The 95,844-nt window shown below is 41.5% G+C and carries 94 protein-coding genes, 1 tRNA gene and 2 pseudogenes (1 of these 97 cut by a window edge); 31 read left to right on the top strand and 66 right to left on the bottom strand.

The window, feature by feature from the left end; translation table 11 throughout:
* Positions 1-79: 79 nt before the first annotated feature.
* Positions 80-577, top strand: a pseudogene (locus QUB80_RS30340) (glycosyltransferase); the annotation flags it as partial.
* 87 nt (positions 578-664) lie between these two features.
* On the top strand, positions 665-1,981 hold the full coding sequence (locus tag QUB80_RS30335; protein ID WP_289793171.1) for a condensation domain-containing protein: 1,317 nt from the start codon (positions 665-667) through the stop codon (positions 1,979-1,981).
* A gap of 61 nt (positions 1,982-2,042) precedes the next feature.
* On the opposite strand, the gene QUB80_RS30330 is transcribed toward QUB80_RS30335, so the two are convergent.
* Complete coding sequence (locus QUB80_RS30330; RefSeq protein ID WP_289793170.1) at positions 2,043-3,440, bottom strand: cytochrome P450; 1,398 nt, start codon at positions 3,438-3,440, stop codon at positions 2,043-2,045.
* A gap of 499 nt (positions 3,441-3,939) precedes the next feature.
* On the opposite strand from QUB80_RS30330, the gene QUB80_RS30325 reads away from it, so the two are divergent.
* Entirely contained in the window at positions 3,940-4,158 is a 219-nt protein-coding gene (locus QUB80_RS30325) for a hypothetical protein (protein WP_289793169.1), read from the top strand.
* A 453-nt stretch (positions 4,159-4,611) separates the two neighbouring features.
* Here QUB80_RS30325 and QUB80_RS30320 read toward each other — a convergent pair whose 3' ends face one another.
* The gene (locus tag QUB80_RS30320; protein ID WP_502875338.1) at positions 4,612-5,394 is read right to left on the bottom strand and encodes a TIGR01548 family HAD-type hydrolase; all 783 of its coding nucleotides are present in this window, start codon (positions 5,392-5,394) and stop codon (positions 4,612-4,614) included.
* Positions 5,395-5,589: 195 nt separating this feature from the next.
* On the opposite strand from QUB80_RS30320, the gene QUB80_RS30315 reads away from it, so the two are divergent.
* Positions 5,590-5,895 carry a 30S ribosomal protein PSRP-3 gene (locus QUB80_RS30315; RefSeq protein WP_016874109.1) on the top strand — a complete coding sequence of 102 codons (306 nt, stop codon included), beginning with the start codon at positions 5,590-5,592 and terminating at the stop codon, positions 5,893-5,895.
* Position 5,896: 1 nt separating this feature from the next.
* On the opposite strand, the gene QUB80_RS30310 is transcribed toward QUB80_RS30315, so the two are convergent.
* Positions 5,897-7,819 carry a serine/threonine-protein kinase gene (locus tag QUB80_RS30310; protein WP_289793179.1) on the bottom strand — a complete coding sequence of 641 codons (1,923 nt, stop codon included), beginning with the start codon at positions 7,817-7,819 and terminating at the stop codon, positions 5,897-5,899.
* A gap of 383 nt (positions 7,820-8,202) precedes the next feature.
* Between QUB80_RS30310 and QUB80_RS30305 the strand changes: the two genes are divergently transcribed.
* Complete coding sequence (locus QUB80_RS30305) at positions 8,203-9,282, top strand: serine hydrolase (RefSeq protein ID WP_289793168.1); 1,080 nt, start codon at positions 8,203-8,205, stop codon at positions 9,280-9,282.
* A gap of 299 nt (positions 9,283-9,581) precedes the next feature.
* Here the strand turns inward: QUB80_RS30305 and QUB80_RS30300 are convergent, their stop codons facing one another.
* The 4 genes from QUB80_RS30300 to QUB80_RS30285 all read right to left on the bottom strand — a co-directional run bounded on the left by QUB80_RS30300 (position 9,582) and on the right by QUB80_RS30285 (position 15,063).
* Entirely contained in the window at positions 9,582-11,801 is a 2,220-nt protein-coding gene (locus QUB80_RS30300; RefSeq protein ID WP_289793167.1) for an SPFH domain-containing protein, read from the bottom strand.
* A 215-nt stretch (positions 11,802-12,016) separates the two neighbouring features.
* Positions 12,017-12,430, bottom strand: a complete 414-nt coding sequence (gene atpC, locus QUB80_RS30295) for an ATP synthase F1 subunit epsilon (protein ID WP_289793166.1) — start codon at positions 12,428-12,430, stop codon at positions 12,017-12,019.
* A gap of 76 nt (positions 12,431-12,506) precedes the next feature.
* Positions 12,507-13,955 carry a F0F1 ATP synthase subunit beta gene (atpD, locus tag QUB80_RS30290; RefSeq protein WP_289793165.1) on the bottom strand — a complete coding sequence of 483 codons (1,449 nt, stop codon included), beginning with the start codon at positions 13,953-13,955 and terminating at the stop codon, positions 12,507-12,509.
* Positions 13,956-14,373: 418 nt separating this feature from the next.
* On the bottom strand, positions 14,374-15,063 hold the full coding sequence (locus tag QUB80_RS30285) for a PEP-CTERM sorting domain-containing protein (protein WP_289793164.1): 690 nt from the start codon (positions 15,061-15,063) through the stop codon (positions 14,374-14,376).
* 557 nt (positions 15,064-15,620) lie between these two features.
* Here QUB80_RS30285 and QUB80_RS30280 point away from each other — a divergent pair.
* Positions 15,621-17,312 carry a potassium channel family protein gene (locus tag QUB80_RS30280; RefSeq protein WP_289793163.1) on the top strand — a complete coding sequence of 564 codons (1,692 nt, stop codon included), beginning with the start codon at positions 15,621-15,623 and terminating at the stop codon, positions 17,310-17,312.
* Positions 17,313-17,581: 269 nt separating this feature from the next.
* On the opposite strand, the gene QUB80_RS30275 is transcribed toward QUB80_RS30280, so the two are convergent.
* The 9 genes from QUB80_RS30275 to QUB80_RS30235 form a co-directional block, all read right to left on the bottom strand.
* Positions 17,582-19,204 carry a mucoidy inhibitor MuiA family protein gene (locus tag QUB80_RS30275; protein WP_289793162.1) on the bottom strand — a complete coding sequence of 541 codons (1,623 nt, stop codon included), beginning with the start codon at positions 19,202-19,204 and terminating at the stop codon, positions 17,582-17,584.
* 146 nt (positions 19,205-19,350) lie between these two features.
* On the bottom strand, positions 19,351-20,976 hold the full coding sequence (locus QUB80_RS30270; RefSeq protein WP_289793161.1) for an ATP-binding protein: 1,626 nt from the start codon (positions 20,974-20,976) through the stop codon (positions 19,351-19,353).
* A gap of 640 nt (positions 20,977-21,616) precedes the next feature.
* Positions 21,617-22,555 (bottom strand): LysR family transcriptional regulator, encoded by a 939-nt coding sequence (locus QUB80_RS30265; RefSeq protein WP_289793160.1) that lies wholly within the window; start codon positions 22,553-22,555, stop codon positions 21,617-21,619.
* Between the two features lie 749 nt (positions 22,556-23,304).
* Positions 23,305-24,081 (bottom strand): beta-carboxysome assembly protein CcmO, encoded by a 777-nt coding sequence (ccmO, locus tag QUB80_RS30260; RefSeq protein WP_289793159.1) that lies wholly within the window; start codon positions 24,079-24,081, stop codon positions 23,305-23,307.
* A 118-nt stretch (positions 24,082-24,199) separates the two neighbouring features.
* Complete coding sequence (gene ccmN / locus QUB80_RS30255; protein ID WP_289793178.1) at positions 24,200-24,889, bottom strand: beta-carboxysome scaffolding protein CcmN; 690 nt, start codon at positions 24,887-24,889, stop codon at positions 24,200-24,202.
* Positions 24,890-25,128: 239 nt separating this feature from the next.
* Positions 25,129-26,790, bottom strand: coding sequence for a beta-carboxysome scaffolding protein CcmM (ccmM, locus tag QUB80_RS30250; protein ID WP_289793158.1), 1,662 nt, complete (start codon positions 26,788-26,790; stop codon positions 25,129-25,131).
* A gap of 92 nt (positions 26,791-26,882) precedes the next feature.
* Positions 26,883-27,185: a beta-carboxysome shell vertex protein CcmL gene (gene ccmL, locus QUB80_RS30245; protein ID WP_289793157.1), complete on the bottom strand. Its 303-nt coding sequence runs from the start codon at positions 27,183-27,185 to the stop codon at positions 26,883-26,885.
* A gap of 6 nt (positions 27,186-27,191) precedes the next feature.
* The gene (locus QUB80_RS30240; RefSeq protein WP_010995041.1) at positions 27,192-27,536 is read right to left on the bottom strand and encodes a carbon dioxide-concentrating mechanism protein CcmK; all 345 of its coding nucleotides are present in this window, start codon (positions 27,534-27,536) and stop codon (positions 27,192-27,194) included.
* Between the two features lie 108 nt (positions 27,537-27,644).
* On the bottom strand, positions 27,645-27,953 hold the full coding sequence (locus tag QUB80_RS30235) for a carbon dioxide-concentrating mechanism protein CcmK (protein WP_010995042.1): 309 nt from the start codon (positions 27,951-27,953) through the stop codon (positions 27,645-27,647).
* Between the two features lie 637 nt (positions 27,954-28,590).
* Here QUB80_RS30235 and QUB80_RS30230 point away from each other — a divergent pair.
* The 3 genes from QUB80_RS30230 (at position 28,591) to QUB80_RS30220 (ending at position 33,347) form a co-directional block, all read left to right on the top strand.
* Positions 28,591-30,447 (top strand): NAD(P)H-quinone oxidoreductase subunit F, encoded by a 1,857-nt coding sequence (locus QUB80_RS30230; protein ID WP_289793155.1) that lies wholly within the window; start codon positions 28,591-28,593, stop codon positions 30,445-30,447.
* A 152-nt stretch (positions 30,448-30,599) separates the two neighbouring features.
* Entirely contained in the window at positions 30,600-32,114 is a 1,515-nt protein-coding gene (locus tag QUB80_RS30225) for an NADH-quinone oxidoreductase subunit M (RefSeq protein ID WP_289793154.1), read from the top strand.
* 102 nt (positions 32,115-32,216) lie between these two features.
* On the top strand, positions 32,217-33,347 hold the full coding sequence (locus QUB80_RS30220; RefSeq protein WP_289793153.1) for a CO2 hydration protein: 1,131 nt from the start codon (positions 32,217-32,219) through the stop codon (positions 33,345-33,347).
* 139 nt (positions 33,348-33,486) lie between these two features.
* Here the strand turns inward: QUB80_RS30220 and QUB80_RS30215 are convergent, their stop codons facing one another.
* On the bottom strand, positions 33,487-33,903 hold the full coding sequence (locus QUB80_RS30215) for a hypothetical protein (RefSeq protein WP_289793152.1): 417 nt from the start codon (positions 33,901-33,903) through the stop codon (positions 33,487-33,489).
* Between the two features lie 97 nt (positions 33,904-34,000).
* On the opposite strand from QUB80_RS30215, the gene QUB80_RS30210 reads away from it, so the two are divergent.
* Together QUB80_RS30210 and QUB80_RS30205 are read left to right on the top strand one after the other, a co-directional pair.
* Positions 34,001-34,936 (top strand): phosphodiester glycosidase family protein, encoded by a 936-nt coding sequence (locus QUB80_RS30210; RefSeq protein WP_289793151.1) that lies wholly within the window; start codon positions 34,001-34,003, stop codon positions 34,934-34,936.
* 109 nt (positions 34,937-35,045) lie between these two features.
* Complete coding sequence (locus QUB80_RS30205) at positions 35,046-35,615, top strand: hypothetical protein (RefSeq protein WP_289793150.1); 570 nt, start codon at positions 35,046-35,048, stop codon at positions 35,613-35,615.
* A gap of 412 nt (positions 35,616-36,027) precedes the next feature.
* Here the strand turns inward: QUB80_RS30205 and QUB80_RS30200 are convergent, their stop codons facing one another.
* Positions 36,028-36,477 carry an Hsp20/alpha crystallin family protein gene (locus QUB80_RS30200; RefSeq protein ID WP_289793149.1) on the bottom strand — a complete coding sequence of 150 codons (450 nt, stop codon included), beginning with the start codon at positions 36,475-36,477 and terminating at the stop codon, positions 36,028-36,030.
* A 452-nt stretch (positions 36,478-36,929) separates the two neighbouring features.
* Here QUB80_RS30200 and QUB80_RS30195 point away from each other — a divergent pair, with 452 nt between their 5' ends.
* Both QUB80_RS30195 and QUB80_RS30190 read left to right on the top strand, forming a co-directional pair.
* The gene (locus tag QUB80_RS30195; RefSeq protein ID WP_289793148.1) at positions 36,930-38,174 is read left to right on the top strand and encodes a molybdopterin molybdotransferase MoeA; all 1,245 of its coding nucleotides are present in this window, start codon (positions 36,930-36,932) and stop codon (positions 38,172-38,174) included.
* A 547-nt stretch (positions 38,175-38,721) separates the two neighbouring features.
* Entirely contained in the window at positions 38,722-39,120 is a 399-nt protein-coding gene (locus tag QUB80_RS30190) for a DUF4278 domain-containing protein (RefSeq protein WP_289793147.1), read from the top strand.
* 48 nt (positions 39,121-39,168) lie between these two features.
* Here the strand turns inward: QUB80_RS30190 and QUB80_RS30185 are convergent, their stop codons facing one another.
* The 9 genes from QUB80_RS30185 to QUB80_RS30145 form a co-directional block, all read right to left on the bottom strand.
* Positions 39,169-39,816: an HAD-IA family hydrolase gene (locus QUB80_RS30185; RefSeq protein ID WP_289793146.1), complete on the bottom strand. Its 648-nt coding sequence runs from the start codon at positions 39,814-39,816 to the stop codon at positions 39,169-39,171.
* 213 nt (positions 39,817-40,029) lie between these two features.
* Complete coding sequence (locus tag QUB80_RS30180) at positions 40,030-41,223, bottom strand: NAD(P)/FAD-dependent oxidoreductase (protein ID WP_289793145.1); 1,194 nt, start codon at positions 41,221-41,223, stop codon at positions 40,030-40,032.
* Positions 41,224-41,262: 39 nt separating this feature from the next.
* A complete protein-coding gene (locus QUB80_RS30175) occupies positions 41,263-41,835 on the bottom strand; it encodes a GNAT family N-acetyltransferase (RefSeq protein WP_289793144.1) in 573 nt (190 codons plus the stop codon).
* Positions 41,825-42,682, bottom strand: a complete 858-nt coding sequence (locus QUB80_RS30170) for a HEAT repeat domain-containing protein (protein WP_289793143.1) — start codon at positions 42,680-42,682, stop codon at positions 41,825-41,827. The genes QUB80_RS30175 and QUB80_RS30170 overlap by 11 nt, the downstream gene beginning before the upstream one ends.
* A gap of 154 nt (positions 42,683-42,836) precedes the next feature.
* The gene (locus QUB80_RS30165) at positions 42,837-43,193 is read right to left on the bottom strand and encodes a ChaB family protein (RefSeq protein ID WP_289793142.1); all 357 of its coding nucleotides are present in this window, start codon (positions 43,191-43,193) and stop codon (positions 42,837-42,839) included.
* A 330-nt stretch (positions 43,194-43,523) separates the two neighbouring features.
* A complete protein-coding gene (locus QUB80_RS30160; RefSeq protein WP_289793141.1) occupies positions 43,524-44,225 on the bottom strand; it encodes a DUF2834 domain-containing protein in 702 nt (233 codons plus the stop codon).
* A gap of 4 nt (positions 44,226-44,229) precedes the next feature.
* Entirely contained in the window at positions 44,230-45,144 is a 915-nt protein-coding gene (locus QUB80_RS30155) for a cation diffusion facilitator family transporter (RefSeq protein WP_289793140.1), read from the bottom strand.
* A gap of 3 nt (positions 45,145-45,147) precedes the next feature.
* A complete protein-coding gene (locus tag QUB80_RS30150) occupies positions 45,148-46,650 on the bottom strand; it encodes a carotenoid oxygenase family protein (protein ID WP_289793139.1) in 1,503 nt (500 codons plus the stop codon).
* 840 nt (positions 46,651-47,490) lie between these two features.
* Positions 47,491-47,616, bottom strand: a complete 126-nt coding sequence (locus QUB80_RS30145; RefSeq protein WP_289793138.1) for a hypothetical protein — start codon at positions 47,614-47,616, stop codon at positions 47,491-47,493.
* Between the two features lie 529 nt (positions 47,617-48,145).
* On the opposite strand from QUB80_RS30145, the gene QUB80_RS30140 reads away from it, so the two are divergent.
* Positions 48,146-49,537, top strand: a complete 1,392-nt coding sequence (locus tag QUB80_RS30140; RefSeq protein ID WP_289793137.1) for a malic enzyme-like NAD(P)-binding protein — start codon at positions 48,146-48,148, stop codon at positions 49,535-49,537.
* On the opposite strand, the gene QUB80_RS30135 is transcribed toward QUB80_RS30140, so the two are convergent.
* The 16 genes from QUB80_RS30135 to QUB80_RS30065 all read right to left on the bottom strand — a co-directional run bounded on the left by QUB80_RS30135 (position 49,479) and on the right by QUB80_RS30065 (position 61,870).
* The gene (locus tag QUB80_RS30135; protein WP_289793136.1) at positions 49,479-49,727 is read right to left on the bottom strand and encodes a hypothetical protein; all 249 of its coding nucleotides are present in this window, start codon (positions 49,725-49,727) and stop codon (positions 49,479-49,481) included. The genes QUB80_RS30140 and QUB80_RS30135 overlap by 59 nt on opposite strands.
* Before the next feature lie 108 nt (positions 49,728-49,835).
* Entirely contained in the window at positions 49,836-49,976 is a 141-nt protein-coding gene (locus QUB80_RS35095; protein WP_353962237.1) for a ribonuclease H1 domain-containing protein, read from the bottom strand.
* A gap of 118 nt (positions 49,977-50,094) precedes the next feature.
* Positions 50,095-50,841 (bottom strand): creatininase family protein, encoded by a 747-nt coding sequence (locus QUB80_RS30130; protein WP_289793135.1) that lies wholly within the window; start codon positions 50,839-50,841, stop codon positions 50,095-50,097.
* Positions 50,842-50,967: 126 nt separating this feature from the next.
* The gene (locus QUB80_RS30125; protein WP_289793134.1) at positions 50,968-51,240 is read right to left on the bottom strand and encodes a cupin domain-containing protein; all 273 of its coding nucleotides are present in this window, start codon (positions 51,238-51,240) and stop codon (positions 50,968-50,970) included.
* Positions 51,241-51,261: 21 nt separating this feature from the next.
* Positions 51,262-51,621 (bottom strand): Mo-dependent nitrogenase C-terminal domain-containing protein, encoded by a 360-nt coding sequence (locus QUB80_RS30120; protein WP_289793133.1) that lies wholly within the window; start codon positions 51,619-51,621, stop codon positions 51,262-51,264.
* Between the two features lie 539 nt (positions 51,622-52,160).
* Positions 52,161-54,665, bottom strand: coding sequence for a CPBP family glutamic-type intramembrane protease (locus QUB80_RS30115; protein WP_289793132.1), 2,505 nt, complete (start codon positions 54,663-54,665; stop codon positions 52,161-52,163).
* Positions 54,666-54,704: 39 nt separating this feature from the next.
* Positions 54,705-55,445 (bottom strand): Uma2 family endonuclease, encoded by a 741-nt coding sequence (locus QUB80_RS30110; protein WP_289793131.1) that lies wholly within the window; start codon positions 55,443-55,445, stop codon positions 54,705-54,707.
* A gap of 39 nt (positions 55,446-55,484) precedes the next feature.
* On the bottom strand, positions 55,485-56,267 hold the full coding sequence (locus QUB80_RS30105) for an alpha/beta fold hydrolase (RefSeq protein WP_289793130.1): 783 nt from the start codon (positions 56,265-56,267) through the stop codon (positions 55,485-55,487).
* A 288-nt stretch (positions 56,268-56,555) separates the two neighbouring features.
* Positions 56,556-57,476: an SDR family oxidoreductase gene (locus tag QUB80_RS30100; protein ID WP_289793129.1), complete on the bottom strand. Its 921-nt coding sequence runs from the start codon at positions 57,474-57,476 to the stop codon at positions 56,556-56,558.
* Between the two features lie 184 nt (positions 57,477-57,660).
* A complete protein-coding gene (locus tag QUB80_RS30095; protein ID WP_289793128.1) occupies positions 57,661-58,020 on the bottom strand; it encodes a hypothetical protein in 360 nt (119 codons plus the stop codon).
* A gap of 163 nt (positions 58,021-58,183) precedes the next feature.
* Positions 58,184-58,600 (bottom strand): GNAT family N-acetyltransferase, encoded by a 417-nt coding sequence (locus QUB80_RS30090; RefSeq protein ID WP_289793127.1) that lies wholly within the window; start codon positions 58,598-58,600, stop codon positions 58,184-58,186.
* 6 nt (positions 58,601-58,606) lie between these two features.
* Positions 58,607-59,815, bottom strand: coding sequence for an aminotransferase class V-fold PLP-dependent enzyme (locus tag QUB80_RS30085; RefSeq protein WP_289793126.1), 1,209 nt, complete (start codon positions 59,813-59,815; stop codon positions 58,607-58,609).
* Between the two features lie 26 nt (positions 59,816-59,841).
* Positions 59,842-59,913: transfer RNA gene (locus tag QUB80_RS30080), tRNA-Asn, on the bottom strand.
* A 166-nt stretch (positions 59,914-60,079) separates the two neighbouring features.
* Positions 60,080-60,628 (bottom strand): NYN domain-containing protein, encoded by a 549-nt coding sequence (locus tag QUB80_RS30075; RefSeq protein WP_289793125.1) that lies wholly within the window; start codon positions 60,626-60,628, stop codon positions 60,080-60,082.
* Between the two features lie 273 nt (positions 60,629-60,901).
* Positions 60,902-61,579: an ABC transporter ATP-binding protein gene (locus QUB80_RS30070; protein ID WP_289793124.1), complete on the bottom strand. Its 678-nt coding sequence runs from the start codon at positions 61,577-61,579 to the stop codon at positions 60,902-60,904.
* Between the two features lie 18 nt (positions 61,580-61,597).
* The gene (locus tag QUB80_RS30065; RefSeq protein WP_289793123.1) at positions 61,598-61,870 is read right to left on the bottom strand and encodes a UPF0367 protein family; all 273 of its coding nucleotides are present in this window, start codon (positions 61,868-61,870) and stop codon (positions 61,598-61,600) included.
* 428 nt (positions 61,871-62,298) lie between these two features.
* On the opposite strand from QUB80_RS30065, the gene psbD reads away from it, so the two are divergent.
* Together psbD and QUB80_RS30055 are read left to right on the top strand one after the other, a co-directional pair.
* Positions 62,299-63,354: a photosystem II D2 protein (photosystem q(a) protein) gene (gene psbD, locus QUB80_RS30060; RefSeq protein ID WP_127011367.1), complete on the top strand. Its 1,056-nt coding sequence runs from the start codon at positions 62,299-62,301 to the stop codon at positions 63,352-63,354.
* A 35-nt stretch (positions 63,355-63,389) separates the two neighbouring features.
* Positions 63,390-63,569, top strand: a complete 180-nt coding sequence (locus tag QUB80_RS30055; protein WP_289793122.1) for a hypothetical protein — start codon at positions 63,390-63,392, stop codon at positions 63,567-63,569.
* A 141-nt stretch (positions 63,570-63,710) separates the two neighbouring features.
* Here QUB80_RS30055 and QUB80_RS30050 read toward each other — a convergent pair whose 3' ends face one another.
* Positions 63,711-63,848 carry a HEAT repeat domain-containing protein gene (locus QUB80_RS30050; RefSeq protein ID WP_502875339.1) on the bottom strand — a complete coding sequence of 46 codons (138 nt, stop codon included), beginning with the start codon at positions 63,846-63,848 and terminating at the stop codon, positions 63,711-63,713.
* A gap of 83 nt (positions 63,849-63,931) precedes the next feature.
* Between QUB80_RS30050 and QUB80_RS30045 the strand changes: the two genes are divergently transcribed.
* Positions 63,932-64,081, top strand: coding sequence for a hypothetical protein (locus QUB80_RS30045; protein ID WP_289793120.1), 150 nt, complete (start codon positions 63,932-63,934; stop codon positions 64,079-64,081).
* Between the two features lie 17 nt (positions 64,082-64,098).
* On the opposite strand, the gene QUB80_RS30040 is transcribed toward QUB80_RS30045, so the two are convergent.
* The 3 genes from QUB80_RS30040 to QUB80_RS30030 all read right to left on the bottom strand — a co-directional run bounded on the left by QUB80_RS30040 (position 64,099) and on the right by QUB80_RS30030 (position 66,224).
* Entirely contained in the window at positions 64,099-64,227 is a 129-nt protein-coding gene (locus QUB80_RS30040; RefSeq protein WP_289793119.1) for a hypothetical protein, read from the bottom strand.
* Positions 64,221-65,171: an ATP-binding cassette domain-containing protein gene (locus QUB80_RS30035; RefSeq protein WP_289793118.1), complete on the bottom strand. Its 951-nt coding sequence runs from the start codon at positions 65,169-65,171 to the stop codon at positions 64,221-64,223. The genes QUB80_RS30040 and QUB80_RS30035 overlap by 7 nt, the downstream gene beginning before the upstream one ends.
* A 279-nt stretch (positions 65,172-65,450) precedes the next feature.
* A complete protein-coding gene (locus tag QUB80_RS30030; RefSeq protein ID WP_289793117.1) occupies positions 65,451-66,224 on the bottom strand; it encodes an ABC transporter permease in 774 nt (257 codons plus the stop codon).
* A 793-nt stretch (positions 66,225-67,017) separates the two neighbouring features.
* Between QUB80_RS30030 and QUB80_RS30025 the strand changes: the two genes are divergently transcribed.
* Positions 67,018-67,197 (top strand): hypothetical protein, encoded by a 180-nt coding sequence (locus QUB80_RS30025; RefSeq protein ID WP_289793116.1) that lies wholly within the window; start codon positions 67,018-67,020, stop codon positions 67,195-67,197.
* A gap of 528 nt (positions 67,198-67,725) precedes the next feature.
* Positions 67,726-70,470 (top strand): zinc-dependent metalloprotease, encoded by a 2,745-nt coding sequence (locus QUB80_RS30020; RefSeq protein ID WP_289793115.1) that lies wholly within the window; start codon positions 67,726-67,728, stop codon positions 70,468-70,470.
* A 50-nt stretch (positions 70,471-70,520) separates the two neighbouring features.
* On the opposite strand, the gene rpsU is transcribed toward QUB80_RS30020, so the two are convergent.
* The 4 genes from rpsU to QUB80_RS30000 form a co-directional block, all read right to left on the bottom strand.
* Positions 70,521-70,715 (bottom strand): 30S ribosomal protein S21, encoded by a 195-nt coding sequence (gene rpsU / locus QUB80_RS30015; RefSeq protein ID WP_016877213.1) that lies wholly within the window; start codon positions 70,713-70,715, stop codon positions 70,521-70,523.
* Between the two features lie 107 nt (positions 70,716-70,822).
* Entirely contained in the window at positions 70,823-71,128 is a 306-nt protein-coding gene (gene rbp / locus QUB80_RS30010; RefSeq protein WP_289793114.1) for an RNA-binding regulator, read from the bottom strand.
* A 382-nt stretch (positions 71,129-71,510) separates the two neighbouring features.
* Positions 71,511-71,738, bottom strand: coding sequence for a hypothetical protein (locus QUB80_RS30005; RefSeq protein ID WP_289793113.1), 228 nt, complete (start codon positions 71,736-71,738; stop codon positions 71,511-71,513).
* 892 nt (positions 71,739-72,630) lie between these two features.
* Positions 72,631-73,575 carry a DNA polymerase III subunit delta' gene (locus tag QUB80_RS30000; protein WP_289793112.1) on the bottom strand — a complete coding sequence of 315 codons (945 nt, stop codon included), beginning with the start codon at positions 73,573-73,575 and terminating at the stop codon, positions 72,631-72,633.
* 88 nt (positions 73,576-73,663) lie between these two features.
* On the opposite strand from QUB80_RS30000, the gene QUB80_RS29995 reads away from it, so the two are divergent.
* A complete protein-coding gene (locus QUB80_RS29995; protein WP_289793177.1) occupies positions 73,664-74,032 on the top strand; it encodes a cyclic nucleotide-binding domain-containing protein in 369 nt (122 codons plus the stop codon).
* An 8-nt stretch (positions 74,033-74,040) separates the two neighbouring features.
* On the opposite strand, the gene tmk is transcribed toward QUB80_RS29995, so the two are convergent.
* Together tmk and QUB80_RS29985 are read right to left on the bottom strand one after the other, a co-directional pair.
* Positions 74,041-74,784: a dTMP kinase gene (tmk, locus tag QUB80_RS29990; RefSeq protein WP_289793111.1), complete on the bottom strand. Its 744-nt coding sequence runs from the start codon at positions 74,782-74,784 to the stop codon at positions 74,041-74,043.
* Between the two features lie 54 nt (positions 74,785-74,838).
* Positions 74,839-76,122 carry a RuBisCO small subunit-like domain-containing protein gene (locus QUB80_RS29985; RefSeq protein WP_289793110.1) on the bottom strand — a complete coding sequence of 428 codons (1,284 nt, stop codon included), beginning with the start codon at positions 76,120-76,122 and terminating at the stop codon, positions 74,839-74,841.
* A 127-nt stretch (positions 76,123-76,249) separates the two neighbouring features.
* On the opposite strand from QUB80_RS29985, the gene QUB80_RS29980 reads away from it, so the two are divergent.
* Complete coding sequence (locus QUB80_RS29980) at positions 76,250-76,885, top strand: FMN-binding negative transcriptional regulator (protein ID WP_289793109.1); 636 nt, start codon at positions 76,250-76,252, stop codon at positions 76,883-76,885.
* Positions 76,886-76,924: 39 nt separating this feature from the next.
* Entirely contained in the window at positions 76,925-78,577 is a 1,653-nt protein-coding gene (locus QUB80_RS29975; RefSeq protein WP_289793108.1) for an RluA family pseudouridine synthase, read from the top strand.
* 9 nt (positions 78,578-78,586) lie between these two features.
* Here QUB80_RS29975 and QUB80_RS29970 read toward each other — a convergent pair whose 3' ends face one another.
* On the bottom strand, positions 78,587-79,018 hold the full coding sequence (locus QUB80_RS29970) for a hypothetical protein (protein ID WP_289793107.1): 432 nt from the start codon (positions 79,016-79,018) through the stop codon (positions 78,587-78,589).
* A gap of 169 nt (positions 79,019-79,187) precedes the next feature.
* On the bottom strand, positions 79,188-79,757 hold the full coding sequence (gene cobU / locus QUB80_RS29965) for a bifunctional adenosylcobinamide kinase/adenosylcobinamide-phosphate guanylyltransferase (RefSeq protein WP_289793106.1): 570 nt from the start codon (positions 79,755-79,757) through the stop codon (positions 79,188-79,190).
* A 215-nt stretch (positions 79,758-79,972) separates the two neighbouring features.
* Here cobU and QUB80_RS29960 point away from each other — a divergent pair, with 215 nt between their 5' ends.
* The 4 genes from QUB80_RS29960 (at position 79,973) to hpsU (ending at position 83,734) form a co-directional block, all read left to right on the top strand.
* A complete protein-coding gene (locus tag QUB80_RS29960; protein ID WP_289793105.1) occupies positions 79,973-80,740 on the top strand; it encodes a hypothetical protein in 768 nt (255 codons plus the stop codon).
* A gap of 350 nt (positions 80,741-81,090) precedes the next feature.
* On the top strand, positions 81,091-82,014 hold the full coding sequence (locus QUB80_RS29955; protein ID WP_289793104.1) for a glycosyltransferase family 2 protein: 924 nt from the start codon (positions 81,091-81,093) through the stop codon (positions 82,012-82,014).
* A 17-nt stretch (positions 82,015-82,031) separates the two neighbouring features.
* On the top strand, positions 82,032-82,973 hold the full coding sequence (locus QUB80_RS29950) for a glycosyltransferase family 2 protein (RefSeq protein ID WP_289793103.1): 942 nt from the start codon (positions 82,032-82,034) through the stop codon (positions 82,971-82,973).
* Positions 82,974-83,128: 155 nt separating this feature from the next.
* Positions 83,129-83,734: a hormogonium polysaccharide biosynthesis acetyltransferase HpsU gene (hpsU, locus tag QUB80_RS29945; protein ID WP_289793102.1), complete on the top strand. Its 606-nt coding sequence runs from the start codon at positions 83,129-83,131 to the stop codon at positions 83,732-83,734.
* A 340-nt stretch (positions 83,735-84,074) separates the two neighbouring features.
* On the opposite strand, the gene QUB80_RS29940 is transcribed toward hpsU, so the two are convergent.
* Complete coding sequence (locus QUB80_RS29940) at positions 84,075-84,728, bottom strand: DUF3386 domain-containing protein (protein WP_289793101.1); 654 nt, start codon at positions 84,726-84,728, stop codon at positions 84,075-84,077.
* A 119-nt stretch (positions 84,729-84,847) separates the two neighbouring features.
* Between QUB80_RS29940 and QUB80_RS29935 the strand changes: the two genes are divergently transcribed.
* A complete protein-coding gene (locus QUB80_RS29935; protein WP_289793100.1) occupies positions 84,848-85,516 on the top strand; it encodes a helix-turn-helix transcriptional regulator in 669 nt (222 codons plus the stop codon).
* 26 nt (positions 85,517-85,542) lie between these two features.
* Here QUB80_RS29935 and QUB80_RS29930 read toward each other — a convergent pair whose 3' ends face one another.
* Both QUB80_RS29930 and QUB80_RS29925 read right to left on the bottom strand, forming a co-directional pair.
* Positions 85,543-86,256, bottom strand: a complete 714-nt coding sequence (locus tag QUB80_RS29930) for a Crp/Fnr family transcriptional regulator (protein ID WP_289793176.1) — start codon at positions 86,254-86,256, stop codon at positions 85,543-85,545.
* Between the two features lie 138 nt (positions 86,257-86,394).
* Positions 86,395-87,834: an amidase gene (locus QUB80_RS29925; RefSeq protein WP_289793099.1), complete on the bottom strand. Its 1,440-nt coding sequence runs from the start codon at positions 87,832-87,834 to the stop codon at positions 86,395-86,397.
* Between the two features lie 977 nt (positions 87,835-88,811).
* On the opposite strand from QUB80_RS29925, the gene QUB80_RS29920 reads away from it, so the two are divergent.
* Positions 88,812-89,075: a hypothetical protein gene (locus QUB80_RS29920; protein WP_289793098.1), complete on the top strand. Its 264-nt coding sequence runs from the start codon at positions 88,812-88,814 to the stop codon at positions 89,073-89,075.
* A gap of 156 nt (positions 89,076-89,231) precedes the next feature.
* On the opposite strand, the gene QUB80_RS29915 is transcribed toward QUB80_RS29920, so the two are convergent.
* On the bottom strand, positions 89,232-90,026 hold the full coding sequence (locus tag QUB80_RS29915; RefSeq protein ID WP_289793097.1) for a Tab2/Atab2 family RNA-binding protein: 795 nt from the start codon (positions 90,024-90,026) through the stop codon (positions 89,232-89,234).
* A 150-nt stretch (positions 90,027-90,176) separates the two neighbouring features.
* Between QUB80_RS29915 and QUB80_RS34990 the strand changes: the two genes are divergently transcribed.
* Together QUB80_RS34990 and QUB80_RS29905 are read left to right on the top strand one after the other, a co-directional pair.
* Entirely contained in the window at positions 90,177-90,545 is a 369-nt protein-coding gene (locus QUB80_RS34990; RefSeq protein WP_336622362.1) for a UPF0175 family protein, read from the top strand.
* Positions 90,542-90,994, top strand: coding sequence for a type II toxin-antitoxin system VapC family toxin (locus tag QUB80_RS29905; protein WP_289793096.1), 453 nt, complete (start codon positions 90,542-90,544; stop codon positions 90,992-90,994). Before QUB80_RS34990 ends, QUB80_RS29905 begins: the two co-directional genes overlap by 4 nt.
* A 63-nt stretch (positions 90,995-91,057) precedes the next feature.
* Here QUB80_RS29905 and QUB80_RS29900 read toward each other — a convergent pair whose 3' ends face one another.
* The 3 genes from QUB80_RS29900 to QUB80_RS29890 form a co-directional block, all read right to left on the bottom strand.
* On the bottom strand, positions 91,058-91,297 hold the full coding sequence (locus QUB80_RS29900; RefSeq protein ID WP_289793095.1) for a hypothetical protein: 240 nt from the start codon (positions 91,295-91,297) through the stop codon (positions 91,058-91,060).
* Positions 91,298-91,356: 59 nt separating this feature from the next.
* The gene (locus tag QUB80_RS29895) at positions 91,357-91,503 is read right to left on the bottom strand and encodes a hypothetical protein (RefSeq protein ID WP_289793094.1); all 147 of its coding nucleotides are present in this window, start codon (positions 91,501-91,503) and stop codon (positions 91,357-91,359) included.
* A 515-nt stretch (positions 91,504-92,018) separates the two neighbouring features.
* Entirely contained in the window at positions 92,019-92,459 is a 441-nt protein-coding gene (locus tag QUB80_RS29890) for a cupin domain-containing protein (RefSeq protein ID WP_289793093.1), read from the bottom strand.
* Positions 92,460-92,462: 3 nt separating this feature from the next.
* On the opposite strand from QUB80_RS29890, the gene QUB80_RS29885 reads away from it, so the two are divergent.
* A complete protein-coding gene (locus tag QUB80_RS29885; protein ID WP_289793092.1) occupies positions 92,463-92,669 on the top strand; it encodes a hypothetical protein in 207 nt (68 codons plus the stop codon).
* 439 nt (positions 92,670-93,108) lie between these two features.
* On the opposite strand, the pseudogene QUB80_RS29880 reads toward QUB80_RS29885, so the two are convergent.
* The 4 genes and pseudogenes from QUB80_RS29880 to glgP form a co-directional block, all read right to left on the bottom strand.
* Positions 93,109-93,411 (bottom strand): annotated as a pseudogene (locus tag QUB80_RS29880) (alpha-glucan family phosphorylase); the annotation flags it as partial.
* 29 nt (positions 93,412-93,440) lie between these two features.
* Positions 93,441-93,833 (bottom strand): ACP S-malonyltransferase, encoded by a 393-nt coding sequence (locus QUB80_RS29875; protein ID WP_289793091.1) that lies wholly within the window; start codon positions 93,831-93,833, stop codon positions 93,441-93,443.
* Positions 93,830-94,204: a DUF433 domain-containing protein gene (locus QUB80_RS29870; protein WP_289793090.1), complete on the bottom strand. Its 375-nt coding sequence runs from the start codon at positions 94,202-94,204 to the stop codon at positions 93,830-93,832. Before QUB80_RS29870 ends, QUB80_RS29875 begins: the two co-directional genes overlap by 4 nt.
* A gap of 203 nt (positions 94,205-94,407) precedes the next feature.
* Positions 94,408-95,844, bottom strand: partial view of an alpha-glucan family phosphorylase gene (gene glgP, locus QUB80_RS29865; protein WP_289793089.1) — the 3' portion only. 771 nt of this gene lie beyond the right edge of the window; the window shows 1,437 of its 2,208 coding nt (coding positions 772-2,208); its start codon lies off the right edge, out of view — the gene reads right to left on this strand; its stop codon occupies positions 94,408-94,410.

The following is a 95,844-nucleotide window of genomic DNA, read 5'->3' as shown; positions in this document are numbered from 1 at the left end:
TAACTAACTTTCATAATTTTAGAAGAAGGGTTTTACTAAATTGGTATTTCTGTTGTTAATTTAACATATCTAGTCTGGGAGAGCCATAAAAGTTTTTCATAATATTGCTGAGGCTTGTGTAGGATTAGATGCCCAGCTGGTAATTTCTTTAGGTGGTTCAGCCAGCCCAGAATCCCTACCAGCATTGCCCGGCTCACCTTTAGTTGTAGAATATGCGCCCCAGCTGGAATTACTTCAAAAAGCCGCTCTTACCATTACCCACGCAGGCATGAATACAACTTTAGAATGTTTGAGTAATGGCGTGCCAATGGTTGCAATCCCAATTGCCAACGATCAGCCAGGGATAGGAGCGCGTATAGCGTGGGCGGGTGTCGGTGAGGTTATACCTGTAGCTCGCTTAAATGTCCCTAAGTTGCGAGAAGCCGTCAAACGGGTACTGACGCAAGCATCCTACAAACAAAATGCGCTGAGATTGCAAGCAGCTATTAGCCGTGCCGGGGGGGTTAGTCGAGCTGCTGATATTATCGAGCAGGCTGTGTCTACAGGAAACTCTGTACTTGCTAACACCAATTCCTAAATGCTTGCTTAAGCGCGTATAGATTGAATTGGTACAAAAGAAGTTGTGCTGCGATCGCGTAGGTAAAAAGTTACCAATTTAATAATTATGAACTCTCTAAATAGAAAACTTGGTCTAGTCGAGAATCTGTTTAAAATTCTCAATGATTTAGGCTCCATGATTGATGTAAATGTTGCCCGGATCGAAGGACAACTTACACCCGATATTCTCCAGCAGGCTTTGAATTTAGTACAAAAGCGTCATCCAATGCTTCAAGTTCACATTGTTGAATCTTCAGATGGTGCTTATTTTAATTCTGAAGGAACGTCTAAAATTCCTTTGCATATTATAAACAAACAAGATGAGAATCAATGGCTTGAGATTGCTGAAGACGAATTGCACAAAAAATTCTCTGCGAGTATGGAGCCTCTTTGTCGGGTAACTTTTCTTCCTTCTTCTACCAGTAATGGCACTAGCGAAATTATTGCAACGTTTCATCATGCTGTTACTGATGGAATGTCATGTATGCGTTTTTTCGATGACTTATTGTCTTATTGTCAACAAATTACTGATGGAGAAGATATAGATACAGTAGTAACTATGGAACTTCTTCTTCCACTTGAAAAGATGCTTGCTAACAATCTTCCCAGTCACAACCAAGCAGAAGAAGCTCAAGAAAAATCTCATCGAGAAAATCATTCACCAAAGTTAATCATTGAAGAAGAAGCATCTCCAAGCCAGCGTCGTACCTGTCTTGTCACCAAAATTTTAAGGAAAGATATAACTGTTTTATTGAAAGAACGCTGCAAACAAGAGAAAACAACAGTACATGGTGCACTTTGCGCTGCTATGTTATTGGAAACGGCAAAAATTGTCTTTCGTTATGGCAATATCAAAAATATAAAATTATCTTGTGGCTCAAATGTAAATTTACGAAAATTTTGTCAACCTGAAGTGATGGATAAACACATTGGTTGCTTTATTTCTGGAATAGAAGAAATTCACTGTTTAGAAAAAGATACCCATTTTTGGGATTTAGCACGAGAATGCAAGCTAAAAATTAACCAATCTACTAATAGTAAATTACCGCTTTTTCAAGTTTCAAATGCAGATAATTTTCGGAAATTTAATAAAGATTTTCTCAACAAAGCTTCAGTTCATAATATGGGAAGAAGCACAACTACACATATTTCAAATAGAGGACAATTTAACTTACCAGAAAAATATGGTTCTTTTAAATTAAAAGAACTATATTTTGCTACGGGACAGCATATAGTTGGCACTTGTTTTTGGTTAGGAGTAGTAACTTTTCACGAACACCTATTTTGTACTTTTGCTTATGTCATTCCTTTAGTAAGTGTCAAGACAGCAAAGCAGTTTGCAGATTCTGTGATGGATACTATACAAAAAGCCTGCATATCCTAATCTTAAAAATTGGTTTTACTTACAATCTTCGTTACCGATTGTTTTTATAACCCACCCTGAATCACTTAATTGAACTACTCACAGATTCGGAGGGTTGCTCTTGGTATACACGCCTCCCCTTCACCACCATCCTGACACCACCACTAGGTCTAAATAGAGCGCCATTACGTACTGCCTGTACTGGTTTACTATCAGCTAATTCCATCTGCCAGCGAGACAACAGCGTAGCCAGAACCATTTTCATTTCAAACAAAGCAAATGCCATACCTATACAGCGACGGTTACCACCACCAAATGGTAAATACTCATAGGGAGCAAATTGACGTTCTAGAAAACGCCCTGGCTTAAACAGCTTGGATTCGGGATACAAATCTTCTCGATGATGAGTTAAATAAATACAGGGAATCACTAAAGTACCAGGCTCCAACTCGTAGCCCATAATTTCTAGCGGTGATTTTACCAATCTATTTAATGCCAGCATCACCACTGGATATAGGCGCAGTGTTTCACAGCAGACAGCATTTAAATAGGGCGATCGCAAAATCATGTTTGGATCGGGATTAGTACCTAGTCCATCTAGTTCTTGCAACAGTTTCTCGCGCACATCAGGAAGATGGTGAATCCAGTAGAGCGCCCATGCTAAAGAACTTGCTGTTGTTTCATGACCTGCTACTAATAAAGTAATTAACTCATCGCGTAACTCTACATCTGTCATTGGCTGCCCTTGTTCGTCCCTCGCCGCCATCATTAAAGACAGAATATCAGTTCGAGATGGATCGGGTTGCTCTTTGCGTTCTTGAATCTCGGCATAGATGAGTTCGTCAAGTTGCTGGATTTTGTGCATAAAGATTCCCCAAGGACTCCACCGTCCAAAATCCTTACGCAGTATCGGGAAAAGAAACATGAGTGCTGTCAACAGAGGCGCTTTGGGATTGAGTATGGCAATCAACCTTTGTCTCAGTTTTTCGTAACGCGGCCCTTCCTCTAGACCAAATACTGCTTTTAAAATTACCTGGAAGGATATTGTTTGCATAGATGGCAGAACTGAAAATTGTTCTCCAACTGGAGAGCAATCGCTTACTTGCAATGTGATCTCACGAATCAGTTCACCATAAGCTAACATCCGTTCTCCATGTAAAGGAGGAGTTAAAAGCTTTCTTTGCCGTTGGTGAGGTTTTCCTTCTAATGTCAATAGAGATTGTTGTCCCAATAGAGGCGATTTAATACCTGCTGATTCACCGGAGTCCAACTGTTTTGGATCAGTGGTAAAAATCTGTTGAATCGCTTGAGGATTGCTAATAAACACTTGAGGAGTAAAAACTGGGCCGATCCTAAGAGTGAAGATATCGCCGTAGCGTTTTGCACAGTCTTCCATATATTCCAACGGGCTACTCATCCACTGATATGTCTGTACCCAAGGATGACTTTGAGGGCCGTTAGGCAGTTTATGTGCAAGCATTTTTTTATCTCCTAAGAATTGCAGTCATACTGGCTAATGCTAGTAATTCGCACATCTAATAGTTAGATTGATTTTAGAACAAGTATGGAAATGAGGAGCTTAAAAATTCCTGAACTACTAGTCCATCATATTAATTTAGACAAGCAGTATTTTAGGTAAGAGTATGGTCTAAAAACACTTTTCACACTTTGCCAATATTTCAGTTAAATACGCTATTAACCTGACTTAACAAGAACATCAAAGGCTAGTGTATTTAACCAACTAAGGTATAAATTATACTTTTATTTTCAAACAAGCACAAATTTTACTGTAAGCAAATCAGGATGAGCAAGATGTAGCGATCGCGTCAGCGAAATTTGAGATTATGAACCGAAAATACTGTTTTATCTAAGTTATCAGGAACTCAAACTAAAGAATCTTATAAAATTCAATTGCTCTGAGTAATCCAGCTTGAAATCGCTGTATATCTGTATTAATTGAAAAATTTCAAATTTTTAAGATGACGTATCTACCAACAGCTTTGCAAGCACAAGTTCATCCAAGCAAACAAAATGATATTGCCACAGATACTCTTACAGGATGTACGGTAATTTCAGTGCCTATAATTTTAGTGTTAATAATTATTAGCTATCGCAAGTGTAAAGCTCAAATTCTCCGCCAACAAATTGCACATATGGAAAAGATATGGCGTTTAAATGATCAAGACAAAAATCCTTAATAACTTATCATATCATGTCCGGTTAATCAAACTGAATAAAAATGTTTGCTCGTAGTGAGGACTAAAGTCCTCAAGCCACGACTGAAGTCCTGAGTATAAACTATTTCTTATTGGTGATTGGTCGGACATCATATCATAATTAGTTTAAGTTATGATTGAGTCACAAACGCCTATGGTAAAAGGAATGAGAATAGAAAATTCACAACTGTTGAATGACTGGACTCACAACAGACATATGTTCAGCAAAGAATTCAGTATAAAGTTGTTTCATTTATAAAGGACAAGGTATTAAAACCTCATCCAAAATTCAAATTATTTACAAACAATGAAAAACCTATTCTGAGTTCTTCCTGATAAAAATTTGAGAAGAACAGTATGTTGAAAGCTTTTTGATTGACATACTTTGTTATCAATTGGCATTTGATTAATGGTCAAACCTTCATTCTGCGACTGTTAACTTAATAGTTCCTGAATTTTTATCGCATTTAACTGCTCGACGTTATTTAAAACTATTGTTGCTCCAGCTTGTCGCAAAGTTTGAGCATATGCATCACGTCTTGCAGCTGTTTCTTGGACATGGGGTGGTAAAACTCCTACACCAATCCAGGTGCGATCGCGCTGGAGCGATTGCGCTTTCTCGACTGTGTACATATCAGCTACCGTATCTCCCACATATATAACTACGGATGTTTGGTCAAGCCTATCATCTAGTAAGCGGACAGTGGCAAAAAGTCCAGTCGGATCTGGTTTGCCAGGAGCATCTTCCATTGCAATTAACACTGGGGACTGCAAACCAAGGCGGCGTTGCAAAACATAGGTAGCAGAAGCACGAGTAGCGCCACTAAAAAATCCCCATCTAATTCCAGCCAAAGTCAGTTGTTCGAGATAACTTGGTTGTAATAGTAAGGGTTCATCGCAAATATAGCCCGTAAAATTGTCTGGATTTGTGCCTCGGTAACGTGATTGAAAAAAGGCAACAATATTTTCGTAGTCCAGCTCTAAGTGTTGGCGCGATCGCCCTTGAGTTTCAAAGTAGCGATAGATTAACTCTTGGGATGCTTCCCAATCATTATTCCAGATACCTTCAGACTTTAACTGATCAATATCTACTGATGTCGGACGATAAGCTTTGGCTGTGAAATACTCCACAGTATCTGCAAGCGCCCGGCGATAGGAACCGCCCACATCACGCACAACACCGTCAATATCAAAAACAACAATTGCATTCATAGTCATTGGTCATTTGTTAGTGGTTAGTAGTTTGTTTTCTCTTTGTCCCCGTGTCCCCGCGTCTGGTTGTCCCCTTGTCCCCGCGTCTGGTTGTCCCCTTGTCCCCGCGTCTGTCCATCATTAATTTAGTCAGCTGGTAAGGTATTGCGTTAAAATAAGCGATCGCTGTCATTAGTTAAGTTTTGCCCGGAAATCCCGGAGGTGCAATTGTCAAAGTTTATTTTGAAAATTTTGTGGTTAGACGATAACGTCGCCTTGGCGGTCGATCAGGTAGTAGGCAAAGGTACTAGTCCTTTGACTAAGTACTTCTTCTGGCCCAGAAATGATGCCTGGGAAGAATTAAAAAAAGAACTGGAGTCAAAACACTGGATTAGTGAATTAGATCGGGTAGAGATACTCAATAAAGCTACCGAAGTTATCAACTACTGGCAAGAGGAAGGTAGAAATCGTCCGATGGCCGAAGCCCAGTTGAAGTTTCCTGAAGTTGCCTTTACAGGTAGCGCTTGATCTAGATATTACCAAATGAATTTAGCTGCTGTTGTCCTAGCTCCCAGAGCTTGATTGTCTTATCCCTGCTGCCACTAACAATCAGTTGTGCAACAGGGCTGACAGCAACGGCAGATACCGAGTCTTCATGTCCTGTGAGAGTAGCAATTTCTTCTCCAGTGCTAACTCTCCAAATTTTAATTGTGTTGTCTCTACTTCCACTGATCAGCGTTTCACCATTGGCACTAAAAGTTATCGCCAGCACTGACCAAGAATGATCTTGTAGTGTGCGAATTACCTGACCAGTGTTGATATCCCAAAATTTGATAGTGTTATCATCGCTACCAGTTGCCAAAATTTTTCCATCGGGACTAAAAGAGAGTGTCAAAACTGCCCATGTATGGCTAGAAAGGCTGTATAATGGGCAGTTTTTAAATTTCTCTTTGTCAAGACGGGGAGAATTGAATGAAGAAATATCCCACAATCGAATAGTTCTGTCATAACTAGCACTGGCAAGAAGTTGACTTTGGGGACTAAACGCTACTGCACTCACCTGTAATTGGTGTCCAACCAGTGTACAAATTTCTTCACCTGTTTTGACATTCCAGAGTTTAACTGTTTTATCCCAACTGCCACTAGCTAGTATTGTCCCGTCAAAACTGAAAGCAACTGATTTGACGCTGTTTGTGTGTCCAGTGAGGGTAAAGATTTGCTCACGCGTATTCAGGTTCCATAATTTAATTTTTTTATCATCACCAGCCGTTGCTAAAATTTTTCCATCAGGGCTGAAAGCAACTGACTTTACAGCTTGATCATGTCCAGTTAAAGTACAAATCAGTTTTTTAGTATTTAAATCCCATAATTTAGTTGTTTTGTCATCATGAGCGCTGGCTAATATTTCCCCATATTCCCCTTCATGAATAAGACTAGAACTAAGGCTAATGGCAATAGAATTTACGCCACTTAAGAAATTAGGATGTGCAGCTAAGGTATGTAAGCAGTGCCAATTTTGGATTTGAGATTTGAGATGGGGAATTGGAGATTGGATGCCCATTGCTTGCATGACTTCATCTGCCGATTGAAAGCGATCGCTTTTGGAATTTGCTATTAGTTTGTCAATAATTTTGCCCAGGCGATCGCTAATTTTAGTATTAAGATACTGTCGCCAAACCCAGGAATTGCTAGTAGTATCAAATAAATCAAACGGAGAAATTTGGGTAAGTAAGTAAATACAAGTTACACCCAAGCTATAAAGGTCACTTGCAAATACAGGTTTGCCTTGTGTTTGCTCTGGTGCAGCGTATTCTGGACTACCTATACTGCGTTCATTTCTTACTTGTTTCCTTTCTGACAAAAATTTAGCTGTTCCAAAATCCACTAAGATTAGATCCCCCCTGACTTGAAAGAGCAGGGGGAGATGGGGAGGCAGGGGAAGCTGGGGGAGAAAAACACTTTCATCAAGGCTTGTGAAACTTGTTTCATCGGGACTGCCTATGGCACCCCCCCTTGATAAGGGGGAGCTAGGAGGGGGTCTCAAAATCAGATTTTCGGGTTTAATATCGCAATGGATAATGTGGCGATCGCGAGTAAATTTGAGAACAGGCAACACATTCTCTAAAAGTTGCCAAATTTGAGTTTCGCTAAAGCTTCCCTGCTCTTCTACCAAGGTAGCTAAATTCTTGCCTTCAATATATTCCTGTACCAAATAAAAGTGCTGCTTTTCTACAAAGTATGCTATCAAGGCGGGAATTTGTGGATGTTTCCCCAATTCCCCTAGTTGTTGTGCTTTTTTAATAAATTCTTCTGCTGTTTGCTCTTGCTGCTGTAATTGTTGCACAACACAAAGAACTGGTAAAGATTGGGCTTCATCTGTTGCAAGAAAGGTTTTACAACATCCACCTTTACCAATCTGTTTAATTAAGCGGTAACGTTCGTGCAGCAAAATTTTGTAATTTTAGTGAGATACAAGGTTGAATTGTAGCTTGGCTTCCTATTATGCAATGCCTAGCAACGTTGGTGTAAAGAAATAACAAGTCGTAAATTGCGTCAGCATCCCATCAGGTATACTTTAGATGCTACAAAATACAACTTGTTTAACTACGAGTTAACGGGAAAAATTCTTGCAATGTGAGTGCGATCGCTTTCTGAGTTGGGCTAGAACTGAAAGCGGTAAAGGCTGTAACTAAAAATTTCAACATAACTAAATAAATAACCAGAATCAATATCACTTGAGTATTCGACAAGAAGTGATCAGGGAAAATTACGGAGTTTCTACTCCTAGAGAAAATCACTGAAATTAATTGAATAGAGTTCCAAGAGGACTGTAGAATGAGTCAATCACGTCGTGTTTTTCTGCTCTCAGGACTATCTGGAGCAGCTGCTACGACAGCAATTTTTCAAAACAAAGGCTATGCTAACAAAGCAAAGCCATCGGTGATACATACCGCTCAAGCGAAACAGAATCAATTGACAGACAATATCATCGCTGCATTCAATCAGTTACCAGGCAAGAAGGGGCTTAAGTTTTTGGCACCAGCAGATGCTGGGTTTGGGGAATGGTCTGCTATGCTCAATCCTAATATAGTCCTATTTTGTGCCAGCGCGTTCAAAGGATTCGTACTAGCCGAGTTTCTACGCTTTGTGGAGGAAACGCTTAAACCAGGGGACAAGAACTCAATCGCGAATCAACTTAACCAACAACTTAGTAGAGAACTCATACTCGATGAATCTGTGTTCTCGCCTGGTGCTCCTGTGTTTAATCCGCCTAATCTTTCGGGAAAAGTCACGGTGCAGACAGTGCTTGAGGCAATGATCTCACGTAGTGATAACACAGCTACAGATATGGCACTAAAGCAGGTAGGGGCTGATCGGGTACGCCAATTCATTGCAGAGATAGGGCTGCAAAGTACCCGTATTCCAACTAGCACCCGCCAGTTTTTTGGCTACATTGTTGGGTATCCAGAGTGGCAAACTATTACATGGACGAAACTTGTAGAACTCCTAGAAAAGGATTTATATGAGCCGAAACCCATTCTCAACGACACGATCACGATGGCTGCCTCACCACACGATTTTGTGTCATTCTACTCGCGAGCCTTACAGGGCAAATTTTTCAAGTATCCAGAAACGTTCAATAAGTTCCGGGCAATTCTGTCATTGGCTGACGCAGTTGCCCTGTCGATGCCATTAGGTGTCAACGGCTTCGGGAAGGGCGGCAGCATTGACTTTGGATCGGAGCACGTCTTGACTTTTGCAGGCGGTATGTGGATTCCTAAGCGGTGGGTGTACTTTAGTATGATGATCAATTGGACGGATAAGGAAGCAGGGACAGTTGCGCAAGTGCAACAGCCCTTTATTGAGACGGTGAACAAGATTTTTACATCTGTAAGAGACAGCTTTGGATGCTAGTCATACCAATGTGTGAATTTTGGATTCAAACCATTGATGAATAGGCTAGTCCAGAATTTTGAAACAAGACTCTCTACACCAATTTGGGATAATATGATGTCCGTCAAATCACCCATAATAAACAGTTTGTAGTCAGGACTACAGTCTCGGCTTGAGGACTAAAGTCCTCACTACGAGCAAACATTTTTATTCAGTTTGATTAATCAGACATGATATAAAACATCTGCTTTAGTAGGTAAAAGCAATACCCTATCTGTTTGTCTTAAGGCATAACAGATTCTTTTGATTAGAAGCTCACCTTAACTAACATTCCCATCCAAAGGAAATTCAACAACTACAGGAGACTGATTTCCATTTGATGCAGTTGTTTCTGGCTCGTTAATTGTTGGTTGTGATTGCGAAGGCAATATCACCTCACCTGGCTTGGTTGTTTGATTCCACAAAATCATCGAAAGCAGCCCATCTACCAAGCCATTGGTACTGCTATTGTTGCCACCAACCAACACATCTGGAATCAGACGCACGTGGCGATCGCCAATTATTTGCATCATCTGCATTGCCGTATATCCTTGTGTTCCCAAGGCTTCCACACCAGAACGGTAGGCTTCAGCTTTCGCATTACCTGTGGCGCGGATAGCTTCGGCTTCGGCAATACTCTTGAGGCGCAAAGACTCAGCTTCTGCATTTGCTCTTAAGCGAATTGCTTCGGCTTCACCAGTCATTTCTTTGACTTTGGCACTCGCCTTGAGTTCGGCAATTTTTACGCCTTGCTCTGATCGCACTGCTTCTTGCTGAATGTCTGCTTTGGCTTTAAGTTCAGCAATCATCACACCCTGCTCTGATTTCACCATGTCTTGCTGAATATCAGCTAAGGCTGTTTCCCTGACTAGCTGTTGTCTTTGAGTTTGTGCCTGCTGTTGCACCTCAAAAGTCTTGCGTTGTTCTTCGGCAATTTTCCGATCTGTCTGTGTTTGCATCAGTGTGGCTGGCGGTTGAATGTCACCAATCAAGGTGTCAATTGCCTGGACATCATAAGCTCGCAGTGCCATTTTAATATACTCAGCCGCTTCCGCTTGTCGTTCGCTGCGGGCGCTCAAAAAGTCGAGTACGGTATAGTCTTGGGCTGAGTTGCGGAAATAGTTGCCGATGGTTGGTTCTAACACATGATCTACTAAATTCTGCATGGCACCAACACGGGAAATCACCTTAGGAGCATCCAACGCGCCAACGTGAATAATTTGGGCAACCTCTAAATCGAAAGCAAACCCGTCTCTTGAACGCACCGTGAGAGAGCCAAGTTTTGCATCATAGTTGTGACGTTCGGTGCGACCAGACCAGTTTAAAACAATATTGGTAGTTGGCACCAGTTCAATCTTCATCACACGAGTATTAATCGGGTGCTTTCCTGGGTACAAAGGTTCAACCCATACACCCTTATGTCCAGAATTGACTAAGTTACCGTGGGTGAAAGCTGCACCACTGACATCTTCATGGGCTTTACCAACAAAAGAAATTACCACACCTACATAGCCAATAGGTATTTCTGTCATTGGCACTTGCTCAACCTGAACAAACCAAGGGTTTAAGTTCCAACAACCAGAAAGCAAAATTTGCTCTTGCAAACCTCGACGCCCACCGCCATCAATAAATCTTTGCCCGTTTTGGAAATTGTCGTGTCCGGGAATGATGGGGCCGGCTATTTCACCGCCAGGAATAGGAAGTCCATCTAAGGTTGTGACGATACCAACTTTATCAGAAGCAACATGATATAATCGCAGATATTCTGGACTCATGCCTTGCTTCGTGGCATTTGCTACTGTAATGACTTTAAATAAGGCAGTGTTAATACGGTAAGTACCAGCTGTGAGAAAACCCATTTGCCGTCCTTTTTCCCCACCATTAGTAAGGAATTTACGGGCATCTTGGAAATTGTCACACTCTATAATTTTTCCTAGAATCCGTTCTGGCGGAATTGGTTTGCCATCTTCTGCTACTAGTAGGGCGATTTCACCTTGAGGAACAACAACTACTGACTCTTTTTTGATCGAGTACTGCCAAGGCCAATAACCCCAGTGCCAGCCAGGAGCTAAAGTGTCGGCTTGCAAACCAGCTTCACCATCAAGGGCAATCAAGCGTCCAGCTGGAAGCCCACGCCCAGAAATCGCAAATTTTTTAACTACAATTCCAACTTCTCGTTCACCAATGACAACTAATCCACCAAAAAACAAGGGGAAAAAGATTACTAAACCGCCAACTAAGACAACAGGGATAAGTCCCCAAGGTGAGATTTGTGCAAGTTGGAGGTTATTGTTAACGTTTGGAGACTGAGCAATTGTTGGTTTTGTTTGCTGTAGTTGAATTGATGTTGAGGCGATGTGTTGTGTAGTAGTTTTTCTAATCGGGCTTGCACTGACAGCATTTATACTACCAGCTAGTGCCGCAGTTGTAAGTACAGATGCTGCTAAACGAAATATTTTAGTTTGCTTATTTCTACTTGAGAAATCTTGTGAAGCTTTCATATTTTTGCCCCTTTGGGCAACTAATTATCTAAGTTATTACTTCACCAAGATTTTCCCTATATTCTTAAACTTGTTCTAATTTTTAGAAAAGTTCATACACATTCAGAAAGCCCGCAGGCTAGAAGCCTGGGGCTACAAGTACTAAGCCTACCTCCGTGGGATGAAATCCCTACCCGGATTTTGGCAAAGGCATCGTAAAAATTAAGAGTCTCTATTTATACCATACCGCCAGCAGCTTGAAAGCGAGCGCGAGCGCGTTTGTAGGCTTGGGTGGCTTGAATTTGAGCTTGGCGATCGCCTTGAGCAACCTGATTTAAGCGGGTTTGTGCTTCGTTATAAGCAGTACGAGCTTCCTCAAGGTTAATAGAGTCGCCACGTTCAGCGCCATTGACGAGGATAGTGACTTCATCTTGTTCAACTTCGGCAAAACCGCCCAACAGTGCAATGGGTATCCACTGTTGATTTTTGCCGGGGCGTACTCGCATCACGCCTGTATCTAAGGCACTTAACAATGGTGCGTGTCCGCTAAGGATACCTAGTTGACCGGTGGTACTAGGTAAAATAACTTCTTCGGCTGAGTCATCCCAGATTGTTTTATCTGGGGAAATTACACGAACAGTTAATGTCATTTGTCTTTCGTTCTGTGTCCTTTGTTATTTGCTAATGGCTAACAGCTATTAGCCATTAACCATTAACAATTAGCCATTAACCTTTGAGCTTTTCGGCTTTAGCGATCGCTTCATCGATGCTGCCAACCATGTAAAAGGCTTGCTCTGGTAGATCGTCCAACTCACCAGACAAAATCATCTTGAAGCCTTTGATGGTGTCTTCCAACTTCACGTATTTACCAGGAGAGCCGGTGAATACTTCTGCCACAAAGAAAGGCTGGGACAAGAAACGCTCAATTTTACGCGCACGAGCCACTGTTAAACGGTCTTCTTCAGACAACTCGTCCAAACCAAGAATGGCGATGATGTCTTGCAGTTCTTTGTAACGCTGCAAAGTTGCTTGTACGGCACGAGCGGTGCTGTAGTGGTCATCACCAACAATGTTGGGTTGCAACATGGTGGAGGTAGAACCCAATGGATCTACAGCCGGATAAATACCTTTAGCAGCCAAACCACGAGAAAGTACAGTGGTTCCGTCCAAGTGGGCGAAGGTGGTTGCAGGCGCAGGATCGGTTAAGTCGTCTGCTGGTACGTATACAGCTTGAATCGAGGTAATAGAACCCTCGTTGGTAGAGGTGATGCGCTCTTGCAGTTCACCAACGTCTGTACCCAGAGTTGGCTGATATCCTACCGCAGAAGGCATCCGTCCCAACAACGCGGACACTTCTGAACCAGCTTGTACGAACCGGAAGATGTTGTCGATAAACAACAGCACGTCTTGCTTGTTGACATCACGGAAGTATTCCGCCATCGTCAAGCCTGACAAACCAACGCGCATTCTCGCACCAGGTGGTTCGTTCATCTGACCGTAAACTAGAGCAATCTTCGACTCGTTGAGGTTGTCGTTGTTGATTACTCCAGATTCAATCATTTCGTTGTAAAGGTCATTACCTTCGCGGGTGCGCTCACCCACTCCAGCAAAAACAGATACACCACCGTGTTCAGTAGCGATGTTGTTGATCAACTCCATCATGATCACGGTTTTGCCTACACCGGCACCACCGAATAGACCAATTTTACCGCCACGACGATAGGGAGTCAGCAAGTCAACAACTTTAATCCCAGTCTCGAAAACTGAAGGCTTAGTTTCTAGTTCAGTGAGTTTAGGAGCAGGACGGTGGATGGGGAATTTTTCCTCAGAATTAACAGGCCCCCTGTTGTCTACAGGTTCGCCAAGGACGTTGAAAATCCGACCCAGCGTGACTTTACCAACAGGTACGCTAATCGGAGCGCCGGTATCAACGGCTTCCATGCCACGTACTAAGCCATCAGTGGAACTCATGGCAACAGCCCGTACTTGGTTGTCACCTAGCAGTTGCTGTACTTCGCAAGTAACCGAGACTTCCTGTCCGGCTTCGTTGGTGCCTTTAATGCTCAAAGCGTTGTAGATAGGTGGCATTTTCCCACTGGGGAATTTGACGTCTACAACCGGACCAATGATTTGGGTAATGTAACCAATTTTTGTGTTTTCTGCGGTGGTGACCATGCTGAGTCTAGTGATTGAAGCTATATTTCAGATCGGGTCGTATAAGGCTTAAGAATTAAGCAATGTCATCTTCAAGAGTAGCACTGAACGACGCCACTATTCGGCATAAATTTAGATAGTTAAGTAATAGTTAAGCCTAAGCCTTCAAAATTGCGCTCAAGCTAAGATTAAAATGATTGAGGCTACCATGCTATAGATATAAATAAAAAATAGCCGTGTCTTGCTAAGAAGACACGACATAGTTTTTACAAGAGAAATCTAAGTAAGTTTAAGGCTTGCTCTGAAGCAGATTTTTGCAGTTGGCCTTTGAGTAATGAAGCAATCAATACTGTACCTATAGCCAAAATACTCAATATAGAATCAGGCTTGGTAACAGTTTGAGGAGGCTTGATGTGTTAGTTATAGGCTGAGGAAAAAATTAATTGACTGCCTGGCCTTTTCGACGACGAGATACAAACATTACTGCCCCTGTTAGTCCTAATCCCAATAACGCAGTTGGTTCAGGAACTGTAGTAAATGCCACACCAGTAAAACTTGCTGTGAGTTTTCCCTGCTCTAAGAGGGTTTTAGCATTGTTAAAGTTAATATTACTAGCGACAGAAAAGTTTAAGTGTCCTTTCCCCGTAGTTTTATTCAACGATCCAATTACATCTGTAAAATAGCCTGTAAAATTCACTACTCCAGTCACACCGTTATTGTTTGACAAGATAGGATTTTCTAAAGATTCTAGAACAAAGATATTTTTTTGGTCAGAGGTTGTATTGCTGTTGTCATTATATTTACCAAGATCCAAAAAAAGCGTATTTGGGAATAAAGGTGAACTAACGTCATATATTGTCGCTATATCAAATGCAGGATTGTCAGGATAGGCAGGGCCAAAAGTTCCTGTTTGTTCAGAAAGTACAAGATTCGCTGGTGAAGTAGGAGAAAATTTTAAAGAATTATTAGAAACTACAACTGAAGGTAAGGGAACACCAGTAGGAGTATAGTTAAAACCACCAGAGAAAGTAGCCGCTTCAGCAGAATTAGCAAAGGTAAAAGCTCCAGCCGTAGCTAAAGGGAGTGCAGCAGCCAAACCAAGAGATGCTTGTAATATTTTTGATTTCATAGCAAACATTTTCATTTCAAATCCCTATTACAAATTAAGAAAAGTATTTCAAGTACTTTAATTATGTTTACTGATTAATTCAGTACCTGCTGAACTTGTTCTTTCCATAGAATTACATAGAAAAAGTGTAAGTACAAGGTTTAATACGTGTCTTTATTAAATCTTGATTATCCGTATACCATCTCTACGTATATTTTTCTCATTTCCTGATGGTTAACTTTTCAAAGAAGAGCCGATCAATTCGAGATATTGGGCTAAGTCAAGTAGAGTTATTTAGATTTTTCTAGAAATTATCTACATTATTTTTTAGGTAAAGCGAATTTCATACAGAAATGAAATACAGTTTTTTATTAAATTTATACCTAAGATTTGATAAAGTTAGCAAAACTAGGGGTAAATAAATTAAACAAGATAACTTAGTATCTGTACTGTCCAAATTATAATTTTAGAATTATCGTGTTTTCAGCTACAGTTCCGTTCAACATAGATAAGCAAAAATTTAATTTAATATTTCATTTAACAATGCAGCTTTTTGAAGCACATCATGCTGCCGATTCATGAAACCTCGCATAATTGTTTGTGGTTTAGGACGCACAGGATATAAAGTCTTTCGTTTGCTAAGACAGCAGGGAGCGTTAGTTGTCGGCATTCATCACCAAGCGCTTCCAGGCGAGCGAGCCGGAGATGTAATTGTTGGCGATTTACACGCAGCTAGTACCCTCAAAGCTGCTGGAATTCAACAGGCGCACACTATAGTGATAGCTGGAGGCGATGATGCCCTAAATTTACGAATTATGATGCAAGCGCGGGTGCTTAATCCCCGGATTCGGATTATCAATCGCTTCTTTAACACGAGTTTGGGAGAGCGTTTGGATCATGCTGTGCCAGAACACTTGAGCATGAGTGTTGCTGGATTAGCGGCACCTGTCTTTACCTTTGCAGCACTAGGAAGCCAAGCGATCGGGCAAATTAAGCTGTTTCAGCAAACTTGGCCTATTCATGAAGAGTATGTTGATGAAAATCACCCGTGGCTGAATCGCAAAATTAGTGAGTTATGGGACGATCGCACGCGGATGCTGATTTACTATATGCCAGCAGAAGGTGAGATGGATCTCGTTTCGGCACTGGTGTCTGGGCAAAAGTTACAGCTAGGCGATCGCTTAATTGTTGGTGCTCAACCCCGCGTTCGTTGTATCCGCAGATCGATGATTGCTAGATTGCTGAAAATCTTGACTAGTCTGCGGCACTTTCAAAAACACGCTGAAGCAGTTGTGGCAATGTCGATCGTGTTGCTGGTAATTATTGCGATCGCTACACTTATCTACACTTCTTCTGATGCAGCTGTTTCTGTTGTTGATGCTTTATACTTTGCTGTCGGTATGATTACGGGAGCGGGTGGCAATGATAAAGTGGTAGAACACGCTCCCAGTAGCATTAAATTATTCACTGTATTAATGATGCTGGTTGGCGCTGCGGTGATTGGTCTTTTCTACGCACTGCTTAATGATTTTGTCTTAGGCAGCCGTTTCAAACAATTTTTAGATGCAGCCCGGATTCCTCAACGCCATCATTATATTGTCTGTGGCTTGGGAGGAATTGGGATCAAAATTGTTCAGCAACTCCACGCCAGTGGGCATGATGTCATAGTCATTGAGCGTGACACCAACAATAGATTTGTCAATACGGCTCGCGGATTAGGCATTCCTGTCATGCATGGAGATGGTAGTTTTGCAGAAGTTCTCAAAGCAAGTAATTTAGAAAATGCTGCGGCACTAATTGCTGTTACCAACGATGATGCTACAAACTTGGAAATTGCCCTCAAAGCCAAAGCATTGATACCAAAAGTACCAGTAATTGTCCATTATGCAGATCCAGATTTTGCCCGTATGGCACAACAGGTGTTTGACTTTGAAACAGTACTAAGCCCGGCTGAACTTGCTGCCCCAGCTTTTGCGGCTGCTGCTCTAGGGGGGCGTATCCTTGGTAATGGTATTACAGCCGATAGTTTATGGGTTGCTTTTGCAACATTAATTACACCTGCTCATCCCTTTTGCGGTCAAAGAGTTAGAGATGCAGCTATGTCTGCTGACTTTGTACCTTTATACTTGGAAACAAATAACCAAACTATTCATGGCTGGGATTTACTAGAAACTAGCCTCAGTGCTGGAGACATTTTGTATTTGAATATGCCAGCAAATCGTTTGCATCAGTTGTGGCGTTATACTCCTCCACAAGTAATGGTAAGTTGAAGAGGACTCGCACGAGTCTATGGAATAATAAACAGCAGAGAACGCAGGGAAGACGGAGTCAAGAGGATTGTAGAGGGATTCTGCGTCAGTCCCATACTTATTAAGTGCAAGTTCATAGAGAATCAGTATAATATCAAGTTCAGTTAATTACTTATAAATCTTTAAGCACCCCACCCACCTAACGGTACCCTCCCCTTACCAAGGGGAGGGTTAGGGAGGGGTAACACCAAGATGGTAATCATAACTAATCATGCGAACTTGATATAAGTCTAGATATCTAAACCCACAACTGTTAACTGCGGTGGATGTTCAACGGCAAACTGATAATATATCTCTTGTTTGGCTTGCGCAGGAATAGTAATCTCCCATTCCAATCTTCCCATTTCTCCTAGTTGAATTTGCGGATTGCAACGAAGGAGGCGAACTTTAATTTGTTCGCTGCGGCTGACTGGTAATTGTTCTGTTAATTTCAGATCCACTTGTTGAGTCAGCAAGTTTGTAATTAACAACCGATATGCATAAATAATTCTAGAGTTATTGCCAATCAATTTTTTATCTACTTGGCGCTCAATTAAATCGCGCTCTATTTTTAATCCTTCGTCAATACCCAAGTTAACTTTAAACTCTTGCCCTGGTGCAATATTTTCTAACTTCGTTGTACCAACAAAGATATTGTCGCGGAATATATTTGCTTTTCCTGGTAATAAGGTTGCCCCATTAGAGTTATTTTTGACATGAGCTTGTAAATAAGCAAAACTTACCAAGCGTGGCATTGCTATATAACTAAAGTGGCAAGGAAAATCATCCTGAAAAATTGTGGTTTTGTGTGGTGCGCCATCACTGGGAATGTTACCATTGCCATTCAGTTTAAAGTTGACGACGCTACCTTGTTTTGTGACTTCTGCGACAACTGTTTCGGCTGCAATGAAATTTTCCTCTGGTAGTTCGTAGTCTTCTCCTTCAGGAGCGTCGCTGGCAGGAGCAGCCGCAGTCATAGGTAACATAGGTGTTCTTCTTCTCACTCTCCTTAATTCTGGGTTTGAGCGTGGTACGTCAATATACCAAGGTTCTAGTTTTGGAGGTAGTGTTCCCAATCCTGGTTTAGCAGTAGAAAGGGTAAGAGCAACACCAAGCCAATCTTCACCGCTATTTTGCGTTACTTCTGCCAGATAGCTTAGATTGACAATATTATTTGTACTACATAAGCGCAAATCGTATAGGGGAGTCCAACTGGCACGATGAACGATGTAGGATACCTCTAGCTCAAATTCGCCTTCACCCGCAGGCTCGATCGCCACGCTCAAACTATAAGTTTCTTTGGGATGGGGTGTTTGTAAAGTTTGCAACTGCTGGCGAAGACTTTGTAATTGCTGCTCTAATTCTTTTTGCCTATTTTTACACTCAGTTGTAGAAATACCATACTCTGTGTATTGACTTCCTAAAAAGTTGAGAAAATCCAAAGTTTCGCTAAGGCTCAAATTTTTTCGCGCCAGGCTGATTGAAAATTGTTCCTCTGTTTTCTCACACAAGCCCTGGATAAAGCTAGACTGCAATGCTAAAGCTTCGACTTGCGCTTGCAGGTGCTGCCACTCTGCTTCTAATTGCTGGATTTGCTGAGTCAGGTGGGCAACTTTTGCTGCCACTGGTTCTGTAGAGAAAATGCGATCGCATTTAGCTTCGAGCAAGCGCACTAGGGTTTCACCTTTGCCACTTACCCTGACTGATTCTGTTTCTGTTGTGTCTGGCAGTGAAGTAATTACTAATTCTGTTTCTTGTCCTGTTAAGAATACTACACCCCGTCGTGTAACTAAAGCTTTGTCAGAATATACGGTTACAGCTACAATCTGGCTTGCTACTATTTTTCGCACAGATGGCATCTCTGGGTTAACCACTGCCAGTTTCCCCCTTATTTTTTACTGTTATGCAGGTTAATTTTTAATGTTTACAGGTCTATACGTCAAGCAATTACTAGGGATTAGCAAGAAGAGTGGGAGAGGAAGAGATGAGGGAGATAGGGAAGATGGGGAAGAATTTACTCTTATGACTTCCTTACCTCCCTCCACTCCTTGTCCTCGTCCCCGCGTCTGTGCTCAGACAGTGTAAAATAAAATGTCGCCCCTTCATCTACTGCGGCTTCTGCCCAAATTCTTCCCCCATGTTTTTGAATGATCCTCTGTACCGAAGTAAGCCCTATACCTGTACCTGAAAATTCTTTTTGAGAATGCATTCGTTGAAAGGGACGAAATAGTTTTTGAGCGTATTTCATGTTAAAACCTGCACCATTATCCCGAACATAAAATTTGGGCAAACTGTCAGATTCTAAAGCAGCACCAAATTCAATTTTGGCCTCTTTACGTTTGGCAGTATACTTCCAAGCATTAGATAACAAGTTTTCCAAAACCACACGCAGCAAAATGGAATCGCCATATACTACCAAACCTTCCTGAATTGTAGTTTCGACTTGGCGGTGAGGCTCGTTAGCTTTGAGATTTGCTAAAATTTCTTGAGCAATTTGACTCAGATTTACTGTCTGTGGTTGAATTTCAGTTTGTGAGAGTTTGTGTAGTGACAACATATGCTCAATTTGGGCGTTCATGCGATCACAGGCAACACACAAGCGGTTGAGGAAAAACTTGGCTCGCTCATCAAGTTGGTTACCGTATTCACTTAACAATAGAGAACTATAGCCATCGATCGCACTCAATGGCGATCGCAAATCGTGAGAAAGAGTATAAGCAAATGCCTCTAATTCTTGATTGGCTGCTTCCAATTGAGCGGTGCGATCGCGTACTCTTGTTTCTAACTCTTGATAAACTTGGATGTTTTCTATTGCTACTGAAGTAGTATCGGCTAAAGCTTGAATCAAACCTATTTCTTCGGTAGTGGCAAGGTGCGGTGTTGCCCAGTAATTACCAATTGCGCCGATTGGTGCTTCTTTACGAATTGGCACCATTACCAAGCTCTTGATAAAAGTGGGTTTATAGGCTTCATAGGGAATGCGTTCATCCTCATACACATTCTCTATAATCACTTGCTGCTTGTGCTGCATACACCAGCCACCAATGCAGATATTCACTGGAAAACGCCGTCCTTTCCACAACGGTTGTATGGCGTTTTCGTCGGCATAGAAACACATATCGCCCTCACGCAGTACAAAGGTAGCTCCGTCAGCACCAGTAAGCTCTCTAGCAGCTATGCGCACTATTGCCGTAATTTCATCTAAGCTACGTGCTAAAGAAAGTTCTTGAACTACCTTTACGAGTCTCTCCATCGCCTGATTATATTGCTCAAGGCGACTCTCGGCAATTGCCCGGCGAGCGATCGGTACAAGTTGCCACAACTGATTTTTACTAATGCAGTCTACAACACCTTCATTTAGGTAATTAGTAATTTCTTCTGGATTCGTATTTGCAGAAACTAAAATAAAGGGTATGTTGGGACATTTTTTTTTGGCTATTTCAAAGGCGGCATATCCAGTAAAATCAGAAACCCTACTATCAGACAAAATTAAATCAAAACTATTTACATCAAGGGCGGCAATATACTCAGAGCCTGAATTTACCATAAATATTTCACATTCAAAACCACCCTTAGTCAGTATTCGCTGAATCAGTTCAACATCCATTGGAGCATCTTCAAGATGAAGTATACGTAGTCTATTCATGACTATTCTCAAAATTAGTTTTTATAATAAATTTCCTCAAATATATAAATAATTAACTTTCTATATAATTTTTAATTATTGGATTAGGAGTAACAACTCTTTTATTAATGACAAATATCAGACTTACTTTATTTGAGAATAAAATAATTTAATTTTTGAAATATTTATTTATATCTTTAACTATATGTAGTAGGTTGCACAGGTATGAGGTATTAATCTCCTACCAAATTATGAATATTTATACCTGTTTTACTTCTGAAGTATGCACAACGCTGTCATATTGTAATTTCATAGCTTAACTATGAGACAGAGAGTTATCAAATAATAGGTAATAACTTTCATTCTTATCAATATTTTTTATTATGGCTTATGCATTACTTATCTATGAGAGATTGTTTGTAAAGAAAAGTTTAAATTTAATACTTTGTAGTACTCAACAAGTAATGGAGTGCTTCCATACCGTAAGTTTTTAACAAGAATACCTGTGCAAATTAAACAAAAGTGCGTTTACAAAAGCCAGAATATTGATACATTACTTAATTGTGTATTCTGACTTCTGTATTCTGCATCATTTCAACAAACAAGCCTCCAGCCTCTTTCTATCTAAACTTGCTAACCTCAAATCCAAAAAGTCAATAATTTAACTGCTTTCGTGATTTCGTTCACAACTAATTGCTGCGGTTTGCTCTGCAATCTGTTTGGCTGCATCCATCAGATACTCAAAATAGGTGCGAGCAACAATAGATAATTGTTTACCAGAGGGATAAACCATATACCAATTTCGTTTGATTGGAAAATGTTCTACATCCAAAATAATTAAGTCTCCCGTATCTGGTAATAAAGTATGACGAGATAAAATAGAAATTCCCAATCCACCTGCTATAGCTTGCTTAATTGCCTCGTTGCTCCCTAACTCTAACTTGACATTTACTGTTACCCCATGTTCATCAAATAATTTTTGCACGGCGCGACGTGTTCCCGAACCAGGTTCTCGCATAATAAAAGGTTCGTTAGCAAGACGTTGGATGGGAATATTTTTTTCATTTGCTAAGACGTGATTAATTGGTGCTAAAACTACTAAAGGGTTTTCGAGAAATTGCTGGTAACTCACATCTAAATGCTCTGGAACTTGACTCATAATATACAAGTCGTCCATATTGTTGGTCATACGTTCCAGAATACCCTCGTGGTTTGTAACTTGTAGGGAGATTTCAATGCCTGGATAAAGTTGGCAAAATGGCCCCAATAAACGTGGTATGAAGTATTTTGCGGTTGTAATCACTGCCAAGCGCAATTGACCTTGTTTTAGTCCTTTTAAATCTGCCACTTTCATTTCAAACTTGGCTATAGTCTCGAAAATCTGGCGACAGGTAGCGTATAATTCTCGCCCTGCTTCTGTTAGATACAGACGCTTACCCACTTGTTCAAATAATGGCAACCCTACCGATTTTGTCAGCTGTTTGATCTGCATAGAAACGGTCGGTTGGGTGAGAAAAAGTTCTTCGGCAGCACGAGTAAAACTACCGTGCCGCGCTGCTGCCTCAAACACCTTCAACTGATGTAGTGTTGCTTGATTCAATGCTAATTCTCCTCTTTGATGGCAATTAACCGAGATATAGCAGTTCTTATTTGCCTCGAAGACTTGTTTAACTTTAATCCACCTTCTCTCCTGACGGTGTAGGTTTTAGCTCGTACCTACTCACAACTGTCTGAATCGATCAAAACTGATACAGCACTTTACTTCTTGCCTTGAATAAAGCAAAGAAGTGAAAAATTTGATTTTGTTAGCAGGAGGAATAATTGCCCTCCCTTACAACAAGCTGCCGTCTACACACAAATGATTGAATCAACTTTGTCGCTTTGTAGGGTGGTTGTCGCATCGCGCAACGCACCAGCCTAGATTTTCGGTGCGTTATGGATGGTAGTCCTAACGCACCCTACGAAGGCTTTTATCTGAGTCAAGCAAGAATTTTAAGTCTTTTGTGTACACCGTAGCCTACAACAAGGGAGGATGAAGGAGAAAGTGGCACATATTGCTAGAAAACTATAACCGCTATAAATCTAGTATCACAGAATACTTGTCACTCCTATAGGGTGACTTACGCAAAAGTTATGAATTGTATACATAGATATATACCTATGCAATTCATCACAAAATGAGTATTTTACTTATAGAACTGACAAGTTATTATCAAGACAACAAGCAAAGCGTAAGATGCCTTCCAGCCAACGTTGCACACCTTGAAGGTGTTTTTTGGGGATAGTAACCGACGTTGTACTAACCTCGTCCTAACAGGTGTGTACAACGTTTTTCTCGATGTTAGATTTCTAGGATTCTTCTGTAATTTTTGCAGGTAATATAGATAAATCTGGCAATTCTACTAACTCAGTTTCGACAACTGGTTGTTTAATATTTAATGGGAACCTCAGTGGCTGACGTTCCTCTATCCAGCAACTGGCTACTGGCAAGGTTTGTTCTAATTCATCCAATGGTCGAGGAATGACCATTACGGCGTTTAATTCTCCAATGCGTTCTGCTTCGTACATCCCAGCTTCTACTGCTACTGCAACATTTGCCACGGAACCACGAATAATGGCTGTACACAATCCTGCACCGATTTTTTCATACGCTGCTAATTGGACATCGGCAGCTTTGAGCATCGCGTCAGCAGCTCCTACCATTGCTGGAAAACCCCGCGTTTCTACTAAGCCTACTGCTTGGTTGCTCAAACGGCTATAATTGCCATCCTCAGCAAAATTGCTGAGGCGGGTAGTAATAGGAAGTACTACATCTAAGTTGGGAAAAGGTCGGGGAATTACCAGGCTAGAAACATACTGATCGAATTGTTTAGCAGTCTGCTCACCAGATTCTACTGCCAAGCGGACATCAGCAATGTTACCCCGGATAATAGCAGTACAATGACCGCCACCTATTTTTTCATAGCCAATTAGGTGAACTCCCGCCGATTTGAGCATCATGTCTGCCGTACCAACGATCGCAGGAAAACTGCGGGTTGATACTAATCCCAAAGCACTATCTGCGAAGTTATCCCGACGACGGGATGTCTGGGCAGTGCTAATAGATCGTTGATTGTATGCGTCCATGTGAAATCTCCGGGGTTCTCAAAGGAAGGATGAAAGCAGCGATGAAGTCTTAAAGTAAAAGTACTTCATACTTATTACTTTCTGCTTCCTACTACAGGTGACAACTTACAATTAACACTTACTCAGATAGATCGTCAGAGTTTGATTTGTTTAAGGATTGTCTGTGGGGAAATAATGTAATCAACAGCTGTTGAATGCTCCCTTGTCCGTAGATGTGAGTACCGATAACAGTAGATTCAGTGCCAGGCTCTTCTGTATTCTGGTTTTTGGGTTCTGGTTGTTGTGGGATTGGATCGGGATTAGATGTGGTGACGGCAGGATTAAGAATACTTTCTTTGCCATTTGCCAAATTACCTGTATCTGTTTCGTCCGATACCGCAGTTGTAGAAGTGGAGTTGCTCTGGGAAGATGGTGATGGTTGTGTGCGATCGCTGACGGTATTCAAATCAGAGATTTGGCGACTAGTGTCTCCCAAAACTGAGCCAGGAGCGACTACTTGTCCCGATTCTACGGAACAATTGAAAATTGTTGTTGCTGAACCAATACAAGCGTTTGCGCCAATTTTGCCTTTACCAACCATCAAAAAACCGGCTCCCAAGTTTGCTCCTGTTTCTACTTCTAAGGTTCCTTCATGGACTTTGAGGATTGCCCCCATACCAATACAAACCCCTGAACCAATAATAATTTTGCTGTTTGGAGCCGCTTGGAGTATCACCCCAGGTGCGAGAACTGCACTTGGATGAATAATAACCTCGCCACTGATGTAAGCATCAAAGTTATGACTCAGGCGCAGTGGCGGCACAGACATGGAAATTTTAACCTCGGAAGCCGGAACAAATGTGAGTGATGAAAAGGTTACAGGTGAGTCCAGCACCGTGCGGGGGTTCCCCCCTTTGTAGACGCCCTCCGGGCGGCTTCCCGTAAGGGTGGTGACTGGCGTAGACGCCGAAGGCGGCTTCAAGGTAGAGTACCCGAAGGGTTATAAGGTTATAGGTTACAGATTGGTTAAATTTCCCTGTCCCCTGTACCCTTTACCCTGTCCCCTTCCTACGGACGTTGAATAATCGTTTCTAATACTCGGCGTTTACCTTTGGGATCAATACCGATTAAGCGCACGTATTCTCCTTGATATTCGGCAAGGTATGCCTCTAATGCAGCGATCGCATCTCTGATGTTAGTAGCTTGAATTTGTCCGCAGCTACTCCACGAACCCATCCGGAAGCGTCTTTGATCTACATGTTCAGCGCTAATTTTATATCCACTCGCCAAAAGTTGCTGTAGTTGTTCTACAACCTCAGAACTTAATTTGGTGTTAGTAGCAGGTGCAGTAGCTGTTGCATAGGTGGAAGTACTTGTACCACCAAATGATGACTTTTGAGTGCCAGATGCAGAAACTGGGCCGTTGGGGCGTTGGATAATTGCTTCCAGTACGCGGCGTTTACCTTTGGGATCTATGCCAATCAAACGCACATACTCGCCTTGGTGATTGTCCATACAATCTTCTAATGCCGCCACCACATCATTAGCAGAGTGGGATTCAATTGGCTTGCAGCTTTGCCACGAACCAGTGCGGAAGCGCCGCTCGTCTACGTGTTCCGTACCAATTTTATAACCACCTGCCAATAATTGGCGAACTTGGTCTACGGTTTCAGAACTGAGTTTGCTGCTACCATTACCATTACCGTTGTAGCTACTGCCATTGCTGCTATAGCTAGAACTCGTGGGAGCTTTAAAAGAAGTAGGTGCTTTGACAGCGCCATCTGGACGTTGGATAATATTCTCCAGCACACGTTGCTTGTTTTTGTCAATACCAAACAGGCGGACATATTCACCAGCATGATCTGCCAAACAAGTCTCTAAAGCTGAGATTGCTTCACCTAAGGATCTAGCTTCAATTGGCTTGCAACTAGTCCAAGAACCGGTACGGAAGCGCCGTGCGTCTACGTGTTCTGTACCGATTTTATATCCTTGCTCCAACAGATAGCGCAATTGCTCTACTGTTTCCGCACCCAAGCTACTGCTAGACACCTCACTGCTCCTTTCTATTCCATTAACGGCTGTACTTGTATAAGTTTGCTCCAATTCGTTGCGAATTGTTCTGATACACTTACTGTCAGCAGCACATAAATAACCTGCTCGTAGTGCCTGGTTAATTCCAACTACATGGTGGGCAAATTGCTTATCTTCTGCTTGCACATCTGGCAAGCGATCAGCTTGCTGCTGATTAGTAATGATGGCTCCCGAAGGCACGTATTTGCCCGGTGGTATTTCTACATCTTGAATTAAAGCGTGCATCATCACGATGCATCCCGCTCCAACCCTGGCATTGAAGATTGTAGAGCGAAAACCGATAAAACAGTCATCACCTACATAACAAGGGCCGTGAATCAGAGCCATATGTGTAATACAGCTATTTCTCCCAATCCAGACCGAGTATTCTTGTTGATCGTCACCGATTACACGGCCTTTCTCCAAGCCATGAACTACTACACCATCTTGAAGATTGGTATTTTCACCAATAAAAAATGGTGTTCCTTCGTCTGCCCGAATTGAAGTACCTGGTGCAACGATAACGTTCGCTTCTATTTTTACATCCCCAATTACGTGCGAAAAAGAATGCACAAAAGCTGATGGATGAATACTTGGTTCAGCTAAATTCTTTGACCACGGTGTTGGGGGAGCTGCCTCCGCCATACTGCGGACTGCCATTGCGAGATTCCTCCTCAGTTGAGTTCTTTGTCATTTGTCCTTAGTCATTTGTCTTTCAAAAACCAATGACTTAATGACTGATGACCAATGAGTTATCGATATTGATTTTTTTTGCTATAAACTAGGCGATCCTCAACGTGAACTGTATCAATAATCGCCACTACTGCCGCATCTATAGGACGCTGTTCATTACCAAGAATTTGGCGAGCGGAACTGCCACGACTGACAAGTACCCATTCATCCACTCCCGCACCAACACTATCGGCAGCCACTTCGTATTCTGGCAGAATACGCCCCTCTTCATCTACTAATTGCAGCAACAGTAGTTTGACACCTCTAAGACTTGGATCTTTTTGAGTGCTAACTACTGTGCCGCGTACTTTAGCAATTTGCATTACACTTTACGGTCTTCTACCGAAAGGACGAATCGCATTAACGTTTTCACGGAACTGTTCTACATCTTCGGTATAACGAATAGGTAGAACGTATTCCAGGTTTTCGTGGGGACGAGCAATGATATGAGTAGACAGTACTTGTCCGCCATTCACTCGCTTGACGGATTCAACTCCTGCTGCGACCGAAGCTTGTACTTCCGAAACATCTCCCCGTACAATCACTGTGACACGACCGCTACCGATTTTTTCATAACCGACTAAGGTAACACGAGCAGCTTTTACCATCGCGTCAGCAGCTTCCACTACTGCGGGGAAGCCAAGCGTTTCTACCATTCCTACTGCAATTGACATAATTTTTTAATTCCTAAGAAGCTTCCAAAAAACGAATCAACGAACACAAGCAAAGCTAGCTACAAGAAGGCAACCCCGTTAATGAATTGTTTTGATGTTAAAGTCTGCCTAAGTTCGGAACTGCTCTACAGCTTCGGTGTAACGAATAGGCAAGACATATTCTAGGTTTTCGTGGGGGCGAGCAATAATGTGAGTAGAGACAACTTCACCACCATTGACTCTTCTGGCTGCTTCTATTCCTGCCGCTACTGAAGCTTGTACTTCAGATACGTCTCCACGAACAATTACTGTTACCCTAGCACTACCGATTTTTTCGTAACCTACCAAGGTGACACGAGCGGCTTTCACCATAGCATCAGCAGCTTCCACTACTGCCGGAAAACCTTTTGTTTCAATCATTCCAACTGCAATAGGCATCGCAGATCTCCTAAACTAATTAACGCGATAAGTACTCTTTCTGTTGAAAATTTTGACGGGGGTGCTCATCTTGAGCTAATTAACTGTTCTCAAATTAAGCATAGGAAAGCTTGGTGCCCCTGACAATATAAATTAGTATAATAGTTTATAATAAAATAGTTTAAAAAAACTTAATAATATTTTATTAGGCGCGTTTTGCTCAACTAATCTTCATGGATTCCTAGAGCAGCTACTTCTGCTTTATAATTTTTTTATTACATTACACTTAAACGAGTTCATACAGATACAAATTCCATCTTCAAGGAGAATGGCAAATTACCTAAAGGTAGTACAGTTGCCCTTCCTCGGTTTTTGTGATCTGTACAAGGCATCCATTGAAAATAAATATAAGTTTTGCTTATAGATTATATTAATGGCTGTTTTCATGCTAAGAACTTCAAGCCGATCAAGGGAAGCTAGCATAGAAAGAGTAAACCCCTGCGTGAGGAAAAAGATAATGATTTTTTCTATATTCTCAGTAGAAAAGTGAAATAATGCTACTTAAACAAAACCGAAAACTAAAAATATCAAAGACAAATTTATTAAGTTCATTTAGTAAAGAAAATAAATACAAGCTGAGACGTCAAGGGCAAATTAAATGAACCAATTTCTGTTCTCAACAACTTGGTGGATACCGTTTTATAGCTTATTAGGAGCATTGCTAACTTTACCTTGGGCTATGGGAATAGTTCGGCGTACAGGCCCAAGACCCGCAGCTTATTTTAATGTATTGACAACAATTTTAAGTTTTGTTCATAGCTTGTTTGTCTTCAAACATATTTGGGATAGAGGACAAGAAAATTTTGTTGTCACCTGGTTTAGTGCTGCGGATTTGAAAATCTCCTTTGCTTTGGAAATTTCACCAGTAAGTGTTGGAGCAACAGTTTTAATCGCAGGACTAAGTTTACTCGCACAGATTTATGCTTTGGGTTACATGGAAAAGGATTGGGCTTTAGCCCGGTTCTTTGCCTTAATGGGATTTTTTGAAGCAGCGCTCAGTGGTTTAGCGATCAGTGACTCCTTATTTCTCAGCTACGCGTTGCTAGAGATGCTGACGCTTTCTACTTACCTGCTGGTAGGATTTTGGTATGCGCAACCGTTGGTGGTGACAGCAGCACGAGATGCTTTTTTAACTAAGCGCGTAGGAGATTTGCTGCTGCTGATGGGAGTGGTAACCCTTTCGACAAAAGCAGGCAGTTTAAATTTTTCAGATTTATATGAATGGGCGCAAACAGCACAGTTAAGTCCTTTAACATCTAGTTTGTTGGGGTTGGCACTAATTGCGGGGCCTGCGGGTAAATGCGCTCAATTTCCTTTACATTTATGGTTAGATGAGGCGATGGAAGGCCCCAATCCAGCTTCTGTGATGCGAAACTCAATGGTAGTAGCTGGAGGTGCATATGTACTCTACAAGTTGCAGCCAATTTTAGCGCTGTCACCGATCGCTTTAAATGCTTTGGTTATGATCGGAACAGTAACGGCAATTGGCGCTTCTTTGGTATCGATCGCCCAAACTGATATTAAGCGTGCTTTATCTCATTCCACCAGTGCATACATGGGGTTGGTGTTTTTGGCAGTAGGGTTGCAGCAAGGGGGAGTAGCCCTGATTTTGCTATTTACCCATGGAATAGCCAAAGCGTTGTTATTTATGAGCGCAGGTTCGGTGATATACACCACGACTTCTCAAGATTTAACAGAAATGGGTGGTTTGTGGTCACGAATGCCAGCGACTACCTCCGCTTTTATTGTCGGTGCAGCTGGAATGGTATCGCTGTTGCCTTTAGGAAGCTTTTGGGCAATGCTATCTTGGGCTGATGGCTTAGTTGTAGTTAATCCTTGGGTATTGTGGGTATTGGTACTTGTCAATGGATTGACAGCATTGAATTTGACGCGGGTATTTCGATTGGTATTTTGGGGTGAACCGCAACAGAAAACTCGTCGTGCTCCAGAAGTTCACTGGCCGATGGCATTGCCAATGGTATCTTTGACAGTAGTAACTTTGTTATTACCCGTGATGTTACAGCAGTGGTATTTGCTGCCAACCTGGGAAAGTGTCAATGTGTTTGTAGTATCGACATTAGTTTTGTCTACTTTATCAGGAGTAGCGATCGGCTCTACAATCTATTTACACAAAGCTTGGTCACGTTCGAGAGTCTTGATTTGGAGATTTTTCCAAGATTTGTTGGGGTATGACTTTTACATTGACCAAATTTATCGGGTGACAGTAGTTGGTGCTGTTGGGCTGCTTTCTAAAATTTCAGCTTGGAGCGATCGCTATTTGGTAGATGGCTTGGTTAACTTAGTTGGTTTTGCAACTATGTTCGGTGGGCAAAGTTTGAAATACAGTATTTCTGGTCAATCTCAAGGTTACCTACTAACTATACTCTTGGGTATTAGTATCTTAGGTTTCTTTATTAGCTGGTCATTAGGTTTATTGGAAAATTTGCCTTTTTAGTCAATAGTCATTGGTTATTGGTTAGTAGTTAGTAGGGGCGGGTTTTGCCGATTATATGAACGGTTGAAACAGACAATTTATATTCTAAACCTGCCCGTACAGTAGTTATGCCACCTCTTTCTATCCTCCCCAATCCCTAGTCCCTAGTTCCTATGCTCAGTGCTTTGATTTTACTGCCGTTATTAGGTGCGGCTTTAATGAGTGTCTTACCTTCTGGTATTGCCAAACTACCTCGTCGTATAGCTTTGGGATTTGCCAGTCTTGCATTTTTATGGAATATTGTTTTAACCACCAAGTTTGATCCAACATTAACAAGTCAACAATTCGGCGAATTCCTACCTTGGATAGATGCTTTGGGTTTAAACTACCATTTGGGAATAGACGGTTTGTCTTTGCCGTTGCTGTTGTTAAATGGAGTGTTGACTTGTGTAGCCATATACAGCAGTGATGAAGACTTACAAAGACCTCGATTTTATTACTGCTTGCTTCTTTTGTTAAGTGCTGGTGTCACCGGCGCATTTCTAGCACAGGATTTACTGCTATTTTTCCTGTTTTATGAACTGGAGTTGATTCCCCTTTATTTACTAATTGCCATTTGGGGTGGTGAACGGCGGGGATATGCAGCAACAAAATTTTTGATTTACACCGCCGTTTCTGGAATTTTGATTTTAGCAAGCTTCCTGGGCATGGTGTGGCTGAGTGGCTCTCCTAGCTTTGCAATGGAGACGTTAAATACTTCTGCTCTACCTGTAGCTACACAAATTATCCTGCTGGTAGGAATTTTAATTGGTTTTGGCATCAAGATGCCTTTGGTTCCCTTTCATACTTGGTTACCAGATGCCCACGTCGAAGCTTCGACACCAATTTCAGTCTTATTGGCTGGGGTATTGTTAAAGCTGGGAACTTACGGCTTAATTCGCTTTGGTTTGTACTTGTTGCCAGAAGCTTGGAGTGTTCTCGCTCCTAGTTTGGCAACTTGGGCAGTGGTGAGCGTGCTGTATGGTGCATCCTGTGCGATCGCCCAAAAAGACATGAAAAAAATGGTGGCGTACAGTTCCATTGGGCATATGGGTTTTGTACTGATTGCTGCGGCTGCTGCTACGCCTTTGAGCATTTTGGCAACAGTTATGCAAATGATCAGCCACGGTTTAATTTCTGCGCTGCTGTTTTTGCTAGTAGGAATTGTGTATAAAAAAGCCGGAAGTCGCAATTTAGACGTACTTCGAGGGCTGTTTAACCCAGAACGAGGGATGCCTGTCATTGGTAGCTTGATGGTGTTGGGTGTGATGGCTAGCGCAGGTATACCAGGAATGTTTGGATTTATTGCTGAATTTGTAGTGTTTCGCAGCAGTTTTGCAGTTTATCCTGTACAGACTTTGTTGTGCATGATTGGTACTGGTTTAACAGCCGTTTACTTCTTGATTTTGATGAATCGCGCCTTTTTTGGACGCTTGTCTGCCCAAGTAATCAGCTTGCCAAGAGTTTACTGGAGCGATCGCGCTCCTGCTATTGTCTTAGCTGTGCTGATTGTAGTTTTCGGTATTCAACCAAATTGGTTAATACGTTGGACGGAAGCAACAACCACAGCAATGGTAAATACTCAAAGTGTTGTTGCCAATGTTTCTTTGGTAAAGGCAAAAAGTACAAATTTAGTTATTGGTCATTAAGTTAGTAGTTAGTAGTTATTAGTTGGTTGTAGACCACTAACTACTATCCACTATCCACTATCTACTAACAACTACCGCTCCCATTTTTAGGAGAATTGTGCAATGGTAACTGCTGCAAATAAACCTACTAAACATCCATTAGCTGAGTATATCGAGCGTCTGGAATCAGGAGGAACATTACTTCCTAATACCGCCGAAAACGTATTAGAAGTAGTAGGGATTCTTAAAAGCTATGGTGTAGTTTTAGATGCCTACTCTAAAAATCTTATTTATATTGCCGAAAATCAATTTTTAGTATTCTTTCCATTTTTTAAATACTTTAACGGAGAAGTTTCTTTTCAAAAGTTACTTCGTCATTGGTCACATGACAGAATTAATTTTGAATATGCCGAATATTGTCTAAAAGCAATGTTATGGCATGGTGGCGGCGGTTTGGATAAATATTTAGATACAAAAGAATTTCAGCAAAGAGCACAAGCTGTTATTCAAGCTAAATTTAAAAACAATCCCATTGTGATGGGAGTTAATCAACTTTTTCCTGATTTTTTAACTGAGCAGTTACGCGTTTCTGCCTACTATAGTGGTTTGGGACAATTTTGGAGAGTAATGGCTGATATTTTTCTTGATTTATCAGACCGTTATGATCGAGGTGAAATCAAATCAATTCCCCAAGTGGTAGACCACATTAAAGCAGGTTTGGTGGCGAATGCCAATAAGCCAATTACCTACTCCGTTAAAATTAAAGATAAAGTTTATGACATTATTCCTGCAAGTGTGGGTTTGACATTCCTTGCAGATACAGCAGTGCCTTATGTAGAGGCAGTTTTCTTCCGAGGAACACCTTTTCCTGGTACAGTTTCATTCAATGCTCAAGCCTATCAAGTTCCGCCAGATCAAGCTCGATTTCAGTATGGCGCTTTGTATGCCGATCCGTTACCTATTGGCGGCGCAGGTATTCCTCCTACCTTGTTAATGCAGGATATGCGCCATTTTCTCCCAGAGTATTTGCATGAAGTTTATCGTCGCAGCCTTAGGGGAGAAGATGATTTGCGGGTACAAATTTGTATGACGTTCCAAAAGTCAATGTTCTGCGTTACTACCGCCGCAATTGTAGGATTAATGCCTTATCCTGCGGATACTGAAAATCCAGAAGAACAAAGGCTAAATCGAGTCTATTTAGCAAAGTGGATGGATAGACTACAAACTTCACAATTGAGAGAGGTGAATAGTTAGGAAATATTCTTTTTGGCTTTATATTTTGATGATTTATTTATGAATTGTTTAATGTAGAGACGTGAATTTCGTGTCTCTATATCTCTATTTTTTGTTTTTTGTCTTTTAAGGAAAAAGATTAGAAAAAGAAATCCTGTAATTATTCAAATACATACCTTTCAGCGACTTTCCAGTATCGAGAGAAACGCTTAAGGTCAATATATCCGTCATAATCAAAAAACGGCTCTACTTCAAAAATTTCTAATTCTACAGAAAGTTCAATTTCATCGTAAATAGCACTAAAGCGAGGACTTGGGCTATCTGATGTTACTACTTTATTGGCATTATGCTCTTTCGCAAAAGCTAAAACTTCTTGCGCTACATTACCGCGTCGGATAATTATGGGTAACTCTAATAAGCATTCGTAGATAAAAGCGATGCGTTTGAGACTAAGTTGCCATTCCTCTATTAACACATCGTCCCATACCCAAATAGCAGGTGCATCAGTATATTCTTGTAATGCGGGGTTGTACGGACTTAAGCAGTCTCCATGTACCCAGACAACAGCTTTATTCATAAAACTTATTAGTAAGGTGCCAAAAAGCCTTTACAAGGCTTTACTTTAACTCCTTATGTCCGTAAAGTTCAACTAAAAAGTCAAAGTTATAAACAATATGTACATCAAACATCTATTTTGGTTGTCTATCTTAATAGTTACTATAGGTTTATTATCTGGTTGTCAAGAAATTGAGTTCAATTCAGCAACAGAAGCATCTCAAAAATGTCCTGGAGAAGATGAAAAATTCAGTATTAGTTTTTTCAAGACTGATAATCAAGGGAAAAAATCTGTAAGAGGAATTAATCATGTAATCATTTTTAATCCCAAATCTGAAGCACTAGATTTTAAAGTGAATGTTGGTTTGGCTCATCGTCTTTATGCAAAAGATAATCAGGGAAAACTGCGCAAAGCATATGTGCCAAAAATGTTTAATGAATTAATTACTGGTGAAAATGCTAAGTTAAACGGGCAAGCACCGATTGCGGCGATTAATGCCGATTATATAGATACTGAAAATAAACCCCAAGGATTAAATATTTCTCGTGGATACGAATATTCAGGTGCATTTAAAAATAAGCGATCTTCCTTCGGAATTTCAGCAGGCAAACCACAGCAACGCCAAGCCACGATTCAGACAGGAAGAAGAAATAATGATATTCTCAACTACAATATTGTGGGTGGTAATGGTAGATTTTATAGTAGTGGTCAGTTCAAAGATATTTGTGTAAATTTAGGTGAATTTGCTTGTAAAGTTGCAACCAATCGCTCAATGGTAGCAATTACTAACAAAGGTTATGTAGTTTTCTTAGTTAATGATATTAAAGCTAATTCAGATATTGAAGTTTCTCAACTCAATCAAGAACTTTTACCAGATATGTTTGATGATGTATTAGAAGGAATTACCCGTCAGAATTGTTTAGGTAAAATTCAAGAAGGTATGTTATTTGATGGAGGTCAATCTCCAGGATTATTTTATGATAATAAAATTTATGTAGAAAATACAGGGCCAATTGGTTCAGTATTTTTAATTTATAAGAAAATAAATGATTAAAAGACACAGATCTCCTACTTCTTTAAGAAGTCGAGGAGCTTATTTTTAATTAACGATCGCAAGAATACCTAAGCTGCGGTAGGCTAGATAATGACGCAAAAAAATGATTATGACACCTACAGAAATTGCAGGTACACTGGCAGAATTATTTAGTGCAGAGGCAACTGTTGCGATCGCACCTGGTTCTTGGCAAGTAGAAACTCCTGCTTTTCGTTTATTAGTACTACTTTCGGATGATGAAAGTTGGTTGCGAGTTTTGCTACCTATTGTACCAGCACAACAGGCTAGACCATTTTTAGAACAGTTTTTAGAAGCCAACTTTGATGAAACTCTCCAAGTACGCTATGCCTCACACCAAGGTGTAATCTGGGGGGTATTTCAGCATAACTGTAGTAGTTTAAGTGTAGAAGATTTGCGTGATGCGATCGCTCAACTTATTTCTTTACAAGAAGTTGGTTTAGATGATGTCTTTAATCGGTTAGTTGAAAGTCGCGTTCGACAAATTATCTTAGCAGCAAAAATGCAAGGTCAAACTCTAGAGTTTACCATGCAAAACCTGGAACGTTTTTACGCAGAAGGTTTAATGGGAGACGAAAATCAAACTTCACAAGGAAGAGAAGAAACTTTAGCTGCTTGGCGACGTCAATTAGAGCGACTTTGGCCAGAAATAGAACCTTAAAATTGGTGTAAAACTCATAATTATCGTAGCAATTTTACTATAGTTTTTTAACCAATAAAAAACTTACACTTTAGAACTCACGATTGATGGAGCATCACAATTTTGACGCCATATCCTAGAAGGGTGTAGGGATTTTTGCAAAAACAGAATACTCCCCAATTCATAGTGATATAGGAATCAGTATTTGTAGGGTGCGTTACGCTTTGCAATAACACACCCTACGTGTTGTTCAAAAATCAAATAGTCATCCTATGTAAATTCAACCTTTTTGCATATGCCACTGAGTAATAACAAAAAAAGCTTGGCTAGTTTGCTCTAACCAAGCTTAATTTCACATCACACTATTACACGAGGTACTAAGTTTTTAAGTTATTTGTTCAGTCTCAGCTAACTGATAGATATTTAAAGTCAATTAAGCAGCGTCTTGCTCCAAATTTACTTTGACGACTTTATTCTTTTCTGCTTGAGTTTTGGGCAGTGATAAATTCAAAATACCATCTTTGTATTCTGCTTTTACATCAGTATTTTGAATTTTAGCAGGTAGAGGAATTACACGTTGAAATTTGCCGTAATGGAATTCAGTGCGAGTATAGCCTTTATCTTCAGTTTTATTTTCAGACTTGCGCTCACCGCTAACATATACGGCATTTTCTGTAACCTTCACATCCAAGTCTTTAGCTTCAATTCCTGGCAGTTCTAACTTCAAGTGGATAGCATCTTTTGTTTCTTGCAATTCTGCCGCAGGAACTTTGATAGAATCTTTTGCAAACAATGTTGTTGGTACTCTTGTATCTTCAAATAAACTGTTGATTTGTTTTTGGAGAGTGTTAATTTCTTGCCAGGGATTGTAACGAATAATCATATTGTCTATTTCCTAGAGTTAGTTTTGTTGTTCCCACCAATCAATGCAAGAGTTAAATCCTTGCTTTGATTACTATATTATTAGTAATTAATTAGGGCGTAAATTCGGTTTTTATCACTTAGTTAATGATGATTGCCGACCATGATTTATAGTTAAGAAAAGGTGTGGAAACCTCATATATTTTTGGTTCGGTAAATACACAATTCTAACGGAACAATATGAGGAACGAACCACAAAGGACGCATTAGACGCGGAGCGGCTACTTACCCTACGGGAAGCCGGGCAAAGCCCGTCTACAGAAGCCACTACTCTACCTTGAAGCCGGACTACGTCCGTCTACGTGTCTACCCGTAAGGGTAGGACACAAAGAAAGAAATTTGGCGCAGTTTCACAAAGATAATGATATAAATATACATCTGTCCATCATCTCCTTTTGTTGCTAGTTATTTACCATGCTGTCAGTTCAAGATGCAGAAACAACTATTTTTAATTTGGTACAGCCGTTAGATCCTGAACGCGATACAGAAGTTGTAGATTTACTAGCAGCCAATAGCCGCGTTCTAGCTTCTCCTGTAACGAGTCAGCTTGACTTTCCCCATTGGGATAATTCAGCAATGGATGGTTATGCAGTGCGTTACACAGATGTGCAGTACACCAGTCAAGAACACCCAATTACCTTAGAAATTGTTGAGGAAATCCCTGCCGGATATCAGCCCCAATCAACTATTCAACCAGGGCAAGCAGCGCGAATTTTCACTGGTGCGGTAATGCCAGCAGGCGCGGATACTATAGTGATGCAAGAACGAACGCAGCGACAGAACAATCGGGTATCAATCCTAGCTGCACCAAAACCACAAGAATTTGTCAGATATCGTGCCTCTTACTACAAAGCGGGTACACAATTACTACCTGCGGGAATAATGCTGAGTGCTCCAGAAATAGCCGTTTTAGCTGCTGCTCAATGTAGTCAAGTAAAAGTTTATCGCCGCCCATACGTAGCAATTTTGTCTACAGGAAATGAACTGGTTACTCCTGAACAACCCCTACAACCCGGACAAATTGTCGATTCCAACCAGTATGCTCTCGCAGCTTTGGTAAGGCAGAGTGGGGCAGAACCACTGATGTTAGGAATTATCCCTGATGAAGCGATCGCTATCTCTGAGGCGATCACTCATGCCATATCAAAAGCTGATATCATCATTTCTTCTGGTGGCGTCTCCGTGGGAGATTATGACTATGTTGAACAAATTATTGAGTCTTTGGGAGGGAAAATTCACATTCGTGCCGTAGCAATGAAACCAGGTAAACCACTTACGGTTGCATCTTTTCAAGAAAATCAGATGTCTACTCCACGATTATATTTTGGTTTGCCAGGAAATCCTGTTTCGGCATTGGTAACTTTTTGGCGATTTGTACAACCGACAATCAAAAAACTTTCTGGAATCAGCGAAGGTTGGCAACCAAAATTTGTTAAGGCATTTACTCGCCATGAGTTGCGATCAGATGGCAAGCGCGAAACTTATGTTTGGGGTAAGTTGCGTTTACAAGATGGAGTATACGAATTTCAACTTGCAGGCGGAAACCAAAGTTCTGGCAATTTAATTAATCTTGCCCAAACAAATGCTCTAGGAATTTTAATAGAAGGTCAAACTTTAATTTCTCCAGGAGAACAAGTGCAAGTTTTACAAGTTGGCTGAAGCGCAGGCATTAAGTAGAAGGCAGGAGGCAGTCGCCGCTCCGCGTCTACTTGCAGAAGTCGCTGCAAGAGCGCAGGTAGGCAGAGAGAGGGCAGAAGGGAATTAGGATAAGGGGACAAGGAGTTGAGAGAGTTGAGAAAGTGTAAGAGTAAATTCTTCCCCATCCTCCCTATCTTCCTCATCTCTTCCTCCCCCAATCTCCTCCTCTTCTTCTCAGTGAGCCTCAAAGGGCGATCGCTTCTGCCAGAAGAAGTAAGACTTAGAACAGAGGTGCTAGTTCTCAAATTTTAGTTATAATTTATTGACATTACAAAAAAATGGTTACAATAGATACAGAAAAATCGTTCATCTCCTGAAATGAGAGAGTCTACATAATACTTCCAGGCGAAGAGTATCAGGCTGTAAACATAGCTTTGCTTTGAACACCTGTGAATATTATTTGGTATGAAACTCAGTTCAGAAGACGGAAGTAAGGAGAAATCCTGAAGGAACGCGCCTCATTTAATTCCAATAGAAGCAGCAACAAATTTAAAGCGAGGCGAAGCAGATGAAACTTACTTATCGCGGTGTTGATTATGAACACAATCCTTTAACCGTGGAACTAACCCCAGAAGAAGTTGGTGGTAAGTACCGTGGTGCAACTTGGGAGCGTCGTTATCCCAGACATATTCCCGTACCTCAACCAGTAGCTGAGTTGAAGTATCGTAGTGTTCCTTATCATATTGGCGATCCGCTAGACGTAGAAGCGATGACGCACCGGAAACAGCGTACTGCTACTAAAACTGAAGCAACCGTCACCAAACGCAAAAAATTGACTGAGGATTTAGCAAGAACTCATCTGGTACATATCCAACGTAATTTGGAACATCGCTTGCAAGTAGCCAAAGAACAAGGAAATCAACACCTGATTCAGCTACTAGAAGAAGAAGCAAAGCAGTTGGTTTAAAGGTTAATTGTTAATAGCTAATAGCTAATGGCTAATAGCTACTGATTACTAACTTTCACGGTTAATCCAAATGCCTCTTAATCCTGCTGCCTTTGCTCCGTGATAATCTTCTGTAAAACTGTCCCCAATGTGCCATGCTGCGGCAGGGGGGCAGTTATGTTTTTCTAAGGCGATTGTAAAAATTTTGGGATCGGGTTTAGCGGCACCTGCTTGGGTAGAAATAGTTATAGAACTGAAAAAATCTCTCAGTTCTAAAGCCTGCAATACTGAATAAAGGCGAGAATCAAAATTCGATACTATTCCTAATTCGATTCCCATCTGCCGCCAGTTTGTCAATGCTGGTAAAACATCGGTATACAAAAACCACGGTTCGGCAGTGCCAAAGTGGATGTAAATTTCGCTAAAAAAAGCCGAAAAGTCGGAAAATTTGTCTAAAACACCTGCTTGCTCAAAGGTTTTAGAGGCTATATTCAACCACCAATCAAACTCGTACTGGAGAATATCTTGCTCTTGTGTATTTGGAAATACAGGTGGCGGTGCAGCTTTAAAGCTAGAGATGAATGTTTTATTCAAAATTTCGGCTGAAACTTCGACGCCAAATTCCTGTGCTAATTGACTATAAACCTCACCCACACTGCCCTTAACGTTGAAGAGTGTGCCAACAGCATCTAAAAAAATAACTTTCGGTCGTTTCATCAACCTTTGACAACTTTGGATTTTGGATTTTAGCTACTTACATTCGGCGGCAGAAATCAACACATTTCTCGTGGTGACTGTTAGTGGATAGTAGAGAGTGGATAGTGGGTGATAATTAACAACCAACTAAATATACGGCCTTTCGGTCGTTTGCCTCTACTAACTACTAACGAGCCTCGTAGATTATGTTTATCTACACTCAGTTACTTAAATTTATTTTGAGAGTGTCTCTATAATAGGACGAGCTAACCAGTTAAAACCAACTTTAAGTTTATGATCTAAAGTCGGTAAGCGATAGAGATAGGCTAGACGACGAGCTATATAAGCTAAAGTCCCTTCCAAAGTGATGCCCAAACCACTGAAGGTAGCACTATCTATCCCTAGTGTCATCATCTCACCTAAGTGCTGATAGCGCAAAGGAAGTAAGGGGCGATCGCTTAGGCTTGCCCAAACATTCCAACCAGCATAATCGGCTTGTTGAAAAGCTGCTTGAGCAGTAGCAGGTACTTGCTGTCCTTCTGCATCTCGACAGTCTGCTAAATCTCCTAAAGCAAAAATTTCTGGATGATCAAGGACTTGTAAAGTGGGTGTAGTGGTAATTTGCCCACGTTGATTCTGTTTAAGACCAAGATTTCGTACTACAGGTGCAACTTGTGTTCCTACTGTCCAAATGACTAAATCTACGGGAATAATATCTACTTGACCCTTATATTCTAAGGAAATAGTATCTTGCCCCATTGATACTACCTTGGTTTCCAAGTCAATAAATACACCTTGTTCATCCAAGGCTTTTTTTGCTGCTTGGCGATTAAACTCTGGAGAAGTACGCAAAATTTGATCTGTCAATTCAATTAATCGAAAACGTCCTTTTTGCCCCAGTCTGTCTGCTAATTTACAAGCTAGTTCAACACCACTATAACCACCGCCAACAATTGCTACTCGAATTTTATCTGCATCTGATTCTTCCAATACTCGCAGGCGTTCTTCTAAACGATACGCATCTGTAATAGTTCGGAATGTGTATGCATAAGCTGTAGCTCCTGGCACGATATCTAGGGGTGTTTCGCCACCCAGCGCCAGCACCAGACGATCATAATTGATTGCTGGCCCATCGTGTAAGTGTACTTGGCGTTGATATATATCAATTCCCGACACAGTAGCCTGATAAAAACGCACACCTGTGTCTTGTAAAAGTTCTTCAAAGGGAGGGGCAATTTCCCAAGATTGTAGTTCCCCAGTCAGTAGTTCGTAGAGGAGGGGAGAAAAAACAAAGCGATCGCTTTGATCTACCAAAACTATTTCAGGTTTTGACAACGGTTGCCAAGGTAACTGGCTTAACCGTAAGGCGGTGTAGAGACCACCAAAGCCTCCACCCAGGATACAAATTCTAGCTCTTTGTTCGGTCATGTGTCTAATGGGCAGTCAATCCCAGTAGGGCAACTTCTATCAGTGTAATGATTTCTTTCGCTCTATTACCATCAACCAGTTATCCTGGTATTTCCCTTCGTGCAGTTCATGTTTTGGCAAAAGCTTTACTTTTATGAAACCGCATTTCTCATAGCAACGAATAGCGCGAATATTCTTCACATCTGGATCTATAACTACTTTAACAGCTTGTAATTGCTCAAAAAGATAGTCTACAATTCCTGACACAACTTTCGTGCCAATTCCTTTATTCCAACAGGTGCTTTCGCCTATAAATAAATCAATACCGTAGATAAAATCAGTATTTTCCAGACAATACTTTTGCCTGTCGGTTTCAGGTAAGTCATTAACTGAATAATACTGTATGTAACCAATGGGGATATTTTGATAGTAGAACAGACAAGGTACAACTGGATCGTATCCTCTAACTAAAGGTTGGTATGTTTCTATAATTCTTTCTAATGGAAAAGGATTATCTCTACCTTCATAAAATTCCAATACTTTTTCATCAGTTAGCCATTTCGCCATTAATTGATAATCATGGATATCTTCTTGCATAAGGTGAATGCTAATTCCGTCCTTTTCAAAGAGCATCTCTATGATCTAATTTTTCTGGTTTGCAATTGTCAATAGCCTCTGCCAATAGGTTATTATCCATATTCCACCACTCTTTCAAGCGTATTAAAACTGTATATAATCTTGAGTCTCCAACTTCTTTTGCTGCTTCTACAGCTAATTTACCAACCCAGTTAGAAGTAAGCTCTTCTATTAATAAATTTACGACTCTTTCATCTCGTCTGATCGCTAAACCTAGTAATGCTTCTCCACGAATTTCACTTTCAGTTTCAGTTTTATTCTTCTCATCTATGAGACGTTTAAACAAAGCATTCCTAATAGCTGGTGTATTTATTTCTATCATTGAGCCTAATCCAAAAGTGGCCCAATTTCTCACATCCGCATCTTCGTCTGTCGATAAATCAATTAGCGTATTAATTGCTAGCTCATCTGTTTGGGATAGTAAGCCAAAAACGACACCAAAACGGACATTGGCACTAGAATGATTTTTTAATTTAACTAATGGTTTTATCCCTCTAGAATCCTTAAGATGACCTAAAGCAACTCCAATCGCACCGAGAACTTCAGTATCTTCTTCTTTCTCAAGCAGTTGGAGAAGTATATTCACTGATTCATAAGGAAAAGACCTTTTTGGTATTCCTAGCTGTCCTAATATATCAACCCCTAACTCTCTTTCCTTAGGGTTTTGACTTTTACATAACCTCGATGCTGCTTCAAATACTTCTAAGCTACCACGGAAATGTAAAACACTGACAATATCTCTAAAAGTATATTCATTCTCTTGTGCCAGTGCAATTTTGATTAACTCTTCAGTACTTCTTGGATCATTGTGTTGTTCTTCAATATAATTATCTGCCGAATCCATAAGCTTAAAATCCTGAATTAACCCGCAAAATAGACAAAATTAGTATTTATCTAGTCAATTTTTGTACTCACTTAAGACTTACTATGAAAATAATTAAAAAGCGGCTTGTATAAATCACAAACCGCTTCAAATCTAACATATATTTATAATAAATTTAGTTACCGCCAGAGGTTACAGCTTTGTGATGTTGAGCGGTAACTTCACCTTTGGCATACCATTGACCATCTAAACCTTTTTCAAACATCTCGTGGACGCTATTCAAAGCTATTTGACGAGCGCCCTCTTCACTGATACCGTCACTTTTTGCAGCTTTGAGAGCAGCAACATAAATTTGTTGAGCTTCTTGAGGCAAGTTTTCTCCTCTGATTTCTTCTGGCAATTCCTGTTGATTGTTGCTTCTACTTTCCTGTTGTAATTCTTCTGTGTTGTTACTTTGGCTTTCTTGCTGCAATTGCTCTACATTGTTACTTCTATTTTCTTCAGATGATTGTTCTATATTGTTATAAGTCATCAGTCCACTCCGATTATTTAATCTTAAATTAAACTTGAATCTATCGTAAAAAATAAAAGACGTGTTATCCTCTTTCTGGAAGCATAGATAGGACTTACCCGTTGGTAGGAATTTAATTAATCTCAATTCCTCCTCATTTTTCGGCAGGAACTTGTATAAATAATTTCTCAATCGAAACAAGTAATAAGGATTAGGATTAGGAAGAGGTGCTAAGGAGAGATGTAGGGAAATCTCTCTGTGTGTGTCCCCCTGTCCTCTTTTGTACCCAATTCTTGATACCCTATCACCAGTACCTAATACCCTTCTTTTGTCTATACTTTGCTTTAATTACTAAACACCTGAGGGAGCAAATTTATTTTTTATTTCGGTATTTTTTGATTCTTCTAGAGTTTCCATTAAAGGTGGACGCAAGCAAAGGTAAAATAATGGGCCAAACAAAGGTAAGAGTGCCACCACCCAAAAAATGCGAGTATCTTTAATTCCTCTACGTGCCATGTCATCCTCAAATAAAGAGGTGATGGGGAATATCAGACACATCAAACAAAAGTCGATACTAATCAAATGTACAAAATGCCTAGTCTGAAATTGACGAATGTAGTCCTGCCAATCTCCAGTTGTGACTGCATAAACTAAGAGAGCAATAGTACCAACTAAAAGAAAAAATCCTGTTGAACGTCGGTCAAAAAATCGCAGCCATTTATCTATTTTTCCATAAAATTCTTGATTAGATTTGCGGAAAATTAAATATGGTAAAAGGCAAATTACTCCAGTAAAGTTTGAGCCGAGGAAATATGGCCAAACGCGAAAGTTTTGAATTCTGCCATCAGCAAACATCATCGCGCCGTAAATCATCGGCCAAACCCCCATCAAAGTAAAAATCACCGAGATAAAAGTATTGAGTTTACCCCATTGGAGTGTTAACAATTTCCATCCTAAAGGCCAGGTGTCAGCTTGATCTAGGGGAGCTAACCAAAGAGTGTAGGCGACAAATCCCAACCAAATTACCCAAAGAATAATCTTTCTAATAACCATAAACTTAAACAAGGTTATGTGGAGCTAAAACACAAGGATTATTTGGATCGCCAATTTCTAATTGAATAGTTGTGTGTTCAATGCCAAAATTATCGTGGAGTTCTTGGACAATCTTAGCCAAAAATGCATCTCCTGGATGTCCATTTGGTATCACTAAATGGGCAGTTAAAGCTACTTCTGAAGAACTCATTCCCCAAATATGTAAATCATGAACTTCTGTTACACCTGGTAGTTCGCTCAAATAAGTACGAACAGCAAGAAATTCAATGCCGATGGGAACGGCATCGAGTGCTAAGTTAAGAGATTCCCAAAGAAGTTGCCAGCTATTAATAACAACAACTACAACCACAATTAAACTAATTGCAGGGTCGAACCACAACCAACCTGTTGTCAAAATAGCAACACCTGCTAAGACAACACCAAGAGACACCATAGCATCAGCAGCCATATGTAAAAATGCACCACGGATATTGATGTCTCGTTTACGACCAGAAAGAAACATTAAGGCAGTGATCGTGTTGATGATCACTCCTGCGATCGCCACTCCTATAACTACGCTACCGGGGATAGGGCTAGGATTGCTGAAGCGGCGAATTGCTTCCCAACCAATTCCCCCCATTACCAACAGCAGGATAATAGCATTTAACAGGGCAGCTAAAATCGAAGAACGACGGAGTCCATAGGTGTAGCGTTGGGTAGGTGGGCGATGAGACAGGAAACTTGCTCCCCAAGCCAGCACTAACCCCAAAACATCACTTAAATTGTGTCCGGCATCAGCCACAAGCGCCAAAGAGTTAGACAAAAAACCGTAGGTTGCCTCTACAATGACAAATCCAGCATTAAGGATTAGTCCGATCGCAAAGGCACGATTGTAATTCAACTGTTTGTGACTATGACTATGGTTGTGACTGCCAGACATAAACTAATCACTGTCTTCCACTTGAGAAGTAAAGCTACCATGCAATCCGTAGGGGATGTGGTGTTTAAGATGTAAATTGGCGATCGGCCCCTTTTCTAAATTCTTGCCATCTAGAATTACCACGTCGGTACGGTTATGAGCAGCGTTATAAACTAGTGTAAACACCCAACCATCATCTTCGCTCCCTTGTGTCTCAATATAGGAGGCACGAGGTACAAAGACAGGTTCACCCACAAATCCCTTGGGTGCCGTACTCCAAAATTGCTGTTCGCCAGATTCCGGATTTACTTTAATAATTGCTTGCTGGGGAGCATCTCCTTCTGGTTGATGGGCAGCTGCTAAAAATATCCAACGATGATGTTTACCAATGAGTGCGGGATGAATAAACGGAAATTCACAAGCACGTTTATCAACTTGATGCCGTAGTGATGTCTGCGTTTTCACATCAATTTGAAAACGCCAAAGTTGTGCTGGAGGACGGCTATCAAAATCAGTTTCCTGATAATTAAGGTTATGATCGACACCAGGAAAGGTTTCGTAACAAATCGAATCTACAATGATTTCTTCACCTTGCTCAAAGGCGTTGGCATGATGGAAAACAAAACAGGGATCGGCAAGAATACATTGTGCTGATTGTGACGGCTCGCGAGGAATTACCCAAATTTTCGTCGGGTTTTGCTCTTGAAATTTGATACATTCTGCCGCACCTCGAAACCCCAATATATAGGGCAGAGGATTAAAAGAAACAGGGTTTTGAAAGAACAGACAATAGTTAGGCGTGATGGCAAAGTCGTGGATAAAGGCAAAGCCTGGGATTTTGTGGTCGTGTTTTTGTACAACCTTACCCGTCAAATCTAGCTCATAAACAATAATAGTTGTCAATGGGCCTGGTTTGATAGCAAAGGTGACTAAGCGTGGTTCTCGACTTGCATCGCCTGGATCTATCATCGGATGGGCTGCAAAGGGCGAATCTTTATTCAGCAAACCATCTAGAGTTTCGATGCCTAAAGTCTCTAATGTCTGCGGCTCCAGACGATGAGGATGAGAAGCTTCCCAAAGGGCTAGTAATTTTCCACCCCAGTAAATGATGTTAGTGTTGGCAACGTTTTTCTTTCTCAAGTCAAAAGCATTTGCCAGCCAGCCTCCCGGTTTTTCAGTACCAAAAACTCCCCTATACAGCATTCGTCTTGCTGCTTGTTCTGCACAATAACCTTCTGTACGCACAAAGCGATTGCGAAAATGAGCACGTCCGTTTGAGAAGGAAATCGCACACACCATGCCATCTCCATCAAAAGGGTGATGAACAGGCCGACCAAAGATATCTAGTAGCCCAGGGCCATTACGATATAGAGTACCGTTAATATCTGTAGGAATTTCTCCTTCTACATCTTCAATCCAATAGTCAAATTCTTGTGTCAAGGAACGGTTAGCTCCCCGCCAGTCCTCCATTGTGTAAGGTTTGGATATAGAGGAGGTAAAATCTTGTTGGGATCTAGTTGTTTGCATGAGCAGCATCAATGAAAATCAATACTAGGCTGGAGAAGTAGCGCCATCGCTCCTACAATCACAAACGATAGTGTTATCCAAAACAACATCATATTCAGCTTCATTATTTCCTCCTTCTTGGTGGAAGTTCTCAAAAGAGAATGTTAAAAGTTAAACTAATTAGATGCTATGAAGAGAAAAGAAAGATAATCGTCTTTCTTAGGAAAGGTTTGATGAGTTAGATGCAATTAACAAAATCTAAAAAATTACCATACTTTTGGTAGACGCTTAAATAATTAGTAGGACAAGTTATACAACTATCTAATCCCATTTCACTTTTTGAGTGATTCATATTCAACCCCTCCCAACCTCCCCTTAGTAAGGGGAGGTGCCGTAGACGATGGGGTACATCCATATCAGCCTTTTCGTGAAATAGTATAAGTCGGGCTGTGATAATATTGATACTTATATAGAAATACGATTGGATTTTTGTAAAAATTTCAGACGTTTTGATGCGTTATACTTTGTTAAAACAATCTATATAGATTTATAAAAAAAATTATGAGCTTTGATGCGTTACGCTTCGCTCACACATCCTACATAGACTTACAAAATAAAGTTATGAGTCTGATTGTCAGAATTACTCTCTAGAAAAAGCAAGAAAATACTTAATTTATGAGCGCCAATCTTCTACTCAGACTTGGTACTAATTGAATATCAAAAACAAATAAAAACATAAAAAATCTCAAAATAGACTATACATAGAGTCCACAATAAAAGTTAAAAATTAGTCTTCCTTGGGAGCATCCCAATTTTTACAAAACACAAAACGAAATTAGCTCAGATTAACGCTCTGTGTTCCTACCCTGCAAAAAGGCGTTCGCGTAGCGTGTCGCTTTGCGACTCAGCGCCTAAAGCATCAGCCTCTGCGTTCCCACCGAAGCTTTGATCGCCGGAAGCCTCCCTCCGGGTACGCAGTCGCCACAAGTCGGGGAACCCTTACTTTCGCTTATCCACTACTCTGCGAGAAGCCGGACTACGTCCGTCTACGTGTCTACGCCAGTCGCCTGTGGAGGAGGACAGTCCGTTGCGGGGGTCTCCCCGTTGTAGGAACTGTCCGTTGGACACCCTACCAAGAGCGCTGGCTCACCAAGGCGCTGCTCACCGCACCCTTACGGGAAGTCTCTTTGCGCCTACAAACTTCTCTCTGCGTTGAAAAATAAACTCAAACATTTGGGATGCTCCCAAGGAAGACTCACTATATATACGGTGCTTGGAATTTGGCAGAAGTAGAAGAGTTAGGATTTTTCCTCATGATGCTAAGTGTTAAGCCATCAGAGAGTTCTTGAACGAGCAACTGTTTTCGTCAGTGAATACAAACAAATCTCCGAAATTATATGGTGTATCAGAGTACAATTACTGAGTTATGGCTCGTTTATAGTACAGAATCCTCAGATTTTAGATTTAAAGGGCTAATTTACAATCTAAAATCTGAAATCTCCAATCTACGACTACAATGACAGATCTGACTCCTAACTCTAGTTTTAGTTTGACACTCCGCCTAGAAATTCCCAACCGCGTGGGAATGTTGGCTAACATAACTCAAGCAATATCCAATAATGGTGGTAATTTTGGTCAAATAGATCTCATTGAGCAAACCAGACATATTTCCATTCGCGAAATTACTGTTGATGCTGCAAGTACCGAACACGCTGAAGCGATCGTACAAGCAGTTAAGGCATTGCCAGATATTAAGGTACTAAATGTTTATGATCGTACCTTTAATCTGCATCGCGGCGGCAAAATTAGCATAGCTAGTAGAATTCCCCTTAAAACCGTATCTGACTTGGCAATGGCATATACGCCTGGAGTCGGACGTATCTGTAATGCGATCGCTCAAGATCCAGAAGAAGTTTACAAATTAACCATTAAACAAAATACTGTTGCTATTGTTACTGATGGTAGCGCTGTTTTGGGTTTAGGAAATCTCGGCCCAGAAGCAGCATTACCAGTAATGGAAGGGAAAGCAATGCTGTTCAAAGAATTCGCAGGTATCGATGCTTTTCCGATCTGTCTTGCAACTCAAGATACAGATGAAATTGTTAGTACAGTTAAAAATATTGCCCCTGTTTTCGGAGGCGTAAATTTAGAAGATATTGCTGCTCCTCGCTGCTTTGAAATAGAAGAAAGACTGCGGCGGGAGTTAGATATTCCCGTTTTTCATGACGATCAGCATGGCACGGCAATAGTTACTTTAGCAGCCCTTTTCAATGCTTTAAAACTAGTACACAAATCAATGGATCAAATCCGGATTGTGATTAATGGTGCGGGTGCAGCAGGAATTGCGATCGCTCGTTTACTCCGCAAAGCTGGGGCAGAAAAAATTTGGCTATGCGATTCTAAGGGTATCCTCTCTAATAGTCGCACCGACTTAACAGAAGAAAAGCAGGAATTTGCCGTCAAAGCCCAGGGTACTCTGGCGGGTGCGATGCAAGGGGCGGATGTGTTTATTGGCGTCAGTATACCGGGAGTGTTGACACCAGAAATGGTGCGTTCAATGACGAAAGATGCAATTGTGTTTGCAATGGCAAATCCAATTCCAGAAATTCAGCCAGAATTAGTGAGCAGCGAAGTTGCTGTCATTGCCACCGGTAGAAGTGACTACCCTAATCAAATCAATAACGTTCTCGCTTTTCCGGGAGTATTTCGCGGCGCTTTAGATTGTCGGGCAGCGACTATTACTACCTCAATGTATCTAGAAGCAGCAAGTGCGATCGCTTCTTTAATCAAACCAACAGATTTAGATAGAGAACACATTATTCCTTCTGTATTTGATGAGCGAGTTGCCACTACTGTTGCTGCTGCGGTGCAACGTGCGGCACGCCAGGATGGTGTAGCTCGCTCTTAGTTATTGGTTGTTTTACTACTGTATGGGCGGGTTTGGCAATGATATTTCTATTGAGAACGACTATTAGTTTGCCAAACCCGCCCCTAATAACTACTTCTCCAGTGTGATATTGAATGCGGGGAATCGAGCGATCGCCGCGTTGCCGACACAAAACTTGGTACTCCTGCCAAGTAGCAGGCAATCGCACCACTGCTCCCGGAGGAAACTGAATTTTTTCAGGCGAGACGAGAGCAAACGTGGCTCAATCCCCAAAATTTAAAAGATAATAATTTTATAACTTTAGATAGCCTCCTCCTCGTTACTTTTTGCTGTCTCTGGTTTTAAAGGATTTATACAACACCCCACTGAAACCCTTGATTTGCTCTTCACATTCTGCCCAGCTTGTAAATATGCCTGTTTTTCTACCTTTGAAGACTGCATAGTACTTCTTGGATGCCATATTATTCACACCGCACTTCTAAGAATAGGATTCCCAAAATTCTTAGCTGCTTGGTGATAAAACTTAAAATGATCCCTTCACCATTAATTTTTAGGAGCCTTGCACTCAATTCCATCAATTATTCTGCACTCAAAAACTCCAAATACCCATTACTGAGTTCTTTCACTGCCAATTCATAAAACTGCTTGCCGTGTTCAGGCGTTGCCAGGGCAGGATTTGAACCCATTCTCCCATCTGGGTAATGCTGGCGAAAGTCTTTGGCACCATAAATTCTATGCCCACTGCCAACTTCAGAGGAAAGGGATGCTTGCTTAATTGCCTCTGGATAAACATATTGAGTGAGGGCTACTTCACTTGGTGTGGCATGGGAACCTTCTTGATCACTGTATAATTCTTTTGCTAGCTTGTACACTAAACTGCACATAAACCAGTTAGCAACTTGGCATTGCACCTTGTGGGCGTTAGAAATCTGCAAATCATCTAAATGTGCATAAGTTTCAGAGAAAGCAGCCTTCAGCGTGGCGATGTTGCCACCGTGTCCGTTGATGAAGTAGAACTTGGTAAAGCCAGCTTTAGCTAAACAGGTGATATAATCCCGCACTACCTGGATCATTGTGCTGGGACGCAGACTTATTGTACCGGGAAAAGCAGTGTGATGCAGCGCCATGCCTACATTCATTGTGGGAGCAACCATTGCCTGAGTTGTTTCACCCACACCACGAGCGATCGCTTCTGCACAAATTGCATCAGTACCAATTAATCCTGTTGGGCCGTGTTGTTCTGTAGAACCAATTGGAATAATAATACCACCAGATTGTTGCAGATATGCTTCGACTTCTTGCCAGGTACTCAAATGCAGTAACATTGATGCCAACCTATTTATAAAACGCTCTCATATTGTAGTCACCATAACGCTACTACGATACTCAGAGGAGCAGAGGAGATGGGAAAAACTACTAACCACTAATCACTATCCACTAACTACTATCTACTAACCAAAACAATAATGCTTTTTCACATCACTTTTAATTTCCCATGTGCAGGACATACCAGCAGGAAAAGTTACCAAATCGCCTTTACCCATCTGCACTGGTTGTCCGCCATCAGGAGTAACAATTACATCACCTTCTAAAAAGTAGCAAGTTTCTTGAGTGTCATAAGTCCAAGGAAATTTCGAGACTTGTTTTTGCCAGATTCCCCATTTGGACACAGCCAATTCTTGAAGACGTTCTTGACTGGGTTGACGCTCAATTTTAATTTCCATGCTTTGCGTTCTCAATTGTATTCAACAGTAAGACTGAATATCTTCGCCACACTGATCTACTAAATAACACAAAGCGCGAAAACGTAAGCCTACAAATTGATCATAAAACGGATTCAGTTTACACAAGGGCGGAATGTGGGCTATTTTACGACCAAATAGAATAATATCCCGCTCAAACGGACACTGGGCAGGAATCAGTTGAGCGATAAATTTTGCCAATTGACGATTTTCAATATCAAATGAGTCTAGCCATTGACGCAGTGGTTTCAGCAAGTCATATTTAGGCTTAATCAATCGGTTTTTATTTGCTAATTTATGACCTTCTACAGTGGGATTAATAAAAGCTGAAAAAATAATCTTTTGATTGTTGACTTTAAGCATAATAATTCTCCCCTCCAATTAATTGATAATTGGCATTTCTGCTCTATCGCTATTAAATCCTGCTGAACTATGAAGAATTGTTCAGTTAAGTACAAAATAACAAATAAAATCTTAAATTGTCACTTTTTGAATTATTAATTTCTAATATTTGACATATCCATCACCTATCTTGAATGTAAATTGTTTACCTGAAAATCAACAGTACCCAGGGATGTAGTTTTACTGGTAAAAGCAGGATTTTTCTCCTTCTGTGGCAACATTTCACTAGGAAGAGTCTGTGACGAGTGTTGATTTTAGAGTATCCACTCTTCTATAAAATGTTACCTGCGTTACAAAAAGTTACGATTTAGTTTACCTAATAGTAGAAATTACCATAATTTGATAAAAATAAGTAATTATGAAGTTTAAACTAAGCTATTAAAAAATATAGGTAAAACGCTTATCAAAATGAGAATTAATCAAGACTTGTAATCAGTTTCAACAACTGAGTAGATAGGCAGAAATTTAGTAATAGTGACTAGAAGACTGCCTGGAAAATTTTAATGATTTAATTTATGCAGATGCAACCTGTGCATTCCTCCTAGAAATAGCAGCCAAACAACTACTACAATCCAATGAATGGTTGCGATCGCCCACAAAGAACCTGTCAAGGCATAAGCGACTGTACAGCCCAACCCTAATAGTCCTGCTAACATGAGAAAAACTGAGTGAAAAAAGGTTGGAAAGCCATCTGGGAAAAAGGTTTTGGCATTGAATGGATGATAGAGGATAAATAGCAGCAGACTTAATCCTGCCCACAAAGCCCATTTACTCCAATTCACTACTTCTGTTGGATGGGGAAGCAGCAAAATACGGAAGGTGAATTCTTCAGTTATGGCTGGAAATAGCAAACACCTCAATGTTACTAACAAGAAGTTAATCCAGTTGTCAAACCAGAGACTTAGCCGCAAAAATCCAGAGGAAAAACCCAAGGGTAGAGCGATCGCGCCATACACCAGCAGCGTCGTGCCTACAACCAGCCAATCTCGAACTTCGGGAATTGCCAAAGATGCTAATACACGATTGAGAACAACGGGGATCGGTGATACCTGGGTAAAGGGTATCTTAATTTGTCCGAAGAATTGTGTAGGTGCAACAGGGATAATATCTGGATTCCATCCTCCTACTTGATTGCTTTGCAAAAACCACAATTTCGCCCCATGTTTTAAAAATGAGGCAGCCAGTTCGTCGTGTGCCTGTCGTGGCGTAGTGCTCCGCCAACTTGTCAACCCTGCCCAAATACTAGGATCTCTAAAAGGTTGTTTGCCACCATCAATTCCTGCTACAGCAGTCGCATTGCTTTCCCAGTCGGCACGAACTATACCAAGAGGCAGAAGTTCTTTTTCAAGGGATGCTCCTAAAGAGACTAATTGCTGAAAGCGTAAAGTTTGACTGTCTTCGGGATGAGTTTTTAGCCACCGTTGGATTGCTGGGTTTGAAGTAACTTGCTGTCTAATCGCTTTAATGGCAGCGTAAAGTGCTTGATTAGAGTCTTGAATGCAAGAAACAGCAGGTGTAACCAGAGCGCTGCCCGTACCATCACCAACTCGATAGCGAGCCATCATTACCTGTAATTGGTAAATAAATTCTTGTAGAGGCGAAAGTTTAATACTGTCAAAATTATAATCTTGCGTTACCGGATCAAATTTAATCAAGATATCTGTAACAGGACGTGTTGCTAGCCATCCCCACTGCAAGTTGCCCATATAATTAGCCCAAGAGTGTGTTCCGGAAATAATTCCATCGGGATTATGGGCGTAAATTTGGTGATACTGGATAGCAAACTGTAACTCGTTGGTGAAGCGATCGCGAACTACTTCAGCTACTCCAAAGGCAAAATGCCCAGTGACAGTACTGGCTATACTCAATGCCTCACCTTTTTTACCACCAATGCCACCAAAGATATGTAAAACAATAGCTTTGTCTCCCTCGTGCCATTTTGATAATGGTTCTGTAGTTTGTGGAACGACTAAAGCTTTGCGAATTTTACCTTTGTTTGCTTCTGTATTTTGCCAATTCTCGTATTTGATATAATTTATTCCTGCTTCAATGCCCGAAATTATTTTATCTGGTTGCAGTTGAAAGAGCGATCGCGGTGCTAATGCTTGAACTACAAAGACATCACTAGCATCTTTAGCACCGTAAATGTACCAGCCTGCCTTACCTGCGCTTGAGGCTTCAATTTGATGTGGCGTAGATGGAGGTATATTTCGCGTATCAATTACCTGTTGGGGAATGCGAATAATTTCTTCTGCACCATCAAAGTCACCAGAGGTAGAATTGTAATGGCGCACGCGGAAAAATTCACTGCTTCTGGGTAATGTCTGCACCTCCACAGCTTTTGTATGGATTTCTGCTTTGAGGATTTTTACCAAACCATAAAACCGCCCAGTTGCCAGCACGGGTTCCTGCTCAATTTGCAGAGATATTTTACTATCACCCTGCTCTATAATTTCAACATTGTCTAACGTAACAATTACATCATCATTAGGTCGAAATCCCGCAAGAGATTGTAAAGCCCCCACCCCCAAATCTCCATCGAGACGAGAAGGATGAATATTTCCGGTACGTTCGCTGTCTCTGGTAGCAGGTGTAAAATTAACATCTTGCGTTACTCTTCTTACGTAAGACTGTAGCTGTTGCGTGTGCTTCCATTCCAGACGAACGACTTTGCCAATCAGATTTTTGGCTTCTGGTGGTGCGTGTTGTACTTCCAGCCATACCCAGTCTGCACCTGAGCGCATCTGTTCTGCATTAGGCAAAATTAATCTTCCTACCCAGTTTGCGATCGGTTGATAAAGTTGCGAAGGAAGTGTTTGCTCTATAGGGTAGTATTGCGGTTGATTAAAGCTTTGGCGGGTATGGATAGCGTAATTGCTTTCTTTTGTGTAAATTTCCCGCTGATTTTGAAGGTGAAGAATAAAGATAGCGATCGCACTGACAACCACCAATAACAGGAAAACTCCAAATCGGAATTTTCTCTTTTTGTTCAATCTCCACGCCATTAATAATTTAACTCTCAGTACCGCTGTTAAATTTTAGCCTTACTCAATTGCATCAGGATCAACACCGAGAGAACGTAATCTTTCCTTCAACTGTCGTACCTGGGCTTCTGCTTGTTCGGCACGTTGTCTTTCTTGTTCGGCACGTTGTCTTTCTTGTTCGGCACGTTCTTCTGCTTGTTGCCTTGCCAAAACTTCTTGCTGCAACGCCTGTGTGAGTTCCTCTGGGAGCAGCAGCTTTTCTCCCGTATCCTCTCGATAAAACCCAATCAATTGCCCTTCAAGTTGTAACCGCAACTGCAATGGTTCGCTGCGGTTATCTTCGATGGGTTCGTAGGTTCCCCGGTGCAGACGATAGCCGCGTAACTGTTCTTGCAACCACTCGCTTTTGGGATCAAATAACCAGTATTCTTTTACACCTAATTGTTCGTAAAGAGTCTTTTTAAACACCTCATCTTGCTCTTTCGTTCCTGGAGAAGTCATTTCAAAAATGACACTAGGAACTTGACCTTCTTCCCAGATTTTATAATTATCCCGACCGCCTGGGGAAACATCAAAAATTACCATGACATCGGGGGCAACTCGCAACTTGGGAAAGCCTTGAGAATAATAGAGAAATTGATTTGCCAATACAGTTACTTGACGCCCTGCTAAATATTGTTTCAAAACTTCTAGAGTAGTCAGCAAAGCATAAAGGTGATCGTAAGTTTCCGCCACTGGTTCACCATCAGCACTGGGGTAAAAGGGTTCTGTTTGGGAAGCAACAGGTAAAGTGGCTGTCATAGTTGTAAAGTCAGCACTACTGATATATCTTACCCCTCTTTAATTTTGAGATTCAATTTCATTAATAAAATCAAACACTAAATTGGTAAATCTTTCCACAAACCAGATGCTCCACTCGTGGTAAACTCCATCCACAATTATCAGTTGAGAGCCTTTGATTAGTTGTGAAAATTCTTGTGCAGCTTTTAATGGAGTTGTGAGGTCATTTGCTCCCCATAAAAGTAAACAGGGAGATTGAATTTGCGGCAAAAGTGCTTTTAAATCATTCTCTAATGAGAGCATTAAAGCTTTGATAGTATTTTGACTTCTAAACAATAAATTGTAGGAAAAAGCTTGAAAAATTTGCAGAACTTGTGGAAATCTCATTTGCGGGGTTTGAGCAGTCATTTCTATAGCCCTTTGAGCTAGTACCAGGGGTACAGGCTCAACAGGGATACCTGTACTATCTATTAATATTAGGCTTTTGACTAGATTTGGCTTTAAGGCTGCTAATGTTGCAGCTATGCCACCTCCTAGTGAATGCCCAATCACATGAACTTTTCTAATATTTAATGCTTGCAAAAATTCAATTAAGACTTGAGCATAATTTTGGTAATCCCAATCCTCAACAGAACCACTTGACTTACCAAATCCTGGTAAATAAGGCGCTATTAAATGATAGCGATCGCATAAACTATTTAAAATTTCTTGATAAGGATCTATACCTACACCCCACCCATGTATGAAAAGTATTGGAGTGGAACTTTTAGCTATTCCTCCCTCTAAATAAAAGAGACTTTGTTCCTGTACGTGAATTTGTTTTTCTGTAAATTGATAACTCACTTAATGACCTTTTCACCAGTTAAAAATTTGAGTAATTTTTAATAGATATAGCTTTGATGCTTTTGTCCTTCTTTAGTTCGGTGCTAATCTTTCAAACTATGTTAAGAAATCTTAATGTAGGGTGTGTTGTCGCCAAGCGCAACGCACCGCCAAGAATTTCAGGTGCGCGATTCCTACGGCATAACACACCCTACGGCTAAGAAAGTAGTAATTTATTCAATAACATTAAAGAACGCGCACCTTGCTGTAGTACTTCGATGCGCGATCGCCTCAACAAATACTACTAATCTAAAAACTCCAAGAGCGTGCCTGCTCGCTAAAATCACCTTCTATCTTGTCGTAACCTTGAATTGGTTCGTAAAGATTATCCGGCGCGGTTTCTGATTTCGGTTCATTTGTGCGCTGCCCACTAAAAGCAGTACGCACCATATAAGCATCAACCGCACTTGGCGAAATTCGTTGCGCCGCAAGAATTGCCTTGCCAGCATCACCAACAACCACATCGCGTTTTGGACGTTCAGCACATTTAACAATAGCTTTAGCAACCAAGCTAGGTTGGTAAACTGGCGGTACTCCCATCGGCTTCACTCCCAATTTGGTACGCGCCTTATTAAACAAGGGTGTATTGATAGAAGCTGGCATGATATTCGTAACGCTAATAGGCAGCTTCTCATGCATCAACTCAACACGCAGAGATTCTAAAAAGCCGTCTACACCGTGTTTTGATGCAGCGTAGGCACTTTGTAATGGTAAACTTCGCCTTGCCTCCACCGACGTCACATGAATCAACGCCCCACGCCCTTCCCGCTTCAGATGGGGTAACGCTGCCATCGCACCATATACCTGCCCCATCAAATTAACATCAATGATACGCTTAAATTCCTCTGGTGTTGTCACCTCAAAAGCAGCATATAGTTCCACAGCCGCATTATGTACCCAAGTATCGAGACGCCCGTATTCCTCGACGGCTCGATCTGCGATCGCTTTGACTTGCTCAAACACTGTGACATCAGCGACTACAGCAGTGGCTTCACCACCCATTTTCTGGATTTCTTCCACTAAAGACTCTAATCCTGGCTGGCTGCGAGCGGCTACTACCACCTTTGCGCCTCGATTGGCAAACTGCAAAGCTGCATTTCGCCCAATCCCACTAGAAGCCCCAACTACCGCAACAACTTGTTGATTGATTGGCTTAAGCTGTATTTGCATTACTCCTGCTCCTGCAAAATTACTCTACACTCCTACCCATCAAATAAGTCAGAGCAAAGGCGGTGGTTCATCAGTCGCAGGGTTAATCAATACAATTGTTCTTCTACTACCTGTTCTATAAATTTTTGCACTAATACCATTTCACTTTTTGAGTGATTCATATTCAACCCCTCCCAACCTCCCCTTAGTAAGGGGAGGTGCCGTAGGCGGTGGGGTAGATCCATATCAGCCTTTTCGTGAAATAGTATAAAGGTACTTGTAAAGCATTGTCTTGTTGAGTCAAAATTTCTTTTCGTATCAGTTTTCGTACAATGCCTCTATCTTGCTTTGTAGGAGTTTGCCCTTGAAAAAGACGGCGGAGGAAATTGCGATCGCTCTGATGTAAAGTTGTCCATAGTTCCCTGAAATACTGATCGCCCCGCTCTAGTACTGTGGGAATAACAGCTTGAACATCTGCTGTAGAGACACGAAATCTCCTGTCTTTAGAAATCGCTTCTAAATCTCGCTTGTTTACCCTAATATCCTGGTTTAGTAGTTTTACCACTTCGTAACACACTAGCTGTATCAAATAAGGTTGGCAGCAAGTCAATTTGATAATCTCATTTACAGCTTCTGGGGTATAGATTGATGGTTTTCTTTCCCTAACAACTATTCACATCTGGATTAACAAAATTTTATTAGTGGGATAGGTTCACGTGTCATTTTCATCAATGTTCTTCTCCTGCATAGATCCACAATGCTTCGGTTTTCCCCGATCGCTCAAATCCACATTTTTTATAAAAGGCGATCGCCTCTTTGTCTGCAACTAGAATTTGTTGGTGAAAATCTTGATAGCGAGACATTAATATTGTCATAATTTGTCTGCCTATACCTCGCTTGTGATACTCTGGCAACACCAATAAATGAGGATAGTAAACGACTAAAAAACCATCAGAAATAGCGTTTCCAAGTCCGACTAATTTATTCTTATCCCATGCCGAAACTAAGGAGTGGGAATTTGTTAGGGCGTTGTAGAGTTGCTCCGGCTTGTCGGCTGAAGACCAGTGATTTGCCTTGTACAATGTCAGGATGCTGTGCAAATCAATATCGCGGCTTTCTTTATAGGTGATTTTTGTTTGATCCATATCTTCTTACTGCTGTAGAAGTTGCGCGATCGCTCTGCCTAAATACTCATACTCCTCAATCGTGTTATAAATCTGCGCTGAAATCCTTACTAGTAATTTTGGTGTTTCCTGCCAAGGAACTATTTGCACCTGAATATTAAACATATCAAACAACTCATCGCGTACAGATATAAAATTGCGATTTTCCAAAGCAGCAGGCATAGGTACAACCGCCATTGAGCCAATCATCTCATCAGGGCAGGGTGGCAATACTTCCAACGCTTCACAAAGTAGCTTTCTTGCTTGCAACACAAGTTGATGGTTTCGCTGCCTTAATTCATCCCAACCACCGGGCAGTAGCGATCCCAGAAATGCGATCGCTTCTGGTACGCACATATATGCTGTGGGATCGTCTGTTCCCATCCAATCAAATTCCAATTGAAAGCGACTTTTATCGGTACGCGGTGAGTTAGCACCGTGGCTGATTGTCAATGGGCGAATATCTGGCTGTTTATTTCGATGCACGTACAAAAATGCTGCTCCCTTTGGCGCACACAGCCATTTGTGGCAATTCCCTGTGTAGTAAGTTGCGCCAATTTCTCGCAAGTTTAGAGCTAACATTCCGGGTGCGTGAGCGCCATCTACAAGCGTATCTATACCCTGCTCGTGCAATTGTTGCACAAGTTGCTGTAGGGGAAAAATTAACCCAGTTTGACTCGTCACATGATCTAAAAGTGCCAGCCGTGTTTTTGATGAAGCTTGCTCTAGAATTGCCTCTAAAACCTGTTGTGGCGACTCAATTGGGAAAGGAACTTTGGCAACAACAACCTGCACCCCCGTGCGGCTGGCAATAAAATCTAGAGCATTGCGACAAGCGTTGTATTCGTGGTTAGTAGTGAGTATTTCGTCTTCGGGATGAAAGACAAGAGAACGCAAAACCGAATTGACACCAGTAGTTGCATTCGGGACAAAAACCAAATCTTCAGTATCAACATCCACAAATGCCGCTAATTTGTTTCTGGCTTCATCTATTAGCGGTTCCCACTCTCTAGTGAAAAATCTTAGTGGTTCTTGTTCTAATTGCGATCGCAAGCGCTCTTGAACTGCTAACACCGCTTTCGGACAAGCCCCAAAAGAGCCATGGTTGAGAAACGTCACTTTTTGATCAAGCAACCACAAATCTTTAAAGTATGAAGGTTGAGGGTTGAGGTGTAAAATTCTCTCTTTATCCTTCATCCCTTTACCTTGATTGTTTTTCTTAACTCCCCAGGCAGGATTCGAACCTGCGACCAATCGGTTAACAGCCGACCGCTCTACCACTGAGCTACTGAGGAACGCCGCGATTTCTTATATTAGTACCAAAAAATATAAATAGCAAGTACTTTAAAAAATTTTTTGGAAAAATGTTTGGATACCAGTTTCACTCTATGATGTCTCAGTGCTAATTAGCTCTGAACCTAGCTCAAGAGTTATTAAGGACTAATGTATCTGTTGGCCTACTTACAATCCCATTCTCAGTTCGGCTAAACGCTGCCGAGCCTTAGCATCGATAGAGTTAGCTAAAAATCTACCATTAGACTTTTTGCGTGGTTGATACTTTTGTCGAGTCCGACAAACAGTAGCTTGTACCTCATAGCACAGTTGTTGGGCTGACATCCATTCCGCACCGTACCCTTGCACTACCAATTGCTGTGCGCGATCTGATGTCGCAACAATCATGCGAGCAGAAAAAGCTTGAGTCAGTGAAGAACGAACAGATGCACAGACTTTTTCAATATAGGTGTCTGCTGTCTGCCCGAAATCAGTATAATGAACACAGAGAAGCTCAGTGATGATTTCTTTATTGCTACAGGAGTTTTGATATTGGGCATCAAAAACAATTTGCGTATTGTAGCCCACAAAAGCGCTGTAACCGATCAAAGTTTCTACCAGTTCCCAACGTGCTGCTTCTAGTCCAGCACTATCACGAGTCTTTTTAAGGCAAGACCAAGCACCAATTATATTGTAGCCGTCTACAAGCAAAACGGCTGTAGATGAGGGACGAGGCATGGTTTTGAATCACAATTTTCTAAAGTTAACAAAATTCATTCATAACTTTTATAGTAATTCAACCATCCCTTGTAACACTATGTTACATAAGCAAAAAAGTGATTACTTTATAAATAATTGCTTCAAGAAAGGCTAGGGACTAGGGAAGAGGACACGGGGACACGGAAGGGGACAAGGAGCACCAGGGGCAGAAGGGAAGATCCCCAAGACTGCAATGCCTCCCCAAAGCACTGGCTCCCCTACTAACTACTAACTACTAGCCCCTAGTCCCTTTTACGAGCTTTCCTCGTCCGAGCGCATCAAACGTTCTTTGAGACGTTGGGCTTCTCCTTGATCTATTAATGAGCCTCTTTCTAATAAAAAAGCACCGTCACAATAATCTAATTCGTCGAGACGATGTGTGACCCAAAGAGCGGTGATACCCCGACTTTTGACTAATTTGCGGACACCGGCCACCAATTCTAGCTGGCTATCTGGATCGAGTAATGCAGTCGGCTCATCTAGTAGTAAAACTGGACAGTGACGAGCTAAAGCACCAGCGATCGCTATTCGTTGTTTTTGTCCTCCACTCAAGGCGTATATAGGGCGTCGTTGCAATCCCAGCAAATTTACTGCTGCTAACGCCTCTTCAACCCTGGCTCTCACAGCAGCTAGTGGTAATTTTTCTTCCACCAGCCCAAAAGCTACATCACCACCAACGGTAGGCATCACCAGTTGATGATCGGGATTTTGGAAAACAAAACCAACGGGATGCAAAATTCCTATTTCGCCAGATTGAGGAGCCAATAGCCCTGCTAACAGTCTAAGTAATGTTGATTTTCCACTACCATTTGTACCCAAAAGCATCCAGAATTCTCCTTTGGGTACTTCTAAAGAGCAAGCTTTAATTGCCTTCTCACCTGACGGCCAGCTGAAGTTTAAATCTTGTACCTTGATGCCCGGTTCCGCCATTTCTACACCACCAGCACCTTACTCAGAGGTTAAGGCAAAGAAACCAGGCGGTCTACCACTACCAGTGGCTACACCATCTCTCTGTGCAATCTGCACCCCTGAAATTTCACTGGCACGGACGGCAATTTTTTTCTCTGTCTTGCCCTCGCACTTGAGTTCCACAATCTCTGGCTTGCCAGAACTCATCGCCGCCAAAATTAGCTGATAAACAGCTTCAGCATCCTCCGCAGTCTTACGCTGCACTGAGATCGGGAAAGGGGTGTTTTTTACGGTTAAATCAATGTTAAACATCTAGCCTGAATTTAATTTAACTTTTGGTCTAATTCTAACTTTAGCAAGCTGAATCTCACTGCTCATTAGAAAGCTTTGCCAATTGGTAAAGACACTAGCCCAGATAGCTACATATGATGTCATTATCCAGCTTAAGAGCAGAGACAGCTAAAATCTTTATACGCAGGTTGGCGGTTGTACCTTGTGACTCATAGCTATTTCTGTAAATTTTCTTGATGGGTATTGCGTGAAATTTATCCGCAAAGATTAAGTTAAGTTAAAAAAAGACTGGAAAAATTAGCGAAGAACACTTAATATGATTAGAAGAAGTAAAAATTTGTAAATTGGATTGACAATCCAGTTTATTTTCTGTCTATAGGCAGTCAAAAAATGGCAGTCTATATATAGAGGACAAAACCTGTACTTATAAAATTTGGAGATTTGTTCTAATGACCATCGCAGTTGGACGCGCCCCCACAAGAGGGTGGTTTGACGTTCTCGACGACTGGCTGAAGCGCGATCGCTTCGTATTCGTAGGGTGGTCTGGTATTCTGCTCTTCCCCTGTGCATTTTTGGCACTAGGGGGATGGCTAACCGGCACCACCTTCGTCACCAGTTGGTACACCCACGGATTAGCATCATCCTACCTAGAAGGATGTAACTTCCTAACCGTAGCAGTATCCACACCAGCAGACGCAATGGGACATTCCCTATTGCTGTTGTGGGGTCCAGAAGCTCAAGGTAACTTCACCCGTTGGTGTCAGTTGGGAGGATTGTGGCCATTCATCGCTTTGCACGGAGCTTTTGGTTTAATCGGCTTCATGCTGCGGCAGTTTGAAATCGCTCGCTTAGTGGGCATTCGTCCCTACAACGCGATCGCATTTTCAGCACCAATTGCCGTATTCGTAAGCGTATTCTTGATGTACCCCTTGGGACAGTCAAGCTGGTTCTTTGCTCCGAGCTTTGGCGTCGCAGCAATCTTCCGTTTCTTGCTATTCTTGCAAGGGTTCCACAACTGGACACTCAACCCCTTCCACATGATGGGTGTAGCAGGAGTATTGGGTGGTGCGCTGCTGTGTGCGATTCACGGTGCGACAGTCGAAAACACCCTGTTTGAAGACGGCGAAGCAGCAAACACCTTCCGCGCCTTCAATCCAACTCAAGCTGAAGAAACCTACTCGATGGTGACAGCAAACCGTTTCTGGTCTCAGATCTTCGGTATTGCTTTCTCCAACAAGCGCTGGTTGCACTTCTTCATGTTGTTTGTACCAGTCACAGGCTTGTGGATGAGTGCGGTTGGCATCGTTGGTTTGGCATTGAACCTGCGTGCTTACGACTTCGTCTCTCAAGAACTGCGCGCAGCAGAAGATCCAGAGTTTGAAACTTTCTATACCAAAAACATTTTGCTGAACGAGGGTATCCGCGCTTGGATGGCTCCTCAAGATCAGCCACACGAGAAATTTGTGTTCCCAGAGGAAGTTCTACCTCGCGGTAACGCTCTGTAATTAGAGTCTGATTTTTAGAATTTCAAAGGCTCTCGATGATAAATCGGGGCCTTTTTTGTTTTAGTATCAGCAACCGTCAACAAATCATACAAATTCTCAAAGATGCACTTAATATTAAAAAACTAACCACAAAGGACACATTAGACGTGGAGCGGCTACTTACCCTACGGGAAGCCGGGCAAAGCCCGTCTACAGAAGCCACTACTCTACCTTGAAGCCGGACTACGTCCGTCTACGTGTCTACCCGTAAGGGTAGGACACAAAGAAAGAAGTCGGTACTCATTAAGTGAAAGTTTATAGAGAATTGGTATCACCCGTATTAGCATCAAAGGTTATTGAAGTTGGTTAAGTTGCGCTTACTGTTCGAATTGTTCTAAAGCCCACATTGCCATTTGCCTTACCTCCTCATATTCATCTTGCAATGTATTAGTTAAGCCTTCTAGCGCTCGCTTGTCTTTGAGCATTCCTAAAGATACTGCTGCCGAGCTTACAATTAGCTCCTCCTTTTCGCTATGCCCTAGTTGGGATTGAAGTGGATGAATTTAGAACCTATGAAGAATGATTTTCGGACGAGCTAATGAAAGAAGAACCAGAGAAATTTAGCGGCTTAGTAATATCTGAAGATATTTGGAAGAGGTTGGGTAATCCCGAATGTTTTGTAAGCTTTAAACCAGGCTATCTTTGGATTCCATTTCGTCCACTTACTAACTGGATAGCAGGAGATTGAGAGAGGTTTAATGGCTCTTAGTTACAATAATTATGACTATATGCATTTGTATCATAGTTTTGGTGAAACGGTATTAGCGAGTGCGATCGCCTTTTACCTTCTGCCACGCCAGGTGAAGCCAGTCGCCCACGGCGCTGCCTCACCACCGCACTGGCTCCTCTGTCACCTGCCTTTTACTTATCTGCTTAATCTCTGTGTTACCTACTTGTATCAATTCCATATATATATGCTCCAATCTCACAGGTTGCCGTGAAATTGAATCAATAGCAATGCCATCAAACTGTGCAATTATCTCTTTTAATTCCAAATGTTCCGATAACCAAAAAGCCAAATCATTTCCATAACGCCGAGGCGTAAAACCACAGGCAATTGCACGCGCGATCGCTTCCTCCTCTTCATCAGTTTGCACAATCAAAATTTCTTTAGCTGGAATAAAACTACGCAAATCCTCTAAACAACCCTCAGCTAAAATGCAACCATTTTTCAAAATACCAATTCTGTTGCACAGGCGCTCTGCTTCATCTAATAAATGAGTGGTTAATAAAATTGTCATGCCCTGATTTTTGAGTTGTTTAATCAACTCCCAAATTTCGTACCGCGCTTCAATATCTAAACCAGTGGTAGGTTCATCTAAAATGATTAACTTTGGCTGATGCACCAATGCCACTGCAATATTTAAGCGCCGTTGCATACCACCACTCAGAGTTTCGACGGGACTTTTTGCCCGATCTAATAAATTCACAGCTTCCAAAGCAGCTTTGATTCTTTGTTTCCGTTTTACTCTATCTAAACCGTAAATTTTTGCAAAAAACTTGAGGTTTTCTTCACAAGAAAGTCCTTTGTATAATAAATTTTCTTGTGGTGCAATCCCAATGAAATTTTTTGTTGTTTCTGAAACTGGTTGATGATTAATTTTTACGGCACCACTATCAGCTTGCAATAAATTACAAATAATATTAATTGTAGTAGTTTTGCCTGCTCCATTTGCACCTAGTAAACCATATATTTCTCCAGGAGCGACATCAAGAGTTAAATTCTGAAGAACTTGTCTTTTACCATAGGACTTATTGAGCTTTTCTATAGACAGCATAGTTTTATATTGGTTTTATATTATTAGTGAAATGTGAGCAAGTAGGTGGACATACTTCAACATAAAATGCCAACCTTTAAAACCTATTTAGGAAGGTTATTTTACCTTCTGCCTACCTACGGAAGCCGCTTGCGCGTCTACTGCCCTCTGACTTGAAAGTCACCTCACCCCCTGCCCCTCTCCTTGCTAAGGAGAGGGGTGTCCGACAGGACGGGGTGAGGTTTTTCATGCCTGGCGATGAAACTTGTTTCATTGGGACTGCCTTCTGCCTTCTATCGATCACAATCTCCTTTCTACTAGCAGCATCCGTCGATAAGCTACCCAACCCCCGAAAATCATGATGGCTGCAAAACCAAAAAGAAACCTGAGATGAGACGCAATCTCTCTGAAATTGTTCCCCTCCGCAGATACTCCTAACAGAGCTTCACTCATGTGATAAATCGGATTGATTTTAGCAATTTCAAGTAATATTTCCGGTAAAAATGTAGTGGGGAAAAATGCCCCACCTAATATTAATAAAGGTACTCCAAAAGCAGCAACTAGAGAGTTGACATCTTCGGTACGACGAGCCAATTGTGTACCTAAAATAAAGCCTAAACCAACATAGGCGATGATACTCAATAAAATAATTATTGCTCCTAAGAATATCGAACCCTGGAAGATTGCACCCCACAATGCTGCGATTGTGTAAATAAGTAATGTTTGTCCAATACCAATGCAACTATGAGCCAAAAAAATACCTAGAAAATAGGATGTACCACTTAAAGGAGAGATAAAAAGGCGTTTGAGGGTTTGCTGTTCTCTTTCTGAGACTACGGTAGAAACGCTGCCACCCAAACAGCTAAAAAATAGGGCTGCTCCTACTAAAGTAGAAGGAGCAGCATATTCAAAACCTCGTTCTGTTGACAGGTTCATACTTTCTGCCAACACAAATCCGTTAATTATCAGCACAGAAACAGGAAAGATAATCCAAAATATTAGACTGCGTCTGCGCCGTAATAGTTCAATTAAAATGCGCTGAGTCACAGCCATTGTTTCACGCCGGTGTTTCATCGCGATTAAGTTACAGCAGTAGTAAGTCAACACGCGTATTTACTGTCATCAGCCATGTGTCCCTCGCCTACACAATTCTATTGGCTGGAGTATGAGCGTCTTGACAGGAGCAGTAGAGTAACCTTGGTTTACGAGGGCTGATCCAAGGTTTGTTCGGCAAGATACCTTAAAGTATATACAAATATTAAGTTATATTACTAAGTTTATATGGTTTATGGTTTATTCACAGGGCTAGTAATCTATCGCATAGGTTTTGAGGTGTTCGTAGTCAGCGATGCACGCGCTCTCGGAGTTTATGATTAAAGTCCTTACTATGAACTTATAGCCTGCGATCGCTCAATTATGTGAAAACTACAGCCTAGATTCAGCCCGACTATCTTGAACAGTCAAGAATCTTGTTTCTAAGGTTGTGTGCAGGAGCAAAACAGAAGCAAAAGACTGACAAAGAGAAATTTAACTATAGTAAAATTTAGAGCATAATTTTCGTTACCCTTTTGGATTAAAAACCTTAACGTCAAGGCTAATTAGTTTAGTGTTGCTGAAAAAGTGGATGATTGAAGTTGGCGTAAAAATACACTAGACACAGTGAATATCGTGTCATGCAAATTCCGAAATCATCTCAAAATGACGCAATGCCAGATGACAAAGCTGGCAATTTGAATTTAATACTAAATAAATCTGAATAAGAAGCAACTTGCTAAATTAATTATTATCTAATTGCTTCTAAAGAAAGATAATGAATGACAAATGAATAAGTTAAGTTAAAGGTAGAAATGAAATAGAGAGAAAAATTATGAATAAGACACTGTTAACTACTTTGTTGTTTGTATTTTTATTATTGTTTATCATATCTCCATTTGCTTCTCTTGCAAGCCTAATGCTACTGTTGGTAATTACAGCATTTATATTCTTCATAGGAAGTTTGCTGCAAGCAATAATTGGTGGTAATAAAGCTGACAACAACTCTCTATAACAGCAAAATATAGTAGTGATAAAGGCTACTAATAGATAATAGTCAAAATACTATTAGCTTACTTTGTTATGACCTGTGATAAGTAAGATTGAATTGGATGAAACATCAGCTAGACAAACAATCTAACACAGATGGTAGCATTTGCCACAGACTTAAGCTAGCGTTAACGTACAATTTAGCTTTATAACCTAATGCATATCTAGCATTAACACTCTGCCTACTTTTTTGGTTGGTGGAACAAGGTAGATTTGGGTGAGTTACTGATCACCTACTACAATATCTGTATTTAAAGATGAGCTTTATCACCCATCTTTGCTTTTTTAATGTCTTAAAAATTACTTGATTAATTACTTTTAAAATCAACAATGTGTGTAAATTTGAGAAAATATAATCATTAACTTAGTAATCTTCCAAGAAATCAATTAAATTTAGTAAAAATATCACTACCTTAAAAATACAAAAACGGCTAATCTATTATTACTTAAGCGGAGCCTCAAGACTAATACCGCTTCATAGGATAGCTAAGGGATGAAAGACTGGATTACAAAATTGACCATCTGTACAGTATTCTTGTGCTATTTGTTGTTTGCAACCGAGAATGCATTGGCCGATAAACTTTTAAGTAGTTATGTGCAGCAATTTAATGGCTTGCCAGTATTTGAAAATATAGGCATTACTGATAATTCAGACAAAGAAGATAGAAAAGAAAGTTTTCGACGATTTCGTGAAAAATTAAAAGATACAGATAAATTAGAGGGACTTTTCACCCTTTATCGTAATAAAGATTCTGGTGAGGTTTATTGGGAAATTAGACCAGAACAACTAAATAAAAATTATTTGTGTACAGTTACATTAGAATCGGGTGTAGGAGAAAGTGGTATTTATAGTGGATTACCTCTACAAGATTTTCTCTTCTACTTCCAACGAGTAAACTATAACTTGCATTTTGTTGTTCGTAATGTCAAGTTCCGTGCAAAGTCAGATGAGCCAGAAGTGCGATCGCTCGCTCGTTCCTTTAGCGATTCAGTTTTGTATGCGCTCGAAATAGCTAGTATTGATCCCTATACTAAAAGCATTCTAATAAAACTTGATGACCTGCTGATGCAGGATTTTCCTGGTTTGGCTTCCCTATTAAAATACTCTTTGCAGGCTGATTACCATCTAGAAGAGAAAAAATCATATTTTGGAGATGTCAAAATTTTCCCTTTCAACCTAGAGATTGACTCAATTTACAATTTTTCATCATCAGAAGGGGCATATTTAGTCACTTTACCTGACAGCAGAGCATTGACTCTGAAAGTACATTACAGTTTTTCCCTACTACCCGAAAATAACGGTTATATTCCCAGAGTTGCTGATGATAGGGTAGGATATTTTATCACTGCCTTTCAGGATTTTCCTCACAATCAGAGCAAAGAACCCTTTGTACGTTACATCCACCGTTGGCATTTAGAAGCATCCAATAGTAGCGCACCTTTGTCCCCACCCAAAAAGCCAATTGTATTTTGGATTGAAAATGCTGTGCCATTAGAGTATCGTGATCCGATTCGTGAAGGCGTCTTGATGTGGAACAAAGCATTTGAAAAAGCCGGATTTCAAAACGCCATTGAAGTGCGGCAAATGTCAGATCATGCAGATTGGCAGCCAGCAGATGTGCGGTATAACACGATTCGCTGGTTTAATTCTTTAGATGCAGGTTTCGCCAGGGGGCCAGCACGTGTTAATCCTCTGACTGGAGAAATATTAGATGCAGATATAATTGTGGATGCCAACATGGTGCGTTCAATTGAGCAGGAATATCGCGCACTGATGGGAACAGATTCAATATTTATGGATGAATCCTTTTCTCAAAGGGGTAAAAACTTATGCCAAGCCTTAAGGGAGAAGCACAAAACAGATAGCAATCATGCCATCTTGATGCCTGATTCTGACTTGTGCTATGGTGTGGAGTCTGCAAATCAAGCCGCAATGGGGGCGCTGGCGTTGTCACTGTTGCAAAACGCTACACCAAATAGTGATGAGATGAAAAAGTACGTGCATCAGTATTTGCGTTCTCTAATTGCTCACGAAGTCGGGCATACTTTAGGTTTGCGTCACAACTTTCACGGCAGTACCATGTTAGCGCCTCAAGAATTAAACAATACCGAAATTACTCGCACCAAAGGTTTAGTAGGTTCGGTGATGGATTATTTGCCCGTGAATCTAGCACCTGTGGGAGTAAAGCAAGGCGATTATTTTCCGGCAATTATTGGCCCTTACGACGAATGGGCGATAGAGTATGGTTATAAACCTCACCCGCACCTAACAACAGAGGCGATCGCTCCTGAAGCTGAAAAACCTTTTTTAGAGGAGATTGCTTTGGCTTCGCCTCAACCAGAATTATCTTATGCTACCGATGAAGATATTTGGGACATCAACCCTCTTGCCAATGTTTGGGATATGAGTAACGATGTACTGCTTTATTGTGAGTGGCAAATGGATAATGCCCGCATGATGTGGCAGCAACTTGAAAAGCGTTATCCAGTCAAAGGAGAAAGTTATAGTGACTTACGTGTATTGTTCAATAGAGTGCTGAGATACTATTTTCGTAATGCTTCCTTACTGACTCAATATATCGGCGGGCAATATTTTCGGCGTCACCATGCCGGTAAAGATACTCGCCCTAGCTTTATACCTGTTTCTTTAGAACAACAACGTCAGGTATTAGCGACGTTACAAAAGAATGTTTTTGCTGGGGATGCTTTGAGTTTCTCACCACAATTGCTCAATCAGCTAGTACCCTCACGATGGCAACATTGGGGGAACTATGTACCTGTATCACGTCTGGATTATCCAATTCACGAGCGAATTCTACACTTTCAAAGTTCGATTTTAAGATCGCTTTTAGATAGCGATCGCCTCCATCGTTTACGGGATATAGAATTCAAAACTCTGCCAGGGCAAGTACTGTCTATGCCAGAATTATTTGATACTTTGCAAAAAGATATTTGGACAGAAGTTTTTGACTTAAAGCAAGCAAAGCCAATTTCTAGTATCCGTCGTTCATTGCAAAGAGAATATCTGAGTATTTTGCTGGAGATGGTGTTGCGTACTAGCGATGTACCTGAAGATAGTCGTACATTGGCTTGGTACCAACTGCGCCAACTCCATCAAGCTATTGATGCTAACCTCAAGCAACAGAGCGATAACTTGGATATTTATACCCTAGCTCACTTAGAAGAAACAAGCGATCGCATTACTAAAGCATTAAACGCACAATTGTACTCAAAGTAGGTTAAATGTAAAGTTCACATTTTGCATGGTTTGCTCCATGGTTACTTTGGCTAACTGCGGAAACGTTTCTTGTAGCGCTTGGAGTTAGCAATTGCTTTGGCTTTACGCTTATTTTTTTCTAGAGGTGTTTCAAAGTGACGATGTTTTCTTACGTCAGGCATAATTCCCGCTTTGGAAACTTGCCGTTTAAATCGACGTAAAGCTGACTCAAGTCCCTCATTTTCGCCCACTACGATTTGAGTCATTCGCTTTCTCCTCAATAATTTAACTGGTAGAGGTAGTCGGAAGAATAAAAAAGGGCAGACACTTACTCTGCCCAAGAGAAATAAAAGCTAAATTTTGAAAACAAAATTTAGTAGCGGCGAGAGTATCCTCCACCATTATTTCCGCGTCTACCACCGAAAGAACCACCATCTGACTTAGGTTTCGCTTTATTAACCTTCAAGTCACGACCCATCCACTCAGCACCATCAAGCGCATCAATGGCAGCGAGTTCTTCAGCTTCTGAACTCATTTCTACAAAAGCAAAGCCACGTACACGACCGGTTTCACGATCAACTGGCAACTGAACTCTTTTCACAGAACCATATTCTGTAAAAACCTCATTCAAAGCCTCTTCTGTGACTTCATAAGAGAGGTTGCCTACATAAACTGACATAGATTTTCTCCAAAATCATGAGTGTGTGGAGATGTAGATTTCGGAGAAAAGCCTGCCAATATCAAAAGGTTAAAGCCCATCAATACCACAAACAAACACTATTACCGAATTCTATTCTCGCTTGCCATGTTAGTACAAAATTCAATTCTCACCCACCGTAATTTAGAAATTTGTATGAAAAATTTGCTACTAGGGTTTTGTCTAGTTCTTTTGGTGCTGTAGAAATACAAAGAGGTAGGCGATCGCACGGCGAGGGCGCTCACACTTCGCGAATGCGATCACGTAAGTTAGCTTGAGATTTGCGGAACTGCTTGCTATTGGAATTGGTTGAGCAGAACCATAGTAGATCTATGTTTCGTTACTGTATTGCTACTCCTAATACTTAATATAAAGAGCCACATAAACGTTGCAGTTCGACTTCTGGTTGTCCAAAGTGTTGTTGGCGGCACAATAGAACCTGAGCCGAGCGGTATCGAAAGAAAAGCTGGTGACTAAACCACCCTAGCGGAGCACCAATAATCAAACCGAGCAATAAGCCAGTTATTAAAAGAGGCAATGGATTACGTCTATTTGGGGAAATATCTTGTCTAGGAGTAGTATTTTTAATCATATGGGTTTTCCTCCACCTGCTCACCTTTCTTAAAAAGAGCAAAAACAAGGTCTATTGGCGTCTCTCTGTGTACTTATTTCGTCATAAGCAAAGACACTGACTGGGTGTGAGTTTTCCCGTATAGTTAAATGAAGAAATATAAAGGCTTAACTATTCTCTCTTGCTGCCAGAGTCATTACACATTCATGCAGGACAATAAATTAGTGGCTGAACTCTTCTAATTAGCCTTAAAAATATTTATTTTTATCCAGTTTATAGTATTGAAGATATAATTCTCATTCTGATTGCAGAATAATATAATTAAGTTTTGAAATTGAACAAATAAATTTTAGAGTAATTATGCCCTATGAGAATAATTTTGGGCAATGCCCATGACTTGAAGATGAACAATAAGTTTATTTTCTCAATTTTAATAAGCGAAAAAATGCAAAATTTCTATTCTGATATTTCACTGCCTGTAGCTATAATAACTATGAGGATTGCATTCTGTGTTTTAACTCCTTCCTCATTTCTTGACTGAATAAGAATCTTGCCAAAATGGCAACCCAGTTCTGATATCCTCAGTTAAATTGAATAAAGATAAACGACTTCAAGGGTGTTGTTATCAGGGTGTATCACAATAAAAGACTTGTGATACACTCTCTCTAAAAATAAATTTCAAGAAGTAGGAATATTATCTATACATGATATAAAAATTGATAATTGAAATTAACAAATAATAATGAGTTTGACATTTACTGCGCCAGGAATTAGTGTGTAATGACATTGTCGTTATCCCACACGTTAGCCCCCTAAATAAATGGCAGTGTCTTTACAGATTCCTGTTCACTTCAGTAGTAAATGTCAGAGTGGGAGTTCAAAGCGAATGGTATGCTAACTCCCACTTTTATTTTTATTGACATAACTGCAAAAATGTACATTCCCAAACGAGGCGTGGCTGGGCATAACAAAGCAGAGATTTACGAGCTTGTTCTAGCTGCTTGACAATACTTGGTTGCTGCCATTGCTGCCAGTAAGACAGCTGAAGATAATCAATTAACCACAGTTGTGCTTCAGTGTCTAAAGCTTTGTCGATTTCTTTAGCTAATTCCAAGGCTTGGATATAGTTTTTTGGTATTTTGGTTACGGCTTGCAGTAGTTCTGGGGAAATAGTTTGCAGTTGCTCATAGGCAGCGATCGCTTCTCCAGGGCTACCAGCCGCAATACTTAATACAGCCCGGTGTTGCAAAATTTCCTGATGCCCGATACTTGTGAGTACCTCAACTATTGCAACTGAATCTAAGCGATAAAAGGGAACGCGTTGACAGCGTGACACCAGTGTCGGCAAAATAGACTCTGGGGAAGGAGCTATTAAAATTAATGTTGCCTGCCCTGGTTCTTCTAGAGTTTTCAGCAAGGCATTGGCAGCAGCTTCTGCCATTGTTTCTGCCTGTTCCAAAACTACTATTTGCCTTGGTGCTTCCAAAGGTGGGCGGCTAAGAAATTCAGTAATTTCGCGAATTTGCTCTAGACGAATCACAGGTGGTGCTTTACGCTTAAGTCCTTTCTCTGCTGCTTCGGTTGCTGTTAGGCGTTGTCCTTGATACTGATATGTTGGCTTTATCCATAGCACATCTGGATGGTTGCCTTTTTGCAGTTTGGTGCGAATATCAGTAAGATCTTCAGATAAACCATCAGTAAATAGAAATTCTATAAAACACCGTGCCGCCAAACCTCGTCCTATACCATTAGTTCCTAAAAATAAGTAAGCTGGTGCAACTCTGTTTTGTTTAACAGCTTGAGTCAGTAACTCTACTGCTTGTTGTTGTCCTATAAGTTGTGCAAACTGGTCAGTCATAATTAAATGTATAAGAATTTAACTCAACGCTTGTGTACTAGCACAAGCAATCTTAAAGTTAGAACTAACACATAGGAGTTACATGAGTATGTTAGTACCAGCAGAAACGGTCAGAATCTTTCAAAACCAACCAGAATTGAGATTTTCTCCCGGCCAAGTTATTTTTGAACAAGGGCAGGAAGGAGAGTTGATGTATGGCATCTTAATGGGAGAAGTAGAATTGCGTGTTGATGGTAAAGTGGTCGAAATTATCAAAGCTGGTGATGTTTTTGGTGAAGGAGCTTTAGTTCATCCAACTCGAAATAGGGCATCCACGGCGATCGCTAAAACTAACTGCATAATTGCATCTATGAACAAAGATCGTTTTCTTTTTGCCGTTCAAGAAACTCCTATGTTTGCGCTACAAGTAATGCAGAGTTTCTCAGATCGCCTGCGCCGGATCAAGCAAAATATATAACGCTGTTTTTACCTTTTGACTTGCTTATATCCCCACTCATCCAGTTTTAAGAGCAAAATTTTCTGAATCGCCTGTCGGATTGCATCTACACTGACACTAGCATCTACCCTTACTGTTCGCTCTGGGTAGGATGCAGCTAATTCTGTATACCCTTTTTGAACACGACGATGAAAGGCAATATTTTCTTGTTCAATGCGATCGCCTCTGTTGTTAGGTGTGGTGACGGCATCAGCATCGCTGCTGGCGCTATCCCCGCTCGCATCATCGCCATCGGCAATGGCAGAAGCTTTATGTTTGCGAGCTAGCCCCGCCTCGACATCAACATCTAGCCAGAAAGTTAAATCGCTTTCTAGCCCATTGGTAGCAATGGTGTTGAGCTGAACAATTAAATTCATGTCTAAACCGCGGCCATAACCTTGATAAGCTACGGTAGAGTCTGTATAGCGATCGCATAATATAATTTTCCCGGCTGCGAGAATTGGTTTAAGTTCTTCGACGTGTTGCGAGCGATCGGCAGCATATAACAATAATTCTGCTCTGTCTGTAATAGGAAAGGCAGATGGTTCTGACGATTCTCCTTCTGCCTTTTGAAGTAACAAGCGGCGCAGATGCAAGCCCAACTCTGTTCCCCCAGGTTCGCGAGTAATTAGCACAGGGATACCAAGACTTTGCAGCCACTCACCACAAAGCTGAATTTGAGTTGTTTTCCCACAACCTTCTACCCCTTCAAATACAATTAACTTGCCATTCATGCGTTTTGATTTTGCTGCTAACGACTTTTATCCTGGCAGAAAAAGGGGTAGCTTTTACCAACTGACGACTTTTTCGTTAGGACGTTGGATAATCGTTTCCAGAACTCGTCGTTTCGCTTTGGGATCGATACCTACTAACCGCACATACTCGCCACTATATTCGGCCAAACACGATTCTACAGTTGATATGGCATCCGACTCATTTTGAATCTGACCTAAGGCACAACTTTGCCAAGAACCAGTGCGGAAACGTCGCTCATCTACGTGTTCTACGCCAATTTTATGACCTTGAGACAAAATATTACGTACTTGTTCTACCGTCTCCGAACTCAACTTAGTGTGAGATTTTTCTTGTTTTTGGAAGCCGTTTGTTGTGCTTGGTTGGTTTGAGCCATTGCCTGAGTAACCAGTAGCAGGTGTTACAGGTTGCGACGTAGCAGCAGGTTGATAACTTTGCCGCATATTCCGGTTGTACTCAGACACTAAGCGGTAATCTTCCACTCGTTTTTGTTCGCCAACCATTAAGTTAGCCATCTCTAACAAGTGAGAAAGACTGAAATTAGGCTTGTTGAATTGTGGTGGTCCTTCTAAACTGTTTACTACCCGTTGAGATATGCGCTCAACTCCGATTTGATAGATGAACTCGCGGATTTGTTCGTCATAAATTCGCGATCGCAAAGCGCTAAAAAAGTCAATTGACTGATGTGGGAACGTATCCACTAACTGCTCTACTTCTCGGTGCGAAAGCCCATCTTCACTAAAAATTCCACCTACAATCCCGATCTTGTCATTTCTATCTGGTTCCCAGTAAAATTTTTCCATCCGCCCATCACGAATCAAAGGCGCGTATAGGGTAGAAAAATCATTTCCTGTCACAATAATTGGCACGCGATGTAAAGGCGTGGCATCGTAACTGCCGGGAAGTTGTACATCGGTAGGATTATCGGCAATATTCATCAGTGTGGCATTCACTAACTGAGTATTCACCGTGTACTGCGTACCTTCATCAAAGCGCCCCGCACCCGCATCTAAATCATTAATCATTAACACGCACATTTTGCCGCGTACTTTGATTAATTCTGCTGTTTCCCGATAGCGCAGACGAATCAGGCGTGCTGGATCTCCTGCATCCGGACTTTCTAATTCTCCGCCAGAAATGAGAGTAACTTCCACACCCATTCTCTCGAAGACTAACTCACATTGAAAGGATTTGCCTTCACCTTTACGTCCATGAATACCCAAAATCAAAGGTACTCGTACACCAGGCAGGTTAAGGAAGTTTTTGGTAATAAAAACTGCTAATTTGTCCAGAAAGCGAGGAGCGATATAGTAACTCATGAACCTGTGGAATTGATAGCACTGCTTAAATTAATGTTAAGTTTTTCTGACAACAAGCGATCGCTATCTTTTGACGGAAACTGAATATAAGTTGAAAAAAACTGATTGATAAAAATGTTCAAGTCTCATGTACATTCCCAATGCCTTTCGAGAAGAAGACACTGAAAAGCTAGTCGCCTTCATGCGTGCCAATAGTTTTGCCACATTAGTGTCTGTCCACAATCGTCTTCCTATTGCCTCCCATATTCCACTCGTCGTCACAGTACAAAATAATATTGTTAAGCTAACAGGTCATCTTGCCAAAGCAAATCCTCACTGGCAGGTGTTTGGAGAGATTGAATCACTTGCTATTTTCACTGGGCCCCATGCTTATATTTCACCATCTTTGTATGAAAAGCGTGAGAGTGTGCCAACCTGGAACTATATTGCCGTTCACGCCTATGGTGTGCCTCAAATTATTACTCTCAGCGACTCTAGGGAACTGATGGACAAAATGATAGACACAATGATTGATACCTATGGCTCAGATTACAAATCACAGTGGCACAGCTTATCTGACAACTTCCGCGAAGGCATGATGAACGGTATTGTTGGTTTTGAAATGACTGTGACGCGATTAGAAGGGAAATATAAACTTAGCCAAAACCGTAGCCAAAACGATCAATACAATGTTGCACACGCGTTACTACAAAGTGCAGATCTAAATGCTCAAGCTATTGGTGCAGCAATGCAACAAAATTTTGAAACTAGTGAACAGCAATAGCTTTGGTAAAGGCGATCGCTTAACTATAACTTTACGCAAATGGTGATTCTGCACAAACTTTCAGATTTTATAGAATCTGCAATCAATAACCTATCTCCTAGTTATTACTATCAAGGGTATTGTCCTCAAACAGGCGAACTACTAAAACTAGCCCGTACCCCTTTAGCAGAAGCAGTAGCCTATGGTTTAATGCGATACCTTGCCACCGATGAGCGTTATAATTCTGAGGGCAAGATGTATGGAGTATTGCTAGTTGAACTGCCTTCTGGCGAACAAAGAGTACTCAAAGCATTTTCCGGACTTTTGAATGGTAGCAGCATGGTTGAGGGCTGGGTGCCGCCAATTTCCGGAAAAGACGAAGTTGCTTTAGACGAAGCCCGCACTTTGGTACAATTAGAAGCTATCAAACAGGAACTTATTATCCTCAGGCAACTCCCCCAACGAAAGCAGTACGAAATACTGTCTCGTGAGTTTGAACAGCAATGGCAACAAATTAGCGATCGCCATCTCAATTGCAAACAGCAACGCCAAGAAAAACGTCAGATACTGTGTAAAACACTGACGGAAACAGCACTCACTGTTGCCCTAGAACAACTCGATGCCGAAAGTCGTTGGCAGGGAATAGAGCGACGGCAATTCAAACGTCAACGGGATGGGATATTGCAGCCCCTCAAGCAAATAATTGCAAACGCAGATGCCCGAATTCGAGAATTGAAACAACAGCGTCAAGCACTGTCACGCCAACTACAAACTCAAATGCACGCTGCCTATAGCCTAATTAATTTTTTAGGGCAATCAGCATCGTTGCAGCAATTGATCCCAGGAGGTTCCATGCCTACTGGCACGGGAGATTGTTGTGCTCCCAAGCTACTCCACTATGCGGCAATACATCGGCTAAAACCACTGGCAATGGCAGAATTTTGGTGGGGAATGTCCTCTAGGAATCAGGATAAAGTCCAAGGAGAGTTTTATGAAGCTTGTGCAGAGCGCTGTCAACCGTTGATGGGGTTTCTGCTCTCAGGATTGCCTCAACGTGATTTGAGTGTAGAAGCTGCGATCGCACAAACACTACCCATTATTTATGAAGACGAATGGCTGATTGCTGTGAACAAACCTCCAGGGCTACTATCAGTTCCAGGGCGTTACCCTGATCGCCAAGATAGCGTAGAGAGTCGGCTGCGTCATCTCGTGCCTGATGGAATGGCGCTGATGGCTGTGCATCGTCTGGATCAAGAAACATCTGGCATCCTGCTTTTAGCTCGCGATTTACAAACCTATCGTCAACTCACTCAGCAGTTTCAGCAGCGTCAAGTTCACAAAGTTTACGAAGCCATACTTGCTGGCTCTGTAGCGATAGAAAAAGGTGTCATCGAACTACCGTTGTGGGGAGATCCTCAGCAGCGCCCTTATCAAAAAGTGGATTGGCAGCGCGGTAAACCTAGCTTGACTCACTTCCAAGTAATAGCAACATCAAACTACACTCGCATAGAATTTATACCTTTAACCGGGCGCACCCATCAGCTTCGGGTTCACGCTGCCGATCCCAAAGGACTTGGCGTACCGATTTTGGGCGATCGCCTGTATGGCTGTCGTGCAGATGCAAGTCGATTGCATTTACACGCACGGGAATTTTGCTGCAACCATCCCCAATCTGGACAAGTCCTTCACCTAAAAGTACAGACACCGTTTTGATCGCACAATTCAATTCTCGTCGGATTTGGAATTTTGCAAAAGCCGATTACGGATGATCTGCAATTGTACTTGAGTATTAATAGGTATTCGTGGTAATGGTAAATCTGTATTCGGCCAGCCTGATAAGTCATTGCAGGGACATAGTTCAGGTGGCATACCCACATTTCTTACTGGTACTGGCATTGTGCAACGCGCACAGCTTACCATTTCCCAATTAGGACTTAAAAGTTCGGCAATAGTTTCGTGCGTTCCCTCTAAGTAACAGTCGCCACTTTCCAGGGAGACAATTTTTTGCCAACACTCTTCAAATTCATTACTGTAACCATCGCCCTCTATTACCGATTTCGGCAGTAAAGTTTCTGCACCGTTACCGATGACAACCTTTTTACCTAATTGAAACCAGTAAGCTAGATATTGTTTAACTTCTTTTTGGGATGCCATGTTAACTATTTTAAATTTTATATTTAGGATTTAGAACTGGGAATTTGGAATAAAGAATTAAGAATAAATCATTGGTCATTTGTAGGGGCGGGTTTATTTAGATATTTCGTCATCTAGAGAGATTGTTGTTAAAACCCGCCCTTACAGTGGTTAGTAGTTGGTTGTCTCCTTATTCCCTTATCCCCTTGTCCTCTTTTCCCGATGCTGGTAAAGGAGTACCAAGAGTGCTGAGATTAAGCACGTAACCGCCAGTCACTAGATAAACAGCTTCAGAAATTGCACCTAAGCGACGTACTAAATTGCTCAGGCGATCGCGGAAAGTTCGACCTATAGGATAAGCTGGCACTACACCCCATCCTGTTTCTTCGGCTACAAAAATCATCTCAACTGCGACTAACTCAATCGTCTCTAACAAATCTTGCACGGTCTTTTCCCAGCTTTCTTCTTCCTGGGAGAGTAGATTAGCTACCCAAGTCCCTAAAGAATCAATCAAAATACAAGTGTTTGGTTTGGCTTCGGTAAGGGTAGTAGATAATTCTACAGGTACTTCCAATGTGATCCAATCTTGAGGACGACGTTGCTGGTGTTTTTGGATGCGCTGTTGCCACTCGCGATCAGCAGAATTTTGAGTTGCTGTTGCTACGTAAATCACAGCTTTTTGTGACTGCATTGCCACAGTTTCCGCCCATTCACTTTTACCAGATCGTGCTGGGCCTGTTACCAGAGTTACTTTTCTCAAAGCTATTTCCTTAGTATCTTTAATTAACCGGGGTTGCAATTAATGACTAAGATTTTTTCTTTCAATGGTGGGATTTTTGACACTGAATAACTTTTATATAGATACAATTAATACTCAGCATCATTTATGCAATGATTGGGTAAAGTCAAAAATCCTAAAACCTAATTCAGCATCATTAAACACCACAAATCACGATCTAGGCTAGAGATACATTTATGAAAGCAGGCTTAAAACGTATTGAAGCAACCCTACATGATTTAGGCAATCGCGATCATGCTGTCGAATCGGGAGATACAAGCAAGCGGTCTTTGTCTTTTAGAATCAGTGTTGGAGCATCGGAACAAGCCACAAGCGATACACAATCCCAGAATCAGACTCCTCAAAAACTAGAAGAAGAAGAGCATAGCCAGTACCACAAAACCTCTGTACAAACTTTTTCAGTCGAAGATAACGGTTGCAAAACACCAAGCCTACCTAAAATTAAAACTCCTAGCTTAACGAGCCATAGAAATGCAGCCAATCCAGGTCTAGCAATGAACTTGTTGCAAGAAATACAGGAAATTGTTACCAATTGGCAGGCAGAACTACAAGTAATTGTACGGCAAATACAAGATGTTTATTTAGAAGGGCCAATTGTCAATGGTTGGTTAGAATCTGAAACTGCTGATGAATCAGTAGGAACTGCGACACTACGCCATGCAGAAGTTGACCAACTTATGGACTACGTAGAAGAAATTTGCGCTCAACAAGCAAAAGCATCTTGTCAATCGTCCCGTGCGGGTTATCGTTTGTGTGGATTAGATGCCTCTGGTACTGTTTGGTCGCGTCCTTGTCCACCTGAGCAAGTAGCCAGTGTTAGTATGGCTATTGCTCGTTATCAGAAATTGCGCCAACTATTGGGACGCAAGCAGTACCTAGAAACTCGTCTTGCACAACTAGCTGAAAGTCTTGTGGTATTACACAGTCACATTCAAAGTCAGTAGAATTACTGGGTTTATTGTGTGGGGTGTAGTGAGAATCATTTTCTCCACACCCAAGAGTTTAAACTCCCTCAAGAAGATTGATGGAAAAACAAACATTTATTCTTTATACCCTACACCCTTATTAAATAGATATTAATTAATAGAGATTATTTCCGAAAAAACTCGGTTGGTAAGTCAGGATAACTTGGTATAGATTAGCACCAAAGCTAGTGAAAGTTGGATTTTGTCGCTAGTGATTTATCACATTAATTTTGTTGGCTAGCAGATCCCCGACTTCTTATAGACACCCGGAGGGTGGCTTCCCGAAGGGTAGAAGTCAGGAATCTGAACACCTTAATTACTTATACCCTATGCCAGATACGCAAATCTCTGCCATTATCTGTACTCACAATCGAGACACTTATTTAGGTGCAGCCATAGATAGCCTCCTATCACAGGATTTTGTTGGTGACTTTGATGTGATAGTGGTGGATAATGGATCGAGCGATCGCACTCGTTGTGTCGTAGAACAAAGGGCTAGCGATTCTCGTCTGAAGTATGTTTTTGAACCCACTGTTGGTCTATCTGTAGCTCGCAATACAGGTGCCAAAGTTACAAGCAGTGAAATTTTAGCATATCTGGATGATGATGCTGTAGCTTGTCGGCACTGGTTGCAAGTATTGTATTGTGCCTATCAAAATAACCCCAAACTAGCGATCGCTGGTGGTAAAGTTAGCTTACTCTGGTCTGATGGGATGCAACCACCACAATGGCTATCTAGCGGTTTAGCAGCTAATTTAGGTGCATACGATTTAGGCGATAGTTTAGTATGCATTGATCAACCAGGTTTAACCCCCAGAGGTTTAAACTACTCCATAAAACGCAGCTTTCTCAAAGAAATTGGTGGTTTTGATCCCCATCTTGGGCGAGTAGGCACAAAATTATTATCGAACGAAGAACTACAAATGACCGAAATCGCCCTGCAACAAGGTTGGCAAGTTGCTTATCTTCCTGATGCTCATGTGTTTCATCATGTTGCTCCTGAACGTCTCAACCGTTCTTGGTTTTTAAACCGAGGTTGGTGGCAAGGAATTAGTGAGTGCTATCGGGAACAAATAGCAGGTATAGCAATTACGGAGCAATTACGACGCGGTAGCGAACGTTTTTTACGTGGTATCTATAAGGCTTTAAAACATATTTCCGATCCAGCCGAGCGATTTGACAAGCTTGTATATGCCTACGGTCAAATTGGATATTTAAATGCTGCTATTCAGGGTTTAAAAATTACAAAATAATCTTCAATATTTATATTATGTCACTATCTAAAATACCAGTTTCTGTACTAATTCCAGCAAAAAACGAAGAAGTAAATTTACCAGCCTGTTTAGCTAGTCTCGAAAGGGCTGATGAAATATTTGTAGTAGATTCACAAAGTTCTGACAACAGCGTCGAAATTTCCCAGAGTTACGGTGCAAAAGTTGTACAATTTAACTTTAATGGACACTGGCCTAAAAAGAAAAATTGGTCATTAGACAATCTACCTTTTCAGAATGAATGGATTTTAATAGTTGATTGTGATGAACGTATTACCTCTGAGTTATGGGAAGAAATAGCCCAAGCAATTCAAAATTCAGAGTATGATGGTTACTACCTTAACCGCCGCGTATTTTTCTTAGGTAAATGGATTCGTCACGGTGGTAAATATCCTGATTGGAATTTGCGTTTATTTAAATACAAAAAAGGTCGTTACGAAAACCTTAATACTGAAGATATTCCTAACACAGGTGATAACGAAGTTCACGAACACGTTGTTTTAGAGGGAAAGGTAGGGTATCTCAAGAATGACATGATTCATGAAGATTTTCGTGACCTTTATCACTGGTTGGCAAGGCATAATCGTTATTCTAACTGGGAAGCTCGTGTTTATCTGAATTTGCTTACAAATCAAGGTGATAAAGATACTATTGGTGCGAGTTTATTTGGTGATGCAGTGCAACGTAAGCGTTTTTTGAAAAAAATTTGGGTGCGGTTGCCATTTAAACCATTTTTACGGTTTGTGTTGTTTTACATTATCCAACGTGGTTTTTTAGATGGTAGAGCAGGTTATATTTATGCACGACTTTTAAGCCAATATGAATATCAAATAGGTGTCAAATTTTATGAATTACATCACTGTGGCGGTAAGCTCAACTCAAAATCAACTCCAATGACAACATCATCTCTTCCTCAGGTAGTTAATCAGACAGTAATTTAAGAAAGGGAGAGTTTGTTAATAGCTAATAGCTATTAACAAATACTTAATACCAACTAGTGTAAGGGCAGGTTTAGTAGATAAATGGTTGTTTCAATAGAGATATCATTGAAAAATTAGCCCCTACTAAACCCTTATTAACTATTAATTAATGACTAATGACTAATGACTCATTTATAGATTTACGCAAATATGATCAATCTTGGTTTGACCGAGGTCGTCCAGGCTGGTATGTTTTATTGTGGTGGTTTGTACAAGCGATCGCTTTTCCTCTGACTTTTCACCCGTTTAATAATCTGCGTTGTGCTTTGTTGCGTCTGTTTGGTGCTCGCATTGGTAAAGGTGTACTAATTCGACCCACTGCTCGCTTCACGTATCCCTGGAAAATCACAATCGGTGATTACAGTTGGATCGGAGACGATGTAGTTTTATATAGCCTTGACTACATCCATATTGGAGAACACTGTGTAGTTTCGCAAAAAAGTTATTTGTGTACTGGTAGTCACGATATCCACGATCCAAGCTTCGGTTTGACAACAGCGAGCATTTACATTGGCAATGGAGCATGGATTGCGGCAGATTGCTTCATAGCACCAGGAGTGAAAATAGGAGCAAATGCTGTGATTGGTGCGCGCAGCAGTGTTTTTAGTGATATACCCTCTGGGCAAGTGGGCTGGGGTACACCTTGCAAATCTCACTATTCTAGATATGGCAGGGAACAGGGAACAGGAAACAGTAAAAATTCCACTTTACATTCTTGGTGATTAAATTTGTATCATCGAGACTACCTTCAACTTAATTGTCTTCTTGGTACTTTAAGAATAATTCCGTATATTTACTATTCCCATATGTATATGAGTACCTGTAAAAAGTATGAAATATATACAGTAAGAGCGTTAGCCTGATAACCAAAGGAGAGAAATATGTACCTCTGGTTAAAACCAGAGTTCATACTCTCTCCTGATTTCTTTAGTATATATTTGTTAGCGATCGCCATTAATGATATTCATGAATAAAATAATTTTCAAAGTAAAAAAAGTGACGTGTGCCTAAATGCACTCACACGCCACCCTTACTTAAATATATCCAACCTAATTCAACAATTTAAGCATCTGATTCCAACAACTTAATATTAGAAAAAGTAAATTCCTGAATTGAGGGTTTGTCTCCTGTCTCAGTGCTAATTTCCCGCCGATTTAAAATAAAGTAGTCACCAACCTTTTCGTATTCATCCACAAATTCACTCCTGCCACCTTTTTGCTCACCTGTTTTGGGATCGTGATATACAGAGTCGTAGGTGTAAGGGAGGTAGCCTTCTTCAGTATCATGAGTACTAAAGGTATTAATGGTGACGACAACACCGTGAATATGACGGTGGACGAGACTAACTACGTTGTTGCGGACTTTGTATTTGTCCCCTTCAGACTTACCGCCTAAGATAATGTCAACTGCGCCTGTCTCATCAGTACTACCATAGCTAAACGTATTCGCACCATGAGTTTCTTCAAAGCTGCGACGAATGCGGTGAATAGCTATTTCCCATGCTTGATTGTGAATCGCCTGCTTTGCTTGCTCATCTTCTATTTCAAAAACTTCGGCTTTGAGGTTGGCATTAATGCGGATTTTGCCTGTGAATACCTGCTCATCTAACTTGTATGTGATATCTGCGGTATAGCCAGGAAAATTGCGATCCCAGGTGTAACGGTTCTCATAAGCAGCCCGGAAGAACTCTTGGGCAGAAATTTGTGTAGCAGTCATTTTTTTCTCCTATATTCGCCAGTTATGTTAGCTTTTTACCTTTAGTGCTATTAGTTAGCATAGAAGTAGTTGTCAAGTCCCGCCTAGTCCCCAACTGGGTACACTTATGAGTACACTATATGGCTCGTTCTCTTCATGCCCTGTTTAATGCGATCGCCAATGCCCACAATGAGCAAGAACTACGCCTTGCTGTGATGGACACAGTTGGCGAGTATTTTGTTGTAGAACGTGGGGGTTTGTATTTGCTGGATGAATCGTCGCCGATAGACGTTGAAGTGCAAACCATCCCTGAAGTTTGTTTAGAGGGCAATCCAGTCGGACGCTATGTTGTAGAGCGTCATGCTCCCGCCCATGAACAATTAATCTTAGCTCCAGGAGACTGGAAAGAAATTTGCCCGCGCCACGATCATGCCCACGTGATGAGTGGGCCTATTATATGTGATGGCCGTGTTGTGGGAACACTCAATCTTGCTCGTGCTAACGGTACTCCTGCCTTTGATGCTAATGATTTAGCGGATCTGAGTGCTTTATGCCTGCATTTATCAGCTAAACTCGCCACCTTGAGGGCGAAACCAAAAACATTCAATTCGCCGTTGGTTAGTCGTCTCACTCCACGAGAGTTAGAAATTGCGAAGTTGGTGGCGCAGGGGTTAACCAATACAGAAATAGGAGAAAAGCTTTTTATTACCCAAAATTCAGTGAAGCAAGCATTAAAACGAATGTTTCGGAAGTTAGGAGTTTCGGCACGAGCAGAAATGGTAGCTAAATTACAAAACGGCTCATCATAACATATACAAAAAAGAAGATTGTAGAGTTATGTGGTGTTACAGTCTATAGTATTTCCAGAAGCAATTTCTTCCAATTTTTGGGCATCAAGTATTGTAATTTTGCCACCTCGACTGTAGGCAACTGTTGTTTTTATACTTTTAATTAAACGCACGCATTCTTCATACGTAATACCAATACTGCGGGCGATGCGATAATATGGCAATTTGACTTTTAAAGTCTTTCCTTGTTGGTTTAATTCACTACCATATTCAACAGCAAAATATTGAATTAACCTTGCCAACCGGACGATCGCTCGTTCAGAAACTAATCCGTGAACTGTTTCATGCAAATGTTGAATCCGAGAATTTAAAACCATCAGCATTCGCAAGGCAACATCAGGATTGTGCTGTATGGCTTGGAGTAAAGCATCTCTTTCGACTGTCAGAATCTTGCACTCAGTCTCAGCCGTGACTGTGGCAGGACAAATACCATTTCCTAAGAGTGCGGGTGCAGCAAACATTTCCCCAGCAAAGAGGGTGCGGAGAATCGTTTCTTTGCCCGTAGTTGCTGTTTTACTAACTTGAATGGCACCACTAGCGACAGTAAATAACTTAGCTGGTAGGCGATCGCCCTCATGTAAAATAATCTCTCCTTGGCTGTAGCTTTGTATGTGTGTGTGAGGCTGCAATCTCATTCTGTCTGTGGGTTCTAAATCCGCAAACACGATAATTTGTGAAAGTTGCTCAAGGGTTGCCTGCATACATTTGTAGGGAACAGGGTACAGGTGACAGGGTACAGGAAAATTAGACTCATCTATTCCCATACCCTATTACTTACAGCAGTTTGCAATTAAGTGAGGTACAGAACCTAGAACTCAAAGTCAGAGATGAAGCCTGTTTTACTCCTGACTTCTGACGACTGACTCCTGAATTCTGCTGTAATTTGTGGCAAATGCAGGGCGATGCTGAATCCAAGGTTTAGCTGCTTCCAGTTGGGCTGCTAGACTAATCAAAGTCGCTTCTTGTGCGGGTTTACCAACGAGCTGGACGCTAATTGGTACACCTTGCTCATCGAAGCCGACAGGAAGAGCGATCGCTGGTTGTCCGGTGGCATTAAACGGTGGACAAGGAGCTACCCAATTAATGATATTTTGGAATGTTTCTTCAGGAGTGAGATTTGCCCATTCGCCTACCCGGATCGGGGAATGAAGGTAAACTGGCAGTACTAGTAAATCTACGGTGTTAAAAAACGCTACGATTAATCTTGATACCATTTGCATTTGATACACTGCTTGGAGATATTCACCGGCAGAACCAGTTTTTGCCAATAGGAAACGGTTCACAGGTTGCAAAGCTTCGGCTGGAATACCAGATGCAGCCACACTTGTTTGCCATACGAATTGAAACGGTTCTACTAAACCGCTAAAGTCTGGGCATTTTTCTTCTACTGTATGACCAAGTTCTTCTAATAACTTCACTGTTTGCAACACACCTTGCTTGCAGTTAGCATCAGCTTCGCCGATGGGAGCAATATTAGTAGCATAAGCTACTCGCAATTTGCCAATTCTTTCCTTACTTGCCGTCAAAAACGATGGTTCAGGATCGGGCAACCAGTAAGGATCGCCAGTCACATAACCGGACATCACATCTAAAAGTGCAGCCGCATCGGCAACTGTACGGGCAATCGGCCCGTTGGTAGCGATGCCACTGAGGCGATCGCCCACGGGTGCATGGGTTACCCTTCCCCGTGCTGGCTTAATTCCTACCAAACCACAGCACGCCGCCGGACCGCGAATTGAGCCACCTCCATCCGAACCTTGAGCGATCGCACATAATCCTGCTGCCACTGCTGCTGCTGCACCTCCACTAGAACCACCGGGAGTGTATTCTAAATTCCAGGGATTTCTGGCTGGGGGAAAACCCGTAGGTTCTGTGTAAGGAAATGAACCAATTTCTGAGGTAGCTGTTTTACCTAGAAGAATAAATCCAGCTTGTTTAATCCGCGTTACTACACCATCATCAAAGTCGAGAATATTGTTGAGTAATGCTGGATTACCAAAGGTACAAGGTACACCCGCAACTGGATTGAGGTCTTTAATCGAAATTGGTACGCCAAAAAACGGAGGTAATTCCTTACTAGCAGTCAACATTTCTGTTTTGGCTTGGGCATCAGCTAGAGCTTGCTCTGCCATTACCGTAAAATAACTTCCCAGTTGGGGATTTAAGTTTTGAATCCGTTTTAAATATATCTGCACCAACTCCAGTGGTGACACTTCCCGGCGACGAATTAACTGTGCCTGTTCCAGAGCTGGGGCAAAGGCTAAGTCAATTTCATTCATGTGTAATTTGTTAGGTAGTTTTGTCTATTCCTAGCATTTTTTAGATTATTTTTGACTTGGCTTTGCTTGGGAAATTAGCCAGTTTTGCTCTTGCAGACGTGACATCGCTTTGCGAATGTGTTCGGGTTTAAAGAGTTTGCGTTTGCGATCGCTCCATTCATGCACAAGGGCGATCGCCTGCTCGCTATCTTGTGCTAGGTTCGGCTAAACATCAAAGGAGAAAGCTTTAGCCGTAGTGTTTTATAGACTTTGTGGATGTGGTGAGGTGTTGGAAGCTCGTAGGTTAATTTTTCTGGGTAATCACAATCAGCTACTGTTTGATATATAACATTTTTTGAATTTTATTTATGATTACGGCAAATTTACAAAAGCTGTGCGAAACGATAATATATTGACATATAGCACTATTTTGTTGAAGTTTTGTGACGTTAATTATTGATATAGATTATTTATTAATGAAATTTGGTTTATTAGTTGAGTATTTTAAGGGGATAGCTTCTCAACGTTCTGATATATAGTTGAGGTAAATTAATATGGTTTTGCAAGAAAAAACAAAAGAAAAGAGTAAATTTCCTCAAATCAAAGATGATGTTTCAAATCCACATATTTTAACTAGAATTAAATGTAGAAAAATTTAAGGGGGTTTTATCTTATTTCTCCTATTTGCATAACAACGGAGAAATTAGTGATAGAACTTTTGAAACTCTAGTTCGTTATGCGTGTTCGATTTTTATCGAAAACGAAGTAGAGACTAAAATAAAAGGGACTTTAGAACGGAAGCTCATGCAGTTTTTATATTCTAAGTTTTCTGATTCCACAGAAGATATTGAAGACATAGAAACGGCTATCTATTCGCTAGATATGTCACGTTTAATAAGGAGTAGATAGAATGTCTGAGCTAGAAAATGAATCTACACAAAGCTCGGATAAACAGCGAAAACAACAAGAAGAGGAAGGGGGAGATTTAGAAAAACTTCTTGACGATCTATGAAGATTTGCCTCCACCGCTAAGGAGAGTTGTACAAGCAACACTCTCTATGCAGCGTGTCTCTTCTTCATCGTTAATTTCACCTATTCAAGACAAAATCAACGAACAGCATATTTCCCGAATACTGGATATTGTAGAAAAAGATGATGAAAGAGCTTTTGCTGATACACAATCAGCTAGATTATATACTCTAATTACAATTATTATATTTTTAGTATTTTTTTGGATTTTTAACTTACTTTTTGGTCAATAAGGATGTAGTTGTATATCAGGAAATTTTAAAAATAATCATCATATTTGGGGGTGGTTTCGGCAGTGGTTTTAGTTACAAGGGATACATGGATAAAAAACGAAAATAAGAGTAATACCATTTGTTATACTATTTCTTTGAATTCCGGCAACATTGATATCACTCCGCCTGCAATAACCAAAAACCACTGTAAGTTAAACCCGAATCATCTGGCTGCACGAGTAAAAAATGTAATCCACGGCTTTGCTGCTTGCGTTGTTCATAAAACTTAGCTGCTGCTGCTACTTCTGCATCTTCAAAGGTAGCAAGAATCCATCTATCTACTAAACCAGCTTCCAACACTAACCCATCGGGCGCACCTGCAACATAATTTAAAGCCACAGGGCGTGCTTGTTGCAACCACCGCGCCAAGCGCATCGATTGTCGTCCCCCATAAATTACTACACCGGGAACTGCCACTGTTGATGCCAAACCCAAATTAATCGGCAACAGAAACTCTGGCATCACCAAAATGGGAATAGGAAGCTCTGCGAACGCCTCCACTAAGTTACCTGCCGTCATTGCTGCAAAACGCCACTCTTCTCCCCAGAGATTTTCCGGTAATGGCGCAGGAGGTGGTTTATCTACAACAGCTGGATAGTCTTTTGCCTGCAACCACTGCTTGAGGGCAAAAGTACGACGAGTAGGCTCAACATTAATACCCAGGCTACGTCCAGCTTGTTCAAATAAACCCAAAGATTGAGGGCGAAATACTTGAATTACATCTGGTAGCCCTTCAACAGTTGCTGCTAGTTGCAGCTGAGAAGCAACCCAGTTAGAATTCACCTCATGCTGGGGGCAGCTAGCTTCATACTGAAAACTCCGATCGCGATCGCAAATCAACAAATCCCACAAAACTTGCTCAGATGCATCCTGTTGCGGGCGACGATAAAAATCAGCTTGCCAAATTTTCATAGCACTCGTCTTTGCTTGTATTGCTGATCGTGCCATATTCCCATTGCATAGTCTAATAACTTACCAATGCGATCGCCTCTACTCCGACCGAATCAATAAGCGATCGCTTATGCTGAAACCATAGCAAATATAATTCTAGGTGCTGCCGTTATGAGTATTGTCATTCCTGACGATATCGTCCGAGCAACAAAGATGAGTGAGGACGAATTGAAGCTAGAAATTGCAATTATGCTGTTTGAGCAGGAGAAAATTACGTTGGGTACAGCCAGCCAATTTGCAGGCATCAATCAACTAGAATTTCAGCGCGTTTTAGCCAGTCGTAAAATTCCCATTCATTACAGTGTTAAGGAATTCCAGCAAGACTTAAAAACACTGGAGGCAAACCATCCAGAGCTAGAACAAGTACAGCCAACTCAGACGGAAATTCTCCAACGCATTGAGCAACGACGAACGTTTTCTCCGGCTCAACACAATTTGCCTGACAGCCTCATTCTGCTTCAAGAAGATCGAGCCAGATGAGTGTTTCCCTCAAATGCGTTGTCGATGCCAGTGTTGGCATTAAGAAATTTATTATCGATCCACTGACACCCAAAGTTGATCTGCTTTTTGCCCATTTAAGTAATCCTGACGCTCGACTTTATATCCCAGATTTGTTTTATATCGAATGCACAAACATTGCCTGGAAATATATTCGTGCTGGATTGTATGATGTTACAGAAGCACAGGCGAATTTAGCGGATCTCAAATTACTCCGCCTCACTACAACTCCCACAGATGACCTTATGTTGGAAGCACTTACCATTAGCGTGACTCATGGAATTTCTGCCTATGATGCTTGCTATGTTGCTCTTTCACAGCAGAAGAATGCACCTTTACTTACCCAAGATCAACGGTTAGTAAACAAGTTTAGAAATACAGATTTTGATATTCAACTATTTTCAGATTTTTCTATTCTACCCCTTCTATAAAAAATCTATTATGAGTGTGCAATCGCCTCTACCCCAGCCGAATCAATAAGCGATCGCTCATCTTTAAGTGCAGAATGTTTGTGTTGGGAAGACCTGATCAAGTGGAACCGTTTCATCTTTGGCTATTTCCTGACGTACCATTGCAGCCATCCGATCCCATTGATTATCTGTCGTAGTAGCAAAACGAGCTTCCCATTTTTGCTCATCTTGCAACTGTGCCAACAACCGAGATGCGATCGCATCTTGCTGATCTGGCGGGAGTTGTTGGATTTGAGCGATCGCCTGTTGAAGCAATTCAGTCATGTCTCAATAGCAGAAAACACTGCAATGTCTTATAGTTTCTTAATTTTATCCAAAGCTTTCTAGTTTTGTTCATCTGGCAGAGTGCCAGAACCAGAGTTGCGAATTATTTCAGCATCCAGACCATGAGCCAACATAGCAACATCCACTGCGGTTCGCTCAAAAACTTCATCAGCGATGAAATGAAGTTCCGGTACCACCTCGCCCAATAATCGTTCTCACCTCTTTGGGTAATCCTATTCTCATCATGATTGACAATTGTTGGAGGGAAGGAGCCTTGATGAAACGAATGTGTTAAGGTGGGATAGGGTTGGGGATTTCTGATTGAAAGTAACAACTCTAGCAAGCTGGACGTTTTGACGATGACTGAGAAGATAAATAAAGACTTTCTAGAAGGCAGAATACCCTGCACTCTAATCTACTCGTGCCTCAACTGTTACAACTATATGGTCTTCAGTTCTGGGACTAATGGCAACAAACACTTTGTGCTGGTCTAGCGATACACAGTCCCAAGAAATGGTTTGCAGTGTTATTGTACTTAACTCCAGTAAAGCCCGCAGCAGTAAGACCAGAGTAAAGAAGCCCCAATACAGTTTCTGCTACAGAATTGTGAAATCAAGCTTCGACTACAAATCACATGAAGATTTATCGGTTCTCCATCTAACGCGCGCCTTCATCGGCGCTGGTCGAGCGCCCGGTGCAAGACGTGGTTAGGCGGGCTGCCTCATTTCTTTCTGGGGTCATCCGCGGGATTGACGTACGTAACGGCCCATGGGCCGTTTCCATTGAGCTGCACTACGACCTCTCCTTTGGTCCAGGCAAAATGGTTCGTCTTTGGCTGCATAATCATCATGCTTCCCGGACTCAGGGCCATCGATTTCTTCATGTCCAGTTTGTCGCCCACGCCCATATAGAAGGTACCGGAAATCACCGTCACTCGCTCCACGGCCGGATGCCAATGCGCGGGAATCTGATAATTTGCAGGGAACTTCAATCGGAACGTCAAGGGAACAGCCTCGTTCAGTGGTCCCTCGATGACGGCTATCTTCGCACCTGGTGGCAAAGACGAAATATCGGTCCATTTCAGATCGTCAGGCGCGATCATTTTGTGCTGAGCCCAACCTGAAGGCATACCAACAAGTAGGGACACAACTGCTGCGAACATAACATGAGGTATGGATTTCACGGCACCCTCCTTCTAGTTGAGTTTACTAGGGACCAAGCAGATCATTGGGCGGGTAATGGTCCCGGTCATGCCCGTCTAACAACAAAGTTCAACGGCGGTATGTTCTTGAATTATAACCGATCGCCCCCTACCGCCCGTTGCAACGCCGTGTTAGCTGGTTCTCGCATCCATCACCTTTATATCTCTTAATTATTCCTCCTGTCCGATCGCCTTCATCCACTGTCTCAACCCAACGCTAAAAACCCCGATTCTGTTGGGTTTCACTTTGTACCCCTACGGGGAAGCAAGCTACAACCTAACCTACCTCTATTTTTCTTTCCCCATAGTGATTAAAGAGGGATTAAATCACCAAAAGACGACGGGGAAGCCCGTTCCTTTAAGGGGCGCTCAGAATCGTTGTCCGTCGTCTTGGGGCAAGGGGCATTCATGCATTGGCCAATGCCCAATTCCCAATTCACTTCGGCCCGCTTTCATCCCCCAGACTTCAGTCGGGGGATGAGCTTAATTTATGGTACAGGTTTACGATTAACTGAAGGACTGAGTTTAAGAGTTTAGGAAAGGGATTAGTATGCACACAAAAAAGGGTAGGCAAAACACCCACCCTTGATGCATAAATTTTATCCAACCCTTACACAGAAACTTTCGCTAAAATTGGTGGCACTGCCAGAGAAATTTCTGGTACATACACCTGAGAAACGTAATCGGCAATCATTCTGTCGGTGTTAAATAGGGGTGTATTTGTCTTAATTGATGCCTTCATCATCTGCACCCAACCGTGGGGAATGCCTTTTTCATCTTGAGTGTAGTAGAGGGGTACTATTTCCTCTTCTAACAATTGATACAGTGATTCCGAATCAATGCGGTCTTGCAATTTCTGATCACTAGTGTGGGCATCTTCGCCAATTGCCCAGCAGTTAATACCTTTACCGTCGAATGCACGAATATTTCAACTAGAAAACTTTATGGAATAAATACCCGACCAACTCCTACACAAATTTCGGGATACATGATAATTTCAGCAAGACGAGCAGCACACTGTTCTCGGTATTCGCGGTTACTTAGCCTATCCACTCTCCCAATCGTCACTACAGGAAGGGATGTAGGCGTATTTTCTTCACGAATTGTTTGCTCTAGAGAGTCTCTGCCTTTCATCTTACGATTAGCAGTCAAAAGAATCATTTGACTCTGTTGAGCAAATCGCCAAACCACTCGATCGCTGCTATCAACTGCTAACCCAACTTCTTCAAGTAACACAAAATGCATTGACAACAAATCAAGCCATCCCCCATTTGCCAAGGCTCCTTGTAATAGAACAATGTAACCCTCCAAGTGGTGGTCAACCAAAACGATCATGGAGCTAGTCCAAGTTTTGCTTTCCAAGCTTGCAGCTTGGCATGGATTTCCTCCTGTCCAGGTTTGGGGGATATACTGGCAATTTGTGCTAACCGTTCACGATTCTTTTCTTGCCAATAATCTTGGATTTCTTGAGCTGTTTGCAAAACGGTTTGATACTCAGCTTCCACCTCATTACGGTGGGTATCGATGTAGGAAAGTGCCACCTCAAGTTGCTCTTCTGTTAAAGGCAACCAATCTCGGATTAGTTTTGGCGACCATCCCGATTCAAGATAATCTATAACGTCATAGAGGGTAATGCGTGTACCTGCTATCGTCAGTCCACGTTCTGTACGGATAATAGCCGCTTGCCCATTTGATGCTAAAGTCATACCCTTAGCTCCTCAGAATTCAACTCTATAGTACCTTACACGAAAAGCAAGGTGGGCAATTGCCCGTCATACCCGGCTATGTTAGGTTGTTCTACATAACATCCCTATTGAGAGCATTAAACAAAGATTGTGAGTAGGGTTAGTACACACAAAAAAGGGCAGGCAAAAACACCCACCCTAAATGCATAAATTTTATCCAACCTTTACACTGAAACTTTCGCTAAAATTGGTGGCACTGCGACAGAAATTTCTGGCACATACACCTGAGAAACGTAATCGGCAATCATTCTGTCGGTGTTAAATAGGGGTGCATTTGTCTTAATTGATGCCTTCATCATCTGCACCCAACCGTGAGGAATGCCTTTTTCATCTTGATTGTAGTAGAGGGGAACTATTTCCTCCTCTAACAATTGATACAATGATTCGGAATCAATCCGGTCTTGCAATTCCTGATCACTAGTGTGGGCATCTTCGCCAATTGCCCAGCCGTTAATACCTTTGCCGTTGGCATCGGCTTGATAGCCTTCGCACCACCAGCCATCGAGAACGCTGCAATTGATACCACCGTTAAAGCAGACTTTTTGTCCGCTTGTACCGGATGCTTCGAGGGGGCGACGGGGATTGTTTAACCAAACATCAACGCCTTGCACGAGTTTGGTAGCGGTGTAGATATCGTAGTCTTCGATAAAAGCGACACGGTTGACGATCGCTGGATGTCTGCACCACTCCATCAAGCGTTGAATGATCCGCTTGCCTTCTTCGTCGGCGGGATGGGCTTTGCCGGAGAAGACAATTTGGACTGGGCGATCGCTATTGCCAAAAATCCGTAAGGCGCGATCAAGATCCCGCAGTAGTAAATGTCCGCGTTTGTAAGGCGAAAAACGTCTGGCAAATCCGATGGTTAGGGCTTTGGGATCTAGTAGGGTGTTGATGGCTTGAATTCTTTCGTATTCTTCGCCTCGCCCTTCTCTGGCTATTTTTACCTTATGGCGGGTATGGGCAACTAGTCTTTCTTTGAGAATTTGATGTCGCCACCATAATTCTGCGTTGGGAATATCTTCTACTTTCTCCCACATTTGGGGATCGACAGCACGAGTTTTCCAATCTGCTCCCAAATACTGATTGTATAAATCTGCCATTAAAGGAGCAGTCCAAGTGGGTGCATGGACGCCATTGGTAATGTAACCAATCGGAACGTTGTCTTCGGAGCGATTTGGATATAGAACTGTCCACATCTGGCGGGAAACCCGTCCGTGCAATTCGCTGACACCGTTGGAAGTACGACACATCCGCAGTGCCAAAACAGTCATGCCAAAGGGTTCCCAGGGATCGCCAAGTCGGCGTGCGCCCAATGCCAAAAATTGTTGGCGGGAAAGACGCAGTTGTGTCCAGTAGTGGGCAAAGAAGGAGTCCATCAAGTCGGGAGAGAAGACGTCATGCCCGGCAGGAACGGGTGTATGGGTGGTAAATACGCACTGCTTGCGGACATCGGCTTCGATATCGTAGAAGGATTTGCCTGTCTGCTCAATTTTTTGGCGAGCAATTTCTAAGGTGCAGAAGGCGGCATGTCCTTCGTTGAGGTGATAGACGGATGGCTTAATACCTAAAGCGGTAAGGGCGCGGACACCACCAATTCCCAA

Source organism: Chlorogloeopsis sp. ULAP01, from assembly GCF_030381805.1.
In the GTDB taxonomy this organism is placed as follows: domain Bacteria; phylum Cyanobacteriota; class Cyanobacteriia; order Cyanobacteriales; family Nostocaceae; genus Chlorogloeopsis.
Note: the sequence above shows the minus strand (reverse complement) of the source record. Positions and strands in the feature narration are given on the sequence as shown.

Bases quoted from the DNA above. Each gene is read 5' to 3' on its own strand.
- QUB80_RS30335 (WP_289793171.1), top strand. From the start codon at position 665: ATGAACTCTCTAAATAGAAAACTTGGTCTAGTCGAGAATCTGTTTAAA.
- QUB80_RS30330 (WP_289793170.1), bottom strand. From the start codon at position 3,440: ATGCTTGCACATAAACTGCCTAACGGCCCTCAAAGTCATCCTTGGGTA.
- QUB80_RS30325 (WP_289793169.1), top strand. From the start codon at position 3,940: ATGACGTATCTACCAACAGCTTTGCAAGCACAAGTTCATCCAAGCAAA.
- QUB80_RS30320 (WP_502875338.1), bottom strand. From the start codon at position 5,394: ATGACTATGAATGCAATTGTTGTTTTTGATATTGACGGTGTTGTGCGT.
- QUB80_RS30305 (WP_289793168.1), top strand. From the start codon at position 8,203: ATGAGTCAATCACGTCGTGTTTTTCTGCTCTCAGGACTATCTGGAGCA.
- QUB80_RS30300 (WP_289793167.1), bottom strand. From the start codon at position 11,801: ATGAAAGCTTCACAAGATTTCTCAAGTAGAAATAAGCAAACTAAAATA.
- atpC (WP_289793166.1), bottom strand. From the start codon at position 12,430: ATGACATTAACTGTTCGTGTAATTTCCCCAGATAAAACAATCTGGGAT.
- atpD (WP_289793165.1), bottom strand. From the start codon at position 13,955: ATGGTCACCACCGCAGAAAACACAAAAATTGGTTACATTACCCAAATC.
- QUB80_RS30285 (WP_289793164.1), bottom strand. From the start codon at position 15,063: ATGAAATCAAAAATATTACAAGCATCTCTTGGTTTGGCTGCTGCACTC.
- QUB80_RS30280 (WP_289793163.1), top strand. From the start codon at position 15,621: ATGAAACCTCGCATAATTGTTTGTGGTTTAGGACGCACAGGATATAAA.
- QUB80_RS30270 (WP_289793161.1), bottom strand. From the start codon at position 20,976: ATGAATAGACTACGTATACTTCATCTTGAAGATGCTCCAATGGATGTT.
- ccmO (WP_289793159.1), bottom strand. From the start codon at position 24,081: ATGGACGCATACAATCAACGATCTATTAGCACTGCCCAGACATCCCGT.
- ccmN (WP_289793178.1), bottom strand. From the start codon at position 24,889: ATGTCTGTGCCGCCACTGCGCCTGAGTCATAACTTTGATGCTTACATC.
- ccmM (WP_289793158.1), bottom strand. From the start codon at position 26,790: ATGGCAGTCCGCAGTATGGCGGAGGCAGCTCCCCCAACACCGTGGTCA.
- ccmL (WP_289793157.1), bottom strand. From the start codon at position 27,185: ATGCAAATTGCTAAAGTACGCGGCACAGTAGTTAGCACTCAAAAAGAT.
- QUB80_RS30240 (WP_010995041.1), bottom strand. From the start codon at position 27,536: ATGTCAATTGCAGTAGGAATGGTAGAAACGCTTGGCTTCCCCGCAGTA.
- QUB80_RS30235 (WP_010995042.1), bottom strand. From the start codon at position 27,953: ATGCCTATTGCAGTTGGAATGATTGAAACAAAAGGTTTTCCGGCAGTA.
- QUB80_RS30230 (WP_289793155.1), top strand. From the start codon at position 28,591: ATGAACCAATTTCTGTTCTCAACAACTTGGTGGATACCGTTTTATAGC.
- QUB80_RS30225 (WP_289793154.1), top strand. From the start codon at position 30,600: ATGCTCAGTGCTTTGATTTTACTGCCGTTATTAGGTGCGGCTTTAATG.
- QUB80_RS30220 (WP_289793153.1), top strand. From the start codon at position 32,217: ATGGTAACTGCTGCAAATAAACCTACTAAACATCCATTAGCTGAGTAT.
- QUB80_RS30215 (WP_289793152.1), bottom strand. From the start codon at position 33,903: ATGAATAAAGCTGTTGTCTGGGTACATGGAGACTGCTTAAGTCCGTAC.
- QUB80_RS30210 (WP_289793151.1), top strand. From the start codon at position 34,001: ATGTACATCAAACATCTATTTTGGTTGTCTATCTTAATAGTTACTATA.
- QUB80_RS30205 (WP_289793150.1), top strand. From the start codon at position 35,046: ATGACACCTACAGAAATTGCAGGTACACTGGCAGAATTATTTAGTGCA.
- QUB80_RS30200 (WP_289793149.1), bottom strand. From the start codon at position 36,477: ATGATTATTCGTTACAATCCCTGGCAAGAAATTAACACTCTCCAAAAA.
- QUB80_RS30195 (WP_289793148.1), top strand. From the start codon at position 36,930: ATGCTGTCAGTTCAAGATGCAGAAACAACTATTTTTAATTTGGTACAG.
- QUB80_RS30190 (WP_289793147.1), top strand. From the start codon at position 38,722: ATGAAACTTACTTATCGCGGTGTTGATTATGAACACAATCCTTTAACC.
- QUB80_RS30185 (WP_289793146.1), bottom strand. From the start codon at position 39,816: ATGAAACGACCGAAAGTTATTTTTTTAGATGCTGTTGGCACACTCTTC.
- QUB80_RS30180 (WP_289793145.1), bottom strand. From the start codon at position 41,223: ATGACCGAACAAAGAGCTAGAATTTGTATCCTGGGTGGAGGCTTTGGT.
- QUB80_RS30175 (WP_289793144.1), bottom strand. From the start codon at position 41,835: ATGCTCTTTGAAAAGGACGGAATTAGCATTCACCTTATGCAAGAAGAT.
- QUB80_RS30170 (WP_289793143.1), bottom strand. From the start codon at position 42,682: ATGGATTCGGCAGATAATTATATTGAAGAACAACACAATGATCCAAGA.
- QUB80_RS30165 (WP_289793142.1), bottom strand. From the start codon at position 43,193: ATGACTTATAACAATATAGAACAATCATCTGAAGAAAATAGAAGTAAC.
- QUB80_RS30160 (WP_289793141.1), bottom strand. From the start codon at position 44,225: ATGGTTATTAGAAAGATTATTCTTTGGGTAATTTGGTTGGGATTTGTC.
- QUB80_RS30155 (WP_289793140.1), bottom strand. From the start codon at position 45,144: ATGTCTGGCAGTCACAACCATAGTCATAGTCACAAACAGTTGAATTAC.
- QUB80_RS30150 (WP_289793139.1), bottom strand. From the start codon at position 46,650: ATGCAAACAACTAGATCCCAACAAGATTTTACCTCCTCTATATCCAAA.
- QUB80_RS30140 (WP_289793137.1), top strand. From the start codon at position 48,146: ATGACAGATCTGACTCCTAACTCTAGTTTTAGTTTGACACTCCGCCTA.
- QUB80_RS35095 (WP_353962237.1), bottom strand. From the start codon at position 49,976: ATGGCATCCAAGAAGTACTATGCAGTCTTCAAAGGTAGAAAAACAGGC.
- QUB80_RS30130 (WP_289793135.1), bottom strand. From the start codon at position 50,841: ATGTTACTGCATTTGAGTACCTGGCAAGAAGTCGAAGCATATCTGCAA.
- QUB80_RS30125 (WP_289793134.1), bottom strand. From the start codon at position 51,240: ATGGAAATTAAAATTGAGCGTCAACCCAGTCAAGAACGTCTTCAAGAA.
- QUB80_RS30120 (WP_289793133.1), bottom strand. From the start codon at position 51,621: ATGCTTAAAGTCAACAATCAAAAGATTATTTTTTCAGCTTTTATTAAT.
- QUB80_RS30115 (WP_289793132.1), bottom strand. From the start codon at position 54,665: ATGGCGTGGAGATTGAACAAAAAGAGAAAATTCCGATTTGGAGTTTTC.
- QUB80_RS30110 (WP_289793131.1), bottom strand. From the start codon at position 55,445: ATGACAGCCACTTTACCTGTTGCTTCCCAAACAGAACCCTTTTACCCC.
- QUB80_RS30100 (WP_289793129.1), bottom strand. From the start codon at position 57,476: ATGCAAATACAGCTTAAGCCAATCAATCAACAAGTTGTTGCGGTAGTT.
- QUB80_RS30090 (WP_289793127.1), bottom strand. From the start codon at position 58,600: ATGGATCAAACAAAAATCACCTATAAAGAAAGCCGCGATATTGATTTG.
- QUB80_RS30085 (WP_289793126.1), bottom strand. From the start codon at position 59,815: ATGAAGGATAAAGAGAGAATTTTACACCTCAACCCTCAACCTTCATAC.
- QUB80_RS30075 (WP_289793125.1), bottom strand. From the start codon at position 60,628: ATGCCTCGTCCCTCATCTACAGCCGTTTTGCTTGTAGACGGCTACAAT.
- QUB80_RS30070 (WP_289793124.1), bottom strand. From the start codon at position 61,579: ATGGCGGAACCGGGCATCAAGGTACAAGATTTAAACTTCAGCTGGCCG.
- QUB80_RS30065 (WP_289793123.1), bottom strand. From the start codon at position 61,870: ATGTTTAACATTGATTTAACCGTAAAAAACACCCCTTTCCCGATCTCA.
- psbD (WP_127011367.1), top strand. From the start codon at position 62,299: ATGACCATCGCAGTTGGACGCGCCCCCACAAGAGGGTGGTTTGACGTT.
- QUB80_RS30055 (WP_289793122.1), top strand. From the start codon at position 63,390: ATGATAAATCGGGGCCTTTTTTGTTTTAGTATCAGCAACCGTCAACAA.
- QUB80_RS30045 (WP_289793120.1), top strand. From the start codon at position 63,932: ATGAAAGAAGAACCAGAGAAATTTAGCGGCTTAGTAATATCTGAAGAT.
- QUB80_RS30035 (WP_289793118.1), bottom strand. From the start codon at position 65,171: ATGCTGTCTATAGAAAAGCTCAATAAGTCCTATGGTAAAAGACAAGTT.
- QUB80_RS30030 (WP_289793117.1), bottom strand. From the start codon at position 66,224: ATGAAACACCGGCGTGAAACAATGGCTGTGACTCAGCGCATTTTAATT.
- QUB80_RS30025 (WP_289793116.1), top strand. From the start codon at position 67,018: ATGAATAAGACACTGTTAACTACTTTGTTGTTTGTATTTTTATTATTG.
- QUB80_RS30020 (WP_289793115.1), top strand. From the start codon at position 67,726: ATGAAAGACTGGATTACAAAATTGACCATCTGTACAGTATTCTTGTGC.
- rpsU (WP_016877213.1), bottom strand. From the start codon at position 70,715: ATGACTCAAATCGTAGTGGGCGAAAATGAGGGACTTGAGTCAGCTTTA.
- rbp (WP_289793114.1), bottom strand. From the start codon at position 71,128: ATGTCAGTTTATGTAGGCAACCTCTCTTATGAAGTCACAGAAGAGGCT.
- QUB80_RS30005 (WP_289793113.1), bottom strand. From the start codon at position 71,738: ATGATTAAAAATACTACTCCTAGACAAGATATTTCCCCAAATAGACGT.
- QUB80_RS30000 (WP_289793112.1), bottom strand. From the start codon at position 73,575: ATGACTGACCAGTTTGCACAACTTATAGGACAACAACAAGCAGTAGAG.
- QUB80_RS29995 (WP_289793177.1), top strand. From the start codon at position 73,664: ATGTTAGTACCAGCAGAAACGGTCAGAATCTTTCAAAACCAACCAGAA.
- tmk (WP_289793111.1), bottom strand. From the start codon at position 74,784: ATGAATGGCAAGTTAATTGTATTTGAAGGGGTAGAAGGTTGTGGGAAA.
- QUB80_RS29985 (WP_289793110.1), bottom strand. From the start codon at position 76,122: ATGAGTTACTATATCGCTCCTCGCTTTCTGGACAAATTAGCAGTTTTT.
- QUB80_RS29980 (WP_289793109.1), top strand. From the start codon at position 76,250: ATGTACATTCCCAATGCCTTTCGAGAAGAAGACACTGAAAAGCTAGTC.
- QUB80_RS29975 (WP_289793108.1), top strand. From the start codon at position 76,925: ATGGTGATTCTGCACAAACTTTCAGATTTTATAGAATCTGCAATCAAT.
- QUB80_RS29970 (WP_289793107.1), bottom strand. From the start codon at position 79,018: ATGGCATCCCAAAAAGAAGTTAAACAATATCTAGCTTACTGGTTTCAA.
- QUB80_RS29960 (WP_289793105.1), top strand. From the start codon at position 79,973: ATGAAAGCAGGCTTAAAACGTATTGAAGCAACCCTACATGATTTAGGC.
- QUB80_RS29955 (WP_289793104.1), top strand. From the start codon at position 81,091: ATGCCAGATACGCAAATCTCTGCCATTATCTGTACTCACAATCGAGAC.
- QUB80_RS29950 (WP_289793103.1), top strand. From the start codon at position 82,032: ATGTCACTATCTAAAATACCAGTTTCTGTACTAATTCCAGCAAAAAAC.
- hpsU (WP_289793102.1), top strand. From the start codon at position 83,129: ATGACTAATGACTCATTTATAGATTTACGCAAATATGATCAATCTTGG.
- QUB80_RS29940 (WP_289793101.1), bottom strand. From the start codon at position 84,728: ATGACTGCTACACAAATTTCTGCCCAAGAGTTCTTCCGGGCTGCTTAT.
- QUB80_RS29935 (WP_289793100.1), top strand. From the start codon at position 84,848: ATGGCTCGTTCTCTTCATGCCCTGTTTAATGCGATCGCCAATGCCCAC.
- QUB80_RS29930 (WP_289793176.1), bottom strand. From the start codon at position 86,256: ATGCAGGCAACCCTTGAGCAACTTTCACAAATTATCGTGTTTGCGGAT.
- QUB80_RS29925 (WP_289793099.1), bottom strand. From the start codon at position 87,834: ATGAATGAAATTGACTTAGCCTTTGCCCCAGCTCTGGAACAGGCACAG.
- QUB80_RS29915 (WP_289793097.1), bottom strand. From the start codon at position 90,026: ATGAAAATTTGGCAAGCTGATTTTTATCGTCGCCCGCAACAGGATGCA.
- QUB80_RS34990 (WP_336622362.1), top strand. From the start codon at position 90,177: ATGAGTATTGTCATTCCTGACGATATCGTCCGAGCAACAAAGATGAGT.
- QUB80_RS29905 (WP_289793096.1), top strand. From the start codon at position 90,542: ATGAGTGTTTCCCTCAAATGCGTTGTCGATGCCAGTGTTGGCATTAAG.
- QUB80_RS29900 (WP_289793095.1), bottom strand. From the start codon at position 91,297: ATGACTGAATTGCTTCAACAGGCGATCGCTCAAATCCAACAACTCCCG.
- QUB80_RS29890 (WP_289793093.1), bottom strand. From the start codon at position 92,459: ATGTTCGCAGCAGTTGTGTCCCTACTTGTTGGTATGCCTTCAGGTTGG.
- QUB80_RS29885 (WP_289793092.1), top strand. From the start codon at position 92,463: ATGAGGTATGGATTTCACGGCACCCTCCTTCTAGTTGAGTTTACTAGG.
- QUB80_RS29875 (WP_289793091.1), bottom strand. From the start codon at position 93,833: ATGATCGTTTTGGTTGACCACCACTTGGAGGGTTACATTGTTCTATTA.
- QUB80_RS29870 (WP_289793090.1), bottom strand. From the start codon at position 94,204: ATGACTTTAGCATCAAATGGGCAAGCGGCTATTATCCGTACAGAACGT.